At 70.0% G+C, this 105,130-nt stretch carries 93 protein-coding genes, 3 tRNA genes, 2 pseudogenes, 1 riboswitch and 1 other annotated feature; of the genes and pseudogenes, 44 read left to right on the plus strand and 54 right to left on the minus strand.

Annotated features, from left to right (window positions below; genetic code table 11):
- Window positions 1–282 precede the first annotated feature (282 nt).
- Window positions 283–915, plus strand: coding sequence for a sulfotransferase family protein (locus tag U1T56_RS16090; protein ID WP_418160509.1), 633 nt, complete (start codon window positions 283–285; stop codon window positions 913–915).
- Window positions 916–1,488: 573 nt separating this feature from the next.
- Here the strand turns inward: U1T56_RS16090 and U1T56_RS16095 are convergent.
- Window positions 1,489–2,220: a pyridoxamine 5'-phosphate oxidase family protein gene (locus tag U1T56_RS16095; protein ID WP_418160510.1), complete on the minus strand. Its 732-nt coding sequence runs from the start codon at window positions 2,218–2,220 to the stop codon at window positions 1,489–1,491.
- 97 nt (window positions 2,221–2,317) lie between these two features.
- Between U1T56_RS16095 and pdxR the strand changes: the two genes are divergently transcribed.
- On the plus strand, window positions 2,318–3,787 hold the full coding sequence (pdxR, locus tag U1T56_RS16100; RefSeq protein ID WP_418160511.1) for a MocR-like pyridoxine biosynthesis transcription factor PdxR: 1,470 nt from the start codon (window positions 2,318–2,320) through the stop codon (window positions 3,785–3,787).
- Between the two features lie 29 nt (window positions 3,788–3,816).
- On the opposite strand, the gene U1T56_RS16105 is transcribed toward pdxR, so the two are convergent.
- The 8 genes from U1T56_RS16105 to U1T56_RS16140 form a co-directional block, all read right to left on the minus strand.
- Window positions 3,817–4,773, minus strand: a complete 957-nt coding sequence (locus tag U1T56_RS16105; protein WP_418160512.1) for an ABC transporter permease — start codon at window positions 4,771–4,773, stop codon at window positions 3,817–3,819.
- Window positions 4,770–5,807 carry an ABC transporter permease gene (locus U1T56_RS16110; RefSeq protein WP_418160513.1) on the minus strand — a complete coding sequence of 346 codons (1,038 nt, stop codon included), beginning with the start codon at window positions 5,805–5,807 and terminating at the stop codon, window positions 4,770–4,772. The genes U1T56_RS16105 and U1T56_RS16110 overlap by 4 nt, the downstream gene beginning before the upstream one ends.
- A complete protein-coding gene (locus U1T56_RS16115; RefSeq protein WP_418160514.1) occupies window positions 5,807–7,357 on the minus strand; it encodes a sugar ABC transporter ATP-binding protein in 1,551 nt (516 codons plus the stop codon). The genes U1T56_RS16110 and U1T56_RS16115 overlap by 1 nt, the downstream gene beginning before the upstream one ends.
- Entirely contained in the window at window positions 7,354–8,499 is a 1,146-nt protein-coding gene (locus U1T56_RS16120) for a sugar ABC transporter substrate-binding protein (protein WP_418160515.1), read from the minus strand. Before U1T56_RS16120 ends, U1T56_RS16115 begins: the two co-directional genes overlap by 4 nt.
- 149 nt (window positions 8,500–8,648) lie before the next feature.
- Window positions 8,649–9,725: an LptF/LptG family permease gene (locus U1T56_RS16125; RefSeq protein WP_418160516.1), complete on the minus strand. Its 1,077-nt coding sequence runs from the start codon at window positions 9,723–9,725 to the stop codon at window positions 8,649–8,651.
- The gene (locus U1T56_RS16130; protein ID WP_418160517.1) at window positions 9,722–10,942 is read right to left on the minus strand and encodes an LptF/LptG family permease; all 1,221 of its coding nucleotides are present in this window, start codon (window positions 10,940–10,942) and stop codon (window positions 9,722–9,724) included. The genes U1T56_RS16125 and U1T56_RS16130 overlap by 4 nt, the downstream gene beginning before the upstream one ends.
- Before the next feature lie 93 nt (window positions 10,943–11,035).
- Complete coding sequence (locus U1T56_RS16135) at window positions 11,036–11,986, minus strand: metallophosphoesterase family protein (protein WP_418160518.1); 951 nt, start codon at window positions 11,984–11,986, stop codon at window positions 11,036–11,038.
- A 52-nt stretch (window positions 11,987–12,038) separates the two neighbouring features.
- On the minus strand, window positions 12,039–13,172 hold the full coding sequence (locus U1T56_RS16140) for an AI-2E family transporter (RefSeq protein WP_418160519.1): 1,134 nt from the start codon (window positions 13,170–13,172) through the stop codon (window positions 12,039–12,041).
- A 274-nt stretch (window positions 13,173–13,446) separates the two neighbouring features.
- Here U1T56_RS16140 and typA point away from each other — a divergent pair, with 274 nt between their 5' ends.
- The 9 genes from typA to U1T56_RS16185 all read left to right on the plus strand — a co-directional run bounded on the left by typA (window position 13,447) and on the right by U1T56_RS16185 (window position 21,962).
- Window positions 13,447–15,270: a translational GTPase TypA gene (typA, locus tag U1T56_RS16145; RefSeq protein ID WP_418160520.1), complete on the plus strand. Its 1,824-nt coding sequence runs from the start codon at window positions 13,447–13,449 to the stop codon at window positions 15,268–15,270.
- Window positions 15,271–15,436: 166 nt separating this feature from the next.
- A complete protein-coding gene (locus U1T56_RS16150) occupies window positions 15,437–16,174 on the plus strand; it encodes a PaaI family thioesterase (protein ID WP_418160521.1) in 738 nt (245 codons plus the stop codon).
- A 178-nt stretch (window positions 16,175–16,352) separates the two neighbouring features.
- Window positions 16,353–16,829: a 50S ribosomal protein L13 gene (gene rplM, locus U1T56_RS16155; protein ID WP_418160522.1), complete on the plus strand. Its 477-nt coding sequence runs from the start codon at window positions 16,353–16,355 to the stop codon at window positions 16,827–16,829.
- On the plus strand, window positions 16,822–17,307 hold the full coding sequence (gene rpsI / locus U1T56_RS16160; RefSeq protein ID WP_418160523.1) for a 30S ribosomal protein S9: 486 nt from the start codon (window positions 16,822–16,824) through the stop codon (window positions 17,305–17,307). Before rplM ends, rpsI begins: the two co-directional genes overlap by 8 nt.
- Window positions 17,308–17,439: 132 nt before the next feature.
- On the plus strand, window positions 17,440–18,360 hold the full coding sequence (locus U1T56_RS16165; protein WP_418160524.1) for a PfkB family carbohydrate kinase: 921 nt from the start codon (window positions 17,440–17,442) through the stop codon (window positions 18,358–18,360).
- Between the two features lie 153 nt (window positions 18,361–18,513).
- Window positions 18,514–18,705: a hypothetical protein gene (locus U1T56_RS16170; RefSeq protein WP_418160525.1), complete on the plus strand. Its 192-nt coding sequence runs from the start codon at window positions 18,514–18,516 to the stop codon at window positions 18,703–18,705.
- Window positions 18,706–18,817: 112 nt separating this feature from the next.
- Window positions 18,818–19,273 carry an acyl-CoA thioesterase gene (locus U1T56_RS16175; RefSeq protein WP_418160526.1) on the plus strand — a complete coding sequence of 152 codons (456 nt, stop codon included), beginning with the start codon at window positions 18,818–18,820 and terminating at the stop codon, window positions 19,271–19,273.
- Window positions 19,270–20,250, plus strand: coding sequence for an NAD(P)H-dependent glycerol-3-phosphate dehydrogenase (locus tag U1T56_RS16180; RefSeq protein WP_418160527.1), 981 nt, complete (start codon window positions 19,270–19,272; stop codon window positions 20,248–20,250). The genes U1T56_RS16175 and U1T56_RS16180 overlap by 4 nt, the downstream gene beginning before the upstream one ends.
- Before the next feature lie 209 nt (window positions 20,251–20,459).
- Window positions 20,460–21,962, plus strand: coding sequence for a sulfatase family protein (locus tag U1T56_RS16185; protein WP_418160528.1), 1,503 nt, complete (start codon window positions 20,460–20,462; stop codon window positions 21,960–21,962).
- A 22-nt stretch (window positions 21,963–21,984) separates the two neighbouring features.
- On the opposite strand, the gene U1T56_RS16190 is transcribed toward U1T56_RS16185, so the two are convergent.
- Window positions 21,985–22,128 carry a hypothetical protein gene (locus U1T56_RS16190; protein ID WP_418160529.1) on the minus strand — a complete coding sequence of 48 codons (144 nt, stop codon included), beginning with the start codon at window positions 22,126–22,128 and terminating at the stop codon, window positions 21,985–21,987.
- Between the two features lie 409 nt (window positions 22,129–22,537).
- Between U1T56_RS16190 and U1T56_RS16195 the strand changes: the two genes are divergently transcribed.
- On the plus strand, window positions 22,538–22,948 hold the full coding sequence (locus U1T56_RS16195; RefSeq protein ID WP_418160530.1) for a hypothetical protein: 411 nt from the start codon (window positions 22,538–22,540) through the stop codon (window positions 22,946–22,948).
- On the opposite strand, the gene U1T56_RS16200 is transcribed toward U1T56_RS16195, so the two are convergent.
- Window positions 22,939–23,424 (minus strand): peroxiredoxin, encoded by a 486-nt coding sequence (locus U1T56_RS16200; RefSeq protein WP_418160531.1) that lies wholly within the window; start codon window positions 23,422–23,424, stop codon window positions 22,939–22,941. The genes U1T56_RS16195 and U1T56_RS16200 overlap by 10 nt on opposite strands.
- Before the next feature lie 193 nt (window positions 23,425–23,617).
- On the opposite strand from U1T56_RS16200, the gene U1T56_RS16205 reads away from it, so the two are divergent.
- On the plus strand, window positions 23,618–24,190 hold the full coding sequence (locus U1T56_RS16205) for a YqgE/AlgH family protein (RefSeq protein WP_418160532.1): 573 nt from the start codon (window positions 23,618–23,620) through the stop codon (window positions 24,188–24,190).
- A gap of 21 nt (window positions 24,191–24,211) precedes the next feature.
- On the opposite strand, the gene rpoH is transcribed toward U1T56_RS16205, so the two are convergent.
- Window positions 24,212–25,117 (minus strand): RNA polymerase sigma factor RpoH, encoded by a 906-nt coding sequence (rpoH, locus tag U1T56_RS16210; protein WP_418160533.1) that lies wholly within the window; start codon window positions 25,115–25,117, stop codon window positions 24,212–24,214.
- Window positions 25,118–25,230: 113 nt separating this feature from the next.
- A complete protein-coding gene (locus U1T56_RS16215; protein ID WP_418160534.1) occupies window positions 25,231–26,208 on the minus strand; it encodes an RluA family pseudouridine synthase in 978 nt (325 codons plus the stop codon).
- A 19-nt stretch (window positions 26,209–26,227) separates the two neighbouring features.
- Here U1T56_RS16215 and U1T56_RS16220 point away from each other — a divergent pair, with 19 nt between their 5' ends.
- From U1T56_RS16220 to U1T56_RS16270, 11 genes are all read left to right on the plus strand, one after another.
- A complete protein-coding gene (locus U1T56_RS16220; RefSeq protein ID WP_418160535.1) occupies window positions 26,228–26,551 on the plus strand; it encodes a DUF6476 family protein in 324 nt (107 codons plus the stop codon).
- A complete protein-coding gene (locus U1T56_RS16225; protein WP_418160536.1) occupies window positions 26,548–27,867 on the plus strand; it encodes a class I SAM-dependent RNA methyltransferase in 1,320 nt (439 codons plus the stop codon). Before U1T56_RS16220 ends, U1T56_RS16225 begins: the two co-directional genes overlap by 4 nt.
- A gap of 44 nt (window positions 27,868–27,911) precedes the next feature.
- Window positions 27,912–27,987: transfer RNA gene (locus U1T56_RS16230), tRNA-Glu, on the plus strand.
- Between the two features lie 424 nt (window positions 27,988–28,411).
- Window positions 28,412–28,473, plus strand: a riboswitch (Fluoride riboswitch).
- A gap of 117 nt (window positions 28,474–28,590) precedes the next feature.
- Window positions 28,591–29,769, plus strand: coding sequence for a cation:proton antiporter (locus U1T56_RS16235; protein ID WP_418160537.1), 1,179 nt, complete (start codon window positions 28,591–28,593; stop codon window positions 29,767–29,769).
- A 35-nt stretch (window positions 29,770–29,804) separates the two neighbouring features.
- On the plus strand, window positions 29,805–31,340 hold the full coding sequence (locus U1T56_RS16240) for a MutS-related protein (protein ID WP_418160594.1): 1,536 nt from the start codon (window positions 29,805–29,807) through the stop codon (window positions 31,338–31,340).
- Entirely contained in the window at window positions 31,337–32,887 is a 1,551-nt protein-coding gene (locus U1T56_RS16245; RefSeq protein ID WP_418160538.1) for a MutS-related protein, read from the plus strand. The genes U1T56_RS16240 and U1T56_RS16245 overlap by 4 nt, the downstream gene beginning before the upstream one ends.
- A 36-nt stretch (window positions 32,888–32,923) precedes the next feature.
- Entirely contained in the window at window positions 32,924–33,358 is a 435-nt protein-coding gene (locus U1T56_RS16250; RefSeq protein WP_418160539.1) for a universal stress protein, read from the plus strand.
- Window positions 33,359–33,429: 71 nt separating this feature from the next.
- Window positions 33,430–33,837, plus strand: coding sequence for a fluoride efflux transporter CrcB (gene crcB, locus U1T56_RS16255; RefSeq protein ID WP_418160595.1), 408 nt, complete (start codon window positions 33,430–33,432; stop codon window positions 33,835–33,837).
- A 3-nt stretch (window positions 33,838–33,840) separates the two neighbouring features.
- A complete protein-coding gene (locus U1T56_RS16260) occupies window positions 33,841–34,191 on the plus strand; it encodes a DUF190 domain-containing protein (protein ID WP_418160540.1) in 351 nt (116 codons plus the stop codon).
- Window positions 34,188–34,625 carry an EamA family transporter gene (locus U1T56_RS16265; RefSeq protein ID WP_418160541.1) on the plus strand — a complete coding sequence of 146 codons (438 nt, stop codon included), beginning with the start codon at window positions 34,188–34,190 and terminating at the stop codon, window positions 34,623–34,625. The genes U1T56_RS16260 and U1T56_RS16265 overlap by 4 nt, the downstream gene beginning before the upstream one ends.
- Window positions 34,626–34,686: 61 nt before the next feature.
- On the plus strand, window positions 34,687–35,481 hold the full coding sequence (locus tag U1T56_RS16270) for a creatininase (RefSeq protein ID WP_418160596.1): 795 nt from the start codon (window positions 34,687–34,689) through the stop codon (window positions 35,479–35,481).
- Here U1T56_RS16270 and U1T56_RS16275 read toward each other — a convergent pair.
- The 16 genes and pseudogenes from U1T56_RS16275 to U1T56_RS16350 all read right to left on the minus strand — a co-directional run.
- Window positions 35,385–35,825: pseudogene (locus tag U1T56_RS16275) on the minus strand (aminopeptidase P family N-terminal domain-containing protein); the annotation flags it as partial. The gene U1T56_RS16270 and the pseudogene U1T56_RS16275 overlap by 97 nt on opposite strands.
- A 105-nt stretch (window positions 35,826–35,930) precedes the next feature.
- Window positions 35,931–37,598, minus strand: coding sequence for a thiosulfohydrolase SoxB (gene soxB / locus U1T56_RS16280; protein ID WP_418160542.1), 1,668 nt, complete (start codon window positions 37,596–37,598; stop codon window positions 35,931–35,933).
- A complete protein-coding gene (gene soxZ, locus U1T56_RS16285; RefSeq protein WP_418160543.1) occupies window positions 37,598–37,933 on the minus strand; it encodes a thiosulfate oxidation carrier complex protein SoxZ in 336 nt (111 codons plus the stop codon). Before soxZ ends, soxB begins: the two co-directional genes overlap by 1 nt.
- Before the next feature lie 12 nt (window positions 37,934–37,945).
- Window positions 37,946–38,395, minus strand: coding sequence for a thiosulfate oxidation carrier protein SoxY (gene soxY / locus U1T56_RS16290; protein ID WP_418160544.1), 450 nt, complete (start codon window positions 38,393–38,395; stop codon window positions 37,946–37,948).
- A 12-nt stretch (window positions 38,396–38,407) separates the two neighbouring features.
- On the minus strand, window positions 38,408–39,682 hold the full coding sequence (soxA, locus tag U1T56_RS16295) for a sulfur oxidation c-type cytochrome SoxA (protein WP_418160545.1): 1,275 nt from the start codon (window positions 39,680–39,682) through the stop codon (window positions 38,408–38,410).
- A gap of 137 nt (window positions 39,683–39,819) precedes the next feature.
- The gene (locus tag U1T56_RS16300) at window positions 39,820–41,526 is read right to left on the minus strand and encodes an ABC transporter substrate-binding protein (protein ID WP_418160597.1); all 1,707 of its coding nucleotides are present in this window, start codon (window positions 41,524–41,526) and stop codon (window positions 39,820–39,822) included.
- A 166-nt stretch (window positions 41,527–41,692) separates the two neighbouring features.
- The gene (locus tag U1T56_RS16305; RefSeq protein WP_418160546.1) at window positions 41,693–41,992 is read right to left on the minus strand and encodes a DUF2160 domain-containing protein; all 300 of its coding nucleotides are present in this window, start codon (window positions 41,990–41,992) and stop codon (window positions 41,693–41,695) included.
- 12 nt (window positions 41,993–42,004) lie between these two features.
- Entirely contained in the window at window positions 42,005–42,823 is an 819-nt protein-coding gene (locus U1T56_RS16310) for a carbohydrate ABC transporter permease (RefSeq protein ID WP_418160547.1), read from the minus strand.
- Complete coding sequence (locus U1T56_RS16315) at window positions 42,820–43,692, minus strand: carbohydrate ABC transporter permease (protein WP_418160548.1); 873 nt, start codon at window positions 43,690–43,692, stop codon at window positions 42,820–42,822. The genes U1T56_RS16310 and U1T56_RS16315 overlap by 4 nt, the downstream gene beginning before the upstream one ends.
- Before the next feature lie 17 nt (window positions 43,693–43,709).
- Window positions 43,710–44,798: an ABC transporter ATP-binding protein gene (locus U1T56_RS16320; RefSeq protein WP_418160549.1), complete on the minus strand. Its 1,089-nt coding sequence runs from the start codon at window positions 44,796–44,798 to the stop codon at window positions 43,710–43,712.
- A 1-nt stretch (window position 44,799) separates the two neighbouring features.
- The gene (locus tag U1T56_RS16325) at window positions 44,800–45,903 is read right to left on the minus strand and encodes an ABC transporter ATP-binding protein (RefSeq protein ID WP_418160550.1); all 1,104 of its coding nucleotides are present in this window, start codon (window positions 45,901–45,903) and stop codon (window positions 44,800–44,802) included.
- The gene (gene glpD, locus U1T56_RS16330) at window positions 45,900–47,423 is read right to left on the minus strand and encodes a glycerol-3-phosphate dehydrogenase (protein WP_418160598.1); all 1,524 of its coding nucleotides are present in this window, start codon (window positions 47,421–47,423) and stop codon (window positions 45,900–45,902) included. The genes U1T56_RS16325 and glpD overlap by 4 nt, the downstream gene beginning before the upstream one ends.
- A 104-nt stretch (window positions 47,424–47,527) precedes the next feature.
- Window positions 47,528–48,313, minus strand: coding sequence for a DeoR family transcriptional regulator (locus U1T56_RS16335; RefSeq protein WP_418160551.1), 786 nt, complete (start codon window positions 48,311–48,313; stop codon window positions 47,528–47,530).
- A gap of 80 nt (window positions 48,314–48,393) precedes the next feature.
- On the minus strand, window positions 48,394–49,893 hold the full coding sequence (gene glpK, locus U1T56_RS16340; RefSeq protein WP_418160552.1) for a glycerol kinase GlpK: 1,500 nt from the start codon (window positions 49,891–49,893) through the stop codon (window positions 48,394–48,396).
- A gap of 1,126 nt (window positions 49,894–51,019) precedes the next feature.
- Window positions 51,020–52,012: an SDR family oxidoreductase gene (locus U1T56_RS16345; RefSeq protein WP_418160553.1), complete on the minus strand. Its 993-nt coding sequence runs from the start codon at window positions 52,010–52,012 to the stop codon at window positions 51,020–51,022.
- Between the two features lie 1,446 nt (window positions 52,013–53,458).
- Window positions 53,459–53,573, plus strand: a sequence feature (AL1L pseudoknot).
- A 781-nt stretch (window positions 53,574–54,354) separates the two neighbouring features.
- On the minus strand, window positions 54,355–54,534 hold the full coding sequence (locus tag U1T56_RS16350) for a hypothetical protein (RefSeq protein WP_418160554.1): 180 nt from the start codon (window positions 54,532–54,534) through the stop codon (window positions 54,355–54,357).
- Between the two features lie 327 nt (window positions 54,535–54,861).
- Here U1T56_RS16350 and U1T56_RS16355 point away from each other — a divergent pair, with 327 nt between their 5' ends.
- A complete protein-coding gene (locus U1T56_RS16355; protein WP_418160555.1) occupies window positions 54,862–56,205 on the plus strand; it encodes an OmpP1/FadL family transporter in 1,344 nt (447 codons plus the stop codon).
- Here U1T56_RS16355 and U1T56_RS16360 read toward each other — a convergent pair.
- The 5 genes from U1T56_RS16360 to U1T56_RS16380 all read right to left on the minus strand — a co-directional run bounded on the left by U1T56_RS16360 (window position 56,168) and on the right by U1T56_RS16380 (window position 63,248).
- Complete coding sequence (locus U1T56_RS16360) at window positions 56,168–59,230, minus strand: hypothetical protein (protein WP_418160556.1); 3,063 nt, start codon at window positions 59,228–59,230, stop codon at window positions 56,168–56,170. The two genes, U1T56_RS16355 and U1T56_RS16360, sit on opposite strands and share 38 nt — an antisense overlap.
- A 407-nt stretch (window positions 59,231–59,637) precedes the next feature.
- Window positions 59,638–60,186 (minus strand): molybdenum cofactor biosynthesis protein B, encoded by a 549-nt coding sequence (gene moaB / locus U1T56_RS16365; protein WP_418160557.1) that lies wholly within the window; start codon window positions 60,184–60,186, stop codon window positions 59,638–59,640.
- The gene (locus tag U1T56_RS16370; RefSeq protein ID WP_418160558.1) at window positions 60,170–61,729 is read right to left on the minus strand and encodes a lytic transglycosylase domain-containing protein; all 1,560 of its coding nucleotides are present in this window, start codon (window positions 61,727–61,729) and stop codon (window positions 60,170–60,172) included. The genes moaB and U1T56_RS16370 overlap by 17 nt, the downstream gene beginning before the upstream one ends.
- A 151-nt stretch (window positions 61,730–61,880) precedes the next feature.
- Window positions 61,881–62,759, minus strand: coding sequence for a uracil-DNA glycosylase (locus U1T56_RS16375; protein ID WP_418160559.1), 879 nt, complete (start codon window positions 62,757–62,759; stop codon window positions 61,881–61,883).
- Window positions 62,760–63,044: 285 nt separating this feature from the next.
- Window positions 63,045–63,248 carry a hypothetical protein gene (locus tag U1T56_RS16380; protein ID WP_418160560.1) on the minus strand — a complete coding sequence of 68 codons (204 nt, stop codon included), beginning with the start codon at window positions 63,246–63,248 and terminating at the stop codon, window positions 63,045–63,047.
- Window positions 63,249–63,440: 192 nt separating this feature from the next.
- Between U1T56_RS16380 and U1T56_RS16385 the strand changes: the two genes are divergently transcribed.
- From U1T56_RS16385 to U1T56_RS16415, 7 genes and pseudogenes are all read left to right on the plus strand, one after another.
- Entirely contained in the window at window positions 63,441–65,162 is a 1,722-nt protein-coding gene (locus U1T56_RS16385; protein WP_418160561.1) for a tetratricopeptide repeat protein, read from the plus strand.
- Window positions 65,140–66,030 carry a 4-(cytidine 5'-diphospho)-2-C-methyl-D-erythritol kinase gene (locus U1T56_RS16390; protein ID WP_418160562.1) on the plus strand — a complete coding sequence of 297 codons (891 nt, stop codon included), beginning with the start codon at window positions 65,140–65,142 and terminating at the stop codon, window positions 66,028–66,030. Before U1T56_RS16385 ends, U1T56_RS16390 begins: the two co-directional genes overlap by 23 nt.
- Complete coding sequence (locus U1T56_RS16395) at window positions 66,027–66,782, plus strand: SAM hydrolase/SAM-dependent halogenase family protein (RefSeq protein ID WP_418160563.1); 756 nt, start codon at window positions 66,027–66,029, stop codon at window positions 66,780–66,782. The genes U1T56_RS16390 and U1T56_RS16395 overlap by 4 nt, the downstream gene beginning before the upstream one ends.
- Before the next feature lie 20 nt (window positions 66,783–66,802).
- Window positions 66,803–66,877: transfer RNA gene (locus U1T56_RS16400), tRNA-Gln, on the plus strand.
- Between the two features lie 428 nt (window positions 66,878–67,305).
- A pseudogene (gene dcd, locus U1T56_RS16405) lies at window positions 67,306–67,850 on the plus strand (dCTP deaminase).
- A gap of 534 nt (window positions 67,851–68,384) precedes the next feature.
- Window positions 68,385–69,776, plus strand: coding sequence for a threonine synthase (thrC, locus tag U1T56_RS16410; protein WP_418160599.1), 1,392 nt, complete (start codon window positions 68,385–68,387; stop codon window positions 69,774–69,776).
- Window positions 69,773–71,038, plus strand: a complete 1,266-nt coding sequence (locus U1T56_RS16415) for a M16 family metallopeptidase (RefSeq protein WP_418160564.1) — start codon at window positions 69,773–69,775, stop codon at window positions 71,036–71,038. Before thrC ends, U1T56_RS16415 begins: the two co-directional genes overlap by 4 nt.
- A gap of 421 nt (window positions 71,039–71,459) precedes the next feature.
- Here the strand turns inward: U1T56_RS16415 and U1T56_RS16420 are convergent, their stop codons facing one another.
- Window positions 71,460–72,176 (minus strand): hypothetical protein, encoded by a 717-nt coding sequence (locus tag U1T56_RS16420; RefSeq protein ID WP_418160565.1) that lies wholly within the window; start codon window positions 72,174–72,176, stop codon window positions 71,460–71,462.
- Between the two features lie 692 nt (window positions 72,177–72,868).
- Here U1T56_RS16420 and U1T56_RS16425 point away from each other — a divergent pair.
- Entirely contained in the window at window positions 72,869–73,681 is an 813-nt protein-coding gene (locus U1T56_RS16425; protein ID WP_418160566.1) for a hypothetical protein, read from the plus strand.
- A 31-nt stretch (window positions 73,682–73,712) separates the two neighbouring features.
- Here U1T56_RS16425 and U1T56_RS16430 read toward each other — a convergent pair whose 3' ends face one another.
- The 4 genes from U1T56_RS16430 to U1T56_RS16445 all read right to left on the minus strand — a co-directional run bounded on the left by U1T56_RS16430 (window position 73,713) and on the right by U1T56_RS16445 (window position 78,799).
- The gene (locus tag U1T56_RS16430; protein WP_418160567.1) at window positions 73,713–75,047 is read right to left on the minus strand and encodes an 8-oxoguanine deaminase; all 1,335 of its coding nucleotides are present in this window, start codon (window positions 75,045–75,047) and stop codon (window positions 73,713–73,715) included.
- A gap of 180 nt (window positions 75,048–75,227) precedes the next feature.
- Window positions 75,228–75,965 carry a calcium-binding protein gene (locus tag U1T56_RS16435; protein WP_418160568.1) on the minus strand — a complete coding sequence of 246 codons (738 nt, stop codon included), beginning with the start codon at window positions 75,963–75,965 and terminating at the stop codon, window positions 75,228–75,230.
- A 229-nt stretch (window positions 75,966–76,194) separates the two neighbouring features.
- A complete protein-coding gene (locus U1T56_RS16440; RefSeq protein ID WP_418160569.1) occupies window positions 76,195–76,656 on the minus strand; it encodes a YybH family protein in 462 nt (153 codons plus the stop codon).
- Between the two features lie 361 nt (window positions 76,657–77,017).
- Window positions 77,018–78,799: a hypothetical protein gene (locus U1T56_RS16445; RefSeq protein WP_418160570.1), complete on the minus strand. Its 1,782-nt coding sequence runs from the start codon at window positions 78,797–78,799 to the stop codon at window positions 77,018–77,020.
- A 110-nt stretch (window positions 78,800–78,909) separates the two neighbouring features.
- Here U1T56_RS16445 and U1T56_RS16450 point away from each other — a divergent pair, with 110 nt between their 5' ends.
- The 4 genes from U1T56_RS16450 to U1T56_RS16465 all read left to right on the plus strand — a co-directional run bounded on the left by U1T56_RS16450 (window position 78,910) and on the right by U1T56_RS16465 (window position 82,987).
- Window positions 78,910–79,902 carry a Bug family tripartite tricarboxylate transporter substrate binding protein gene (locus U1T56_RS16450; RefSeq protein ID WP_418160571.1) on the plus strand — a complete coding sequence of 331 codons (993 nt, stop codon included), beginning with the start codon at window positions 78,910–78,912 and terminating at the stop codon, window positions 79,900–79,902.
- Window positions 79,903–79,966: 64 nt separating this feature from the next.
- Window positions 79,967–80,941, plus strand: coding sequence for a Bug family tripartite tricarboxylate transporter substrate binding protein (locus U1T56_RS16455; RefSeq protein WP_418160572.1), 975 nt, complete (start codon window positions 79,967–79,969; stop codon window positions 80,939–80,941).
- A gap of 16 nt (window positions 80,942–80,957) precedes the next feature.
- The gene (locus tag U1T56_RS16460; RefSeq protein ID WP_418160573.1) at window positions 80,958–81,464 is read left to right on the plus strand and encodes a tripartite tricarboxylate transporter TctB family protein; all 507 of its coding nucleotides are present in this window, start codon (window positions 80,958–80,960) and stop codon (window positions 81,462–81,464) included.
- A gap of 14 nt (window positions 81,465–81,478) precedes the next feature.
- Entirely contained in the window at window positions 81,479–82,987 is a 1,509-nt protein-coding gene (locus tag U1T56_RS16465; RefSeq protein WP_418160574.1) for a tripartite tricarboxylate transporter permease, read from the plus strand.
- Between the two features lie 13 nt (window positions 82,988–83,000).
- Here the strand turns inward: U1T56_RS16465 and U1T56_RS16470 are convergent, their stop codons facing one another.
- The 9 genes from U1T56_RS16470 to U1T56_RS16510 form a co-directional block, all read right to left on the minus strand.
- Window positions 83,001–84,224 carry an MFS transporter gene (locus tag U1T56_RS16470; RefSeq protein ID WP_418160575.1) on the minus strand — a complete coding sequence of 408 codons (1,224 nt, stop codon included), beginning with the start codon at window positions 84,222–84,224 and terminating at the stop codon, window positions 83,001–83,003.
- A gap of 512 nt (window positions 84,225–84,736) precedes the next feature.
- A complete protein-coding gene (locus tag U1T56_RS16475) occupies window positions 84,737–85,264 on the minus strand; it encodes a DUF2076 domain-containing protein (protein WP_418160576.1) in 528 nt (175 codons plus the stop codon).
- A 357-nt stretch (window positions 85,265–85,621) separates the two neighbouring features.
- A tRNA-Pro gene (locus tag U1T56_RS16480) sits at window positions 85,622–85,698 on the minus strand.
- Between the two features lie 138 nt (window positions 85,699–85,836).
- Window positions 85,837–86,352 carry a MerR family transcriptional regulator gene (locus U1T56_RS16485; protein ID WP_418160577.1) on the minus strand — a complete coding sequence of 172 codons (516 nt, stop codon included), beginning with the start codon at window positions 86,350–86,352 and terminating at the stop codon, window positions 85,837–85,839.
- A gap of 2 nt (window positions 86,353–86,354) precedes the next feature.
- Window positions 86,355–86,669 carry an integration host factor subunit alpha gene (locus tag U1T56_RS16490; RefSeq protein WP_418160578.1) on the minus strand — a complete coding sequence of 105 codons (315 nt, stop codon included), beginning with the start codon at window positions 86,667–86,669 and terminating at the stop codon, window positions 86,355–86,357.
- A gap of 95 nt (window positions 86,670–86,764) precedes the next feature.
- Window positions 86,765–87,742: a beta-ketoacyl-ACP synthase III gene (locus tag U1T56_RS16495; RefSeq protein ID WP_418160600.1), complete on the minus strand. Its 978-nt coding sequence runs from the start codon at window positions 87,740–87,742 to the stop codon at window positions 86,765–86,767.
- Window positions 87,739–88,788: a phosphate acyltransferase PlsX gene (gene plsX, locus U1T56_RS16500; protein WP_418160579.1), complete on the minus strand. Its 1,050-nt coding sequence runs from the start codon at window positions 88,786–88,788 to the stop codon at window positions 87,739–87,741. The genes U1T56_RS16495 and plsX overlap by 4 nt, the downstream gene beginning before the upstream one ends.
- 114 nt (window positions 88,789–88,902) lie before the next feature.
- Entirely contained in the window at window positions 88,903–89,430 is a 528-nt protein-coding gene (locus U1T56_RS16505) for a YceD family protein (protein ID WP_418160580.1), read from the minus strand.
- A 196-nt stretch (window positions 89,431–89,626) separates the two neighbouring features.
- Complete coding sequence (locus tag U1T56_RS16510) at window positions 89,627–90,241, minus strand: ubiquinol-cytochrome C chaperone family protein (RefSeq protein ID WP_418160581.1); 615 nt, start codon at window positions 90,239–90,241, stop codon at window positions 89,627–89,629.
- Window positions 90,242–90,272: 31 nt separating this feature from the next.
- On the opposite strand from U1T56_RS16510, the gene U1T56_RS16515 reads away from it, so the two are divergent.
- Window positions 90,273–90,755, plus strand: coding sequence for an outer membrane protein assembly factor BamE (locus U1T56_RS16515; RefSeq protein WP_418160582.1), 483 nt, complete (start codon window positions 90,273–90,275; stop codon window positions 90,753–90,755).
- A gap of 169 nt (window positions 90,756–90,924) precedes the next feature.
- On the opposite strand, the gene U1T56_RS16520 is transcribed toward U1T56_RS16515, so the two are convergent.
- Together U1T56_RS16520 and U1T56_RS16525 are read right to left on the minus strand one after the other, a co-directional pair.
- Window positions 90,925–91,233: a type II toxin-antitoxin system prevent-host-death family antitoxin gene (locus U1T56_RS16520; RefSeq protein ID WP_418160583.1), complete on the minus strand. Its 309-nt coding sequence runs from the start codon at window positions 91,231–91,233 to the stop codon at window positions 90,925–90,927.
- A gap of 170 nt (window positions 91,234–91,403) precedes the next feature.
- On the minus strand, window positions 91,404–93,512 hold the full coding sequence (locus tag U1T56_RS16525) for a sodium-translocating pyrophosphatase (RefSeq protein ID WP_418160584.1): 2,109 nt from the start codon (window positions 93,510–93,512) through the stop codon (window positions 91,404–91,406).
- A 353-nt stretch (window positions 93,513–93,865) separates the two neighbouring features.
- On the opposite strand from U1T56_RS16525, the gene U1T56_RS16530 reads away from it, so the two are divergent.
- Complete coding sequence (locus tag U1T56_RS16530) at window positions 93,866–94,852, plus strand: MBL fold metallo-hydrolase (RefSeq protein WP_418160585.1); 987 nt, start codon at window positions 93,866–93,868, stop codon at window positions 94,850–94,852.
- On the opposite strand, the gene U1T56_RS16535 is transcribed toward U1T56_RS16530, so the two are convergent.
- Window positions 94,836–95,861, minus strand: coding sequence for a dipeptidase (locus U1T56_RS16535; RefSeq protein ID WP_418160586.1), 1,026 nt, complete (start codon window positions 95,859–95,861; stop codon window positions 94,836–94,838). The genes U1T56_RS16530 and U1T56_RS16535 overlap by 17 nt on opposite strands.
- Window positions 95,862–95,997: 136 nt before the next feature.
- Between U1T56_RS16535 and U1T56_RS16540 the strand changes: the two genes are divergently transcribed.
- Window positions 95,998–97,809 (plus strand): ABCB family ABC transporter ATP-binding protein/permease, encoded by a 1,812-nt coding sequence (locus U1T56_RS16540; RefSeq protein ID WP_418160587.1) that lies wholly within the window; start codon window positions 95,998–96,000, stop codon window positions 97,807–97,809.
- 98 nt (window positions 97,810–97,907) lie between these two features.
- Complete coding sequence (locus U1T56_RS16545; protein ID WP_418160588.1) at window positions 97,908–100,196, plus strand: PAS domain S-box protein; 2,289 nt, start codon at window positions 97,908–97,910, stop codon at window positions 100,194–100,196.
- Here U1T56_RS16545 and U1T56_RS16550 read toward each other — a convergent pair.
- Entirely contained in the window at window positions 100,166–100,306 is a 141-nt protein-coding gene (locus tag U1T56_RS16550) for a hypothetical protein (protein ID WP_418160589.1), read from the minus strand. The two genes, U1T56_RS16545 and U1T56_RS16550, sit on opposite strands and share 31 nt — an antisense overlap.
- 32 nt (window positions 100,307–100,338) lie before the next feature.
- Entirely contained in the window at window positions 100,339–102,537 is a 2,199-nt protein-coding gene (gene uvrB, locus U1T56_RS16555; RefSeq protein WP_418160590.1) for an excinuclease ABC subunit UvrB, read from the minus strand.
- Between the two features lie 156 nt (window positions 102,538–102,693).
- On the opposite strand from uvrB, the gene U1T56_RS16560 reads away from it, so the two are divergent.
- On the plus strand, window positions 102,694–102,906 hold the full coding sequence (locus U1T56_RS16560) for a dodecin (RefSeq protein WP_418160591.1): 213 nt from the start codon (window positions 102,694–102,696) through the stop codon (window positions 102,904–102,906).
- A 92-nt stretch (window positions 102,907–102,998) separates the two neighbouring features.
- On the plus strand, window positions 102,999–103,349 hold the full coding sequence (locus U1T56_RS16565) for a c-type cytochrome (protein WP_418160592.1): 351 nt from the start codon (window positions 102,999–103,001) through the stop codon (window positions 103,347–103,349).
- 3 nt (window positions 103,350–103,352) lie between these two features.
- On the opposite strand, the gene U1T56_RS16570 is transcribed toward U1T56_RS16565, so the two are convergent.
- The gene (locus tag U1T56_RS16570; protein WP_418160593.1) at window positions 103,353–103,928 is read right to left on the minus strand and encodes a DUF1003 domain-containing protein; all 576 of its coding nucleotides are present in this window, start codon (window positions 103,926–103,928) and stop codon (window positions 103,353–103,355) included.
- Window positions 103,929–104,118: 190 nt separating this feature from the next.
- Between U1T56_RS16570 and U1T56_RS16575 the strand changes: the two genes are divergently transcribed.
- The gene (locus U1T56_RS16575) at window positions 104,119–104,985 is read left to right on the plus strand and encodes a glutaminase (RefSeq protein ID WP_418160601.1); all 867 of its coding nucleotides are present in this window, start codon (window positions 104,119–104,121) and stop codon (window positions 104,983–104,985) included.
- The last annotated feature ends 145 nt before the right edge of the window (window positions 104,986–105,130 follow it).

Raw genomic sequence — 105,130 nt, forward strand, 5'->3', positions numbered from 1 at the left:
CGCGCCGGGCGACATGGGCGTGGTAGGTCGACGGGGCGATCGGCAGCACCCTGCAGACCGGCGCGACCCCGTACGTCTCGCGGCTGCAGCCGCTCTTCTCGGTCATCGAGCGGATCGCCGCCGCCTGCGACCCATGCTCGACCTACGAGCAGCGGCGCCCGAAGCCGCGCGCCGAATCGACCATCGGGAATGCCGGATTGACCAGAGGCCGGTACGGGAGCAGGCTCCAGAATGGCTGCCGCCCCATCCGGGGCATCCGGCAGCCGTGTCGGGGAGGAAACCATGCCGCTCGAGATCATCGGCCCGGGCTTCGGCCGCACCGGGACGAATTCCCTCAAGATCGCGCTCGAGCATCTGGGCTTCGGGCCTTGCCATCACATGTTCGAGATCCGCGACCATCCCGAGCTGCTCCCTGCTTGGGAAGCGGCGGCACGAGGCGGGCCGGTCGATTGGGACGAAGTCTTTCGCGATTACCGGTCGCAGGTCGACTGGCCGGGGGCACGATACTGGCGCGAACTCGTGCGCTGCTTTCCCGAGGCCAAGGTGATCTTGACGGTGCGCGATCCGGACGAGTGGTTCGACAGCGTGCAGGCCACGATCGCCCCCTTCGTCGCGGCGCGCGGAACCCATCCCTCGCCGCACATGAACGCGATCGCCGAGATGGGGTACCAGACCGTGACGGTCCAGGTCTTCCACGATCGGATGTCGGAACGCGACGTCGCCACGCGGATCTTCAGGGAACACGTCGCCGAGGTGCAGGCCGAGATCCCTGCCTGCCGTCTGCTCACGTTCGATCTGCGCGAAGGCTGGCAGCCGTTGTGCGACTTCCTCGAGGTCGAGGAGCCCGATATCCCGTTCCCCAAGACCAACGCCTCGAGGGCGTTCGTCGAGGAGGCATGGAAGAACCGAAGATAAGCCGCCTCGCCGCAGGAGCGGGTCCGAGACTCACACCGGGATGACTGCCCTACCGGCTCCGGCGCGATTCGTGTCCACGAGCTGCCTAGCCGAGGAGCCGGCGGATGATGGCGGGCCCGTCGAGCAGCCTGCTCGTCTGGGCAGCAGCCACGCTCTCGCCCGTCCGATGCTGCAGCCATGCGAGGCAGGCTCGCAGCCTCGCGGCAGACGAAGGCCGCCGACGGACCGAGGCTTTCGTCGCGACACCAGCGATGCATCGCAGCCCGACAGGGATGATGGAGCTGCCGATCATGCCTTCCCCTCGTCGGCTCCATGCCAGTCATGCTTCCTGATTAGCCGTCCCGTGCTCCCCCGAGCAAGGGCCTTCTCATCTGCTGTCGCTATCGGGTGATGCCGTGGTCACCTCAGGCATAGCGGGAAATGCTACCCTGACAGTATCCGATCAGAAGCAGAAAGGTTGCAGGCCGGTCTCGATCCAGATCGAAATCGAAGGCGGCATGGTAGCAAGAGCCGGGTCGATGCACCCTATGCCGGCGTGGCATCGCTCTCCTGGCAGTCGGCAAGAGCGCATCATCAGGGCTCGGCGTCCGGCATCATGGCCCGGTTCTTGGCGAGAGCCGCATCAAGCCGGCGGCCGGGAGCATAGGCCGCGAGGTCGGGACCCGGAGCCATGCCCTCGGGCAGCCGCGGACAAGGAGAAGGCTCGCCGACGACGGTCGCGAGCGGGATCACGCCGGCCCAGACCGCAGCGACGTAGTCCGCTTCGTCGTCCACGGGCGGACCGATGCGCCTCTTGGCCGAGGCCTGCTCGATCCGCATGCCGAGGATCGCCGTCGCCTTGACCTCCTGGGTCGTGGGCGGCCGCAAGGCGGCGGTGCGGCCGGGGAAGAAGCGCTCCACGAAGGCGGTCATGGCGCGGAGCTTCTCGGCCGGATCCTCGATCCGTCGCGCTCGGCCGAAGGCCATGACCGAGCGGTAGTTGACGGCATGGTGGAAGGCCGAGCGGGCGAGCACGAGGCCGTCCAGGTGCGCCACCGTGAGGCAGACCGGGATGCCTTCGCTCTGCGCCCGCAGCATGCGGCTCGCCGAGGAGCCGTGCCAGTAGAGCCGGTCGCCCTCGCGCCAGAAGGCCGTGGGCGTGGCGTAGGGCTGGCCGTCGATGACGTAGGCGAGATGGCACAGCATGGCGGCATCGAGGATCGCGTAGATCGCGGCCGTGTCGTACCGGCCGCGCTCGTGCAGGCGCCGGACCCGGTTGCGATGGGTGATCGGGAAGCCCGGGGCAGCGGCGGTGCGGTCGGACATGGTGCTCTCGTGGCAGGGTGCGGTGACGGAGCGAGCTTGCGGTGAAAGAGGCTCTTGTGCCAAGCGCCACACGTGTCGGATCGATAGGGCCACTTTCATGCCGCGTGCCGCCTTTCCCGTCTGGAACAGCTTCGCCCTCGACCGTGCCGGCACGTCGCCGGTCCAAGAGCAGCTCGTCCGCTTCTTCCGTGACGCCGTTGTGCGAGGAGCGCTCGCTCCCGGCACGCGCGTGCCGGGGACGCGGGTGCTGGCGCAGGAGCTGGGGCTCGCGCGCAACACGGTAGCCCTCGCCTACGAGCGGCTGATCGCGGAGGGCTTCCTCGAGGCGCGGCACGGGTCGGGGACGTTCGTGCCCTCGCGGCTACCGCGGCCGCCGGCGCGGCCGGCGGCGCGCGCCGCAGGACGCAGGGGCTCGGCGCGAGCGTTGGGGCTGCTCGCGATCGGGGCACCACCGTCCACGCCCTCGACCTGGCCGCTGACGCCGGGCCTGCCGGCGCTCGATGCCTTTCCCCGAGCGCTCTGGGCGCGGCTTTCGGCCCGCGCCTGGCGGAACGCGCCCGAGCTCGGCTATGCCGATCCGGCCGGCCTTCGCGCGCTGCGCGAGGCGCTCTCCGCCTATCTCGGAGCGGCGCGCGGGGTGGTCTGCCGTCCCGAGCAGGTGATCGTGACCTCGGGCACCCAGGAAGCGGTGCTGATCGCGGCCATGGCCACGGCCGATCCGGGCGAGCGGGTCTGGGTCGAGGAGCCGGGCTACCCGTCCTCGCGTCGGGCACTGACCCTGGCGGGACTGACGGCCGTGGGCGTGCCGGTGGACGAGGAGGGGCTGGACGTGGCGGCCGGCCGGGTGCTGGCGCCGGGGGCGCGCCTGGCGCTGGTGGCGCCCTCGCACCAGTACCCTACCGGCGTGGTGATGAGCCTCGGCCGGCGGCTCGAGCTCCTGGCATGGGCGGGGGCGGCGGACGGATTCGTGGTCGAGGACGACTACGACAGCGAGTTCCGCTACGACGGAGCACCGGTGCCGCCCCTGAAGGCGCTGGACGGCGAGGATGGCGGACGGGTGCTCTACGTGGGCACGCTCAGCAAGCTCCTGGCCCCTGGCGTGCGGCTCGGGTTCCTCGTGGTGCCGGACCGGCTGATCGATGCGGCGCTGGCGGTGCGGGCGGCGGTGAGCCGGCACGTCGCCCCGCCGCTGCAGGCGACGGCAGCCGCTTTCATCGGCGACGGGCATCTGGGAGCGCACATCCGACGGGTCCGACCGCTCTATGCCGAGCGGCGGGCAGCGCTCCTGACGGCAGCGGCGGAAGCGGGAATCGCGCCGGTGACGGGATCGGCGACCGGGCTGCACGTCCTGGTCCGCCTGCCCGGCGGGACGGACGACGCGGCCGTGGCAGCGGCAGCGCGCGCACGCCGGCTCGGGGTGACGGCGCTCTCGGCGCACGCGCTCGCAGGAGCAGAGGTGGGAAGCGGGCTGCTCCTGGGCTTCGGGAACACGCCGGCCCGCGCCACGAAACAGGCGTTGCGAATGCTGGCCGCATGCCTGGAGGAGGCCGAGAGCGGCGCTTCATGAGCAAGCACGCCCGGCGCTTCCGGAGAGTCTCACGCCTGCAGCTTCTGGGTCCGCCCATAGGCCAGCAGCATGACGATGATGACGAGGCCATAGATCACCTGCCGGCCGGCCTCCGCCATCTGCATCACCGAGAGCACCGAGGAAAGGAGCGTGATCAGGACGGTGCCGACCACCGTGCCGGCATAGCGGCCGCGCCCGCCCAGGATATGGGTGCCGCCGATGACCACGGCGGCGATCGAGGGCAGGAGGTAGGGGTCGCCCATGCCCTGGTAGGCCTTGGTCGAGTAGCCGGCGAGCAGCACGCCGGCCAGCGCCGCGCAGCCGCCGCAGAGCACGAAGGCCCCGACCAGGACGGCGCGGGTCGGGACCCCCGAGAGATAGGAGGCGGCCTCGCGGTTGCCGATGGCATAGACGTAGCGGCCGAACACGGTGCGCTGCAGCAGCAGCACCATCAGCGCCGAGAGCAGCATCCAGACCAAAAGCGCCATCGGCAGGCCGAGGAGGCGGCCGGTGGCGAGCCAGGCCATCAGCTCGGTGGCGTGCGTCTGCGGCGCGAAGCCGCCGGTGTGCATCACCATGAGCCCGCGCAGCACGGCGTTCATGCCGAGCGTGAAGATCATCGACGGCACGCGCAAGTAAGCGACGCCGAGCCCGTTGAGGAGGCCCACGAAGAGGCCTACGCCCACGCCGACCGGCAGGGCGAGCGGGCCTCCGACCGCGGTCGCCATCATGGCGCCGGCCGCGAGCGTCCAAGGCACGGAGAGATCGATGTGGCCGAGCAGGATCACCAGCATCATGCCGGCGGCGACGATGCCGAGAAAGGCGGCGACCTGAAGTTGCTGGAGGAGGTAGGTGGGTGTCAGGAAGGCGAGGCTGCCCTGGGTCAGCAGCGTGTAGCCGGAGCCGAGCGCCAGGATCACGAGCACGAACAGGCTCGCGATCAGGATCGGCCGGTCGTCGGCCGCGAGCTTCGGGGTTCTCGTCATGTCATGAGCTGCAGGCGGTTCTTGACGCGGAACACGCGGCCGGCCCCCAGGGACACCGCGGCCAGCAGCACGATGCCCTCGAACAAGGGCTGGACCAGCGGCGGCACGTCGAAGATGCGGAAGTTGAACGAGATGGCGCGGATCACGAGGGCACCCACGAGCGAGCCTGCCGCCCCGCCGCTGCCGCCCAAGAGCGAGGTGCCGCCGATCACGACGGCGGCGATCGAGTTCAGCGTGTAGGCGCCCGCCTGCGGCACGTCGGCGTTGCCGCTCGAGGTCTGGATGGCGAGGTAAAGCCCGCCGATCCCGGCGAGGAAGCCCGCGAGCGTGAAGGCGGCGAGCCGCGCCCGATCGATGGCGAGCCCGGACATGAAGGCCGCGGGCTCGCTCGAGCCGACCGCATAGACGGTCCGGCCGGTGACGGTCTCGCGAAACGGCAGCCACACCAGAAGGACGACCAGGATCATGAGGAGCAGCGGCACCGGCAGCCAGGCGATCGCCTGGAACCAGGCTGTCTCGCCGTCGAGCCAGCCATAGGTGTCGGCGAGCTCGGAGAGGTCGTTGGTGAGTGCCCAGGCCAGATCCTGATCGACCGCCCCGCCCGGCGTGGGACGCAGCCAGAGTGCCACGCCGAGATAGACCGCACCCGTCGCCAGGGTCGCGACGATCGGCTGCAGCCGGCCGTAGACCACGACGCAGCCGTTGAGGAAGCCCGCGAGCGCCCCGGCGGCGAGACATACGAGGACACCGCCCAGCATGGCGGCTGGCGAGCCCGCGAGCAGATAGCTCGCGAGGCAGTTCACCATCGTCATCACCGCACCCACGGAGAGATCGAGGCCGCCGGCCAGCACCGGCACGGTCTGCGCCATGGCCGCCATGACGAGGGCGAAGCTCTCGTTCGTGTTCTGGATCAGGACCGCGGTGGTGAAGCCCTTGGGGTGGAACAGATTGTAGACACCGTAGAACAGGAGGAAGAGGAGGACGGCGAGCGTGAGCCCCAGATGCCGCCCGAGAGCGTTGCCGAGAGCGCGCATCAGGCGGCGACCTCGCCGAGGTTCAAGGCACTCGCCACGATGTTCTGCTCCGTGATCGCCGCCCCTTCGAGCACGCGGACGATCCGGCCGTCGTAGAGGATCAGCACGCGGTCGCAGCAGCCGATCAGCTCGTCATAGTCGGTGCTGTAGAACAGGATCGCCGCACCCTGATCGGCGAGTTCGCGCATGAGGGCATAGATCTCCTGCTTGGTGCCGACGTCGATGCCGCGGGTGGGGTCGGAAAGGAGGATGAGGCGAGGGCCGGTCATCAGCCATTTGCCGAGCACCACCTTCTGCTGGTTGCCGCCCGAAAGTGTGGCGACCGGATCGGCCGGATCGCCGAGCTTGATCCGGAGCCGCCGGATCATGGCGGCGACGGCCTCGTTCTCGCGATCCCGGTCGACCACGCCCGCCCGCGACAGGCGAGGCAGGGCGGCGAGGCTCAGATTGTCCCGCACCGTCATCGGCAGCAGCAGGCCCTCGGTCTTGCGGTCCTCGGGCACCAGCGCCATGCCGCAGGCCGGCGACTTGGCCTGGGCCGGGCCGGTGAGCGCGAGCTCGCGCCCCTCCAGGCGGATCGTGCCGGAGAGACCGCGGAGCACGCCGAACAGCGCCAGCATCAGCTCGCGCTGCCCCTGGCCGTCGAGCCCGCCCAGGCCCACGATCTCGCCCCGGCCGACGCGGAAGGTGAGATCGTTGAGCCGTCCTTCCCATCCCAGCCCCTCGACCTCGAGGCAGGGCGGCACCGGCTGCGGCCGTTCCGGCTTCGGCGGATACACCTGCGTGATGTCGCGCCCGATCATGAGGCGCACGATCTCCCGACCGCTGCGGCTGCCCTGCGGGAAGGTCGCGACGTGCCGGCCATTCCTGAACACCGAGCAGGTGTCGGCGAGAGCAGCGATCTCGTGCATCCGGTGCGAGATGTAGAGGAGCGCCAGGCCCTCGCGGCGCAGCTCGCGCAGGAGACGGAACACCCGCTCGACGTCGGCCGCGGTCAGGGCCGAGGTCGCCTCGTCCAGGATCAGAAGGCGTGGCTTCAGGGCCAGGGCCTTCGCGATCTCGACCATCTGCCGGCGCGAGAGCGGCAGGTCCTTGATGCGCATGCCGGGATCGATGTCCTCGCAGCCCAGCCGGGCCAGGACCGCGCGCGCCCGCTGCCGCTGCGCTCGCCGGTCGATCAGGCCGAAGCGGCGCGGCGGATCGGCGAGGGCGATGTTGTCGGCCACGCTCAGGTCCGGGACGAGCGAGAGCTCCTGGAAGATGGCGACGATGCCGGCACGGCTGGCCGCAGCGGGGCCGGCGAAGCGCACGCGCTCGCCCTCGAGGCGGATCTCGCCCTCGTCGGGCTGGACCACGCCGGCCATGATCTTGATGAGCGTCGACTTGCCCGCACCGTTCTCGCCCAGGATGGCGTGGATCGAGCCCGGCCGGCAGGTGAAGTCGACCCCTTCGAGCGCCCGCACGCCCCCGTACCGCTTGGCGATGCCGCGGAGCTCGAGCAGCGGGGCCGGGGCGGGCGGCACCGGCCCGCCCGCCTCCGTCCGCGTCACTTCACGTTCTCGGAGGTCTTGCCCATGATCTCCACCGCCGTGATGTTGACGTCACAGGGCGGAAACTCGTTGGGCGTGAAGAAGTTGTCGGAGAGATTCGACCAGTAGTTCTTGCCGTCCTCGAGCGTGGTGTAGTCGGCGTAAGGGATCGGCACCGAGACGAGCTGGGGCATCTTGTTGCCCTCGAGCGCGGCGATCGCCGCCTTCATCGAGATCGCAGCCAGTCCCGGCGACTGGCCGTAGGAGAAGCCCTTCAGGCCCTTGTCCTTGTACTGCGCGATCAGCTTCCGGAAGCCGTTCTCGGCCTCGCCCGCCATCGGCACCATGGGATGGCCGGCATCGAGGAAGGCGCGCACCGTGCCGGTCGAGCCGCCCTGGGTGAACACGGCGTCGAAATGGTTGTGGACGGCGAGCGCGTCGGCCGTGGCCTTCTGCGCGGTGCCGTCGTCCCAGTTGCCGACGATCTCGACGATCTCGAAGCCGGGAGCCTCCTTGCCCATGACCTCGCGAAAGCCGAGATGGCGGTCGCGGTCGACCGAGTTGCCGGGAAGGCCTCTCACCTCCAGGATCTTGCCGCTCTTCTTGTCGCCCAGCTCCTTCAGGAGAAAGCGCGCCGACATGCGGCCCATCTCGAGCTGGTCCTCGTTGACCTGCATGACGGCATCCGTGTCGAGCACGTTGTCGAACGGCACGATGACGACGTCGTTGCGGTCGGCGAGGCGGATGACGCGGTCGAAGCCCTCGGGGCTCACCGCGATCGTGACGATGGCATCGAAGCCCTGGTTGATGAAGTCCTCGATGGCGCCGAGCTGGGCCGCGGCATCGGTGCCGGTCGAGATGACCTTGAACTCCTTGATCTTGTCCTTGATCCCGGGCTGCTCGGCGAAGGCCTTGGCGGTCTGGATCATCTGGATCCGCCAGGTGTTGCCGACGAAGCCGTTGACCAGCGCTATCCGGTAGGGGCCGGGCTTCGCCTCCCACTGGAAGAACTTGGTCTGCTCGCTCCAGGGCTTGAAGCAGGCGGGCAGGTAGCCCGGCCCCTGCACGACCTTGGGCTTCGCCGCCGCCGGCAGCGCGGCCAGGACGGTGCTCAGGCCGAGCACGCAGGCGCCGGCGAGCAGCGCCGTTCTGCGGGTGAACATCGCGGGACCTCCCTGATCCTCTTCGGGCGGGCTGCTTCGTCGTCGCTTTCTCCCGCCACGCGGGTCCATCATACACGAGGCCCGGAGCCTGAAAACGGGGAACGGCGGCCGGAACGAGCGCCGGGGGGCGCTCAACGCGCGCGGCGCCGTCAGCCCGTGAGGTCGCCGCGAGTCCCCAGAAGGAAGACGATGGCGCCGAGCAGCAGCGGCGGCCCCCAGGCCGCGAGCGCCGGCGCCAGCACGCCGACTTCGCCCAGCGCGCTCGCGACGCCGCTCATGATGATCAGCGTGAAGCCGATGCCGACCGCCGTCATGAACACGGGAGCAATCGAGGCGGTCCGGCTGAAGCGGCGCACGAGCGCGAAGCCCAGCATCATGAGGAGCATCGGCACGAACGCGCTCGCGATCCGCTCGTGCAGCCAGGTGCGGTAGGGCTCGGGCGCCCTGAGGCCGTAACCGCCGCGCCGTGCGATGTCCCAGAGCTGGGAGAGCGCCAGCTCGCGCGGCGGGCGCGCGAGGAGCTTGATGCGCGCGAGGTCGATGACACCCGGCCAGTCGAAGGACGGCAGCCGCTCGATCGTATGGGCGCCGACCACGGAACGGGTCACGTCCAGAAGGCGCCAGCCGTGCTCGATCGGCGTGGCGCTGGCGGCCTGCAGGCGCTCGGTCAGGATGCCCTGCGGGTCCCGGCGATAGATCGTGATGTCCTCGACCTTGCCGACCACGGCGGCGGGAGCCGAGAGCTGGACGATGTCGTCACCGCTCCGGACCCAGTAGAATTCCCCTTCCTGGCCCTCGCCCGGGCGCCGGCGATATTCGCCGATGCCCCAGATCCGGAGCTCCATCGTCGCCCGCGGCAGGGCGAAGTCGTCGATCGCGAACTTGGCGCCGACCAGGACGAGGCCCACCGGCAGGAGCATGCGCAGGATCGCGAGCGGCCTGATCCCGCTGCTCCAGATCACGACGAGCTCGCGATGGCGCAGGAGATCGGCCACGGTCAGAAGGCCGGCGATGAGGGCCGCGATCGGCATCAGCTCCGAGAGCATGATCGGCAGGCGCAGGCCGAAGTAGCGCAGGCCGGCCGAGAGGCCGCCGCCCTCCATCTTGACGAGCTCCGCACCCACGTCGATCAGGTCGATCACGGCTGCGAAGCCGACGATGCCGAAGAGCACGACCGCGAACCGCACCAGGAACAAGCGGTTGAGGTAGCGGGTGAGGACCTTCATCCGCGTGCCGCCGCAGCCGGGCCGCGGCGCTGCGGCAGAAGCGAGCGCAGCCGGCCGAGCTGATAATCGAGCCAGAAGGCGAAGCGCGGGTCGGGCACCCTGGTCGCGGTGCGGACGAACGCCACGAGCGAGCCCAGAGCGAAGATCGAGAACGGCACCCACAAGGCGAGCCAGCACGGCAGCCTGTTGTTGTCGGCCAGCGATTCGCCGAGCTGGATCACTTGGTTGAAGGCGATGAGCACGGCGAGCCCGACCACGAGGCCGTAGGAGCGCTGCGCCCGCACCCGGCCGAGCGCCAGCGGAATGGCCATGAAGGGCAGCACCGGCAGGGCCAGGATGCGCACGAGGCGCCCGTTCAGCTCGGCCCGGATCTCCCAGGGCTTCACACCCGGCGGCGGATCGTTCCGCGCCGTCCAGAGCTCGAGCAGCGTCATCTCGCGCTCGTCCTCGCCGCGCGGCCGGAAGGCCTCGTCGGGGTTGCCGAACGTAGTGTCGAAGCTGCGGAACCGCGCCACGATCTCGCGCGGCCTGCCTTCGTCCGCCCCGCTCGCCTTCTCTTTGCTTCCGGCCGGGACCAGAAGCTGCAGGCCATTCCGCAGCACCAGCACGATCGGGCTCACGGGCCCGCTGCGCTCGACGCGACCTTCCACCGCCGTCACGGTCAGGGCGTCGTCGCCGGGTTTGCCGCGATGGATGAACACCTTCCTCATCGCGGTCTTATCCTCGGAGAGGTCTTCCACCATGTAGGTGGTGTCGCGGACGGTGGTGAACAGCCCGCTCTGCAGAAGCGTGGTGAAGGAGGCGTTGGTGAGCGCGAAGGTCGCCGCACGATAGGCGTAGCGGCCATAGGGCTGGAGCTGGCTTACCAGGAACGCGGTCACCGCCGCGAGCAGGAAGGAGGCGATCAGGATCGGCCGCACGAGCCGGGCGAGGCCGGCGCCGGAGGCGTGCATCGCGGCGAGCTCGCCCTCGCGGCTGAGCCGGCTGAAGGTCAGGAGGATGCCGATGAAGAACGCTACCGGCAGCGCCAGCCCCATATAGTGTGGGACGAGATAGCCCAGCATCTCGAACACGACGAACAGGCTGCCGCGCCAGCCGACCACGAGGTCGACGACGCGCAAGGTCCGCTCGGCGAGAAGGGCGATCAGCGCCACCAGGATCGTCGTGATCATGGGGCGCGCGATCTGACCCAGGAGATAACGGCTGTAGATCGACATTTTCCGTCCCGAAGCCGACGCTGCGACCGAGCGGCATCGGCGGTGCCTCGCGTGTGCCGGCCCGAGCCTATTAGCCGGTCGGCGGGAAGGCGGCTAGCTCGCCGCGGTGGCGAGTCGGATACCAGCCTCGCCACTTCCCTGTCGCAGACACCGCTTGAACACGCGAGCGAAGCTGCCGGTCGTCGGATCGAAGCGGCGCAGCTCGAGATCGATCGCCCAACCGTGATCGGTAGGTGCCAGATCGTAGACGATGTAGCCGCCTTCGTGGTGCCGGTCGCCGCCGTGGAGCGAGGCGGAAGGAGCGCCGACGACCGGGACCGCGCCGCCGTCCGGCGCCGGAAGCGCGCCGAGCTGGAAGACGTGCTGGTGGCCGCACAGCACGAGCTCGGCGCGCCGGCGCTTCAGGACGGCCCCGAACGCGTCGGCGTCGACCAGGCGCCGCCGGTAGTCGGTCATGGTGGCGACCGGCGGATGGTGCAGGAGCACGACCCGGCAGGCGTCGTCGTCGAGCGTGTCGAGCAGACGGTCGAGGGCACCGAGCTGCCGCCGGCCGAGACGGCCGGTCGCGAAGGTGGGCGGTGTGGCGACGGCGGTCGAGAGGCCGATCAGGACGATGTCGCCGCGCCGGCGCACGAACGGGAACGCCTGGCGCTCGTCGCCGCTGCATTCGGTGCCGTCGCCGCACATGTAGTCCGACCAGTGCGCCCAGGCCTCGCGCCACTTCATCTCGACATAGGCGTCGTGGTTGCCCGGAATGACGGTGATCCAGTCGGGTCCGCCGAGCTGGCGCAGCCAGGCCGCCGCCTGCACGAACTCGGCCGGCAGCGAGATGTTGACGAGGTCGCCCGTGATCGCGACGTGGTCGGGCGCCTGCTCCCTGAGATCGGCCACGAGCGCGTCCAGCACCTCGCGCCGATGCACCCGGTAGCGCCGTCGCTGCCAGGACAGATAGCCGAGGACGCGCTGGTTCAGGAGCGCGCGCGGGCTGACGCGTGGCAATGGCGCCAGATGCAGGTCCGAAAGGTGCGCGAGGCGGAAGGTCATCCGGGCGTCCGAGGCGGGCAGCAGGGGTTCTTACGCAAGCGCGGCGGAAGCGTCAATTTCGCCGGCCGACCGCTTCGGCCTCGACCGGCGTCGGGACCGGTCCCCCGGCTTCTCCCGCTTCGGGCCGATCGCTCGTGCTCCATTCCGCGACCAGCGCGAAGGCGACACCGAGAAGCGTGGGCCCCAGAAAGATGCCGATGAAGCCGAAGGCGAGCGCCCCGCCGATGACGCCCAGGAACACGAGCAGCAGCGGCATCCGGCTCTCCCGGCTGATGAGATAGGGCCGGAGCAGGTTGTCGACCCCGCTGATCACGAAGAAGCCGTAAATGCCGAGGAAGACGGCCCAGCCCAGTTGGCCGGTCCAGAGCAGCCAGAACGCCGCCGGGATCCAGACCAGGGGCGGGCCCATCGGGATCAGGCCCAGGATGAAGGTGACGAAGCCCAGGAACAGCCCGCCCGGTATGCCGGCGAGGTAGAAGCCTATGCCGGCGAGGATGCCCTGCGCGATCGCGGTACCGACCACGCCGTAGATGACACCCCGGATCGTGTCGCCGGTGACGAGAAGAAGATGATGCGCGCGCTCGCCCAGGATGCGCTGGCCGAGGTAGCGCACCCGGTCCACGACCTCGATACCGTCGCGATAGAGAAAGAAGGCCGCGAGCACGCTCAGGCTGATCTCGAGCACGGCGGCACCGATCCCCAGCCCGGCCTGGATCGCGAGATCGCGTGCAGGCGCTATGTAGGGCTTGATGAAGGCGGCGAAGGCCACCGTGTCGCTCGCGAACTGCCGCCAGGCAGCATCCAGCTCGGGCCCGAACAGCGGCAGGTCGACCACCCAGGGCGGCGGCGGCGGCGGACCGTACTCGATGAGCTGCCGCACGCTCTCGGCCCCGGCCGTCACCGTGTCGGCCATGGTGGTGGCGACGAGGGCCAGGGGCAGGACGAAGCCCAGCACCAGCGCCAGCGTCATGAGAAGCGCCGCGAGCGAGCGCCGATGCTGCAGCCGGGCCTCCAGCCCGGCATAGGCCGGCCAGGTCGCATAAGCGAGGATCATGGCCCAGAGCAGGGCCGAGAAGAACGGCTTGAGCACCAGCACGCAGCCGATGGCGAGCAGCGCCAGCCCCGCCAGCGCTGCGATCGTCTCGATGCGCCAGCCGACCACGAGCGTCCGCGCGTCGTTCCTCATCGAGGTGGCCTCGAAAGCGGCCGCGGCCGGAGGCGGCGGGTCATTCCATTCTCCTCGCTGCACGAGCTGCCGCAACCCGAACGGTCGCGGCGGCTCGCCATAGGTCGCCCTTCGCCATTCCTTCGGCAAGGACCAGGGGTGAGACCGCGTCACGACGGCACCAGCATCTCTGCCGCCTTGGCGTCGGCCCTCGCCGTGCTTATATCCGGGCTCACCGTGGCGGAAAGGCCGCGGATCCTCTTCTCGTGCCATCCTCTCCCTCGAAGCGGAACCCATGGATCTGCGCAACATCGCGATCATCGCGCACGTCGACCACGGCAAGACCACTCTCGTCGACCGTCTCCTGCAGCAATCCGGCACGTTCCGCGAGAACCAGCAGGTTCAGGAGCGGGCGATGGACAGCAACGATCTCGAGCGCGAGCGCGGGATCACCATCCTCGCGAAATGCACCTCGGTGGTCTGGAAGGGGGTGCGGATCAACATCGTCGACACGCCGGGCCACGCCGATTTCGGCGGCGAAGTGGAGCGCATCCTCTCGATGGTGGATAGCTGCCTTCTGCTCGTGGACGCGGCCGAGGGCCCGATGCCGCAGACCAAGTTCGTCCTCGGCAAGGCGCTGAAGCAGGGTTTGAGGCCCATCGTCGTCATCAACAAGGTCGACAAGCCCGAGCAGCGTGCCGAGGAGGTGCTGAACGAGGTGTTCGATCTCTTCGCGGCGCTCGATGCCGACGAGCACCAGCTCGACTTCCCGCACGTCTATGCCAGCGCCAAGCACGGCTGGGCCGTGCGCGAGCTCGGTGACCCGCAAGAGGATCTGGCCCCTCTCTTCGATCTCATCGTGAGCCACGTGCCCGCCCCGGCCCGGGACACGGAAGGGCCGTTCCGCATGCTCGCCACCACGCTCGAGGCCAATCCCTATCTCGGTCGGCTGCTCACCGGCCGCATCACCTCGGGCCGCCTCAGGCCGAATGCGACCCTGAAGGCGCTCACCCGCGACGGCGAGCCGATCGAGCAGGCGCGCGTCACCAAGATCCTCGCCTTCCGCGGCCTGGAGCGCCAGCCGATCGAGGAGGCCGAGGCCGGCGACATCGTCGCCATCGCGGGCTTCACCAAGGCCACCGTCGCCGACACGCTGTGCGACCTCGCCGTCGATGCTCCGCTCCCGGCCCAGCCGATCGACCCCTCCACGATCGTCATGACCTTCTCGGTCAACGACGGTCCCTATGCCGGCCAGGACGGTACCAAGGTCACCTCGCGCCAGATCTGGGACCGGCTCAAGCGCGAGGCCGAAGGCAACGTCGCGATCCAGGTCAAGGAGAGCGAGGAGCGCGACGCGTTCGAGGTCGCGGGCCGCGGCGAGCTCCAGCTCGCGGTGCTGATCGAGACCATGCGCCGCGAGGGCTACGAGCTCTGCGTCGGCCGGCCGCGCGTGGTCATGAAGACCGACCCCGTCACCGGCGAGCGGCTCGAGCCCGTCGAGGAGGTGGTGATCGACGTCGACGAGGATTTCGCCGGCGTGGTGGTCGAGAAGCTCACCGCACGCCGCGCCGAGCTCGAGGACATGCGCCCCGCCGGTGCGGGCAAGCAGCGTCTCGTGTTCCACGCCCCCTCGCGCGCGCTCATCGGCTATCACGGCGAATTCCTGACCGACACGCGCGGCACGGGTGTGCTCAACCGCGTGTTCCACGGCTACGAGCCCTTCAAGGGTGCCATCCAGCAGCGCTACACCGGCGTGCTGATCTCCTCCGAGCAGGGCGAGGCGGTGGCTTATGCCTTGTGGAACCTGGAGGATCGGGGGCCGATGTTCATCGGGCCGGGCGAGAAGGTCTATTCCGGCATGATCATCGGCGAGCACACCCGCGGCAACGACCTCGAGGTCAACCCGCTCCGGGCGAAGAAGCTCACGAACATCCGTGCCGCCGGCAAGGACGACAACGTGCTTTTGACCCCGCCCGTCCGCATGACGCTGGAGAAGGCGATCGCCTACATCGCCGACGACGAGCTGGTCGAGGTGACACCCAAGGCGATCCGGCTCCGGAAACGCCATCTCGATCCGCACGAGCGCAAGAAGGCCGCGCGACAGAAAGAGGTCGCCTGACGCCCGAGGACGCCCGCCCCGCGCAGGCGTCGCCGTCTCGACGACCGCTTGCGGCCATGGTCCATCCATCTGCTCGCGCTCGTTCCGATCGGCCGCTCCGACCAGCCCGTGGACCGCGAGCGCGCGCGGAGCGCGCCGTCGCAGCGCCGTTGCCTTCGGTCGCGCCATGCGCGAAGGCCGGAGGGCGCGACGTGGCGGTGAGCGCGGCGGCCTGTCGATCCCGAACGACCGACCGCAGCCCTTCGCGCTGCTCACGCCGATGGACGCGGCGCTCGCTCTCTACTACAAGGACAACGTCATCGGCGGCCCGGGCGCGTTCGTGATCCCGACGCGGCACTTCGTCGACCGCCGCGGCGATCCCGAGCAAGCCGATCCGCGAGATCGCCGGCCGCGGCCTGCCGCTGAGCTCGCTCGCCGTCCGTCGAGCCGGAGCGGCCGGGCCGGTCATGCGAGCGAGAAAGGACGGGGATCGGTGGACAGGCCGCAGCTCACGGCGGAGGAGTTCGAGGCGCTGGCGACGCAGGGAGTCCCCTATGTCGGCCAGCTCGGCTGCCGGGTCGAGCGGTTCGAGCCCGGCCGGGTCGACGTGCGGCTGCCCTGCAACGAGCTCATCTTGCGGCCGGGCGGCACGGTGTGCGGGCCCGCCATGATGGGCCTCGCCGACATCACGCTCTACGGCGTCGTCCTGTCGCTGATCGGCCGGGTCGAGCTCGCGGTCACGACCGACCTCGACGTCCACTTCCTCGCCAAGCCCCGTCCCGGCGACCTCATCGGCCACGGGCGCATCCTGCGGCTCGGCCGGGTGCTCGCCGTGGGCGAGGTGACGATCACGAGCGCTGCGAACGAGGGCGAGGCGGTGGCGCACGCAGTCGGCACCTACGCCATCCCCGCCCCGCGGCGCTGAGCGATGACACGGGCTCGGCAGGCCAGACAGGGCGTTGACAGAAACGGCCGGAACGCCTAGAGATGCCCGCCACGGGCGAAGGCGGCGCCTTCGCGCCGATATCTTGTTGCCGGCTGAAATCCGTGGCGGGTGGATCCTTCTGCCCCTGGATCGGCAGAACGAGCGGGCTGTTACCTGCATGAAGACGTACACCGCACGGCCCAGCGAGATCGAGCGGGGCTGGTACCTCATCGACGCCGAAGGCCTCGTCCTCGGCCGGCTGGCTGCCATCCTCGCCAACCGGTTGCGGGGCAAGCACAAGGCCATCTACACCCCGCACATGGACTGTGGTGACCACATCGTGGTCATCAACGCCGAGAAGGTGGTCCTGACCGGCAAGAAGCGGACCCAGAAGATCTACTACCACCACACCGGCTATCCCGGCGGGATCAAGGAGCGTCGTGCCGACAAGGTGCTCGACGGCCGGTTCCCGGAGCGGGTGATCGAGGCCGCGGTGAAGCGGATGGTGCCGAAGGGTCCCCTGGGGCGCGACGTGCTCAGGAAGCTCCACGTCTACAAGGGCGGCGAGCACCCTCATGCCGGCCAGCAGCCGCAGAAGCTCGACATCGCCGCCATGAACCGCAAGAACTCGACGCTGGAGGCCGCCCATGGCTGAGCTTCGTGAGGGCCTCTCGGGCCTCGCCCGCCTGAAGGCCGCGATCCCGGCCGAGCAGCCGGTCGAGCCCAAAGAGCCCAAGCTCGACGCGTTCGGCCGCGCCTACGCCACCGGCCGCCGCAAGGACGCGGTGGCGCGGGTCTGGGTGAAGGCCGGCACGGGCAAGTTCACCGTCAACGGCAAGGACATGGCGCAGTACTTCGCCCGTCCGACGCTGCAGATGATCATCGGCCAGCCCTTCGGTGTGACCAACCGGGTCGGCCAGTACGACGTGGTGTGCACCGTGACCGGCGGTGGTCTCTCGGGTCAGGCCGGCGCCGTGCGCCACGGCCTCAGCCGGGCGCTCATCAACTACGACCCGACGCTGCGTCCGCTGCTCAAGTCCGGTGGCTTTCTCACCCGCGACGACCGCGAGGTCGAGCGCAAGAAGTACGGCCGCGCCAAGGCCCGCCGCAGCTTCCAGTTCAGCAAGCGCTGAGCCGCTCTCACCGGTTGGTGCGGCGAGGGCCGGCCCCCACGCGGGGCCGGCCCTTGCCTTTTCCCGCCGGGCTGGACGCCGGCCGCGCGCCGCCCGATAACCGCAGGGCGCGGAACGTGCTGCGGAGGCTCCATGATCATCGTGCCCGGCTCGGTCAATGCCGATCTCCTGTTCAAGGTGGCGCGGCTACCGCGGCCGGGCGAGACCGTGCTCTGCCCCGGCTACGTCATGGCGCCGGGCGGCAAGGGCGCCAACCAGGCCGCGGCCGCCGCCAAGGCCGGCGCCGACGTCCGCTTCGTGGGCCATGTCGGTGACGACGCTTACGGGTCGGTCCTGCGCGGCCTGCTCCAGGATGCCGGGGTAGGCTGCGAACTCCTCGCCGTCTCGCGACGGCCGACCGCGATCGCCGTGATCGGCGTCGACGAGGCCGGCGAGAACGCGATCATCGTCGGCAGCGGCGCCAATCTCGATACGGCTGCGCATCAGATCCCCGACGCCCTGCTCGGCCCCGGCACGACCGTCCTGTGCCAGAACGAGATCCGGCGCGAGGAGACCTTCGCGGCTCTCGTCCGCGCCAAGGCGAGAGGGGCGCGTACCGTCCTCAACATGGCGCCGGCCGGGCCCGTGCCCGCGGAGGTGCTGCGCGCGCTCGACGTCCTCGTCGTCAACGAACTCGAGGCCGAGATCGTGGCGGGCGCTCCGGGCGAGGGGCCCGAAGCCGCGGCCCGGCTGCTGGCCGGCAGGCACGGGCTCGCCTGCATCGTCACCCTGGGCGGTGCCGGCTGCCTCGCCGTCGCCCGCGCCGAGGCCTGGCGCGTGCCGGTGCTGCCGATCCGGCCGGTCGACACCACGGGGGCCGGGGACGCCTTCGTAGGTGCGCTCGCCGCCTGGCTCGACGGCGGTGCTCCGCTCCTCGATGCGCTCCGTGCCGCCAGCGTCGCCGCCGCCTGCACCTGCGAGGCCGTGGGTGCCCAGACCGCCCAGCCGCGCCGCGCCGTCATCGAGGCGCGCCTTCCCGACCTGCCACCGGCGACGGCGCTCGGCAGCGTCTGACCCGGTCTCGTCCTCGCTTCTGCCGAATGGCAGGGGGAACGACCCGCCTCATCACGATGCGCCCCGCACGCCGGAGCGGCAGCGCCGTTCAGCGATCGCTAACGTCCCGTCGCTTATGCTCGACCCGTTCGGGTGGAGGAGACCGGGACGGCAATGGTATACTGGGTGATCGGCAAGCTCGTGAACGCGGCCGATGTCGGCAGCGGCCGGCCGCGGATGCGGATGGTGGAGCGCCTCGGGCCGTTCGAGAGCCGCGAGGCCGCGGCGAGGGCGAGGGAGAGGGCGCGCGAGCGCTGGCGTGGTGAGCCCCGGCCGACGTTCGAGATCGTCTGCGACTTCGGTTGACACGCGCGCCCCTTGCCGCCGAGCGCCGGATCGCCGAAAAGGCGTCCGTCCGGCAAGGGGCCGCCTGTCGCTTTCCCGGCCTCCTCGCCGCCCGGCCTGGAGGAGCACGTCCTTGGCATCTGACACGGCAACGGCCCCGTTCCGCAGCCGACGGCTGGTGCGGCTCGCCGATTGCGATCCGGTCGGGGTGGTCTATTTCCCGCGCTACTTCGACCTGTTCCACGGCCTGATCGAGGACTGGTTCGGCCAGGGCCTCGGGCTCGACTACTGGCGTCTCCTGCGCGAGGACGGGCTCGCCTTCCCGGTGGCCCATGCCGAGGCCGACTATCGCGCGTCGAGCCGCATGGGCGAGACGCTCGACCTCGAGCTTCGCATCGAGCGGCTGGGCGAGCGCTCGCTCACGCTCCGGATCGACGTGTCGGGTGCCGTGGACGGCGCCGTTCGGGTCAAGGGCAGGCTCGTCACCGTCGCGACCGACCTCGCCTCGGGCCGCTCCGTGCCGATCCCGGAGGATCTGCGCGCCGTCTTTCGCCGCTATGTCGGCCGCTGCGGGCGCGAGGTCGCATGACACGGCTCGGGGTGGTCGGGGCCGGCGCCTGGGGCACGGCGCTCGCGATCGTGGCGGCGCGCGCCGGCAACACCGTCCGGCTCTGGGGCCGCGATCCCGACCGGATCGCCACCATGGCGGCGGCCCGCGAGAACAGGCACTACCTTCCGGGCGTGAGGTTGCCGGTCGAGATCGCCCCGACGGCGAGGCTGGACGAGCTCGCCGATGCCGAAGCGCTCCTCCTCGTCGTGCCGGCCCAGCAGCTCCGCGCCGTCTGCCGTCGTTTGCCGCCGGGCGGAGCACCGCTCGTGATCTGCGCCAAGGGCCTCGAGCAGGCGACCGGCCTCCGGCTCAGCCAGGTCGTGGCCGAGGAGCGGCCGGGTGCCCGCATCGCCTGCCTTTCGGGTCCCTCCTTCGCCGCCGAGGTGGGGCGGGGACTGCCGACCGCGGTCACGATCGCGGCCGAGGACAAGGCGCTCGCCGGGCACCTCGCCGAGCGGCTCGCGAGCCTCACCTTCCGCCCCTACCCGAGCGACGACCTTCTCGGCGTCGAGCTCGCGGGTGCGCTCAAGAACGTCATCGCCATCGCCGCCGGCGTCACGATGGGCAAGGGTCTGGGCGAGAATGCGCGCGCGGCGCTCGTCACGCGCGGCCTCGCCGAGATGGGCCGCCTCGCCCATGCCCTGGGCGCGAGGCGCGAGACGCTCATGGGGCTCTCCGGCCTCGGCGATCTCCTGCTCACGGCCACGAGTCTCACCTCCCGCAACACCAGCTTCGGCTTCGCGCTGGCGCAGGGCCGCCTCCCCGCCGAGCTCCTGGCCGCCGGCGAGAAGCTCAGCGAGGGTGCCTACACCGCCGAGGCCGCCTGCCGTCTCGCCGCCCGTGTCGGGGTGGAGCTGCCGATCGCCGCGGCCGTGCGCGCCGTGGTGGCGGGCGAGCTCGACGTCGATGCCGCGATCGAAGCGCTCCTCTCGCGTCCGCTGGCCCCCATGGAATGACCGCAGCTTGTCCAAAGATGCCGGAAAAGACGCTGTCGGGGTGAAGGATGTCGCCGGCGAGCCGGTGGAAGATATGCGTTCCCCAACCAGAGAGATGACTCGCATGGGTCGCCTCGTGTCCTGATCGGGGCGAAATATCGATTGCCCTGGACCAGGGTAGACGTCATGGATATTGCTTCGTCCTACGGGCGACTCCCGGGGATGTTGCGATGAATATTGATGGCGAGCCGACCGCTGCCTGTACCATAGGAAGTATTGTCGTTCGCTACCGGCCGATCCGCTGGCCCGTCCTGGCGTGGATCGTGCTGCTGTGCGTGCTGGCCGTGCAGCCGCTGCGAGCTGCGCCGGCTCCGTCGGCCGCCCACCCCAACATCGTCTTCATCCTCACCGACGACATGGAGGTGAGCCAGCTTCCGTTCATGCGCAACCTGAACGCGCTGGTCGCGGCCGAGGGCGTCGGCTTCGAGCGCGCCTACGTCAACGTCGCCTTGTGCTGCCCGTCGCGGGCGACGATCCTGACCGGGAAGTACGCGCAGAACACGGGCGTATGGACCGACACGGCGCCCGCAGGCGGTTTCGACCGGTTCCACGAGCTCGGGCACGAGCAGAAGACCATCGCGGTCTGGCTCGAGGCGGCCGGCTACCGGACGGCATTGTTCGGAAAATATCTCAACCACTATCCCGATCGAGCCGACGGTGGCCGCTACGTCCCGTCCGGCTGGACCGAATGGGCGGCCGATCTCTGGTATCGGGGCGATCTCGCCAGGCAGTTCAACTACGTCCTGAACAAGGACGGTGCCCTCGTCCGCCATGGCAGCCGTCCTACCGACTACGCCACCGACGTGCTCGGCAGGCTTGCCACCGACTTCATCACCACCTCGGCCGCCGCAAGGAAGCCGTTCTTCCTCTATCTCGCCCTCCCGGCGCCACATGCGCCCGCCGTCCCGGCGCCGCGCCACGCCGGCCTGTTCCCGAACGAGCGGGCGCCGCGCCCGCCCTCGTTCAACGAGGCGGACGTGAGCGACAAGCCACCCTTCCTGCGGCGCCCGCCCCTGACCGCGGCCGGGATCGCCGCGATCGACCGCCGCCGCCGCGACCAGTTGCGCTCGCTCCAGGCCGTGGACGAGGTGGTGCGATCGATCGTCGACACGCTGGCGCGCGTGGAGCAGCTCGCCCGGACCTACATCGTCTTCACGTCGGACAACGGCCTCCTGATGGGCCAGCATCGCCGGGCGTTCGTGAAGGATCTGCCCTACGAGGAAGCCCAGCGCGTGCCGCTGCTCGTGCGCGGACCGGGCGTGGTGCGCGGCGTGAAGCGCCGCCAGCTCGTGACGAACGCCGATCTGGCGCCGACCTTCCTCGCCTGGGCCGGTGTGCGGGCACCCCTCGACCTCGACGGCCGCTCCTTCGCGCCGCTTCTGCGCCGCCAGGCACCGCATCGCTGGCGAATCGCCGTGCCGCTGGCCCGGCACGACCGGCAGGCTCCGACCGACCTTCCGGGCTATCGCGGCCTGCGCACGCGCCGCTACACCTATGTCGAGTGGCAGACGGGAGCCAGGGAACTCTACGATACCGACAGGGACCCGTACCAGCTCGTGAACATCGCCAGGGATGCGAGCCCGGCACTCCTCGCCGGGCTGGCGACGGCGACCGCGCGGCTCGCCCGGTGCCGCGGCGCCGGATGCAGGGCCGCCGAGGACGCCCCCTGGTAGCAGCATCCGCCGGCCGGAGCCGCTAGGCCGAGGCGACCTGCGCCACCGCCGCCTGCAGCACCTCGAGCGGCCGGGCGCCCTGGACCAGCACGCTCCGCTCGATCGGCCCGCCCTCCCGCCCGATCACCAGCGCCGGCACGCCGCGCAGGCCAAGCCGCCGCGCCATGGCCCGATCGGCCAGGACCTCCGCAAGGCAGCCGGCCTCGCGCGAGCGCTTGGTGCAGCTCCTCGCCGTCGAGTCCGACGCTGCGGGCGATCCCGACCAGCACCTCGCCATCGGCGAGATCCGGCCCGTCCACGAAGAAGGCGCGAAACAGCGCCGCGTGCAGCGCATCGAACGCACCCTTCGCCCGCGCGAACGCCGCCGCCTCCAGGGCTGCGCGGCTGCACCGGCGGCCGCCACGAGGTCATGCCCCGCTCCGCCGCCATCGGGTAGCCCGACTGACCCCAGACCCGGTGCAGGTAGGGCGCATCGGGATCGGGCGTCGGCTCGGGCTCGGGGCCGGAGCTCGAACGCGCGCCGGCGCACCGCGCTCCGCCCTCGGCTCGGCGCGAGGCAGTCCACCGCCTGGCTGGTGAAGCACAAGCTGATGCAGGCGATGGCCCGGCGCGAGGCCGAGAAGCCCGAGCCGCAAGGCGGGATCGCACTCGACGACGCCTGCCTGGACGGCGAGCACCCGGGCGGCGAGTGTGGCCGAGAAGCCGCGGGCGAGCCCCCCTTCGTGGCCGCGATCGAGACGACGCCCGAGCGCAAGCTGCGGCGGATCGAGCTCGTCGCCCGAGCTGCCACGCGTATCGCGCCGCATCCCTGCCGGGACATCGCTGCGGATGCGCGAGACGGATGTTCAGGAATGGAAATGGCACGAACGAAACCGAACCCGCGCTCGCCCGAACGAACCCAGGACGGGGAAAGGCAGCTCTCTCGAGAGCTTGCGATGCCGTGCCCCCCCGCGGCCGGCGCGAGGGGCGTTCCCGCTCAGCAATAGGCCAGCATCTTGTCGGCGCCCGAGACCTCCATCACACCGGGGCTCTCCTCGACGTTCAGGGCCTTCACCACCCCGTCCTCGACCAGCATGGCGTAACGTTTGCTGCGGGTGCCGAGGCCGAAGCCCGAGCCGTCGAAGTCGAGGCCGATCGCCTTCGTGAAGGTGCCGTTGCCGTCGGCCAGCATCAGGATCTTGTCGCCGACCCCGGACTGCTTCGCCCAGGCGTCGAGCACGAAGGCGTCGTTGACCGAGACGCAGGCCACCGTGTCGATGCCCTTGGCCTTGAGCACGTCCAGGTGCTCGAGGTAGCTCGGCAGGTGCTTGGCATGGCAGGTCGGCGTGAAGGCGCCGGGCACGGCGAACAGGATCACCCGCTTGCCGGCGGTGAGCTCCTTGGTGGTGACGTCCTTGAGGCCCTCCGGCGTTTTGACCTTGAACGTGGCATCGGGCAGCTTGTCGCCCACGGCAATCGGCATGGCGTGCGATCCTTCCCTTTATCCCGTCCTCGGGCGGCCACCGGCGTGGTGCCCGGCCTCTAGATGACACCGCGCCGGGGCCCCGGCAACCGGTCTTGCCGGAGACGACGTCTCTGGCCCGATTCCATGGTCGGTCGCGCGAAGCTCCTCCTTGGCCCTTGTTGCCAGGACGCGCCGGGCATATCTCTAGGACATGTCTCAGGCAGCTTCCCATCGGCACCTGACCGGCATGCTGCTGGTCGCAATGCCCGGTATGGCCGACCCGCGTTTCGAGCGCAGCGTCGTTTACTTGTGTGCGCATTCGCCCGAAGGCGCGATGGGGCTCGTCGTCAACCAGGTCGCGAGCAACGTCAGCTTTCCGGCCGTGATCGGCCAGCTCGGCATCGAGGCCTCGGAGGACTGCGCCGACACGCCCGTCCATGTCGGCGGCCCGGTCGAGACCAGCCGCGGCTTCGTCCTGCACTCGGCCGACTACGTACAAGAGAGCACGCTCGTGATCGACGAGCACTTCGCGCTCACCGCCACGATCGACGTGCTGCGCGCCATCGCCGAGGGCACCGGTCCCCGCCGGCACGTCCTCGCCCTCGGCTATGCCGGCTGGGGTGCCGGGCAGCTCGACGCCGAGATCCAGAACAATGGCTGGCTGGTGGCCCCCGCCGCGCCCGACATCGTCTTCGGCGGCGACAACGACACCAAGTGGCTGCGGGCGATGCGCGCGATCGGCGTCGATCCGAGCCTGCTCTCGACCACGGCCGGCCACGCTTGAGCACGGGCCCGGCCGCGCGGCTCAGTGCGGCGGCAGTGCTGTGGCCTGCGCCGCCTGCGCCTGCTTCGCTTCCAGCGCCATCATCGCCTTCTGCAGCTTCTCGAAGGCGCGCACCTCGATCTGGCGCACGCGCTCGCGGCTGATGCCGTACTGGACCGAGAGGTCCTCGAGGGTCGTGGGCTCCTCCTTGAGCCGGCGCTCGGTCAGGATGTGCTTCTCCCGGTCGTTGAGCACGGCCATGGCCTGGGCGAGGAGCTCGCGACGATGGAGGAGCTCGTCCTCCTCGGCGAGCGCGGTCTCCTGAGAGGCGCTCTCGTCGACCAGCCAGTCCTGCCACTCCGTGTCGCTCTCGGAGCGCAAGAGCGCGTTCAGCGAATGATCCGGCCCCTCGAGGCGCCGGTTCATCTCGATCACGTCCTGCTCGGTCACCTCGAGCGTGTTCGCGATCTCCTTCACGGCCTCCGGGCTGAGGTCGCCTTCCTCGATCGCCTGCATCTGGCTCTTCAGCCGCCGCAGGTTGAAGAACAGCTTCTTCTGCGCTGCCGTCGTACCGAGCTTGACGAGCGACCAGGAATGCAGAATATATTCCTGGATAGCGGCGCGGATCCACCACATGGCATAGGTGGCGAGGCGGAAGCCGCGATCGGGGTCGAAGCGCTTGACGGCCTGCATCAGGCCGACATTACCTTCGGAGATGATCTCGTTCATGGGCAGGCCGTAGCCGCGATAGCCCATGGCGATCTTGGCGACGAGGCGCAGATGGCTCGTCACCAGCTTGTGCGCGGCCTCGACGTCCTCCTGCTCGCGCCACCGCTTCGCCAACATGTATTCCTCGCCGGCATCCAGCATCGGGAAGCGCCGGATCTCGTCGAGATAGCGCGCGAGGCCGGTGCCTTCGGTAGGTACGATCGGGAGACTGGCCATCATCGAATCCTGATGCCGAACGGTCGCTTCATGCCCGCACGCCGCGCCCGGGCCGCGCAGGTCGGTCCGGTCCTGCCGACGTGCCGGCGCACGTCAGCGGACGGGCTCAGCTTAAGCTACCCCCGCAGGAGTTCAAGGACCCGTGGGAAGATCGGCGGTGGCGGTGCATCGAAGGCCATGACCTCGCCGGTGATGGGATGGACGAAACCGAGATGACGCGCATGGAGCAGTATCCGGTCGAGGGAACCGATGGCCCCGGCCGCGACGGCGGGCGCTTGCGCGTCCCGACCGCGCCCGTACAGGCGGTCGCCGACGATCGGGTGGCCGAGGCTGCTGGTATGCACCCTGATCTGGTGCGTGCGCCCGGTCTCGAGCCTCAACGCCAGATGTGCGGCACGGGTTCCCGCGGCCTCAAGTACACGCCAGTGTGTCACGGCGCGCTTGCCGCCGTGACGGACGACCGCCATGCGCTTGCGGTCGACGGGATGGCGGCCGATCGGACGGTCGACGGTGCCCGCCTGGGTGCGGGGCAGCCCCCAGACGACGGCCTCGTAGACCCGCTCGATCGCATGCACGCTGAACTGGCCGGCGAGGCCGATATGGGCGCGGTCGTGCTTGGCGACGACCATCACCCCGCTGACCTCCCGGTCGAGGCGGTGCACGATGCCGGGCCGCGAGACCCCGCCGATGCCGGACAGGCTGCCTTGGCAGTGCGCCAGGAGTGCGTTGACGAGGGTGCCCTCGTCGTGGCCGGGGGCGGGATGGACGACCACGCCCGCGGGCTTGACCAGCACGATCAGGTGCTCGTCCTCGAACAGGACCTCGAGCGGCAGCGCCTGTGCCGCCGGGGTCGCCGGCTTGGGGGCGGGCACGTCCAGCACGAAGCTCTCGCCCGGTTTGACCCGGTAGCCCGGCTCCGCTATCAACCGGCCGCCCTGGCGCAGGCGGCCCTCGCGCACCAGATGCTGCAGGCGCGAGCGCGAGAGCTGCGGCAGCCGGGCGGCCAGGAAGAGATCGAGCCGCTGGCCGTCGTGCTCGCGGCCCGCTTCGAGTTCGATCGGCCCGGTCAGGACGGGCGTCTGCGGCCCGCTCACGGGCCCTTCGGTGGCGGAAATGTCGGATTCCCTGCTCAAAGCGCTCAAGATCGTGGTCGTCGTCGGAGCCGTCGTGATCGTCGGTGGGACAGCTACCCTCATATGGCTCCTCGTCAAGCGCGGCACCAGCATGGCGGTGGCGACCGTCCAGGCACCGTCACCGCCGTCCGTGCCGGGCACGGTCGAGCTGCCGCCAGGTGCGGAGATCACCCAGATCGCCGCCGCCGGCCCCGAGCTTCTGCTTCTGGGCCGGGCGCCGGGCGAGGGCCAATTCCTCCTGGTCGTCGATGCGAAGTCGGGCACGAGGCGGCGTATCCTGCGTCTGGTCGAGACCCGGCCGTGAGCGCGCGGCACCGGCCGGCGCCGTCGGGCGGCCCCGAGCGCGAGATCGTGATCGCGGGTCTCGGTGCCGCCGGCGACGGCATCGCCGATACGCCGGAGGGCCGGATCTACCTGCCGCGTGCCGTTCCGGGCGAACGCTGGCGCGTGCGCCTCGTGGAGCGCCTGGCGGAAGGCTGGCGCGCCGAGCCGGTCCGCTGCCTGGAGCCGTGCGAGCGCGCGGAGCCCGTCTGCCCGCATTTCGGCCGTTGCGGCGGCTGTCGTTTGCAGCACCTGCCGCCCGCCCTCTACGTCGCCCACAAGCAGCGGCGCATCGTCGAGGCGCTCGCACGGCGCGGTCTTCCGGGCGAGGTGGTGGACAAGCCCCGGCTCACGCCTTCGGGCAGCCGCCGCCGCCTGCGCCTCGGCCTCGCCCGCGAGCGCGGGAGGCTGATCCTGGGCTTCAGGGCGCGCGGCTCGCACCGGCTCGAGCCCGTCTCCGCCTGCCCGATCGCCTGTCCCGAGCTGGCGGCAGCGCTGCCGGCCTTGGCGGTGCGGCTGGAGGAGGCGCTGGCCACACCCCTGCCCGAGGAGGTGAGTCTCACCTTCACCGAGGCCGGCATCGACCTCCTCGTCCACGCCGCGCGCGGCCCCCTTCCGGCCGAGCGGGAGCGCCTGCCGCAGCTCGCCGCCGCGCTCGATCTCGCCCGGGTCGCCTGGACCGCGGGCGAGAGCGGGGCGGAGCCGCTCGTGGTGCGCCGGCAGCCTTGGGTACGCTTCGGCGAAGTGCGGGTAACGCTGCCGCCCGGCGCCTTTCTCCAGGCGACCGCGTTCGGCGAGGCGGCGCTCCAGGCAGCGGTGGTCGAATGGAGCGAGGGTGCGCGCCGCGCCGTCGATCTGTTCGCCGGTGTCGGCACGCTCACCCTGGCGCTCGCACCCCGGCTGAAGAACATCAGGGCGGTCGAGGGCGATGCGGCGGCGGCCGAAGCGCTGCGTCGGGCGGCGGGTGCGGCCCGGCTCGGCGGGGTAACGGTCGAGACGCGCGATCTCGTCCGCCGGCCGCTGGGTCCGGCGGAGCTCGAGGGATGCGATCTCGCCGTGCTCGATCCGCCGCGCGCCGGTGCGCTCGAGCAGGCGAGGGCGCTGGCGGCATCGGGCGTGCCCAAGGTGGTCTACGTCTCGTGCCATCCCGAGAGCTTCGCGCGAGATGCCCGCATTCTGGCCGATGCCGGCTTCGTGCTCCGCGAGGTGCGGCCGGTCGACCAGTTCCTGTTCGCGGCCGAGATCGAGCTCGCAGCGCTCCTGGTGCGACCGGGTGGCGCGGCGCAGAAAAGGGCTTGATCACCGGCCTTCGCATCGCTATCTAGCCGCCACGCCAAGCCGCTGTCCCCTTCGTCTAGCGGTCCAGGACGTCGCCCTCTCACGGCGAAAACAGGGGTTCGAGTCCCCTAGGGGACGCCATTGCGCCTCGCGCGTGGTCCAGCCTGTCAACACACAGGAATGTCATGGTTTCCTGCTGCCCCAGTGTAGCATCGGGACGTGACGAGGCCTGTGTCACACCGCATGAAGTGCAGCGAGCCACGTCCGCGGCCGGACGCGCCGTGCGTCCGCATCAAGGTGCCGAAGCGCCTGCGCTCCATCGTAGGCACCATCAAATGGACGAAGATCCTCGGCACCAAGTGCCGGCGTACGGCCTAGGCGAGGGGTCCCGCTCACCATCGCCCGGCCCGCGGGCGCGGGCTTCTGGGCGTGGGCCTTGGCGAGCTGCTCGATCCAGGCCTGGACGGCGGGGCGGGGACGGTGCACCCCGCGCGAGCCGCTCATGGCCAAAAAGCTGGCCGAGGCTATCGCTGCTCTTGACGTGACGCCGGCGCGCCGCCAAGTTCGTCATGTTGGGGATGGGGTTCCCCATAACCGCCCATGAGGGCTGATGACCCCTACCGCTCGTGATCGGCGGTGGGAGTCCATGCGCAACCCGCCGCGAGGCGGGTTTTTGATTCCCGTCTCCGCGCTTGCGCTTGGTCCGCTCCCGCCTGGTCGGCAAGGGAATCGGAGGACCGCGCGATGGGCAATGTCTGGCTGGTCTCCGCACTCTGGCTGGGATTGGCGCTCATAGCCTCGATCGTCTCGATCCGGGTCGCGATCTCGGTGGCGCTGATCGAGATCATGGTCGGCGCCGTCGCCGGCAACACGATTGGCCTCACCCTGACCGAATGGGTCAATTTTCTCGCCGGGTTCGGCGCGATCCTGCTCACCTTCCTGGCCGGCACCGAGATCGACCCGCAGGTCGTCCGCCGGCATTTCCGCTCCAGCATGAGCATCGGCGCGGTGGGCTTTCTCGCCCCCTATCTCGGCGTCCTGCTCTACGCCCGCTATCTCCTGGGCTGGCCGTGGCCGCAGGCGCAGATCGCCGGCATCTCGCTCTCCACCACCTCGGTCGCCGTGGTTTACGCGGTCATGGTCGAGACCGGGTTCAACAAGACCGAGATCGGCAAGATCATCCTCGCCGCCTGCTTCGTGAACGACCTCGGCACGGTGCTGGCGCTCGGCATCGTCTTCGCCCACTACGACCTCTGGCTGGCCCTGTTCGGCGCCCTGACCGCGGTGGCGCTCGCGTTGCTGCCGCGCTTCGCGCCGTGGTTCTTCAAGGCGGTCGGCCACCGCGTCAGCGAGCCCGAGACCAAGTTCGTGGCGCTGGTGCTGCTGGGCCTGGGCGGGATGGCGACGCTCGCCGGCAGCGAGGCCGTGCTGCCGGCCTATCTCGTCGGCATGGCGCTGGCGCCGTCCTTCCTCGCCGACCCCGAGCTGCCGCACCGGATGCGGATCATCGCCTTCACCATCCTCACCCCGTTCTACTTCCTCAAGGCCGGCTCGCTGGTCGACTTCACGGCGGTCGCCGCCGCGGCCGGGCTGATCGTCGTCCTCCTGGTCGTGAAGCTGGCCACCAAGTTCGTTGGCATTCTGCCGCTGACCCGGGCGTTCCGCTTCGAGCCCCGCGAGGGCATGTACACCACCCTCCTGATGTCCACGGGCCTCACCTTCGGCACGATCTCGGCCCTCTTCGGCCTGACCAACGGCATCCTCGACCGGGCCCAGTACACGATCCTGGTCACGGCCGTGATCGGCAGCGCGGTGGTGCCGACGCTCATCGCCCAGCGCTGGTTCCAGCCGGCCTTCCAGCCGATCCGGGCCGAGATTCCACCCGGGGCGAAGGCTGCCCTCGATCGCCCCGCTTCCTCCTGATCACCAGCCCGACCATGGCCGAGGAGCCCGTCACGATGACCTTCCACGGCATGCTGTACGAGCGACCAAGCGACGCATCGGCGGGCCAGGAGACCGGTGCGCCCGACTGTTTCGTCGACCTCAACCTCGACCAGATCGTCGCCGCGGCCACCGCGGGCTACCGAGAATACGATCTGGAGCCGATCTTCCATACGCCGCTGACCGACGCCGGCACGGTGCGGTACCGCCAGGAGATCATGCAGGACCTCGAACAGGAGGACCTGCTCGCGCCCATCAAGCGCTTTGCCGCCGGCATGCGCGCCATGCGCGAGCATCTGGCCCGGGCCGGCAAACTCTACTACAAGTATCAGAAGGAGGGGTGGCTCCTGGACGCCGCCGCGATTTACTGCGATGCCGTCGAGACCCTGGCCCAGGATCTGCTGGACGCCGACCTGCGATCGCGCGGCTTCCTGGCCTTCCGCCGCTACCTCGTCGAGTACACGCGCTCCGACCGGTTCACTACCCTCGCGGCAGAGACACGGCAGCTCAAGGCCGAGCTTGCGGCGGTCCGCTACTGCCTGCTGATCAAGGGCAGCAGCATCCGGGCTCGCCGGTACGATGGCGAGCCCGACTACAGCGCCGAGATCGAGGGCATCTTCGACCGGTTCAAGCAGGGAACGGTCAAGAGCCATCTGGTCGAGCTCCCGACCTCGGACGACATGAACCACGTCGAGGCGGCCGTGCTGGAGCTGGTCGCCAAGCTGTACCCGGAGCTGTTCCAGCGGCTCGACGTCTTTTGCTCCGAGCACGTCGATAACGTCGACCCGGTCGTCCGCAGCTTCGACCGGGAGATTCACTTCTATGTCGCCTACTTGGCGTATATCGCGCCGCTGCGGCAGGCGGGTCTGCCCTTCTGCTATCCGACCGTCTCCGCCACCGACAAGGAGGTCCGAAGCCGAGACGGCTTCGATCTCGCTCTGGCGAAGAAGCTCACCGCCGAAAGCGGCAGGATCGTTTGCAACGACTTCCACCTGAACGGCCGGGAGCGGATCCTCGTCGTCTCCGGCCCGAATCAGGGCGGCAAGACGACCTTCGCGCGGAGCTTCGGCCAGCTCCATTACCTGGCCCGCCTCGGCTGTCCGGTCCCGGGGCGCGAGGCGCGATTGTTTCTCTGCGACCGGCTGTTCACCCACTTCGAGCGCGAGGAGAGCATCGCGACCCTGCGCGGCAAGCTCGAGGACGATCTCGTCCGGATCCATCGCATCCTGCGCGAGGCGACGCCGCGCAGCATCGTCATCCTGAACGAGATCTTCAACTCCACGATGCTGCACGATGCGATCTTCCTGAGCCGGGCGATCATGGCGGAGCTGGTCCGGCTCGATCTCCTGGGGGTCTGGGTGACCTTCATCGAGGAGCTGGCCTCGGCGAGCGGGAAGGCGGTGAGCCTCGTCAGCACGATCGTCCCCGGCGATCCCGCCTCGCGCACCTACCGGATCATCCGCAAGCCGGCCGACGGCGTCTCCTACGCGATGGTGCTCGCCGAGAAGCACCGCCTCACCTACGACCGGATCGGGGAGCGCCTGGCGTCATGAAGGTCTTCCTGATGCACGAGGATCGGGACTTCGACCTCAAGGCCGCACCGCCGTGGAACGAGGCCGACCTGACCCAGGATCTGGAGCTCGGCACGCTCCTGGATGCGATGGCGCAGGGCGATCCGTTCCTACGCGAGGTCGCCAAGAAAGCGGTGCTGTCCGGCCTCACCGATCCCACGGCCATCCTCTACCGGCAGGCTGTGTTGCGCGACTGCCTGAGCAACCGTGGGCCCATCAGAGCAATCTATCGTCTGGCGGTCGAGGCGATCGCGGCCGAGCGCAAGCAGCATCTCGGGGTCTTCAGCGCTCATCCCGACGCGATCCTGCAGCGATCGGTCACCGTGGTGCGGATCTTTGTCAAGACGCTCAAGGCAATACGGGACATCGCCGACGAGCACGCCCCTTCGTTCGGGTCCGAAGGCTTCCGGCGGCTCGTCGCCACCCTCGATGCCGACATGGACGATCGGTACTTCGCGACCGTGCAGGAGTGCCTGCGCGTGCTGCGGTTCCGCCGCGGCGTACTGGTCAGCGCCCGGCTCGGCAAGGGCAATCTCGGCATCGACTATGTGCTGCGCAAGCCGCACGAGCCGAAGGAGAGCTGGCTGGCGCGGCTCTTCGCCGACGGCCCGCCCACCTACACCTTCCACCTTCATCCGCGCGACGAGGCCGGGGCTCGGGCGCTCTCCGAGCTGAGGCAGCGCGGGATCAACCTCGTTGCCAACGCGCTGGCGCAATCGGCCGACCACATCCTGAGCTTCCTCGAGGCGCTGCGGTCCGAGCTGGCCTTCTACATCGGTTGCATCAACCTGGACGAGCAGCTCGCGCTGCTGCGCCAGCCGACCTGCTTTCCCATCCCGCTGCCCGCGGACGAGCGCCGCCACACCTGCCAGAAGCTCTACGACGTCTGCCTGGCGCTGCGCACGCAGCGGCCCGTCGTCGGCAACGAGCTGCACGCCGACGGGAAAGGCCTCGTCGTCATCACCGGTGCCAACCAGGGCGGGAAATCGACCTTCCTGCGCAGCATCGGCCTCGCCCAGGTGATGATGCAGTGCGGCATGTTCGTGGCGGCGGAAGCCTTCAGCGCCAATGTCGCCTCGTGCGTCGTGACGCACTACAAGCGCGAGGAAGACCGCAGCATGCGCAGCGGCAAGCTCGACGAGGAGCTTGCCCGCATGAGCGCGATCGTGGACCGGCTCAGCCCGAACGCGCTGCTCCTGCTCAACGAGTCCTTCGCCGCCACCAACGAGCGCGAGGGCTCGGAGATCGCGCGGCAGATCGTCCTGGCCCTGGCCGAGCACGGCATCAAGATAATCTTCGTCACCCACCTCTACGCGTTCGCCCACGCCCTTCACGAGGCCGGCCTCGCCGGCGCCATGTTTCTCCGCGCCGAGAGGCGGGCCGATGGCGGCCGCAGCTTCAAGATCTGGGAAGGTGAGCCGCAACGGACGAGCCACGGCGAGGATCTGTACCGGCGCATCTTCGACGTACGAGCTGTTGAGCCGCCGGAGATCGGATCGCGCGAGCGGAGCCTCGAGCCGGCGGCATGACGCCGCCGGGGGCTCAAGCAGAAGGTCCCGACCCCCATGCAGCAAGGTGCACCTTATCGAAAGATCCTGATCGCCAACGACGGCTCGGACGGCGCACGCAAGGCGCTGCTGGCGGCGATCGAGCTCGCCAAGCTGTGCGGGGCGGAGCTGCACATGGTCTCGGTCGAGGAGCTGCCGAGCTTTGCCAGCTCGGTCGACGAGATCGTCGAGGAGAAGAAGGAGCAGAACCGTCGCTTCGCTCGGGTCATCCGGGACGCATGCCGCACTGCCTCGGCGGCAGGGGTCCAGCTCTCACCATGGCTGCTTGCCGGTCATACCGTGCCCATCATCGCCGGCCTGATCGAGCGCGAGAGCTTCGATCTCCTGGTGATCGGCTTCATGGGCCACAGCGCCCTCTACAGCCGCCTGATCGGCAGCACGACCGACCGTCTCGTGGATCTGGCGCCATGTCCGGTCCTGGTGGCCAAGTGATCGAGCCGCGTACCAGGACGGCACGGGACGCCGCCCGCGCCCGTCTCCGGGCGCGTGTTGCCCGCCGCTGGATGGCGACCGTGACGACCTATTTCTGGATCGCGTGCGGCAGTGCCCTCGGGGGCATGAGCCGCTTCTGGTGCTCGGGCTTCGTGGCCAAGCGCTTCGGCGGCACCTTCCCGTGGGGTACGATGCTGGTCAACGTCGTCGGCTCGTTCATCATCGGCTTCTTCGCCACGCTCACCGGACCCGACGGCAGGCTGCTCGTGAGCCCCAATGCCCGCCAGTTCGTCATGGTCGGCATCTGCGGCGGCTACACCACCTTCTCCTCGTTCAGCCTGCAGACCTTGAGCCTGCTGCGCGACGAGGAATGGCTGCTCGCCGGGCTCAACATCGTGCTCTCGGTCGTGCTCTGCATGCTTTCGGTCTGGCTCGGCCACGTGGCCGCGAGCAACCTCAACGAGCTTCAAGGAGCGTGAGCCATGATGATCCCGCGTAGCGCCATGCTCTTGCGCATCTTCATCGGCGAGAGCGACCGCCATGGTCACCGACCGCTCTACGAGGCGATCGTGATGAAGGCGCGGGAAGCGCACCTCGCCGGTGCGACCGTGCTGCGCGGGCCGATGGGCTTCGGCCATTCGAGCCGGCTGCACACGGCGAAGATCCTGCGCCTGTCCGCCGATCTGCCGCTGGTGATCGAGATCGTCGACAGCGAGGACAAGATCGCCGGGTTCCTGCCGGCGCTGGAGCCCATGATCGGCAGCGGGTTGGTCACCACCGAGAAGGTGCAGGTGATCCAGTACGGTCCCGATACGGTGAGTCCCGTTCCTTGAGAGCCGCCCTTTCTTCCTGGCAGTTCTGGGCGCTGCTGTCGGCCGCCTTCGCGGCGCTCACCGCCATCTTCGCCAAGGTCGGGGTGGAGAACGTCAACGCGGACCTCGCGACCTTCATCCGCACCATCGTGATCCTGCTCGCGCTCGGCGCCATTCTGGTCGCCACCGGCCAGTGGCAGCCGCTCGGCTCGATCTCGTGGCGCAGCTATCTCTTTCTCTTGCTCTCCGGTGTCGCGACGGGTGGGTCGTGGGTCTGCTATTTCCGGGCGCTCAAGCTCGGCGATGCGGCGCGGGTCGCCCCGGTCGACAAGCTGAGCGTCGTGCTGGTCGCCCTGTTCGGGGTCGCTTTTCTCGGCGAGCGGCTTTCTGCCCCGAACTGGCTCGGTGTGGTCCTCGTCGCTACCGGGGCGGTGCTCCTGGCCTGGAAAGGATGACCGCCGGAAACGGATAGGAGGACATGTCGCGCAGGTGGACGGCGCCGGGCTGATCGGCGAGATCTGCGGCGCCGTGCTCGCGCCCGAGCGCTGGCCCGCGACGCTGGAGCATCTCGGCGGGCTCGTCGCACCCCCCTTCACCTACGGCTACAAGTCGCACCAGAAGTCGGGCGGCGGCAACCATCTGCCCGGCACGACGAGCCTCGACGGGGCGACGCTGGTGGCGGCCTTGCGCGACGTGATGAAGGAGTTCGTCCGCCACGGCGCGCGCCGGCTCGTGCTGGTCAACGGTCATTATGAGAATTCCTGGTTCATCGTCGAGGCGATCGACCTGGCGCTGCGCGAGCTGCGCTGGGACGGTATCCGCGACGTCAAGGTGGTCGTGCTCTCCTATTGGGACTTCGTGGGCGAGGCGACGATGGTACGGCTCTACCCGGAAGGCTTTCCGGGCTGGGCGGTCGAGCACGGCGGTGTGCTCGAGACCTCGCTCATGCTGGCGCTGCACCCGCAGCTCGTGGTGCTGGAGCGCGCCATCGATCAGGCGCCGGCGAGCTTCCCGCCCTACGAAGTCTATCCCGTGCACCCCGAATGGACCCCGCCCTCGGGCACGCCCGCCTTCGCCGCCTCGACGCAGGCCCAGCCGCCGACGTCGCAGATCCGGGCCCCCTCGCGGATCAGCTTGTGCTCTTCGGCCGACTTGATCGTCCGCATCCACATGGTCGCCTGGCCGACATCGACCAGCTCGACCCCTGGCAGCGCCTCCTCGAGCTGGCGCCGGAGGTCGATGCTGACATGGTCGAACTCGATGCCGAGCCGCCGCACACCCTTGGTGAGCTGCTGGACGGCGCGGAAATAATTGTCCTTGCGCCAGTCGGTGTAGGTGACGTTGTCGCCGTAGGTGCGCCGCCAGGGCTGGCCGCCGTCGATCGCGGCCGAGATCGTCGTGGCCTTCTGGTGATCGATGACGAGGCCGTACTTGCGGCCGAAATAGCAGTAGAGGAAGCCGGAATAGTAGCAGATGTTGTGGTAGGAGGTGAACAGGCAGGCGTCGATGCCCTTGTCGGCCATGTAGCCGCGGATCTTGTCCTGACGCCGCTGCATCTCCGCATCGGAGAACGGCGAGAACGACTTCTCGCCATTGTGCCACTGCGTGACATGAATCATGTCGTCCAACATGCGATACCTCCGGCTCTCGTCCATGCTCGGGATGGTTGTCTGGTCGAGCCGATCCTAGAGCGGAGCCGGGAATAAGCAGAATTTGTTCTTATGATGGCGGCATAACCGGCGCCGATCCGCGGACCCGGATCAGGCACCCGCGAGGCGCGCCACGCCGCTGGGCGCGACGGCGAAACTCCCACGCGCCCGGATCCATGCCGCCACTGGCTCCCAGACCGGCGGGCCGTCCGCCTCCTCGCCCACGGCGGCCCAGCCGGCCACGGCGTAGCGCCCGCTCGCCTCGAGCGGCCGGCCGGTGCGCAGGATGGTCGGGCTGCCGATGCGCCGGCCCATGGGCGCCTTCGGGTCGAGCGTGAAGGCGAGGCCGCCCACCCGCACCATGTCGCCGCCCTGCTGGTAGTAGGGATCGGGGTTGAACAGGTTGTCGGCCACGTCCTCGAGGAGGGCCATGATCGCCTCCCCGGTCAGCGTGCGGCGCCAGGTGGCGGGATAGGTGATCGCCGTCTGCGCCCAGACGTCCCCCATCGTCACGTCCTCGCCCGGCAGGAGCGACGGCCCCCAGCGAAAGCCCGGCGAGAAAGCGATCTCGGCGTCCAGCCGCTCGAGGAGGGCGGCGCAGATCAGGTCGTCCCAGGTGCCGTTGACGGTGCCGCGGCGGTAGAGCAGCGCTTCGCTGCGGCCGAGCACGCGCCCCTCCTCGGCGGCGAACGGTGCCCGCAGCTCGCGGATCAGGGCCGTCATGGCCGGATCGGGCGCGATCGCCTCGGCGAGCACCGGGATCAGCCGGTAGGACCAGTCGCGGATCTCGCCCGCCCGAACGTCGAGGTCGAGGCGGGAGAGGAACTTGCCGTGGCTGCCGCTCGCCACGAGAAGCGTCCGGCCGACCCGGAGCGGCTGCGGCAGCGCGTCGTGGGTGTGGGCGGTCAGGATCACGTCGAGGCCCGGCACGCGGCCGGCGAGCTTGCGGTCGACGTCGAAGCCGTCGTGCGAGAGGAGGGCGACGAGCGCCGCACCTTCGGCGCGCAGGTGCTCGGCCGCCGCGGCGATCCGCTCCTCGCGGATGCCGAACGACCAGCTCGGGACCAGCCGGCGCGGGTGCGCCACCGGGACGTAGGGAAAGGCCTGGCCGATCACGCCGATCTTGATGCCGCCGCGCTCGAAGGTGGCCGTGCCGGCGAGGGCCGGCTCCTCCCATTCGGCGTCGACGACGTTGCCGGCGAGGAAGGGGCAGCCCAGCTCCGCCGGCAGCTCGGCGATCCTGGCCTCACCGTAGGTGAACTCCCAATGCCCGGTCGTGGCCTCGATGCCGAGCGCCCGCAGCGCCCGTGCCATGTCCCCGCCTCGGGTCTGCAAGGCGCTCCACGAGCCTTGCAGGGAATCACCGCCGTCGAGCAGCAGGGTGCGGCCGGGGCGCTCGGCCCGGATCGCCCCGATCAGGGTCGCGAGCCGGTCGAGCCCGCCCATGCGGCCGTAGCGCCGTGCCAGCTCCGGAAAGTCGAGGCAGGTGAGGGCGTAAGCCTCGGGCGAGCCTCTGGCGAGGCCGTAAGCCTCGAGGAAGGCCTCGGCCGTGAGATGCGGCGGCTGCCCGGCGGCGGCACCGGCACCGGGATTGAGGGCGGGCTCGCGATACCAGAGCGGCTCGAGCCGGGCGTGGAGATCGGCGACGTGCAGCAGGGTCACGTTGCCGACCGGGCGCATGGCGAGGAGATCGTCCTGGCCGAGGCGGCCTCGCGCCGGCGCCGGCGCGGCGCCCGCGAGTGCTGCGGCCGCCGTCAGGAGATCGCGCCGCGTGAGCATCAGGCCGGGACGACCTCGACCTGCTGACGTGCCGTCCAGGTCTCGCCGCCGTCGTCGATCCAGGTGAAGACGAGCTCGGTCGGGCGATCGAGCCGGCACCAGAACGCGAGGTAGGGATTGGCCGCGATCGCGGGGTGGAGGTCGACCGCGAAGACCTCCCTGTCGCCGGCCGTGCAGGTGAAGCGGTTGATGATCCGCCGCGGGATCGGGTTGCCTTGCGCGTCCTTGCGCTGGCCCGATTCCATCGGGTGCGAGATCAGGGTCTTGATCGCGAACGGCTCGCCCGCCTTTACGGATTCCGGCAGCTTCAGCCGCGGCTTGCCCGTATCGGCCATGATCGTCCTCCCTCAGCCGCCGCAGCCGCCGATCGTGACCTTCACCTCGGTCCGGGCGACGTGAATGGTGCCGTCGCTGGTCCGCGCCGCCGCGATCACGGTCTGGGTGCGCGCGAGCCGTATCCGCGTCGCGACCTCGGCCCGGCCGCTCATGGGCGTGAGGTGGAACACGGCGACGGCCGGCTCCGGGTTGGCCTCGGCCAGGATCCAGATCGTGTCGACGTGATCGGCCTCGGTCATCGGGCTCTCGACCGCGACCGTGAGCGGCACGGTGTTCCCGTTCTCGGCGATCTCGGGCATCTCGAGCCTGATCCTGCCTTCCTGGGGCGTCCTGCCGTTCAGGATCCCGCTCAGGAGTTTCCCCGCGGCTTCGGGCGTGGCGCTAGCCGGCCGCACGCTCAGGGCGAGCCCGCCCGCCGCGATCAGCACGTGCCGCCGCTGCAGCTTCCGGTTCTGGCGCATCGCGTGTCTCCTTCAGTGCCGGATGCCCGGTGCCGCGAGCTCCATACCGTTGCTCAAGGAGGTGAGATAGAGCTCGAGCTCGCCATACGCCGCGGCATCCGGCGGCAGATCGTCGGCGCGGATCTGGACGTTGCACCACTGCAGCCGTTTGCGGATGTCCCAGGTCTGGTTGCGGCTCGTCCGCCAGGTCGGGAAGTGTGCGACCTGGCCCGGCGTCTCGCCGAGATACTGGCCGCGGATCCACCGGCCGGCCCCCTTGCCGAGCCCGTGGCAGTCCGTGCAGGCGAAGTTGGCCTGGCCGATCTTCGTCTCCATGAGCCTCCTGCCGCGCTCGGCCGCTTCCTTGGCACCAGGGCTCGTCGTGTCGACGGCGATCCGCTCGCCGTCGGCGAGCGAGGTGAGATAGACCGTCATCGCGAGGTTCTCGGTGCTCTCCATCGGCCATTCGGCGCCGGTGGTGGGCCGCGCGTGGCGCGTCACGAACTCGGCAACGCCCAGGACCTTGCCGAGCCGCGGCTCCCAGCGCGGCATGTGCGCGGCCCAGCTCCTGAACGCCGTCTTCGGGTCGGCATGGCAGGCAGCGCAGCTCCGGCCCGAGGGACCCGGCTCCTCGAACAGGCCGGCACCCGTAGCGACGTCCTCCTGCGCCGGGTTCACGAACGGGTCGGTCCAGTCCCGATCCTCGACCGGGACGGGACGTCGCGCCGGGTCGTCGAGCGGGTTCGCGAACGATGCGGGCCGGTCCAGCGTCTTCAGGAAGGCGACGATGTCCCCGATCTCGGCCGCATCGTAATAGCCGTGAGCGCCCCAGGGCGGCATCACCGTCTCGGGATTGTAGACCCGGGCGTCCCAGACATAGTTGAACAGATACTCGTCGCTGCGGTCGGCCTTGCCGATCTCCGAGAGGTCGGGGCCGACATTGCCCGGCAGCTCCGGCGTGTCCGGGCCCATGACGTGGCAGGCGACGCATGCTCCGCCGCGCGAGCGGTCGAAGGCGAGCTTGCGGCCCTTCACGGGATCGCCCGCGATCGGGGCCACGACCGGACGCAACGCGCCCGGAGCCGGGGGCGACGGCGAGCGGGTCGTGTCGGCCAGCGTGCTGAAGCCCGGCCAGCGCGTCGTAGGCCAGCCGGGATAGCGCTGCCAGGGTGTCGCCGCGGCCGGCCCTTCGAGGTCGAGCGGAACCTCCGCCGCCCCGGCCGCCACCGCACCGGCGAGCACGGCCAGCGCACCGGCCAGCAAGGCCCAGGGGCGATGCCACGACGTACCGGCCAGACGCTCGCTCATGCGCTTCTCTTCCACGTTGCCGGGGGCAGCCTAGCGCAACGCGCTCGCGCCGGAAGACCTTCCTTGGTCCGGGGCCGGCAAAGAGAAACGGGAGCCCGAAGGCTCCCGTCCGCCGGACAGCGCTGCGGCCTGGGGCCTCAGCCCTTCACGCCTTCGGGCATGACCTTGCCGTCGCGCCAGGCGCCGATCAGGAGATCGTAGTCCACCGTCACCCCTTGCGGCTTCTCGTTCGCGAGCTTCGGCTTCGGCTCCATCTGCCCGCCGTTCGACCGCTTGAACCAGGCCTCGGCACTCTCCTCCTTGTTGAGCTTGGGGGCGCACTCGCCGCCGATCTTGGCGCGCTCGAGCCGGGCCAGGACCTGGTCCTGCTGCTTGGCGAGATTGTCCATCGCTTCTTGCGCCGTCTTCTCGCCGGTCACGGCTTCCGCCACGTTCGCCCACCAGAGCTGCGCCAGCTTCGGGTAGTCCGGGACGTTGACGCCGGTGGGCGTCCAGGCGACGCGGGCGGGGCTACGGTAGAACTCGACGAGACCGCCGAGCTTCGGCGCCCGCTCGGTGAAGCTCGCGTGGCGGATGTCGGAATCGCGGATCGGCGTCAGGCCGACGTGCGTCTTCTTCAGGGACGTGGTCTTGGCGACGCAGAACTGGGCGTAGAGCCAGGCGGGCTTCCTGCGGTCGACCGGCGTGGACTTCATGAGCGTCCACGAGCCGCAGTCCTGGTAGCCGAGCTTCTCGCCCTCCTGCCAGTAGGGCCCATGCGGCGAGGGCGCCATGCGCCACTTGGGCGTGCCGTCGGGATTCACGACCGGCAGGCCCGGCTTGGCGAGCGCGGCGGTGAAGGCCGTGTACCAGAAGATCTGCTGCGCGATGTTGCCCTGGCCCGGCACCGGCCCGGCTTCCGAGAAGGTCATGCCGGCGGCCTCGGGCGGGGCGTAGGCCTTGAGCCAGTCGATGTACTTCTGGAGCGCATAGACCGCGCCCGGCCCGTTGGTGCCGCCGCCACGGGTGATCGAGGAGCCGACCGGACGGCAGCCCTCCATACGGATGCCCCATTCGTCGACCGGAAGCCCGTTCGGGATGCCCTTGTCGCTCATGCCGGCCATGGAGAGCCAGGCGTCGGTGAAGCGCCAGCCGAGCGAGGGGTCCTTCTTGCCGTAGTCCATGTGGCCGAAGACGCGGACGCCGTTGATCGTCTTCACGTGGTTGGTGAAGAAGTCGGCGATGTCCTCGTAGGCCGACCAGTTGACCGGCACGCCGAGGTCATACCCTTTGACCTTCTTGAACGCCTCTTTGAGCTGCGGATCGGTGAACCAGTCGTAGCGGAACCAGTAGAGGTTCGCGAACTGCTGGTCGGGAAGCTGGTAGAGCTTGCCGTCGGGGCCGGTCGTGAACGACTTGCCCATGAAGTCCTCGACGTCGAGGGTGGGCAGCGTCACGTCCTTGCCTTCGCCCGCCATCCAGTCCGAGAGCGGCACGGCCTTCTGATAGCGGAAGTGGGTGCCGATGAGGTCCGAGTCGTTGATGTAGGCGTCGTAGATGTTCTGATCGGACTGCATCTGGGTCTGCAGCTTCTCGATCACGTCGCCTTCCTGGATCAGATCGTGGGTGAGATCGATCCCGGTGATCTCGGAGAAGGCCTTGGCGAGGGTCTGGCTCTCGTAGACGTGGGTGTCGATCGTCTCCGAGACGATCTTGATCTTCATGCCCTTGAAGGGCTTGGCCGCGTTCTGGAACCAGGTCAGCTCCTCGATCTGCTGGTCTCGCGTGAGTGTCGAGGGCTGGAACTCGTCGATCCACTTGTTGATCGTGGCGTCGGCCGCGTTGGCGCGGATGATGCCGGGCATGGCGAACGCCGCGCCGGCCGCGGCCGAGGACATGAGGAACCGCCGTCGCCCGAAATGCCATCTGGTGTCCACTGCTCGAACCTCCCTGTTCCATGCCTTCCCGATCACGTTCCGGCGGAGGGAAGGCGGGGCTCCGCCGGCGGCAACGAGGTGGTGCTGGCCGGGCTCAGCCGAAGCGCATCACCACCAGGAACCACACGAGCGCCATGATCGAGCCGCCCCAGAGCGGCATGTCCTCGGGTGTCGCGGCGATCCAGGCGAGATGGATCCAGGCTGCGCCCAGAAGGCCGATGAACAGGCGGTCGCCGCGCGTGGTCGGCATCGGCAGGAAGCCTTTGCGCTCGACCGTGGGCGAGACGAGCTGCCAGACCGTCATCGCCACCAGCATGAGCGCTATCGCGGCGAAGAAGGTGGCGGTCGGCACCGTCCAGTACATGGATCGGACGAGCTGCTCCAGGCGCTCCATGGCCGCTCCCCCTCACACCCGCCCGAGGGCGAAGCCCTTGGCGATGTAGTTGCGCACGAACCAGATCACCAAGGCGCCGGGCACGATCGTGAGCACGCCGGCGGCGGCGAGCGTCCCCCAGTCCATGCCGGCCGCCGAGACGGTGCGGGTCATGGTGGCGGCGATGGGCTTCGCGTTCACGGTGGTGAGCGTGCGCGCGAGCAGCAGCTCCACCCACGAGAACATGAAGCAGAAGAAGGCCGTGACCCCTACGCCCGACTTGATGAGCGGCAGGAAGATCTTGAAGAAGAAGCGCGGGAACGGGTAGCCGTCGAGATGGGCGGTCTCGTCGATCTCCTTGGGCACGCCCGACATGAAGCCTTCCAGGATCCAGACCGCGAGCGGCACGTTGAACAGGCAGTGAGCGAGTGCCACGGCGATGTGGGTGTCGAACAGGCCGATCGTCTGGTAGAGCTGGAAGAAGGGCAGGAGGAACACGGCCGGCGGCGCCATCCGGTTCGTGAGCAGCCAGAAGAACATGTGCTTGTCGCCGATGAACCGGTAGCGCGAGAAGGCGTAAGCCGCCGGCAGCGCTACCGAGAGACTCAGGACGACGTTGATCCCGACATAGATGAGGGAGTTGATGTAGCCCGAGTACCAGGCGGGATCGGTGAAGATCGTCCTGTAGTTCGCGAGCGTCGGTGCCGCCGGCAGGAGGCTCAGGCCGCCCATGATCTCCTCGTTCGTCTTCAAGGACATGTTGACGAGCCAGTAGATCGGCAGGAGCAGAAAGACGAAGTAGAGGACGAGCCAGAAGGCGCGCCATCGCGTGTGCGGTCCTCCCTGCTTCATGTCCGGTCTCCCGTGCCGACGCGGGTCATCACGTTGTAGAAGACGAAGCTGAAGGTCAGGATGATCAGGAAGTAGATGATCGAGATCGCCGCCGCGGGCCCGAGGTCGAACTGGCCGACCGCGATCTTGGCGAGATGGATCGAGAGGAAAGTGGTGGCACTGCCGGGGCCGCCGCCGGTGACGACGAAGGGCTCGGTATAGATCATGAAGCTGTCCATGAAGCGGAGCAGGACGGCGATGAGAAGGACCCCCCGCATCTTGGGCAGCTCGATGAAGCGGAACACGGCCCAGCGCGAAGCGCCGTCGATGGCGGCCGCCTGATAGTAGGCGGGCGGAATGGCGCGCAGGCCCGCGTAGCAGAGCAGGGCCACGAGCGGCGTCCAGTGCCAGACGTCCATGACGACGATGGTGAGCCACGCGTCCGAGGGATCGGCCGTGTAGTTGTAGTCGAGCCCGAGCCGGTTGAGCGCCCAGCCGCCGAGGCCGATGTCGCCGCGGGCGAAGATCTGCCAGATCGTGCCGACCACGTTCCACGGGATCAGGAGCGGCAGCGCCATGATGACGAGCGTGGCGGATGCCGCGATGCCGCGCGCGGGCATGGCGAGCGCCAGGCCGATGCCGAGCGGGATCTCGATCGCGAGGATGGTGAGGCTGAAGACGAGCTGGCGCAGCGCCGCCCCGCGCAGGTCGTCGTCGGCGAGCACCTGCCGGAACCAGTCGATCCCGACCCAGACCCGATCCTCCGGCCCGAGGATGTCCTGAAAGGCGTAGTTGACCACGGTCATGAGCGGGATGATGGCGCTGAACGCCACGATCACGAACACCGGCAGGACCAGGAGCCAGGCGGCGTTGTTCTGCGTCTTGTCCATGAGCCCCTCCGCCTGCTTCAGCCGACCAGCCGTCCGTCGGCGTAGAGCAGGGTGTGCTGCGGTGCCAAGGCGAGATGCGCCGTGGCCGTCGGCACGGGTGCATCCTCGTCGAGCTTCGCCTTGATCTCGTGCGGTCCCAGTCTCGCGGTGACGAGCTTGTAGTTGCCGAGATCCTCCACCCGGGTGACGGCCACGGGCAGCGTCGTCGGCCCCGGCGCGGTCGAGACGTGCAGGAACTCGGGCCGCACGCCGAGTTCGAGCCGCGCTCCTTCGCGGCCGCGTGCGCGCGCCAGCCAGGGATCGCCCAGCATCACGTCGGTGCCGTCGATCAGGATGCCGTCGCCCGCGAGCCGGCAGGGCAAAAAGTTCATGCCGGGTGAGCCGATGAAGTAGCCGACGAAGCGGTGCGCCGGCCGCTCGAACAGCTCCTGCGGCGTGCCGAGCTGCACCACCTCGCCCTCGTACATGACGACCACCTTCTCGGCGAAGGTGAGGGCCTCGTTCTGGTCGTGGGTGACGTAGACCAGCGTGTGGCGGAAGCGGGCGTGGACCTCCTTGAGCTTGCGGCGGAGCAGCCACTTCAGATGCGGGTCGATGACGGTGAGCGGCTCGTCGAACAGGATCGCCGCCACGTCGTCGCGCACGAGGCCGCGCCCGAGCGAGATCTTCTGCTTCTCGTCGGCGGTGAGCCGGGAAGCGCGCCGCTTCAGCATGCGCGCGAGGTCGAGCATCTCCGCGACCTCGACCACGCGCTTCTCGATATCGGCCTTGGGCAGGCCGCGGTTGCGCAACGGAAAGGCCAGGTTCTCGGCCACCGTCATGGTGTCGTAGATCACCGGGAACTGGAACACCTGCGCGATGTTGCGCTTGGCCGGCGGGAGCCCGGTCACGTCGATGCCGTCGAACCAGACCCGGCCCTCGCTCGGTTGCAGCAGGCCCGAGATGATGTTGAGGAGCGTGGTCTTGCCGCAGCCCGAGGGGCCGAGGAGCGCGTAGGCGCCGCCGTTCTCGAAGGCGAAGCGGAGCGGCTTCAGCGCGTAGTCCGCGGGGGCCTTCGGGTTCGCCCGATACGAATGGGCGACGTCGGCGAACCGGATTTCGGCCAAGCTAGCGGACCTCCCGGCCGGGCCTGCCCGCGCGCGGCGGGGCGATCTCGAGAGCGCCGGTGCTGCCGAAGGCATAGAGCCGCGTCGGGTCGAGATAGATCCTCACGTTCTGGCCCAGCGCATGCTCGTGCACGCCCTCCTCCTGGACGACCCAGCGCAGATCGCCCCGGCGCACGTGGATGAAGGTCTCCGAGCCCGAGATCTCGGCGAGCTCGACCGTGGCGTCGAGCTCGAGATCGGTCTCGGCGTGGCGGCGGATCGAGAGATGGTTGGCGCGAATGCCCAGCGTGTAGGGTGCCGCGGGCAGGCCGGCGAGATGATGGCCGAGCGGGATCTCGAGCCCGCCCAGGCTGCGGGCGACGCCGTTCCCGACCGAGACCTTCAGCATGTTCATGGGCGGATCGCTGAACACGGCGGCGACCCGAAGCGAGCCCGGCCGGTGATAGACTTCGACCGTGGGTCCGGTCTGTCGTACGCGGCCTTCGTCCATGACGATCACCCGCCCGCCCATGACGAGCGCTTCGAGGGGCTCGGTCGTGGCATAGACCACGGTCGTGCGCTGCCGGGCGAACAGGTCGCGCAGCTCGGCGCGCAGCTCCTCGCGCAGCTTGTAGTCGAGATTGACGAGCGGCTCGTCGAGGAGGAGCAGGCGTGCGTCCTTGACCAGCGAGCGCGCGATCGCGAGCCGCTGCTGCTGCCCGCCCGAGAGCTCGCCCGGCGTGCGCTCGAGGAGGTGGTCGATGTGCAGCATGCGCGCGGTCTCGCGCACGCGCCGGTCGATCTCGCTCCTGCTCATGCCCTTGAGGCGCAACGGCGAGGCGATGTTCTCGTAGGCCGTGAGCGTGGGATAGTTGATGAACTGCTGGTAGACCATCGCCACGCTGCGCTCGCGGACCGACCGGCCGGTGACGTCGGTCCCGTCCACGAGCACGCGACCGGCATCGGGCCGGTCCAGCCCCGCCATCAGCCGCATGAGCGAGGTCTTGCCGGCGAGCGTCGGCCCCAGGAGCACGTAGAGCTGCCCTTCCTCGAGGTCGAGCGTGACGTCGTCGATCCAGACCTCGCCGCGGACGACCCGGCGGACCCCTTCGAGGCGCAGGCTCATGGCCGCCCCGCCGCCTGGGCCGGAACCGGCCGTTCCTCGAGCTTCGCCTGCAGGCGCGCCACCGTGTCCTCCCCGACATGGAGCCCGAGACGGGTGCGCCGCCACAGGATGTCGTCGGCGGTGCGCGCCCATTCGTGGGCCACGAGATAATCGACCTCGGCCTCGAGCAGGCCGCCGCCCAGATCCGCACCCAGATCCTCGAGCCGCCTGGCACCGCCGATCAGCCTCTCGAGCCGCGTGCCGTAGGTCCGCACCCAGCGGCATAAGAGCGGCTCCGGCACGAAGGCATGGGCGCGCAGCATCTGCGCCGTGAAGGCGGCGAGGTTGGCGCCCGGCATGTCCCCGCCCGGCAGCGGCGCCGTCGCGGTCCAGGGGCCTTTGCCGAAGCCCAAGTGCGGCCGGAGCTTGTCGAGCGCGTGTTCGGCGAGCTTCCGGTAGGTCGTGATCTTGCCGCCGAAGATCGAGAGCAGAGGTGCCCGGCCGTCGCCGCCCTCGACGTCGAACACGTAGTCGCGCGTGACGGCCGAGACGTTGCCGCTGGCATCGTCGTAGAGCGGCCGCACGCCGGCATAGGCCCAGACCACGTCGCGCGGCTCGATCTCGCGGCGGAAATAGCGGTTGACCACGCGGCAGAGATAATCGGTCTCTTCGGGCGAGATGGCGACAGCGGCGGGATCGCCCTCGTAAGGCACGTCGGTCGTGCCGATGAGCGTGAACCTGCCTTCGAACGGGATCGCGAACACGATCCGCCGGTCGTCGTTCTGCAGGATGTAGGGATGATCGCCGTCGTAGAGCTTCGGCACCACGATGTGGCTGCCCTTGACCAGCCGCACGCGTTTCTTCGAGCGCATGCCGAGCCCGCCTTCGAGGAAGCGCTGCACCCAAGGACCGGCGGCGTTGACGAGCGCTCTGGCCCGGACCTGCCGGCGACGTCCGGCAGCGTCCACGAGCTCCGCGGTCCAGGTTCCGTCCTTGCGGCGGGCGCGCTCGCAGCGCGTGCGGGTCAGAATCTCGGCGCCGCGTTCCGCGGCATCCATCGCGTTGAGCACGACCAGCCGGCTGTCCTCGACCCAGCAGTCGCTGTAGGTGAAGCCGCGTTTCACCCAGGGCTTGAGCGGAGCGCCATAGGGTCCGGGCGCCGCGAGGTCGACGGCCTTGGAGCCGGGCAGGATCTCGCGGCCGCCGAGATGGTCGTAAAGAAACAGCCCGAGCCGGATCAGCCAGGCCGGGCGCATCTCCGGCACGTGCGGCAGGACGAAGGTGAGAGGCCGAACGATGTGCGGTGCGGCGCGGAGCAGGACCTCGCGCTCGATCAGGGCCTCGCGCACGAGACGGAACTCGTAATATTCGAGGTAGCGCAGGCCGCCGTGGATCAGCTTCGAGGACCAGCGCGAGGTATGGCTGGCGAGATCGTCCTGCTCGACCAGAAGGACCTTCAGGCCGCGCCCGGCCGCATCGCGCGCGATGCCGGCACCGTTGATGCCGCCGCCGACGACCAGCATGTCGACCTGCTCGCTCAGGATGACGCCTCCCGGACTCGCCCTCGAACGGGGTGTCTCGATCGTTCTTCGTTGCCTGGTTTTCGTATCAGAACGATATTCTGTTCGCAATCGAAAACGAGCGCTCAGCCCGCCCTCTCGTCCGTGCGTGCCACGTGCAGCGCCACCTCCGCGCGCTCGAGGCAGCGCAGGAGCGAGGGCGGCGGCAGGGCATCGGTGAACAGCGCGTCGATGTCCTCGAGCGAGCCCAAGCGCACCGAGGCGTTGCGGCCGAACTTGGTGTGGTCGGCGGCGAGGTAGACCTGGCGCGAGTTGGCGATGATCGCCTGCGCCACCCGGACCTCCTGGTAGTCGAAGTCGAGCAGCGCTCCGTCCTCCACGTCGATGCCGCTGATGCCGATCACCCCGTAGTCGACGCGGAACTGGCGGATGAGGTCGATCGCGGCCTCGCCCACGATCCCGCGGTCGCGCGCGCGCACCACGCCGGCGGCCACGATCACCTGGAAGTCGGGTTTGCCGGCGAGCAGCGCCGCCACGTGCAGGTTGTTGGTGATCACGTGCAGCCCCTGATGACGCAGGAGCGCCTTCGCCACCTCCTCGGTGGTCGTACCGATGTTGATGAACAGCGAGGCGTGATCGGGGATGTGGCGGGCGAGAAGGGCCGCGATCCGGCGCTTCTCCTCGATGCACAGGACCTGCCGCTCGGGATAGGCGATGTTCTCGACCGAGGAGGCGAGCGCGGCGCCGCCGTGATGCCGCTGCAGGATCGCCTGGTCGCACAGCGTGTTGATGTCGCGCCGGATGGTCTGCGGCGTCACGCCGAAGAGCTGGGAGAGGGCCTCGATGCTGACGAAGCCCTGCCGGCGGACGAGATCGACGATCCGCGCGCGCCGCTGCTCGCTGCCCGCCACCTGGCCCAGCCTCCCCGGTGTCGTGTTTCGTTTGCGAACATGACACCGGGGAGGTGCCGTTGCAAAGCGAAAAAGCTCCGTCAGCTGCGTACGCGCCGCACCGCCTGCCGCCAGCCCGCGACCAGCCGCTCGCGTTGCTCGGGTGCGAGGCCCGGCTCGAAGCGCCGCTCCAGCCGCCAGGCGCCCGCCACCGCCGGCAGCGAAGCGTAGACGCCGGCCGCGAGCCCGGCGAGATAGGCAGCGCCGAGCGCCGTGGTCTCGACCACGGCCGGGCGCTCGACCGGGCGGTTCAGGATGTCGGCCAGGAACTGGCAGACCCAGTCGTTCACCACCATGCCGCCGTCGACCCGCAGGCCGCCGAGGCCGCCGTCGAGCGTCGCCGCCGCCATGTCGGCCGTCATCGCATCGACCAGATCCAGGGTCTGGTAGGCGACCGATTCCAGCGCGGCGCGGACGATGTGCGCCACGCCGCTGTCGCGGGTGAGGCCCAGGATGGCGCCGCGCGCGTCGGGGTCCCAGTGCGGGGCGCCGAGGCCCGTGAAGGCCGGCACCAGATAGACGCCCTCGTTGTCGGGAAGATCGCGGGCCAGCTCCTCGGTTTCGGCGGCGCTTCTGATGATTCCGAGTCCGTCCCGCAGCCACTGCACGGCCGCACCCGCGACGAAGATGCTGCCCTCGAGCGCGTAGGTCGTGCGCCCGTCGAGCCGGTAGGCCACGGTCGTGAGCAGGCGGTTCCGTGAGGCCACGAAGCGCTCGCCGGTGTTGACCAGCATGAAGCAGCCCGTGCCGTAGGTGCTCTTGCTCATGCCGGGCAGAAAGCAGGCCTGGCCGATGGTGGCGGCCTGCTGGTCGCCGGCGATGCCGAGGATCGGGATGGCAGCACCGAACAGCTCGGGGTCGGCGATGCCGAAGGAGCCGGAGCAGTCGCGCACCTCCGGCAGCACCGAGGGCGGGATGCGAAGCGCCCGCAGGAGTTCCTCGTCCCAGGTCTGCTCCACGATGTCGAACAGCATGGTACGCGACGCGTTGGTAGCGTCGGTGGCGTGCACCCGCCCGCCGGTGAGGCGCCAGAGCAGGAAGCTGTCGACGGTGCCGAAGGCCAAGGCGCCGTGCTCGGCGGCGCTGCGCGCCCCCGGCACGTGGTCGAGCAGCCAGGCGAGCTTCGTTCCCGAGAAGTAGGCGTCCACCACGAGGCCGGTGCGCCCGCGCACCCGCTCCTCGATCCCGTCGGCCACGAGCTCGCGGCAGGTCTCGGCGGTGCGCCGGTCCTGCCAGACGATGGCGTTGTGGACGGGGCTGCCGGTGTCGCGCTCCCATAATACCGTGGTCTCGCGCTGGTTGGTGATGCCGATGGCGGCGATGTCCGTGGCGGCGACACCCGCGGCGTGGATCGCCTGGCGGCAGACGGCCAGCGTGTCGCGCCAGATGTCCTCGGGGTCGTGCTCGACCCAGCCGTCCTTCGGGAAGTGCTGGCGCAGCTCCTTCTGGCCGGTGCCGACGATCCGGCCCTCGCGGTCGAACAGGATCGCCCGGCTGCTCGTCGTCCCCTGATCGATGGCAAGCACGTACTGACGGCTCATGCTCGTTCTTCTCCCTCATGCCGCGTCGCTGCCGCGCCTTTGTGCCCGGCGTACCCGATCGCCGGCAAGGGGCATACTTATGTATTACTGATGCCGAAGACAGGAGAGAAGCTGTGCCCGGCACGATCGCTTGCAGGCGGCCCCGCTTTAATATGGGATGCTGGCTTTAAGAGCATCAACAGAATGATATTTCCCGTTCCTCGGGAGAAGAGGCCGATCGCGCCAGCCCGAGAACATTGCCTCAATTGTCGTGTCCGGCCCACAACGCGGCGGCGCCGAGTCACTCTACTTGTGTCCTGTCTTCGGTGGGCTGTCGCTCGACGTGATAGCTGTTGCCGGATCTCCGTCCTGTCGCTTGGGGGGGGCTGTTCCTGGCGAAGCCTGGGAACGGGGATGTTGCCGGTAGTCCGACACGGGCGAGGGGAGTGATCCTATTTCAGGAATATAATCATAGAACGTAGCGGTCCCGCAACCGGCGAAGCAGCACCGCCAATCGCGAGAACATGGAGGAAAACAACATGCACGGGAAGTCGCTTCTGGTCACGTCGCTGCTGGCGGCGGCCTGCGTGATCGGCATCCCGGCCTCGGGGGGGGGGGGGCACGAGGGCCCAATCCGCGGCGGCCGAGACGGGGACGTCGTCCGATAGAGGCAGCTGCCCGGTGACGCACCAGCGGCTCCGCTCGGAGCTGGTCCCGTGTGGACAACGAGGATTCCACCGGCCTCAGCAATCATTACTGGGCCGTGGTGGTGGGCCGGGCCGGCGTGGTCTGCGCCGTGGCGTTCTCGGGCAGCGAGTTCGACACGCAGTGGCTCTTGAGCCGCCAGATCACCGCAGCCAAGGCGTTCACCGCCAATGGCCTCGGCCTCGACGGCGTGCCTCTGTCTGCCGGCCAGCTCTACCGGACGGTCCAGCCCGGCGCGCCCGATCTCCCGCTCTATGGGGTTCCCTTCGCCAACCCGGTAGATCCGGCGGCCGCCTACGCCGGCTCGGCCCGCAATTTCGCACCGACCACGACCCGATGCTCGGCAGGCGCGTCGGCGGCACCATCACCTTCGGCGGCGGTCTCGGGCTCTACAGCGGCGCCAACGCGATCGGTGGCCTCGGCCTGCCGGGCGAGCGGGTGCTCAGCCGGCGGTACGTTGCGCGTCGGCTGCCTTCCACCCGTGCGGGATCGCGCGAACGGCGAGGAAGCCCGCCGCGGCGAGGCCGAGGACGGCAGCCGCCGTGCGCAGGCCCGAATGCCGCCAGCCGCCCGTGACCGCCATGGGCTCCGGCATCGGGTGGAACAGGTTGCCGTCGCTGACCGGCGCCGTCTTCGCCTGCGCGAGATAGGCCTCGGTGCCGAGGCGCAGCGCCGCCTCGACCAGACGCGGGGCGATGGCGTGCTCGAGCCGGCCGAGCTTGCCCATGATCCCGACGACGACCTCGCGCCGTGGCTCGCGGGCGAGGCCGAGGACGGCTGCGGCGACCTGCTCCGGCCGGACGACGAAGGGTGCGGGCTTGAGCGCGCGGCCGGTGTAGTTCGCCGCGTGGTAGATGCCCGGCGTGTCGACGAAGTAGGGGAACACCGAGCAGACATGAATGTCGGGCCAGGAGGCGAGCTCCTGGCGCAGGCTGTCCGCGAACGCCCGGACCGCGGTCTTGGCGGCGGCGTAAGAGGCCGCGTACGGGGTCGGGATCAGGCCGCCGATCGAGATGTTGTTGACGAGGACGCCCCGGCCCCGGTCCAGGAAGTAGGGCAGGGCGGCGTGGGCGCCGTGCAGGTAACCCAAGAGGTCGGTCTCGACCGTGGCGCGGTGCGCCGCGATCGGCACCTCCCAGTAGCGCCCGACCGCACCACCGCCGGCATTGTTGACCCACACCCCGATGCCGCCGAAGGTCTCGGCCGCCATGCGCGCGAGCCTTTTCACCGCCTCGGGATCGCGCGTGTCGGTCGGCACGCCGAAGGCGTGGCCGCCCAGCCGGCGGCACTCCCGGACCGTCTCCTGCAGGGCCTCCGCACCGCGGGCGCACAAGGCGAGACAGGCGCCCTCGCGCGCGAACGCCTGCGCCGTCGCCCGCCCGATCCCGCTGGACGCACCCGTGATCACCACCGCGCCATCGGCACATTGCGGCATGGCTCCTCTCCTCGGGGCATTCTCCACGACCGGAACCTCTCGCCCCCACGGACAGGCAAACGAGGCCGCCGGGGCGCGGGTTCCGGGCCGGTACCGTCGCCGCGCCGCCCGCACCGGGCCGCGCGCTCCCTCGCCGATTCCCGAGGGTGGCGGAGCGCGAGGGCAGGTCGGACACCGCGCCGAAACTTTTGCGTTAGTAGTTTTAGATAATGTTCTCCTCCAATTCATTTGAGCCATTTCTATCCGCAACGTCGCAGACTCCCGCGGCATGATCGTTTCAAGCGCCGACCCAGAATAGTGTCCTAGGAGACGCCGAGGCGCAATCCCGAGTGATCGTGGCCCGTGACTGACGGAGCGGCGGTCGCCCCGCAGAGCCGCTCTCCCGGGATTGTCTTGCGCGGTATGGCCTTCCGCCCGGATCTGGGTCGGCTCCGATACGAGCATGCCGCAGTGCCGGCCAGTAGGAGGTGTGCGTGTGGACCTTGCGGCCCGGCTGCCCGGGCCGGGGTTGGAGTCCTATCAATAGGCATTCCGCGACCCACGCCGGCCGGGTTCGATCCCGCCGTCCCCCGGGCGGTGCCGTCGAGCGAGGCCGGGCGGCGGCAGCTCGCCGTGATGTTCGTCGACTTGGCCGGCTCGACCGAGCTTGGCGACGACTCGCCCCGAGGCGCTGCACGCACCAGAACGCGGTCCCCTGCTGCTCTCCCGCTGGCAGCGCGCCAGGAAAGGCGAGGATCAGGTGATCCTGCTGTGTGCGAGCCGGCATTGGCAAGTCGCGCCTCGTGCCGGCGTCGTGCGAGCAGCTTCGCTCCGGGCCGCGCGCGAGCCTGCGCTACCAGTGCTCGCCGCACCACGATCGGGGTACGCTGTGGCCGCTGATCGAACAGCTTGCGCGTGCAGTCGGGTCGGCGCGGGACGATCCGCCGGAGCTCGACCTGGACAGGCTCGAGGCGCTGCCGCGGCAGGCGGTGCCGGCATCCCGGATATCATGCCGCTTTTCACGGAGCTGCTCGCGATCCCCACGGGGGTGCCGGCCGATGCTGGAACTCACGCCACAGCAGAAGGGGGGTATCGTTCGGGCACTGCTTGCCCGGCTCGAGGGCTCGGCGGCGCGGCAACGGGTGCCGATGGTCCGGGTCTGCCCCGCCTTGGTGGACTTCCCGAGATTTCGTGCGAGCGGTGTTCACCCGTGCCCGAGACGCGTCCACCCCATGCGCCGGAGCTCCGGCGGCAGATGGTCGGGCGGGTTCCGCGCCGGACGCGACCCGGCGGACCTGGCGCACGCGTTCGCGCCAGCCGCACAGGCGATCCGCAAGTGGGTTCTGCCGGCCGACTTGGCCGAAGGCCGCCGGGAGGCGAAGCCCGCGGTCGCCGGCGGCACGCTGACCACGACCGAGCACGAGAACCGCGAGCTGCAGCAGGCCAACGGGATCCGCAAAAGGCGTCGGCTTCTTTCGCCCAGGCGGCGCTCGACTGCGGTCCGAGCCATGATCGCGTTCATCGACGCGCACCGGGGGGCGTACGGGGTCGCGCCGATCCGCACCGCCCTGCCGATCGCCCGTCGACCCGCCCCGCCCGTGCGGCCCGCCGCGTCGATCCGGGCAGGCAGCCGGCGCGGATGCAGCGCGACGCCGTGCCGCGCACGGAGATCCGCCGCGTGCACGAAGCGCGCTTCATGGCCACGGTGTCCGCCAGGTCTGGCGGCGGCGACTGCGGGAGGGCATCGGCGCCGCCCGCTGCACGCTGGCCCGGCCGATGCACGCCATGGGCCTGCGCGGGGGCGTGTGGGGCAAGGAGATCGGGACGACGATCACCGGCAAGGCCATGCTGCGCCCGGCACCGGCCCTGGTGGACCGGGTCCCGACCGCCGGGCGGCCGAGCGCCCATCCCCGCGGCAACGGGTTTTCTCCACCTGGCCCCTCGGCGGCTCCGGGCCGTCGCTCCGGGGGAACGGAGTAACGGCTCTGCCGATGATGATCCCGGACGCCTGGAGAAGGCCGCGGGCGGGAGCACGGCCAACCGGCTCGGCACCGAGCTGGTGCTCGGGGCCTTGGAGATGGCGGTGGGGCGGAGGAGGCCGGAGGCCGTCGGCCATCACGCCGATCGGGGTAGCCGGCACACGTCGCTGGCGTTCGGCGGCCGCCGCCGCGAAGCCGGGGTGCCCCCCCGATCGGCTCGGTCGGCGACGCCTGCGATGATGTGCTGGGCGAGAGCTTTCTCGCCCCGCTGGAAGGCGAGCTGCTCGCCCGGCGACGGTTGGGGCCCCGAGCCGAGGCGCGCATGGCGGTCTGCGGCTCCGTCGAGCACCGGCGCCACCCGCTGCGCCTGCACTCGGCCTCGGGTCATCGATCCCCGGTCAAGGACGAGAAAGAGCACACCCCAACCGCAGCCCTGGCCGGCGCCACATAGCCCTCGACCTCGACCGCGATCGAGCGCAGCGCGCTCGAGCCGCCGCTCCAGGCGTGGCCGGCGGCAGCCGGCCACGGCAGCCGTTCGGTGGCGAAGGCCAAGAACTCGCGCACGAGGTCGCACGGAGACGGCGCCGACCGGCGCAGGGCGGCCCTCCTCGAGCCGATCGAGAAGCGGGCCGATGGCGACCTCGTGCCTCGGCGGCTCGATCCTGCCACTACCCGAGGCGCGGCCCCATGGCGGCCTGCCATGGATGGGCGGGTTCCGAAGGCCTTGGGCATGGTGCTTCTGCAACCATCGGCGACATGATGCCGGTGCCATCCCGCTTGGGGGGTTGGCAGCAGCGGAACCCGGTGCCTACCATCGTGCGCTACAGCGTTCCGGCCCGTTCGGATTCCACTGGAACGATGGCGCGCATCGACGAGCAAGGACAAGGCACGATGAGGAGGCTAGGAATCGGATCCGTCGCGGGCAGCCTGCTGACCCTCGCGCTCGGCATCGGCGGCGCCGAGGCGGCAGGCTTCGCACTCAAGGAGCAGTCGACGACGGCGCAGGGCAATGCCTTCGCCGGCGCCACGTCCGCGGCCGAGGACGTGAGCTACATGTTCTTCAACCCGGCAGCGCTCGGCTGGGTCGCCAAGATCGAGGCAGCAACGATGGCGACCCTGGTGGCGCCCCGCTCGAAGCTCGAGAGCGCCGAGGGCCGTACCGTGCCGGGTACCGCGATCCCGGGCCGCGGCCATGCCGACGACATCGCCGACAATGCCGTCGTGCCGGCGTTCTATGCCGCGGCACCCTTGCCCGGCGGTGTTCGCATCGGACTCGGGATCAACGCGCCCTTCGGCCTCGAGACCGGCTATCCCGACCAGTGGGTCGGCCGCTACCATGCCGTCCATTCGCGCCTGACGACGGTCAACATCAACCCGGCTGTGGCATGGCGGCCCAGGGACTGGGTGGCGTTCGGCGCCGGGTTCCAGGCGCAGCACGCCGATGGCGAGCTCACCAATGCCGTCGATTTCGGCACGATCGGTGCCGCAGCGCGCATCCCCGGTGCTGCGCCCGGCCGGCAGGATGGCTTCGCTCGCCTTACCGGCGACGACTGGGCCTATGGCTGGGATGCGGGGGCGATCGTCGAGCCCGTGGCCGGAACCCGCTTCGGCATCGCCTACCGCTCGGAGATCCAGCACACGCTCGACGGCGACGTGGACTTCAGTGGCGACACCACCGGGATCGCCGGCATCATCCGCCGGGCCACGGGCGCTTTCGCCGACACCGATGCCAGCCTCAAGCTGAACACTCCGGCGAGCCTGTCCTTCGGCGTCCATCAGGACGTGACCGATCGCCTCGCCGTGATGGCCGAGGCGCAGTGGACCGACTGGAGCGTGTTCGACCAGCTCACCGTCAAGTTCGACAACCCGGCCCAGCCCGACAACGTCACCGAGGAGGAGTGGCGCGACAGCTGGTTCTTCGCCTTGGGTGCGACCTGGCGGCCGGACGACCGCTGGACGCTGCGCGCCGGCATCGCCTTCGACCAGTCCCCCGTCCGCGACCGGTCGCGCACCCCGCGCATCCCCGACGAGAACCGCTACTGGCTCTCGCTCGGCGCCGGCTGGCAGCCGCTGCCCTGGCTCGGGCTCGATGCCGCCTTCACCTACATCCTCGTCGAGGACAGCGAGGTCGACCTCGCGGCCACCGATACGGGCAGCGCCTTCCGGGGCGATCTCCACGCCAGCTACGACAACGACATCATCCTTGCGGGGCTGAGCGCGCGGGTGCGGTTCTGACCTCCTTCGGCTCGCCGTCGCCGAGTGGCGGCAGGAGGCCGAGCTGGGTGCGCAGCGATGCGGCCAGCGTGCCGGCATCTGCTGCCATCCGCTCCGGGGTATCCGCCAGAGGCGGAGCCGCGATCAGTGCCAGGAGCGGCCGCCACGGCCCGTCCTCGGGCAGGCGGTCGGTGTAGCGCCGGGCGAGCTCGGCCGCCTCGTTGGCTTGGCCGAGCCGTGCCCGAGCCAGGGCCAGCCAGACGACGGCTTCGGCCCGCGCGGGCTCGAGCACAGTCCCGCTCTCCTGCCGAGCCAGCGTCGCCTCGCACGTACGCGCCAGCCCCTGCCAGTCGCCCAGCGCCGCCAGCGCCGCCCGCCGGACCCGGTCTGCCTCGTCGCCCGTGGCGGCCTCGCCCAGCGCCGCCAGCGCCGTCTTGGCGTCGGCCGCGTCCAGGGCGGCCCGTGCTCGGATGATACGGTCTCGAGTCTGCCGATCCTGGGCCGGCACGCCATCGAGGAGCCGAAGCGCCGTATCGGTGTCGCCGATCCCGGCCTCGGCTTCGGCCACGGCCAGCCTCGCCCGACCGGCAGCCGGTCCCGTCACGGGGCCGGCTGCCGCGACGAGGGCCGATGCCGTCTCGACCAGGCCGGCACCGGCCGCTCGCGTGGCCAGATCGAGCCGCACCGCGGCCGGGAGCGTGTCGCCGGCGAGCAGATCGCGGTGGCTCCGATAGAGCGCCACCGCCGCGACGGGCGACAGGCCGCTTCGACTCTCGGGCTGCAGCAGCTCCGTCGCCCGTCGCCGCAGCTCGTCGCGTACCGTTTCAGCCGTCACCCGGTCGGGTGCTCGCTCCAGCGCTGCGCGCAAGGAGGCGATCGCCCCGAGGCCGTCGCCGGCCTGCCACTGCAGCCCGGCCAAGTAACGCAGCATGCGTGCCGCCCGCGGGTGGCCGTCCCAATGCGGCCGCTGTGCCACGAGCTGGTCGCGCGCGGCAGCGGCACCGAGCATGCCCTGCTCGTATCCGCTCCTGATCGCGAGGAAGGCCGCTTCGGCCTGCGTGGCGTCGTCGCCATCGGCGGCGGCCGCGCGTAGCGGTGCCGCCGCTTGGAACGGCCGGCCCAGATCGAGCAGTGCACGTGCCGCGAGGAGATCCAGCTTCGCCCTCGTGCCGGGCTCGGGCTCGAGCCGGCGCAACGGCTCGATCGTGGCGAGAGCCGTGTCGGCCTGATCGTGATCGAGCATCGCGGTGGCGAGCACCGGCCCGAGCAGGCGGCGCAACGGCTGCGGGTAGCGCTCGAGCATCGCTCCGGCGCGGGCCGAGGCTCGCGCGTCCCGATCCCAGCTCCCGCCCCGCGCTGCGGCATAGAGGCGCCAGAGCGCCGCTTCCGGGTCACCGTCGAGCTCGCGGTCGCGCAGGCTGGTCAGCGCGGCTTCGGGCTCGCCCGCGAGTGCTGTGGCCGCACCGGCGAGGGCGGCACGGTGCCGCTCCACGGCAGGATCCGGCGGCTGCTCCGCTGCCACGAGCGCGAGCACGCCCCGCGCTTCGGGGCCGAGCCCATCGGCCAGCAGGAGCCGCACGAGCTCGAGCCGCGCTTCTGTCCGGCGCGGTCCGGAGAGCTCCGCCAGCCGTGCCTGAATCTCGCGCCTCCTCGTCTGGCGATCGTGCGCATCGGTTCCACCGAGAGCGGCAAGATCGAGGAGCGAGGTCGGAGCGGGCTCCACCGAGGGAGCGAGGGGGCCGGCGGCGGGCTCCGACGGGTCGTCGTCGCGCGGGAGTTCGGCTGCGAGGTGCGCTTTCGCTCCGACGGCCAGCCGGAGCCCGCCGGAGCGGGAGAGAATGAAGCGGCCGTCCTGCAGCGAGGCGACGACCCCATCCGCCAGCGGCCGCCAGACCAGCCCCTGCGCCGTGGCGAGCAGCTCGAGATCGACGAGCCGCAGGCGATCCGGCTGGCGCAGCTCGTGGGCGGTGGTCAGCAGCACGCCGAGCCTCTCGCCGGTGAGCGGGTCCGAGATCGTCGCCTGCAGGCCGTCCGGTGCGGCGACCGAAAGAGCGTCGAGGGCGACATCGCGAGGCGGGCCGGCGCCGCCTGCCGGGGCGGACGAGACATGGGCGGGCATCAGGCGGACGTGCCAGACGGTGCCGCTCCGCTCGACGCGGATGCCGGCCGGCCGTCGCAGGGCGAGGCGGAAAAGGTGGACGTTGCCGTCCTGCTCGCTCGCGGCCGGCGCCAGCCAGGACGAGAGATCAGCTCGGCCGAGATCGTTCCAGCCCGTCACCTGCGGCGCATCCGTGCCGAAGAGCAGCCATAGCATGCCGGCGCGCTCGAACGCGGCCGCAGATACCGTTCGGTCCCAGGCGAAGCCGAGTTCGGCCGTTTCCGCCGTCGCTCGGGCCGAGACGACGACCCTCGGGGCCGTGGGGGGCACGACCGATGGTGGCAGCGGCGCTGCGGACGGCGCCGGCCCCGCCGCCGGCGCGGATCTGGCCGGAACCGCCTCGAGCTCGGGCGTGTCGTCGAGCTCGAGCATGTCGCCGGCGAGGGCGGATATGCCCGGACGCGGGACCGGAACGGGCATCCGGCGAGCCGACGCCGGACGTCGTTCGGATGCGGAACGGCTCGCCGATGCAGGCGGCGAGGGAACCGCGCCGCGCGCTTCGGCCGGTGGGGGAGAAGCCTCGGGGCGCAGATCGACCACGAGACGGCCCGGCACCTCGTAGGTCTCGGCACGAATGCCTTCGGCGAGGGTGAGCAGCAGCCGGTCGTCTCGCGGCCGGACGGTGCGGATGATGCCAGAAAGACCGGCGAGCCGGCTCGCCGTGTCGGCGGACAGTGGCCCGGCCCCGCGCAAGCCCAGCGCGCCGGCGGCGGCCTCGACGGCCGCCCCACCGTCGTTCGGGAGAACGAGCAGGACGAACCCCGGCCCCGAGACGATCTGCAGCCGGGCCGGAGCCGGCGCTGCGGCCAGCGCCCCGGCACCGTTCGGCTCCACCGGCGACAGGATCATGACGAGGCAAGCCAGGATGGCTGCAAGGGCTCCGCGCACGCTCGATCGTTCCTCCGACTCCGGCGACGACGTGCCGGTGCCGCTTCGTTCGTCCGGAGTCTGGCAGCGTATCCTTTCGATCCGGTTAACGCGGCTTCGGATCGACGCCGGCCCAGCCCGCGAGCCCGCGCACCGCGGCCGTGTCGTTGTTGCCGGCGATCAGATGCTTCGAGCCGTTGAGCTGCCGGAGCAGGGCGGCGGCACGCTCCGGCCCGATCCGGACCCCGAAGTCGCCCGCGATGCCAGACCACGTCCGCAGGCGCCACCGTCTCGTTCCAGCGCCGGACCAGCGCCTCGTCCATGGCGGCGACCGAAGGGAAGGGACGGCGGAACAGGCCGAGCGCGCCGCCGTGGCCGAAACGGGTGTCGCCGGTGAAGAAGGTGCGCAGAAGAGAGCCGTCCGCGGCTCAGCCCGGCAGCTCCTCGTGCTCGCGCAGGCGCGGCATGAGCTCGGCGAAGTTGCAGGGCTTGTGGCGGATGTCGAGCTGATAGCGGAGGATGTCGTCCCAGCCGTCGCGGCAGGCACCCGGCGAGCCCGGCAGGCAGAAAATGTAAGTGCCCTTGGCCACACCGGCATCGGCGCGCGACTGCAGGCAGGAGGTGCCGATCTTGGCGTAGCTCAGCATGCGGAACAGCTCGCCGAAGCCGGGAATGCGCTTCTCGGCGACCCGCTCCAGGGCCTCGGGCGTCACGTCCCGGCCGGTCACACCGGTGCCACCCGTGGTGATCACCACCTCGATGCCCGGATCCTCGACCCAGCATTGGAGCTGGGCCGCGATGGCCTCGGCATCGTCCCTGACGATCGTGCGTGCGGCGAGCTTGTGGCCCGCGGCCGCGATCCGCTGGACCAGCGTGTCGCCGGAACGGTCGTCCTCGAGCCGCCGCGTGTCGGAGATCGTCAGCACCGCGATGTTGAGCGGCTGGAACGGGATGGTCTCGTCAATTCGCCCGGGCATGGCGCCTGCTTTCCTTGGCATCCGCATCGGTTCTGCCGACCGGCATCACCTCCGGCCACCGGTTCTCGGCCAGGGCCTGGAGCGAGGGAATCGGCTGGCCCGCGCGGGCCTGGTAGGCCCAGAGATTGGCCAGCACCCGCTTGATGTAGCTCCGCGTCTCGGCGAGCGGTATGCTTTCGATGAAGAGCAGCGGGTCCTGCCGGGTGTCCTTCAGCTCCCGGTCGAGCCAGCCCGCGAGCCGGCTCTCGCCGGCATTGTAGGCGGCGACGAGATGGACGAGGCTGTTGCCCACCGTCCTGGTGCGCGCGAGCTGCTTCAGCCAAGCCTGTCCCACCGCCATGTTGTTGGGCGGATGCAGGAGCCAGTCGTCGCCGTTGTAGGCGAGTTTCATGCTCCTCGCGATCAGCCGGCCCGTGTCGGGCATCACCTGCATCAGCCCCAGCGCGCCCCGCGGACTCCTGGCCTCGGGATCGAAGCCGCTCTCGGCGCGGATGATGGCGAAGACCAGGTTGGGATCGAGCTTGTAGCCGCCGGCCGGCTGCCAGCGCGGGAGCGGGAAGAACGCGCCGTCGTGGCGGCGGCCGTCGAGGCGGCGCAACTGATCGGCGAGACGTATCTGCGCCGAGGGCAGCTCGAGCTCCATTGCGAGCGCCATGAGGCCGGGCGCCAGATCCGGCCGCCCCCGGCCGGCAAGCCTGCGGATCTCGTCGTCGGCGAGGTCGCGCTCGCCGACATGGCCGAGCGCGATCGCACGCTCCGCGGCCGGAAAGCGCAGGAGCGTCTCGAGCATGCTCTCCTTGACCTCCTCCTCGTGCCAGTCGAAGTCGATGCTCTCGTCCAGCATCTTCTGCGCGAGGAGACCGTAGAAGCCGTCGCTGCCGCGTGCAGCGAGCCGGAGAAAGCGGGCGACGTTCTGCGGCTGGCGGGCGCGCAGGCTGGCACGGGCTGCCCAGAACGCGGCTCCGGCCAGATCCTCCCCGGTGAGACCCTCGCTGCCGGCGAGCCGGGCGAAATGCTCGGCGGCAGCTTCGATCGAGCCGGTGCGCCAGGCGGAGAGGCCCTTCCGCCAGAGCTCGCGCGGGCGCGCCGGCTCGCCGACACCGTTCGCCTGCTGGTCGAAAGACCCGGTCGAGATACGGGCAGGCTCCGGTGGCGGCGCTGCCTTGGCGGGCTTCCGGCTGAGCGCCAGACGATAGATGCGCTCGGCCTGCGGCAGGTCGGCATACCGGTCCAGCCACGCCGCCAGCTCGGCGTAGCTCGAGCGGTATGTCGGGTGCAGATAGCGCTCCGCGAGCACGTGGCCCAGAAGGAGATCGTTGTCGAGCCGCGCGATCAGCCGGTCGGCCTCTGCCCACTTGGCCTCGTGCTGCAGCGAGAAGATCTGCCGGTAGCGGACCATGTCGGCGAAGGCCAACGGCCGTGGCAGCGGCCCGAGCGGCTCGGGTGCTTCCGTCTCGGGGGTCAGGCGAGCGACCCGGACCCCGGCTTCCTGCGCGCTACCCGGATCGGCCTGAAGCGTGAAGACGCTCAGACCAGCGAGCAAGAACAACCAGCATGAAGAAGCTGAGCCTGTCCTACCACCTGTTCTCATCGTTCCCGTTTCTGAAGTTGCAGCCTCGGTCGTCGGTTTTTCTTGTCGTCCGCTCTTTTTTCGATTCCTGCTCCTTTTCTTCCTTATGCGCGGCTTTCTCCGGTCAGCGCTCGGGCGGCAACCGTTCCAGCTCCTGCTGCAGGCTCAGCATGTCGCGCCAGACCAGCCGCTTGTGCAGCGGCTGTCGCAGCAGATACGCCGGATGAAAGGTGACGAAGGCGGGCACCGGCGTCTGGCTGCCGGGTGGCCGGTAGGTGAAGCGGCGTCCACGCAGCTTGGTGACGCCGTCGTCGACCTCGAGCAGCGCCCGCGCGGCGCTGCCGCCCAGGAACAGGATCAGCCTGGGCCGGAGCAGCTCGATCTGCCGCTCGAGGAACGGCTGGCAGATCGCGACCTCGGTGGTGGTCGGCGGACGGTTGCCGGGTGGGCGCCAGAAGATGATGTTGGTGATCCAGACCCGGCTCCGCTCGAGCCCGATGGCGGCCAGCATCCGTTCGAGAAGCTGGCCGCTCGGCCCGACGAACGGCTTGCCCTGCCGGTCCTCCTCCGCACCTGGCGCCTCGCCGATCAGCATCAAGGGACTGTTCGGGTCGCCGTCGGCGAAGCACAGGCGGGTGGCCGTCTCCTTGAGCGCGCAGCCGTCGAACCGGTCGAGCGCCGCCTCGAGCGCCGCGAGCGAGCCGCAGGCCGCTGCGACGGCGCGCGCATGGGCGATCCGGTCGCGGCCTTCGCGCGGCGCCGCGCCACCCCGTGCAGCGGCTCCGGGGCGGACAGGGACGGACAGGGATGGAAGGGGAGCCGACGGCTCTCGAATCCCGACCGGGGCGGAAGCTGCGCTCTCGGCGGCGCCGTAGCGACTCGTACCGATCTCGCCCAGGCCGTCCAGCACGCCCATCCGGACGTACCAATCGGCCCAGGCCGCTACACCGCGTCGCACGCCGTCGAGGTCGTGGGCAGTGGGAATCGGTGGCTGTTCCTGCATGTCGGCGAACTTGAGACGCTCTCGGGCGGATCGTTGAAGTCCTGCCCCTGCCCGCATCGCGCACCTCGTAACGCGCGCCATGCACCCTTGCCCCGTGGCGGGTGATCCGGGCGAGTTGGGCTAGCCGAAGGACTGGTTGAACCTCTCGTGGCTGGGATGAAAGGGGAGGGCCGGTCGAACTCGAAGCAGCGATTCGCGTGCACCGCTTCGGGCTGCCTCGCAGAACCCTTGCCTGCGGCGCATGAAACTCACCGTCCTCGGCGGCTCATGCGCCGTTCTCGTTCATCAGATCAGGCGGTACGGAATCGGCTTGCCGGCACGGTCCAAGATCAGCTTGCCGCTCTCGTCTTGCGCCGCTATGTAACGGCCATGGCCGATCGCGGTACCGACATACAGGACCGGCTTGATTTTCTTGCCTTCGAACACCTTGGCCTGCTGGGCGGGGCCGCGCGCCGTCGGGTCGTTCTTGCTCTTCGACGTCTTGAGCATGAGGATGGCTCCGGAAATACCTGATTCGGCCGGCTCGCCTCATGAGCGGGCCACCGAACGTTCGAGCCTGTTTGACCCGATCGCACGCCGCCGTCAAGCTTCTCGCCGATCAGCGACAGGATGCAGCCGCGCTTGAAACCCGCTCCGTGCCCCGCTTCCCGCTCCAGCCGACCGCGGCACGTCCGCACGCGGATGCGATCCGTCCTGCTGTCCGCGACCGCCACGCTCTTTCTCGCCGCCTGCGGCATCGACGAGAGCGGCGTCTGGCGTCTCGGGCTCACCCCCGCCGCCGCGGCGGCACCTGGCGGAGGCGACGAGACCGCGGCCGGCAGCTATCTCGTCGGCCGGTTCGCGCTCGAGAGCGGCGATCTGCACCGGGCCGCGCAGAGCCTCGAGCGGGCGCTGCTCGCCGACCCCGACAATGTCGAGCTGCGGCGGCAGGTGTTCGCGCTGCTCGTGGTGGACGGCCAGTTCGAGCGGGCCGTCACCGTCGGTCGCGAGCTGACCGCGCTGGACAAGGGGGCGCAGGACGCGATGCTGTTCCTGGCCCTCGACGACGTCCGGCGTGGCGATTACGCGGGCGCTACCCGCCGGCTCGAGGCCGTCGGCGGCGGGCTCGCCGGCACCGTGCAGCCGATCCTCCTCGCTTGGGCCCGCTTCGGCGCGGGCCAGCGCGACCAGGCCCTCGTGGCCTTGAGCGCGGGCGGCCCGCACGGCGGACTCGACCGGCTCCGGATCTATCACCGCGCCATGATGCTGGGCCTGTCGGGGAAGCCGCGCGAAGGCCTCGCGGCCTTGCGCGAAGCGTTTCCCGAGCTCGCGACGGCGCCGGTGCGCCTCGTCCGCGCCGCGGCTCGGCTCGCGCAGGCCGCCGATGGCCGCGATGCCGCCCTGCAGCTCATAGCGCAGGCACGCGCGGCCGAGCCGGACGACCCGCAGCTCGCCTGGCTGGAGCAGGCGATCCGCAGCGGCCGCCCCGACGTCGCCGCCATCCAGGGACCGCCCAGCGGCATGAGCGATGCGCTCTCCGGCATCGCCGAGGCGCTGGCCGAGCAGGAAGGCCACACCCAGGCGCTGCTGTTCGCGCGGCTCGCCACCTTCCTGACCCCCGACGACGGCGAGGGCTGGCTTCTCATCGCCAACACGGCCCTCCAGCAGGACAATGCCGCCGAGGCGCTGCGCGCCCTCGATCACATCCGGGCCGACGGTCCGCTGGGCTGGCAGGCCGGCCTCACCCGTGCCCGTGCGCTCCAGAGTCTGGATCGCGGCGAGGAGGCGATCCGCCTTCTGCAGACCATGGCCGACGAGGCCCCCGAGCGCAGCGATTCGCTGATCGCCCTCGGCGACTACCTGCGCAGCAAGGAACGCTTCGCCGAGGCCGCCGACGCCTACACCCGTGCGATCCAGCGCATCGGCAAGCCCGAGAAGCGCCATTGGCGGCTGTTCTACGCGCGCGGCATCTGCTTCGAGCGCACGAAGCGCTGGCCCGAGGCCGAAGCCGACCTGCTCGAAGCGCTCGAGCTGGAGCCCGACCAGCCCTTCGTCCTCAACTATCTCGGCTATAGCTGGGTCGATCAGGGCACCAATCTCGACCGGGCCAAGGAGATGCTGCACAAGGCGGTCGATCTCAGGCCCGAGGACGGCTACATCGTCGACAGCCTGGGCTGGGCCTATTATCGCCTGGGCGAGTACGACAAGGCCGTGACCTATCTCGAGCGCGCGGTCGAGCTCGAGCCGGGCGACGCCGTGATCAACGATCATCTGGGCGATGCCTACTGGCGGGTCGGGCGCACCCGCGAGGCCCGCTTCCAGTGGGAGCGGGCGGTCACCTTCAAGCCTGAGCCCGATGTGCTGGCGCAGATCCAGGAAAAGCTCCAGAAGGGCCTGCCCGATGCGGCCGCGAAGCGCGGCTGAGCCGGTTCTCCGGGAGCGGGCGCCCGCGAAGCTCAACCTCGACCTGCTGGTCACCGGCCGGCGGCCCGACGGCTACCACGAGCTCGACAGCCTCGTCGTGTTCGCCGATCCCGCCGACGAGCTACGTTTCGCCCCGGCCCCGCTGCTGCAGCTCGAGGTGGCAGGTCCGTTCGCGGCCGAGCTGCCGACGGGCGAGGCCAACATCGTGCTGCGTGCGGCGCGCCTTCTGGCGGAGCGGACCGGGGTCGAGGGCAACGCCCGGATCGGGCTCGTGAAGCGGCTGCCGGTCGCGGCCGGGATCGGAGGCGGCTCGGCCGATGCCGCCGCGACGCTCCGCGGCTTGCGCCGGCTCTGGAATCTCTCCCTCGACGACCGGACGCTCGCCGCCCTCGGGCTCGCGCTCGGCGCCGACGTTCCGGTCTGCCTCGCGGGCACGCCTAGCCGCATGCGTGGCATCGGCGAGCGGCTCGAGCCTTTGCCGAACCTGCCGGCGCTCGATCTCGTCCTGGTCAACCCACGCCGGCCGCTCGCCACGGCGGCCGTGTTCGGCGCTCTGCGCCTCGAGCGGCCCTCCGAGCGCGACGAGCCTTCGGCTCTCCCGCGCACGCCGGAGGCGCTGGTGGAGCGGCTCGCGGGTACGCGCAACGATCTCGAGGCGCCGGCCCGGACACTTCTGCCGGCGATCGGCGAGGTGCTGGCAGCTCTCGTGTCCGATCCCGCCTGCCGGCTCGCCCGCATGTCGGGCAGCGGTCCTACCTGCTTCGGGATCTTTCCCGATGCGGCAGCGGCGCGCACGGCCGCCGCCCGGCTCGCCGCGGCGCGGCCGGACTGGTGGGTCGTGGCCTGCCGCAGTGGAGGCGGCGCATGATCCTGCTGTTTACCGACTTCGGGCTCGAAGGCCCCTATCTCGGCGAGACGACCGCCGTGCTGCGGCGCATGGCGCCCGAGGTCCCGGTCGTCAACCTGATGGCCGACGCGCCGGCTTTCCGGTCGGATCTCGCCGCCTATCTCCTCGCGGCGCTGCTCGAGCGCAGCGTCCTGCCCGGCGACGTCGTCCTCGCCGTGGTCGATCCCGGCGTGGGCGGCAGCCGCGCCCCGCTCGCCTGCCGCATCGACGATCGCTGGCTCGTCGGCCCCGACAACGGCCTGTTCGAGCCGGCGCTGCGCCGCGCCGGCCGGGCCGAGACCTGGCGCATCGCCTGGCGCCCGGAGCGGCTCTCGGCGAGCTTCCACGGCCGGGACCTGTTCGCGCCCGTGGCCGCGCGCCTCGCCCGCGGCGAGCGGCACGACCTGACCCCGGCCGTCCCGACCCGTTTCCCGCGCTGGCCCGACGACCTGCCGGCCGTCGTCTACGTCGACCGCTACGGCAACGCGCCGACGGGTCTGCGCGCCGCCGGCCTGCCGCGCTCCGCCGTTCTTCGGGCGGGAGGTGCCGTGATCGGCTTCGCCCGCACCTTCTGCGAGGCTCCGCGCGGCCGGCCGTTCTGGTACGAGAACAGCAGCGGTCTCGTGGAGCTGGCGCTCGATGGCGGCAGCGCCGCTGCTCACCTGGGCCTCCGGCCGGGCGACCCGGTGACGGTCCTTTCCGAGACGGTTGCCTCGGCGCCCGCCGCACCTTAAGTTCCTCGCCATCCGTCTGTTGGGGCGTCGCCAAGCGGTAAGGCAGCGGACTTTGGATCCGCCATTCGTAGGTTCGAATCCTACCGCCCCAGCCAATCTTTCCAAGGGTTTCGCCTGTGACAGGATCGCGCGCGGACTCTTGCGCCTTCCTAGCCATGGGCTATTGATCGCCAGCCGCTTTTTGGAACAGCATGTGGCGGGCTGCCGTTGTAGGCTGCGCGACATCAAAGAACGAAACCACAACCAACCTCGCCAAGGGGGTAGGAACATGTGAGATACACCGATCGAGTGGAAGGGCCTGGGCCATCCGAGGCCGTGGTGACGATCCGCACGGCCGAGGGGGTCGACGAGGAGGTCATTGTCCATAACAGCAGATCGCGGACGACACGATCGAGGTTGGCGGCGTGCTCGAGCGCGAGGGCTCCTATCTGGTCGAGCTGCCGCAGGAATCCACTTCCGGAAACTGGCGAATTTGGGTGCCCGCTTCCGACGTCGAGTAACAGGCGAACGGGCGGGGTAGCGCATGATCCTTACGGATAGAGAGATCCAGCTGGCGATCGAGAGTGGTCAGATCGTCATCAGCCCTCGCCCGGATCCCACGGTCTACAGCTCGACCAGTGTCGACCTCACCTTGGCCGCGGATGGGCTGCGCTGGAAGAACACTCCCGGCATGCCCATCCAACCAGGTGCGCCCGGCTTCAAGTACACGTCGATCAGCCACCTGCAGGAGAAGGTGACGATCCGACAGTACCACCTGAAGCCGAAGTCGTTCCTTCTCGCCTGGACCCGGGAGACCGTCGAGCTGCCGATCCGCTCCAGGATCGCTGCCCGGGTCGAAGGGAAGAGCTCGATCGCCCGCCTGGGCGTCGGGATCCATATCACCGCGCCTACGATCCCGCCGGGTTTCGCGGCCAGATCCAGCTCGAGATGTCCAACTTCGCCGAGCACGAGATCATCCTCGACGAGGGGATGAAGATCTGTCAGCTGATTTTCGAGATGACGATGGGCACGCCCCAGGCGGCCTATACTGGCATGTTTGCCGGCCAGAAAGCCGGCAGCGGCAGCTAGCTGTTCGGACGCTTTCTTCACCGCCCGCTCCAGCTTCGTGATCGCCGCCTTGGCCTGGCGGCGGGTCGCGACCCAGTAGGTGTCGAGAATCCGCTGCGTCTCCTCGATCGCGTGGCCGGTGATGCTCGCGCTCTCGGGCGTGCTGCCGCCGGCTTCGGCCAGGTGCACCACGGCCGAGCGGCGCCGGGCGAGATGCCCGGATGCCTGGTATCGCGAGCCGCGACCGACCTTGCCACCGTGCAGTGTCGGTTCCGCGGTTCCGGCGCAAGCAGGCTCGCATCCGGCCGACCTTTCAGCCGCACCAGCAGCTCGGGGGCCTCCTCCACCGCGGCCTTCTCGGCGCGCGAGCCTGTGGCCGCTGGCGGCTGCCATATCGACACGTCGTCGGTACCGATGGCGGTCCGCATCGCACCTGCATCGTGCACCCGCCCCATGGGGCACGATGCATCCCGGCGCCGGCTGCATCCCTGCGCGCCCTTGAGCCCGCGGCCCCTTCCGCCTAAGACCCTGGCGAGCCCGAGAGAGACGAGGATGATCACCTACATCAGCACCCGCGGGCAGGCCGGGCGGCGCAGCTTCGAGGACGTGCTCCTGGCCGGCCTCGCCGAGGATGGCGGCCTGTTCGTGCCCGAGATCTGGCCGACCTTCGGCGCCGACGAGCTGCGCGCCATGCGCGGCCTCGACTACCCGAGCCTCGCCGCCCGGCTGCTCGCACCTTTCACCGAAGGCTGCTTCGGCCACGACGAGCTGCTCGGGCTCGCCCGCAAGGCCTATGCCTCCTTCGACCACGCCGCCACGGCACCCTTGCGCCACCTCGCCGGCGACGACTGGCTGCTCGAGCTGTTCCATGGGCCGACCCTGGCCTTCAAGGACTTCGCGATGCAGCTCCTCGCCGTCATGTTCGACGAGGTCCTGAGCCGACGCGGGCAGCAGCTCACCATCGTCGGTGCCACCTCGGGCGATACCGGGGCGGCAGCCGTGCATGCCTTCGCCGGCAAGCGGCAGATCCGCATCGCCATGCTGCACCCGGAAGGGCGCATCTCCCCGGTGCAGCGCCGGCAGATGACGACGGTGCGGGCCGACAACGTCCTCAACATCGCGCTGCGTGGCACCTTCGACGACTGCCAGGACCTCGTGAAGGCGATGTTCAACGACGCCGCCTTCCGCCAGCGGATGCGGCTCTCGGCCGTGAACTCGATCAACTGGGCCCGGGTCGTGGCGCAGGTGGTCTACTATGTCTGGGCGGCCCTGCGTCTCGGCGCTCCCGACCGGCCGGTCGCCTTCACGGTTCCGACCGGCAATTTCGGCAACGTCTATGCCGGCCGGGTCGCGGCCGCGATCGGCCTGCCGGTGGCGAAGCTCGTCGTCGCCACCAACGAGAACGACATCCTCGCCCGCTTCTTCCAGCACCGCCGCTACGAGCGCGGCACGGTGGTGCCCACGACCAGCCCGTCCATGGACATCCAGGTCGCGAGCAACTTCGAGCGCCTGCTGCTCGAGCTCGAAGGCGGCGACACGGCGCGCACCCGTGCCCGCATGCAGGCCTTCGCCCAGAGCGGTGCCTTCGCGCTCGAGACGCTGGGCGAGGTCGCCCACCTGTTCGCGGGTGGCACTGCCGACCAGGGTACCGTCGCCGAGACCATCGCCGCGACGCTGCATGCGACGGGCGAGCTGGTCGATCCGCACACCGCCGTGGCGCTCGCCGTCGCAGTCCGGCACCGGCCCTTGCCCGGTGTGCCGATGGTGAGCCTCGCCACGGCGCATCCCGCCAAGTTTCCCGACGCCGTCCGGGCCGCCACCGGCATCGTCCCGGATCTGCCGGCGCGCTATGCCGACCTGATGACCCGGCCCGAGCGCTGCGTTTCCCTCGACAACGACCTGCACGCGGTCGAGACGGCCGTGTGCCAGCAATTCGGAGCCGCATGAGCGATCTCTACCGGATCACCAAGCTCGACAACGGCCTGCGCGTCGTGAGCGAGCTCATGCCCCGCCTCGAGACCGCCGCGCTGGGTGTCTGGGTCGATGTCGGCACCCGCTACGAGCCGGCCGAGGTCAACGGTGTCGCCCATCTCCTCGAGCACATGGCCTTCAAGGGGACGAGGACCCGCTCGGCGCGCGCCATCGCCGAGGAGATCGAGCGCGTGGGCGGCAGCCTCAACGCCTACACCTCGCGCGAGCACACCGCCTACTATGCCCGCATCCTGGGCTCGGACGTGGCGCTCGCGGCCGACATCATCGCCGACATCCTGCAGCGCTCGACCTTCGATCCGGCCGAGCTCGAGAAGGAGCGCCACGTCGTTCTCCAGGAGATCGGCCAGGTCAGGGACACGCCGGACGATCTCGTCTTCGACCTCCTCCAGGAGGCCGCCTATCCTGACCAGCCGATGGGCCGCTCCATCCTGGGGCCGGAAGCGATCGTCGCGACCATGCCGCGCGAGGCCCTGATCGACTACATGGCCCGTCATTACGGGCCCGCGCGCATGGTGCTCTCCGCCGCCGGCAAGGTGGACCACGACCATCTGGTCGAGCTCGCCTCCCGCCTCTTCCGCGATCTGCCCGCGACCGCCGGTACGCCGGCTCCTGCCGCCCGCTACCAGGGCGGCAGCCGGATCGAGCGCCGCCCCGACCTCGAGCAGGTTCATGTCTGTCTCGGCCTCGAGGGCGTGGCCTACCACGATCCCGACCATTTCGCGCTCCAGGTCCTCTCGACGGCCTTGGGCGGCGGCATGTCCTCGCGCCTGTTCCAGGAGGCGCGCGAGGAGCGGGGCTTGTGCTATTCGATCTTCTCCTTCGCCTCGGCCTATGCCGACACCGGCACGCTCGGCGTCTATGCCGGGACCGATCCCGAGGACGTCGAGGAGCTGCTCGCGGTGGTGGCCGACGAGACCCGATCCCTGATCGAGGAGCCGCGCGAGGACGAGCTCGTCCGCGCCCGCGCCCAGCTCAAGGCCAGCCTGTTCATGGGCCTTGAGAGCTGCTCCGCCGTCTGCGAGGACAATGCCCGCCAGCTCCTGTGCTTCGGCCGGCGGATCCCGAGCGAGGAGATCGTGGCCCGGATCGATGCGGTCGACACCGATGCCATCCGCCGCCTCGGCCGACGCCTTCTCGCCGGCAAGGGCCTGACGCTCGCCGCCGTGGGTCCGCTCGAGGCGCTGCCGCCGGTCGATCTCACGCCGCTCGCCGTGTGAGGCAAGAAGAAACTGCCGGGCGGGGAGCCACCCGGCAGCAAGTCACGCCTCAAAGTTGGAAACGACACGACAGGCATACGCAACCGGCGTGCCAGGTCGCCCGGCACCACCCACGTCCACCGATGCTGCGGAGGCGAGCGGGAAGGCTGCGCCGATTCGCGTTTCGCGATGCAGGCGGCGACGACGATTGCGAGCTCCTTTCCGGAAATCGGCCGTGCCGCCGCGATGGCCCGGCGCGTGCGGCCACGTTCCGAAGGATGGGCGGGCCGATACCGTTCTCGAGCGGGTCGGGAACGCCTCTCCGAACATCGCGTGCGATCGGACCCTGCCCGGCTGGAGGAGGCGCGCGCCCGGTGCTTCGGACGATGGCTCGGAAAACAAAAAAACTGCCGGATGGAGCCCATCCGGCAGCAGGTCACGCCTAGTCGGAAAAGAAACCGACAAGACCCGAGCAACCGGCGTGCCGGGCATCTGAAATGCCGGGCCTTTCCGCGCCGAGAAAGGCCGAGGCCGGCGCGGACGAGGAGCGCTCGCGCCCTATGGCATAGGATGCTACGGCCTCTCGGTACGTTCCACCTGCATCCGCTGCACGCTGCTGCTCCGCTCCCGGCCTGAGGCGATCCACGAGGCCAGTCTCCGGTCGATCTCGTACCATCTTATGTATTGCGTGACTGTACTTGCGTACAGCCAATTCGCTCTGCCCCAAACACATTCGTAAATTTTCCGTAAAAGGAAGAAGTCCAAGGCGAACACTCCAGCCGTCATTTGACGGAGTGGAGACAATACGGGAAACGCTCATGCGTATCTTCAAGATCGTTGCCGTCTCTCTTGTCGTCGGTCTCGGCTTCGTCGGCATGGCCGATGCCGGCCAGAAGCACAGCGCCAGCTCCAATGCCAAGGCGAGCGCCAGCGGCGGCAGGCTCTCCGGGGCGGTGACGAGCACCACGGCCCAGACCGGCAGCCACAGGTCGGCTTCGGGCGCGCTCTCGACCTCCTTCAACGAGCGCTCGCTCTCCCTCGGCATCGGCCAGGCCGAGGCGCTGGGGCAGAACACCAGGACCTCGACCAGCACGACGAGCAAGGTGTCGGGCGGCTGGTCGAGCTCGACCAGCAGCTCGTCGGCCTCTTCCTCGAGCAACTGAGACGATCTCGGGCCCGACCCTCGACCGAAGGCCGGGCCCGCTTTCCTTCCTCCGCTCGCAAGGGCGGAGGAAGGGCTCGCCTCCGGCTCGTCGGAGTTGTGGTGGCGCGCTACCCGTGACCACCACCCTGAGGCCGATTTCGCCGAACGCCGGGGCCACGGCGGCCCTCGAGCCACCATCAGCGGCCTCGCGGCCGCGACCCGCACGACGAGTCCCACCGATGAAGAGTCCTGCTCGCGTCGCTCTGGCGCTCTGCCTCGCCACAGCGTTACCCCTGACATCGACCCTGGCCCGCGACGGTCAGCAAGGCTATTCCCGCCGTGGTGAGAGCGGGGCAGCCGAGACGCCCGGCACGAGTTCCGGCGTCGTTCGGGGCAACGGGTGGAAGACGAGAGCCGAGACATCCGTCGAGACCAGCGCCACCCATGGCACCGCCGGCGGCAGCGCCGATGCTCTTGCCGATGCGCAGCCCGGCATGTCCCGGGCAACGGCCTGGAGTCGGTCCAGCGCCCAGGTCAAGGTCTCGGCGAAGAAATCCTCCGATACGAGCGCCAAGGCTGCCGGTGGGGGCAGCCCCGGGCAGACAATGTCTGTGGATGGCGGCATTCCGACGCTTGCGGCCGCTACCGCCCCGCAGGCGTCGCCCGGCTCCGAGCCGGAACGCGGGGCGGAGAGCAGGACTGCGGCCGTGGCCGAGAGCTCGTCCGAAGGAGGCCGCTCGTGGGCGGGATTGCGGGCGAGCGCCATCGCGACGACGTTCGCCGTCACCACCGGACCTCGTGCCGATGCCGGCGCCATGGCCGACGCCAGGGCGTTCGGCCCTTACACCAGCACGAGCGCCAGCACTCGGACGATGGCCCGTGCCACCTCGCTCATGCGCGCCGCCGTCGCGGTGGCGGGCGCGGTAGCCGGAGCGTTCGCCAGCGAAGAGGCGCAGCAGCAAGGTATGCCCAAAGGCCTGCCCAAGGGGCTGATCGACCAGGCGATCGCCCGTGCCGACGCTCAGGCGATGGCGACCGGGCAGCGCACCTTCACCGCCACGGCGCCACGAGCCCTGACCACCGTGCGCGAGGATGCCGTGATCGCGGAGGCCTACTCGACCTCGGTGGCGATCTCCTACGGCGATCCGGACGTAGGGGTGACCAACGACAAAGGCAGGAAGGGTGAGCCGGCAAAGAATCCCGACCCGGCGCAGAATCCTGCCACGGCAAAGAACCCCGACCAGCCTCGTACCGAGCCGACTCCGATCGGGCAGAAGGTCGGCGAGGAGCAGCCCTCCATCACGGCACCCGCCTCGACTGGACCGGAGACGGTTCGGAACGATGAGCAGGTCGCCACTGCTCCCGCCGCGAAGGCACCCCGGCGCGCCGGGCACGATGCGCCGCGCCCCGGCCCCAAGTGGACGAGCGCAGGCGCAAAGGAAGATCTGCCCCTGCCGTGGGCCAGCGAGCCCTGCTGCAAGCGTCTGGTCCAGATCCCGAGCCGCTACGCTCTCTACTGAGGGGCGCGAAGCTCCTCCGGTCGAAGGCTGCTCAAGCGAACCGCTGCGCCGCTGCCCCGTGCAGACGGCGCAGCTCCGTTACGTCCAGGTCGAGCGGCATGCCGTCCTCCACCCGCCATTCCCCTGCCACCATCACCCGGTCGGCGCGATGGGCACCGCATAGGACCAGGGCCGCGAGCGGGTCGTGGCCGCCCGAGAAGCGGAGCTCGTCGAGGGTGAAGAGGGCGAGGTCGGCCTCTTTGCCGGGGGCGAGCGTACCGATGTCGTCGCGGCCGAGGCAGCGGGCCGAGCCGGCGGTGGCCCAGCGCAGTGCGTCCAGGTGGGTGACGGCGGCAGCGCTGCCATAGTGCAGGCGGTTGACCATGAGCGCGTGGCGTACACCCTCCATGAGGTTGGAGGAGTCGTTGGAGGCCGAGCCGTCGACACCCAGGCCCAGGGGCGCGCCCGCTGCCTCGAGCTCGCGGGTGCGGCAGAAGCCCGAGGCCAGGACGGCGTTCGAGGTCGGACAGTGGCATACACCGACACCGTGGCGGCCGAGGGTCCGGCATTCCTCGGGCGTGAAATGGATGCCGTGGGCGAGCCAGGTGCTCGGCCCGAGCCAGCCGACCTCCTCCAGGAGCTGAATCGGGCGGCAGCCATAGGTTCGCACGCAGTAGGCGTCCTCGTCGCGGGTCTCGGCGAGATGGGTGTGGAGGCGGCAGCGGAAGCGCTCGGCGAGGCCGGCCGATTCACGCATCAGGCGCTTGGTCACGGAGAAAGGCGAGCAGGGGGCGAGGGCAATCTGGATCAGAGCACCTTCGGCCGGGTCGTGATAGCGGGCGAGCACGCGCTCGCAGTCGGCAAGGATCGTGTCCTCGTCCTGGACCACGCTGTCGGGCGGCAGACCGCCGTCCTTTCGCGACAGGTTCATCGAGCCCCGGCTCACTGTCATGCGGATGCCGAGCTTTCTCGCCTCCTCGACCTCGATGTCGATCGCCTGCTCGAGCCCGCGCGGGAAAAGATAATGGTGGTCGGCGGCGGTGGTGACGCCCGAGAGCAGGAGTTCGGTGAGCGCCACCCGGACCGCGAGGCGGAAGCTGTCGGGGTCGAGCCGGCTCCAGATCGGGTAGAGGGCCTCGAGCCAAGGGAACAGCTCCTTGTCGATGGCAGCGGGATGAGCCCTGGTCAGGGTCTGGTAGAAGTGATGGTGGGTGTTGACGAGGCCGGGCAGGACGACGTGACGCGAGGCGTCGAACACCGCGTCGACCTTCCCCTCGGGCTCGCGGCCACGGCCGACGAGCTCCACGATCCGCGAGCCCTCGATCACGAGGCCCCGCGCCGCACCCTCGGCCAGGATGGCGAGGGGATCCCTGATCCATAAGCGCATGACAGACACCGCTCCGCTTCACCGCCCTCGCTGGCACGGGCGGGTGCCGGCGTTGATCGCCCCGCGTGCCGCCGCCCGCAAGCCTCCGGAGCCGCGAAGGTTCTTCGCCGCCGGGCCACCCGGAACGCGCCTCGTCCGGGCAGGGAGCGGTCCACGGGGGTGTTCCCGAGGCTCCGTGCGCTACAGGACGAAATCGGCCAGCGTGAGCGCCGTCGCTCCCTCGAGCGTCAGCCGATGCTCGCCCTCGCGCCAGTCGAGCGACCGCACCGCCGCGACGAAGTCGATCGTCATCGTCCGACCCGCTACATCCACGCCATCGTCCCGGCCGTCGATGCGTCGGTCGTGGTTGCTGTCGAGCATCGTGAAGGTCTCGTCGCTGCCCGTCGAGATATAGCCGCCGCCCGGATTGGGCTTCCAGAGCTGGATGTAGAGCCGGTCCTTCCCGGCCTCGAACCCGGCGAAGGTGGTCGCGTAGTTCCAGGCCAGGAACCTGTCCCCGGCATATTCGCCGTCGGTCAGGATCTCCAGCTCGTCGTGCCCGGCCCCGCCGCTGCAGACGCCGCCCTCGACCGCGAGGACGTCGTCGCCTGCACCGCCCAGGATCGTGTCGCCCCGCCCGCCATAGATCCGGTCGTCGCCGGTCCCGCCCCGCAACAGGTCGGCACCGTCGTCCGCATAATCGAAGATCGTATCGTCGCCGGCACCCCCGAACAGGCGATCGTCGCCGGGCCCGCCGGCCAGGGTACCGGCGCCGATGCCGCCAAAGGCGATATCGTCGCCGGCACCGGCGAAGAGCATGTCGTCGCCCCTGCCGCCGAGCAGAACGTCGTCCCCGGCCAGAGCCAATATCCGTTCGCCGCGGACACCGCCGAGAAAGATGTCGTCGCCGTCCGTCAGCCTGACGGCTGGTCTCGCCATTTCCTGCCTCCAACGAACGGCAGACCCTTGGATCCAGGCCGGGGATCGGCGCCAGGCAGCGGATCGCTCTCGATGCCGGGACCGGGGATGTTTCGGCCGAGCCGGCGCGCTTCCCGTTCACCGGCTTCTCGAAGCACGGCGAAGCTCTGCGGACCTCGGTTCGACGGCTCTGGCCCCGCTGCTCGCCGGTGGGCACGAGCAGCGGGGCCGATCACCCGACGATGCCGAACTAGTTCCAGGTATGCAGCCAGATGGCGAGCCCACCGTCCCCGTGCCGGGCGAAGACGATCGTGGCGATGCCGCCGAACGTCGCTGGCCTGCCCTGCGCGTCGCGCCCCCTGGCCGACCATCTCGCCGCGGTCACGATGGTCCGGACATCGCTGCGGAAGGTGACGAGGTCGAGCGTGTGGCCGTGCAGGCCGGCGTCGAACGCCGCTCGCCAGAACCTGCGGATGGCTGTCCGTCCGCGAACGATGTCGTGCGTCGGCGGGAGCAGCACGGCGCGCTCGGCGTACAGGGCCGCTACCGAGGCCGCATTGCCGAATGCCGCATTGAAGGCCCGATAGGCCTGCTCGATCCGCTGCCTGTCCGAGGCGAGGTGATGGTCATCGAACATCTCGGCCGCCAGAGCGGGCGAGGCCGTCAGCAGCCCGGTCCCCGACAGAGCGAGCGCCATACGCCGTGAGAGCATGCTCGATTCCTCCTGATCCGTTTCTGGTTGCCGGATAGAGTGATGCTTCGAAGGATCCACGTTGAATCGGGCCAATGCCGACCGCGACCCGCTGCGCCGACCCGCCAGCCAGGTGCATGCGTGACCTTGCAGGAGAGCAGATGCACGGGTGAGCCTCCCTGCTCTGGCAACGTGATCTGCATCTTCGAAGAACATTATGTTCAAAATAATTATGACGAGAGACGTGCGGGAGGTCCAGTATGTCATGATTTTGGATGATGGCCGGCTTCGAAGTTATATTCGTTCGCTTTCGGAACGGAAAACGTCGAGGAATTGTAGCAGCCTCCTACGGAAGATCGCATCGAGCTGCCGCGGGTAAGCGCTAGAGTTGCGCCCGCAGCCGGACGAGGCTCGCCCGAAGCTGCCGCCGGTAGCACCGGGCCAGGCATCGCATCCGCTCTCCTTCGGCCGTCTCGCCGAGCGCGGTGGCGTCGAAGCTCGCCTGCCCCAGCCGGGCGGCGAGGTAGGCGAGCTCGTAGAACGGCAGGCGGGCGGCCAGGCCGGGATCGCCGGTGCGATCCGCCACGGCTCGGGCGAGATCGGCGAGGGCGGCAGGGGCGAGGGCGAATTCGGCGCCGAAGCCGGCCAGGTCCCAGGCGATGTCGGTGGGGCCGGGATACAGGTGGTCGGCGTGGTGATCGGTGTTGTCGACCTTGCAGTAGCCGTGCCCGGTCGCGAGCCATTCGTGCGGCCGGACACGGCCGTCGATCGCCACCGCCGGCACCTCGCCGAAGCCGCGGAGATGGCGGTCGAGGCCGGCGAGGCCGGCGGGCTCGCCGAGGCCTTCGGCGAGGTTGGTGCGGATCATCTCGAGCAGGGCTTCCGGTCGGGCGGGCTCGCCGGTCGGGAAGCGGCGCGCGCGATGGACGAAGTAGCGGGCAGCCCAGCGCAGGAACGCGCCGTCGGCCCCGCCTGCCGCGAGCGGCCGACCGTCGATCCAGCGCTGGGCCAGGAATCCCTGCCGGTAGCCCAGGATCTCTGGTCCGAAGCCGGCTTCGGCCAGCGCCTGCCCGCGCGCGTGCGCCGCCCGGCCGTACCGCCCGAGGCCGGCGAACTTGTGCAGCACGGGGCGGCCGTACGTGCCCTCGGCCAGGAACTTGCGGCGCTCGAACATCGGCGCGGTGGCGGGCCAGGCCGCTTCGGTCGCGTAGACCAGACTGCGCCAGGCACCGCCCGAGAGCTCGCGGCTGCCGGCCGGGAAGGGAGCGCGGGGGAGGATCGCCGCCTCGAACGGCACGTGCTCCTTCCGATGGCGCTGCCAGCGCGCCCTCGCTTCGTCGGAGATCAAGGTCGCCGGATCCGGGTCCCGGCTCGGGAACAGGACGATCCGCTCGTCCGGAATGCCGAGGCCGGAGAGCCAGGCGGCCGTGCCGCACAAGGAGGAGCCGCTGAGGCCGGGCCCCTCGTCGACGACGAGGAAGAAGCCGTCCTTGCGTGCCGGCAGCCATGCCGCGAGCCGGACGGTCGCGGCCGGCCGGCGGTCGAACGGATGGCCGCGCGGCCGCAGCGTCAGGCTCTCGACCGTCCAGCCTTCGGCCGCCAGCGTCGCCGCGACGACCGCGGCGAGGCTCGTGCCGATGCCGCGCAGTCCGATGCAGACGGCGCGGGCGGGTCCCGTCCGGCGGGCGAGCCGCTCGGCTGCCGCGAGATACATCTCCGGGTAGAGCGCATAGTAGGCGTAGCCTTCGGGCGTCTTGAGGCGGACGGGCGAGGGCAGGGGCAGCGCGGCCGCCTGCTCGAGCGCCGTGACAAGGGCTCGCGGCCATTCGGCCAAAGGCTCGCCGCGCCAGGAGGCGTGCAGCATCCGGCCGGCGCAGGAGCTCGCCCGTCGCAGCGCGTCGGCCAGGGGCGAGCGGTCGTCCCGCTCGGGGAACAATGCGTCGGCGATCGCCGCCTCCAGGACGCCGAGGTCGATCAGGAGTGCCACGAGATCGTCGCGCGCGGGCCCGCTCCGCCCCTGCAGCAGGGTGCCGGCCCGGGCCAGCAGGCCCGTCAGGAGCGGGCCCGGATCGGCCTCCTCGTCGTGGTCCCTGAAGACGATCATGGCCGACCCCGAGAACAGCGCACGGCCACGGGTAACCGGCAGACGCGCGCCCGGTTCCATGCCCGTGCCACGTGGATTTTCCGCGCGGGGGCGATGGTCGGGATCGAATCGGGACGAAATGGCGACTATGCTCGGGCTCGTTCATGAAGTTTCGGCAACGGGAGGCTCGTATGCATCCACGGTTCGATAGGGATGCCGCTCGTCTGTCGCGGCGGGTTCTGCTCGCCGGCATCGCGGCGTGCACGCTCGCCGGCTCCATCCCGGCACGGGCCGAGATCCAAGGCCTCGAGATCATCGCCCCGGCGAGCCCCGGCGGCGGCTGGGACCAGACGGCGCGCGCCATGCAGGCCGTGCTGCAGGAGACGGGCCTCGCCTCGGGCGTGCAGGTGCAGAACATCTCGGGTGCGGGTGGCACGATCGGGCTCGCCCAGTTCGTCACCAGCAAGAAGCGGAAGGGCGACGCCATCCTGGTCGGCGGCCTCGTCATGGAAGGGGCGATCCTCACCAACAAGGCGCCGGTGACACTCGCCGACGTGACGCCTTTGGCCCGGCTCACCGGCGAGTACGAGCTGGTCGTGGTACCGGCCGATTCCCCCATCAAGTCGATGGCCGACCTCGTCCAGAAGCTCGCGGCCGATCCGGGTTCGGTCTCCTGGGGCGGCGGCTCGGCGGGCGGCACCGACCACATCCTGGCCGGGCTGATCGCCAAGGCGGCGGGCGTCGACCCCAACAAGGTCAACTACATCGCCCATTCGGGTGGCGGCGAGGCTCTGTCCTCGATCCTGGGCGGGCACGTGACGGCCGGCATCAGCGGCTACGAGGAGTTCGCGCCGCAGATCGCGGCCGGCAAGCTGCGCGGCATCGCGATCTCCTCCGAGGAGCGTCTGCCGGGCATCGACGTACCGACCCTGAAGGAGCAGGGCCTCGACGTCTCGCTCGTGAACTGGCGTGGCGTGTTCGCTCCGCCGCAGATCCGGGACAAGGACAAGAAGGCTCTGGCCGAGGCCATCGACAAGATGGTGCAGAGCCCGCCGTGGAAGGACGTGCTCCAGAAGCGCGGCTGGATGGACCTCTATCTGCCCGCCGACAAGTTCGCGGCCTTCCTCGAGGAGGACCGGGCGAAGGTCGAGGGTACGCTCAAGGACATCGGTCTCGTCAAGTGATCCACCGTGGCCGGGGTGCCCGCCGCCCCGGCCCCCCTCCCGCACCGATGAAGGAGGCTCCGCCATGCCCGCCACGAGACGCGCTGCTATCGTCATGCTCGCGGCGGCACCGCTCGTCGGGGCCACGACGCCGGCCCTGGCAGCACCGCTCCTGCCGCAGCTCGAGATCATGGCACCGGCCGCAGCCGGCAGCGGCTGGAGCCAGACCGCACAGGCGATGAAGCAAGCCCTCGAGGGCGAAGGCCTCGTCGCCAGGGTCGCCATCGTCCAGGTGCCGGGTGCCGGCGGCACGGTGGGCCTCGCCCGGTTCGTGAAGGAGCGGCGCGGCCGCGGCGACGCCGTGCTGCTCACCGGGCTCGTCATGGTGGGAGCCGTGCTCGCCGGCAAGCCGGCCGCCTCGCTCGACGACGTGACGCCGCTCGCCCGGCTCGCCGGCGACTACGAGGTGGTGGTGGTGCCGGCCGGGTCCGATATCAAGACGCTGACCGACCTCACGCTGCGCCTCGCCACCGACACGCGCTCGGTCTCCTGGGCCGGCGGCTCGCTCGGCGGCACCGATCACATGCTCGCTGCCCTTCTCACCCACGAGGTCGGCGGCGAGGTCGTGCACCTGCACTACGCCCCTTATGCGGGCGGCGGCGAATCGCTGGCCGCCCTTCTCGGCGGCCACGTCACCGTGGGCGTCAACGGCTACCAGGAGTTCGCCACCGAGATCGCCGCCGGCCGGCTCAGAGCGCTCGCGATCTCGGCTCCCGGTCCCGTGCCCGGCATCGACATTCCGACCTTCGAGGAGCAGGGCGTGCCGCTCGAGCTCGTCGATTGGCGCGGCGTGATGGCAGCGCCCGGCATCGACGCGGCACAGGCGCAAGCACTGGGCGAGCTGATCGCCCGGATGGTGCGCACATCGACCTGGAAGGCCACGCTCGAGCAGCGCCGCTGGCAGGATCTCTACCAGCCGGCCGAAGCGTTCGGAGCGTTCCTCGAGGAGGAGCGGCGCCGGGTCCGCGAGCTCCTGGCCCGGGCGCGGCTCGTGAAATGAGGGGAGGCGGGAACGGATGACGACGGTACGGAGCCTGAGGCTCGGCGAGGCGGTTCTGGGCGGCGGGGTGCTGGCGCTCGGCGTCTTCATCGCCGTCGAGACGGCGCGGCTCGAAGTGGCGCCGAGCCATACCACGATCGGGCCGAGGCTGTTTCCGTCCCTGATCGCGGGCGGTCTGATCGTCATCGGCCTGCTCGTGCTGCGCGAGGCCTTTTTCGGCCACGTCGCCCACGAGCGCGGCCGGTTCGAGCTCGACTGGCTCGCGGTCGGCCTGGTCTCGGCCGGGCTCGTGGCGCAGATGCTCCTGCTCGAGACCTTGGGCTGGATCCCCGCCTCGACGCTCCTCTTCGTGGCGGCTGCCCGCGCCTTCGGCAGCCGGCGGCTGCTGCTCGATATGGTCATCGGCCTCGCTCTGACGGGGGCAGCCTTCGTCGTCTTCAACGCGGGCCTCGGCCTCACCCTGCCAACGGGCACCGCGATCGAGCGGTTGCTGCCCGGTGGCGGCGACGATAGCGGCGAGTAGGAGACTCGGATCCCATGGAAACCCTTGCCGCCCTCGCTCACGGCTTCGCCGTGGCGCTGACGCCGATGAACCTGCTCTGGTCGGCGCTGGGGGTCACGGTCGGCACCGCCATCGGCGTTCTGCCCGGCATCGGCCCGGCGCTCACCGTGGCGCTGCTGCTGCCGATCACCTACGACCTCGATCCGACCGCCGCCTTCATCATGTTCGGCGGCATCTATTACGGGGCGATGTACGGCGGCTCGACCACCGCCATCCTGCTCAACACACCGGGCGAATCGGGCAGCATCGTCACCGCCATCGACGGCCACGAGATGGCGCGCCAGGGCCGGGGGGCCCAGGCGCTCGCGATCGCCGCCATCGGCTCCTTCGTCGCCGGCACCATCGCCACGCTCGCCCTCACCTTCGTGGCCCCGGCACTGGTGAAGCTCGCGCTGCTGTTCGGCCCGGCGGAGTATTTCGCACTCATGGTCTTGGCACTCACCACCGTCACGGCCGTGCTCGGCGACAGCCTCGTGCGCGGGCTTGCGAGCCTGTTCTTCGGGCTGGCGCTGGGGCTGGTCGGCATCGACCTCCAGACCGGGCAGGCGCGCTTCACGCTCGGCATCCCGGAACTCCTGGACGGGATCGACACGGTCGTGGTGGCGGTAGGGCTCTTCGCCATCGGCGAGACCCTCTACAACGCCGCGCGCTTTCGCTTCGAGACCGAGGAGATCTACGCCCTCGAGGGCTCGATCTGGATGAGTCGGGAGGACTGGGCGCGCTCCTGGAAACCGTGGCTGCGGGGCACGCTTCTGGGCTTTCCGATCGGGGCGCTTCCGGCCGGTGGCTCCGAGATCCCGACCTTCCTCTCCTATCTGGTCGAGAAGCGCCTCGCGAAGAAGCCCGAGGAGTTCGGCAAGGGAGCGATCGAGGCCGTGGCCGGGCCCGAGGCTGCGAACAACGCCTCGGTCGCGGGCACGCTCGCCCCTCTGCTCTCTCTGGGCTTGCCGACCTCGGCCACGGCCGCGATCATGCTGGCCGCCTTCCAGCAGTACGGCCTCCAGCCCGGCCCCTTGCTGTTCGACAGCAATCCCGAGCTGGTCTGGGGCATGATCGCGAGTCTCTATATCGGCAACCTGCTCCTTCTGATCCTCAACCTGCCGATGGCGGGCGTGTGGGTGAAGTTGCTCGCGATCCCGCGGCCCTGGCTCTATGGCGGCATCCTCGTCTTCGCGACCCTGGGTGCCTACACCCTCAACAACAACGTGGTCGACCTCGTGATCCTTTGGCTCATCGGTGTTCTGGGCTTCGCGATGCGCGTGCTGGACGTGCCGATCGCCCCTTGCGTCGTGGGCCTGATCCTCGGGCCCTTGGCCGAGCAGCAGTTCCGCCGGGCGCTCGCGATCAGCCAGGGCGATCCGTCCGTCTTCCTCACCCACCCGCTGTCGCTCACTCTCCTGATCGTGGCCGCCCTCCTCGTCGCCGGGCCCGTGATCCTGCGTCGCCGGGCGCGGCGGGCCGAGCGGGAGGCCGCGGCCGCCTGAGGATGCGGCCGCGTCAGTCCCGGGAGCGCTCGAGATCGGGCAGGAAGACGGTGAGGAGCCCGATCAGCGGCAGGAAGGCGCAGAGCTCGTAGACGAAACCGATGCTCGTGAGATCGGCGAGCCTGCCGAGCGCAGCCGCACCGATGCCGCCCATGCCGAAGGCGAGCCCGAAGAACAGGCCGGCGACCGCGCCGACATTGCCGGGCACCAATTCCTGCGCATAGACCACGATCGCCGAAAAGGCCGAGGCCAGGACGAGCCCGATCACGACGCTGAGCACCCCCGTCCAGAACAGGTTCGCGTGCGGCAGGAGGAGCGAGAAGGGCAGCACGCCCAGGATCGACGCCCAGATCACGGTCTTGCGGCCGATCCGGTCGCCGACCGGCCCGCCGGCGAGCGTGCCGGCGGCGACCGCGAGCAGGAAGACGAAGAGATGCATCTGGGCGCTCTCGACCGGGATGCCGAAGGTCGAGATCAGGTAGAACGTATAGTAGCTGCTGAGGCTCGCCATGTAGAAGAACTTGGAGAAGACGAGTGCGGCCAGGATCGCGAGCGACGCGGCGACCTTGCCGCGCGAGAGGCTCCGCGACGCATCGGCACGGCCGGCGCTGGGCCTCGCCGTGGCGAGCCGGTGCCGCTCGTACCAGGCGCCCACCTGCCACAGGACGATCATCGCCAGCACGGCCACGAGCGAGAACCAGGCGATGCTGCCCTGTCCGCCCGGCAGCACGACGAAGGCGGCGAGGAGCGGCCCCATGGCCGAGCCGGCGTTGCCGCCGACCTGGAACAGGGACTGCGCCAGCCCGTGCCGTCCGCCCGAGGCCATCCGTGCCACCCGCGACGATTCGGGATGGAACACCGAGGAACCCATGCCGACGAGCGCTGCCGCCAGCAGCAGGACCCCGAAGCTCGGCGCCACCGAGAGCAGGAGGAGGCCCGAAAGGCTCAGGCCCATGCCGGCCGCGAGCGAGTAGGGCTGCGGCCGGCGGTCGGTATAGAGGCCGACGAGCGGCTGGAGCAGCGAGGCGGTGAGCTGGAAGGCGAGGGTGATGAGCCCGATCTGGGTGAAGCTCAGCCGGAACGAATCCTTCAGCATCGGGTAGATCGCCGGCAGCAGCGACTGGATCAGATCGTTTAGAAGGTGCGAGAAGCTGATCGCGACCAGAATCGCGAACACGGTGCCCTGGGCCGCCTGCCCGTGGCTTCGCGCCTCGCCCGCTGCTGTTTTCGCCGCCATCCCCGATCCGGCCCGACGGTGCGAGGTGGGCGCCCGCTCGGGCCGCCGCGCCACCCCGACGCTCGTTGCCCGATAGCAGGAAAGCCGGGTTCCCGTCTGCGGCGGTTTCGGCATGACGGCTGTGCGGTCGTGATGCCCGTGCCACGGTGGCGCTGCCGGACAGGTTCTCGCAGACAGCCGGAACGCACGATGACAAGACGAACGGCGAAGCAAGGAAGAACATGTCAAGGTTGCCGCGAGGCCGCCCGTGACCCTGGCGGGGAAGCATCATGTCCGGCCGTCCGGCAGGAGAGAAGCAGGCCATACAGCGGTTCGCGGCCTCCGTCGCCGGCCTGCTCCTGGCGCTTATGTAGCCGGCATGCTCGACGGCGGCATGGCCCGGGGCGTGGCGGGCTGCCTTCCTCGGCGGCAGCCTCGCCATCGCCCGTCTCGTCGTCCGGCGCGGCATCGGCCGCGATCCGGAGCTCGACCCGGAAGACCCCTGGCTCTACCGTACCGGGTCCGGCCTGGGCTCAGATCTCCTCCTCGAAATCGGCCAGATCCATGGCCGGATCGACATCCTCCTCCTCTTCCGCCGCGTCGGGCTCGGCGGCCGCGGCCTCGCCGGCGCCGAACGCCTCCATGAGCAGGTTGCCCAGGAGCATGCCGCCGGCGACGCCCATCGCGGTCTGCATGGCGCCCGCGAGAAACCCGCCGCCGCCCTGGTGCTGGTAGCGTGCGAGCTGCGCCGCCTCGGGCGAGATCGCGGGCCTCGGCACGGTCGCGCCGGCGCCGGCCCCGAACAGGCCGCCCAGGAAGCCGCCGCCGGCCGGCCGCCGCGCCAGCTCCTGCTCGAGCTGCTGGATCCGCTCCTGCGCGGCTTTCAGCGCGTGCTCCTGCACGATGATGGCCTGCGCCATGTAGTAGGGCGCGTTGGGCCGTCGCCGCAGATGCTCCTCGATCCGCCGCTGGGCGGCCGGATCGCGCGGGCCGGAGCCCGCCTCCGCCTGGGCCAGCCGGTCGAACAGGCCGTCGATGATCTGCTGCTCGTTCGTGTCCACGGATGTTCCTCTCGTCTCGTGCAATGCGGCGGCCGCCGCAAACGGCCCCGCCATCGGCGGTCCGGGCTGCCCCTCGTGCCGATGGGCGATGGCCCGGCCGCAACGGTGACACGCGGGTATACGCGCGAGGCCGGAGGCTCATTCCGCGGCTGCGATGTTCCGGCCGTGGCGCGCCGCGTTCACGACCGTGCGCCGGGCGGGGTCGCGCTGCAGGCGGCGCTCCGTTCGCGCCACGCCGTCAGCGGATGATGCCCGGCGCGGACGGGCAGGCGCCTGAAGTGAAGCACCGCCGCCAGCCACAGGATGGCACGGCCCGCGAGCGTGATCAGTGATGATCGGCTGAGTGCCCGGCTTGAATGGTCGGAGCGGCGGGATTTGAACCCACGACCCCCAGTCCCCCAGACTGATGCGCTACCAGGCTGCGCTACGCTCCGACGCGGGGCTGGTGAAGTGGGCGCACATATAGCGTCTGCAGCGCCGGTCGGCAACCGGGTGATGGTGCTCGAATCGGCCCGATCCTCGTCGGTGCGCAGATGGGAGGCCGGCAGGAGGATCGGACCCGAGGCGCGCCTTCAAGGCCGGGCCAGCTCGGTCCGTACCCGGGCCAGGAGAGCCTTGAGTTCGCCGAGCTCCTCGCGCAGCGCCTTCAGCTTTCGTCTGGTGTCGGCAGGCAGGACCCGGACCGGCGAGGCCATGGTCGCAGCAGGTCGCGGCGTCGGCTGGGATGGCGCCATCGCCGCCACGGTGGCCGGCGCCCCTTCCTCGGCGGCAGCGCCGGTCCGGCCGCGGCGTGCGCGCAGGAGCTTCTGCGCCCCCTTGATCGTGTAGCCTTCGTCGTAGAGCAGGCTCCTGATCTGGCGCAGGAGCTCCACATCCTCCGGCCGGTAGTAGCGGCGGCCGCCGCCGCGCTTCAAGGGCCGCACCTGCGGGAACTTGCTCTCCCAAAAGCGCAGCACGTGCTGCGCCACGTCGAGCTCCTCGGCCACCTCGCTGATCGTGCGGAAAGCGGCGGAGGATTTCTGCGGCCGCCCCGGCGACGGCGGATCGCCTGCCGGCTGGTCGGCGAGATCGGGTGCAAGGGGAGCCATCCTCATGACCCGTCGCCGTTGCCGGATGCGCTGTTGATGCGCTCCTTCAGCACCTGGGAAGCGCGGAACACGAGCACCCGGCGCGGCAGGATCGGCACCTCTTCGCCGGTCTTGGGATTGCGTCCGATCCGGTGGCCCTTCTGCCGGACGGCGAACGTGCCGAACGACGAGATCTTCACCGATCCCTCGCGCAGGAGGGATTCGGAGATCTCATCGAGGATGGCGTCGACGAGATCGGCGGACTCGCTCCGCGAGAGGCCCACCTCCTGGTAGACCGCCTCGGCGAGCTGGGCCCGGGTCACCGTCTTACCTGCCATGACACGGCGCGCTCCGCTGCTCGGCTCCCGAAGGCAAAAAGCTAAGCGCAACAAACATTTCCGTCAATAGACGGGGAACGGACGCCCCGTGCCCGCTACCAGCGGATGAGCGCCGCCCCCCAGGCGAACCCGCCGCCCATGGCGTTGGCGACGACGAGATCGCCCTCGCGGATCCTGCCGTCCTCGACCCCCTCGTTCAGCGCCAGCGGGATCGAGGCCGCGGAGGTGTTGGCATGCCGGTCCACGGTCACGATCACCTTGTCGGCCGGGAGCTGCAGGCGCTTGCCGACGGCGTCGATGATCCGCTTGTTGGCCTGGTGCGGCACCAGCCAGTCGAGATCGCCCGTGCCGTAGCCCGCCTTGTCGAGCACGGTGAGTGCTGCACCCGCGAGTTCGGCCACGGCGTAGCGGAACACCTCGCGCCCGTTCATCCGCAGATGGCCCGTGGTGCGGGTCGAGGACGGGCCGCCGTCGACGTAGAGATCGTCGTAGTGACGGCCGTCGGCCGAGAGATGGGTCGCGAGCAGGCCACGGTCGCCGCGCGCTCCGGCCTGCTCCTCGGCCTGCAGGACCACGGCACCCGCCCCGTCGCCGAACAGCACGCAGGTGCCACGATCCTCCCAGTCGAGGATGCGGGAGAAGGTCTCGGCGCCGATCACGAGCGCCGTGCGCGCCTGACCTGCGCGCAGGAAATTGTCGGCGGTGGCGAGCCCGTAGGCGAAGCCGGCGCAGACGGCCTGCAGATCGAAGGCGATGCCGGGGCCGATGCCGAGCTTGCGCTGCACGGCCGTCGCGGTGGCCGGGAAGGTGTGGTCGGGTGTCGCCGTGGCGACGATCACGAGCTCGACGTCCTGGGGGCGCAGCCCGGCCCGCTGCAGCGCCACACGGGCGGCGTTCGCGGCGAGGTCGGAGGTGAGCTCGCCTTCGGCGGCGAGGTGCCGCCGCTCGATCCCGGTCCGCTCGCGGATCCATTCGTCGGAGGTGTCGACGCGCCGCGACAGCTCCTCGTTGGTCACCACCTGCGCCGGCAGATAGGCGCCCACACCACGTACGACGGAGCGCAGCATCGTCAGGACGCCGCCGCCTGCGCGTCGGGCACCGGTGCTGCCGGCTTCGTTCCTCCCATCTCCTCGATGATCCTCTCGTTGGTGCCCTTGCGGACGAGATCGGCGGCGGTCGCGATCGCCGCCGAGAAGCCGAGCGCATCGGTGCCGCCGTGGCTCTTCACCACCACGCCGTTGAGCCCCAGGAACATGGCGCCGTTGTAGCGCCTGGGGTCGAACTTGTCCTTCAGCGCCTGGAACACGGGCCGCGCCAGAAGATAGCCCAGCTTCGCCCGCAGGCCTCCGACCTCGAACGCTTCCTTCAGGGCGGCGGTGAACATCGCGGCGGTGCCTTCGGCCATCTTGAGCGCCACGTTGCCGGTGAAGCCGTCGGTCACGACGACGTCCACCACACCTTCGGTGACGTCCGTGCCCTCGACGAAGCCATGGAAGTCGATCGGCAGGTCGCTGCCCCGCAGCATGGTGGCCGCCCCGCGCACGACGTCGTCGCCCTTGAGCTCCTCGGTGCCGACGTTGAGGAGCCCGACCCTGGGCTTCTCCACGCCCAGCATGACGCGGGCGAACACTTCGCCCATCACCGCGAACTGGAACAGGTGCTCGGGCCCGCAATCGACGTTGGCGCCGAGGTCGAGGACCACGATCGGGTGCCGTCGCGCCGGCATGACCGAGGTGATCGCCGGCCGGTCGACGCCGGGCAGCGTCTTCAGCACGAACTTCGCCATCGCCATCAGCGCCCCGGTGTTGCCGGCCGAGACCGCGGCCGCGGCCTCGCCGTCCTTCACGGCGTTGATGGCGAGCCGCATGCTCGTGTTGCGGCCCTGGCGGAGCGCCAAGGACGGCTTGGCGTCGCCGGCCACGAAGTCGGGCGTGTGTCGCAGCGTGCAGCGCGCGGCGAGCTGCGGTCGGGCCGCGAGCAGCGGCTGGAGCCTGGCCTCGTCGCCGAACAGGATGAAGCGGAGATCGTCGTGCCGCTCGAGGGCCTGGGCTGCGCCGTCGACGACGATGCCCGGCGCCGCATCGCCGCCCATGCCGTCGAGAGCGATCGTGAGGCTCATCGCGGCATCTTCCCCGGAAGAAGGGCGTGCCCGACGCAGGCCGGCGCGCCGCACGCGGTCTTGCACACGGCGTTCGAACTCTTGCGAAGGTGAAGCGGCATCGGCGTGGCTGGCTCAGTGCTTGCGCAGGGAGGCGAGGGCGGCGAACGGGTTGGCTTCGGCGGCATCGTCCCCCGCGATGCCGAGCTCGGCGAGCTTCGCGTCGGCATCCGGAGAGCGTGGATACGGGTCGAGGGCGAGCGAGAGCTCCTCGGCCAGGATCTCGCCGAGATCGAGCCCGCCTTCGGGCAAGGGCTCCGGCAGCTCGGCCTCGGGGTCGATCTCGATCTCCTCCTCGGCCTCGAGCGGGGCTGCACGGCTGAACAACCGGTCGAACTCGGCCTCGACGGTGGCTTCGACCGGGTCGAGCGTGACGACGCAGCGCTGGGCGAGCCGGGCACGGAGCCGGCCCGAGACGTGCAGGAGATCCTCGCCGGCGCGCTCGATCGACACCTCGCCCGCGAGCAGATCGAGTCGGACGAGGTCGAAGCGCTTCGCCAGCGCCCGACGCTCCTCGGCGTTCGCCTCGAGCGTGACAGTAGCGCCGCCCGGCGGCAGCCCGTCGGGCGCGTACAGACGAGAGAATTCAGCAGCAGTCGACAACCACGACCTCCAGGCCAGGGCAGACGTTCATCGCGGCATGCTGCGGCCCGTCCCTCGGCCGCTCTCCACCCTCGGCACCGGCCATCGCAAGGAACGGCAGGCTCAACAAAGACCGCCCGGCTAGGACAGCGGCGGAGATTAGAGCCGCCTCGCAGGACGGTCAACGCCGGCGGGCGACCGTCGTCCGGCCGCAGGCTCACGGCCGGGCGAACTCGATCCGGCCGGCCAGAAGAGCCGCCCCGTCGCCTCTGGCCAGCCAGCGATCCTGATCACAGAGATAGGTGCCGAGACGCCGGATCGCGACCGCATCGGGCGCTGCGGCCTCGGTATAGACATTTCGCCGCAGCACCTCGTCCAGCGCCGCCGGATCGGCGCCGTCGAGGAGCGGATCGATGGCGGCGGCCCGGCCGAAGAAGCTCTGAGCCAGCTTCTTCACGTGCTTGCCGACCGAGAGATCGCCGACCCCCCACTCGCGTAGATGCCGGTCGAGGTCGGCGAACATCACGTCGAACAGGGCCTGGGCCAGCTCCAGGCCGGGAGCGCCCTCGTGCCGCAGGCGGCGCATCACGAGGATCGCGTGCAGCATCACCATCTCCAGCCGGCCGTCCCGACTGTCGGGGACACCCCACGCGGCGTAGAACACGGACGTCCGCGCCTGCTCGACCAGGGCGACGTAGAGCGCGTGCGCCGCATCCCGGCGCGCCCGGCGGCCGCGCAGCCAGGAGCGGACCCGCTGCCACCAGGACGGCCCGGACCCCGCGGCCGACTGTCCGTCGCTCTCGGAATATGCTACCAAGCCGCTGCGCGCCATGTTCTCGCTTCTCTTCTACGGAACCAGGTTCATGCAAAAGCAATCGGGCAAGCTCGTCCGTCACGTCCTGGCCGCGGCGGCTGCGGTCCTGCTCGCGGCGGCCTGCCAGCCCACGATCAACACCCACGGCCACGAGGTGGACACCACGCAGCTATCCCAGATCAAGCCCGGCGTGACCAGCCGCGAGGAGGTGGCCCGGCTGCTCGGCTCGCCGTCGACGAAGGGCACCTTCGAGAAGGAGAGCTGGTTCTACATCAGCCAGCGCAACGAGGCGAAGTCGTTCTATCAGGACAAGGTCACCGAGCAGGACGTGGTGCGGATCGACTTCGACGCCAACGGGATCGTCACGAACGTGAGCGCCCACGGCCTCGAGCTCGCGCAGGCCATCGAGCCCGATCCCAACAAGACGCGCACCATGGGCAACGAGCTCACCGTGCTGCAGCAGTTCGTGGGCAATATCGGCCGCTTCAACTCCTCCCCCGAGCTGAGGCAGCAGGGCCCGGTCGGGCGCTGAGCGGAGGCTGAACGCGCGCAGGTATGCACGCTCGGCCGCGTTTCGCTCCAGGGATCGAGGAGCAGCGCGCCCGTCGGCGCCGCATCGTCGATGTTGCGGGCGACCGAGACCAGCCCGTGCCCGATGGCGGTCGCCGCGAGCGGTTCTGGTTAGCACCACAGCAGCTCGGCTACGACGTTGGTATCGAGCAGTCGAGCCGTCGTTCGGGCCAGGCGATGTCGCGGCCAGTATCCCGAGTCCGCTCGATCGGGATCGCGTCGAGACCGAACGCTCGCAGCTCCTCGAACAGCGAAGGCCGGCACCGCCGACCGGCGGTCAGCCGTTCGAATTCTTCGGCCGCAAGCACCACGACGGCGTTCTTGCCGCGGACCGTCACCGGCTGCGACCCTTGCGTGCGGGCACGACGAACGACCTCCGAGAAGCGGGCTTGCGCATTCTCGAGCTTCCACGGGCCGTCCACCGCATCGGGTGCACCCATTTCGGCCCTCCAAAGCCGACCATCTGACTAGAAGTCGAGGTTCGCGAGCGCGATCGCCGAGATGTGCCGCGATCGGCAGCACCGGAAATGCCCGGCAAAGTGCTTGGAACGGAATCGCCGGACCCTTGCAGGCCCGGCGACCGTTCGCTCGCGAGCGCGAGGGGTCCGGCTCAGCCGCCCGTTGCCATGGCGGCGAGGCTGGCGAGGATCAGGAGCGCCACGATGTTGGTGATCTTGATCATCGGGTTCACCGCCGGGCCGGCGGTGTCCTTGTAAGGGTCGCCGACCGTGTCGCCGGTCACGGCGGCCTTGTGGGCCTCCGAGCCCTTGCCGCCGTAGTTGCCCTCCTCGATGTACTTCTTGGCGTTGTCCCAGGCACCGCCGCCCGAGGTCATCGAGATCGCGACGAAGATGCCGGTGACGATCGTGCCGAGGAGAAGAGCGCCCAGGGTCGTGAACGCCTCGACCTGGCCCGCCACGGCGTTCACCACGGCATAGACCACGATCGGGGCCAGCACCGGCAGGAGCGAAGGCGCGATCATCTCGCGAATGCCGGCCCTGGTCAGCATGTCCACCGCCTTGCCGTAGTCGGGCTTGTCGGTGCCGGCCATGATGCCGGGCTTCTCACGGAACTGCCGGCGCACCTCCTCGACGATCGAGCCCGCCGCCCGGCCCACGGCCTGCATGCCGAGCGAGCCGAAGAGGTAGGGGAGGAGGCCGCCGATGAACAGGCCCACGACCACGAACGGGTCGGAGAGGCTGAAGCGGACGTCGAGGTTCGGGAAGTAGTGCTTGAGGTCCTGGACGTAGGCGGCGAACAGCACCAGTGCCGCGAGGCCGGCCGAGCCGATGGCGTAGCCCTTGGTCACGGCCTTCGTGGTGTTGCCGACCGCATCGAGCGCGTCGGTATGCACGCGGACCTCCTTGGGCAGGCCCGACATTTCGGCGATGCCGCCCGCGTTGTCGGTGACGGGGCCGTAGGCGTCGAGGCTGACGACGAGGCCGGTCAGCGCCAGCATGGTCGTGGCGGCGATGCCGATGCCGTAGAGGCCGGCCGCGAGATAGGCGACGAGGATGCCCGCGCAGATCACGATCACCGGCAGGGCGGTCGCCTCCATCGAGACGGCGAGGCCCTGGATGATGTTGGTGCCGTGGCCGGTGGTCGAGGACTTGGCGATGCTCAGCACCGGCCGGTGGTTGATGCCGGTGTAGTAGTCGGTGATCCACATCAGGAGGCCGGTCACCGCGAGGCCGGTGAGGCTGCAATAGTAGATGTCGAGTCCGCTCGGACCGTTCGACGGGTCGCCGTAGATCGTGTCGAGGCCGAGCACGAGTGCGGTCACCGGCAGGAGCACCACGGCCGAGATTGCGGCCGCACCCCAGAAGCCCTTGTAAAGGGCGCCCATGATGCTGTTGGAGGGACCCAGCTTGACGAGATAGGTGCCGGCGATCGAGGCCAGGAGGCACACGCCGCCGATCACGAGCGGGAACAGCATCAAGGTCGCGGCCTGCTGTCCGGTGAAGAAGATGGCCCCCAAGAGCATGGTGGCGACGAAGGTGACGGCGTAGGTCTCGAACAGGTCGGCCGCCATGCCGGCGCAGTCGCCCACATTGTCGCCCACGTTGTCGGCGATCACGGCCGGGTTCCGGGGATCATCCTCGGGGATGCCGGCCTCGACCTTGCCGACGAGATCCGCACCCACGTCGGCACCCTTGGTGAAGATGCCGCCGCCCAACCGCGCGAAGATCGAGATCAGGGAGGCGCCGAAGGACAGCCCGACCAGCGCCTCCAGGATCCCGCGCTGCTCCGTGCCGAGCACGAGCAGCACGCCGTAATAGACGGCGACACCCAGAAGGCCCAGGGCCACGACCAGAAGCCCGGTGATCGCGCCGGCCTTGAACGCCACGTCGAGGCCGCCCGCGAGCCCGGTCGTGGCCGCAGCCTCGGCGGTGCGGCTGTTCGCGCGCACCGAGGTGTTCATGCCGAGGAACCCGGCCGCCGCCGAGCAGCAGGCGCCGATGGCGTAACCGATGCCGACCTTGAGACCGAGGAAGAAGGTCAGCAGCAGGAAGATGATCACGCCGACCACGGCGATCGTCAGATACTGTCGACGCAGATAGGCCGTCGCCCCCTCCTGGATGGCGGCGGCGATCGCCTGCATCCGCTCGTTGCCGGCCGGCAAGGCCAGCACTTGGTTGCGCGTCTGGATGCCCCAGGCGACGCCGGCGGCGCCACAGGCGAGCACCAGCACGTAAAGAACCCACTCCAAACCCGACATCGACACCTACCCTAATCTCGTTGAGCGCGAACGGCACGCTGCAGTGCACCAGAAACGCGCCATCTCGTTCCGCAGTCGTCCGGCAAGGCCGAAGCCCCCAGGACCGTTTAGCGGCCGCAGCATGGCCTGTCCATGGCTCTGGGCAACCGAACGGTTGGCACAGCATCGGCTTGGAACCATTCGCCGGACAACAGACGTTTCGTCCATGATCAGAATGGTCGGGCCGATCCGTCATCTTGTGGATTGCAGCCGATTTACGTTGGCGCCATTCTCGATGGCAGGCTGACCATGCCCGACCACTCCCGAACAGTGGAATGCGGATGCGTTTCCATGGCCAAAGGGGAAGAGAGCGCATGACGGCAGGGATGAGAAGCCGCCGTGAGATCTTGGGAGCCATCGGCGCGGGCGTCGGGCTGGCGCTGACGGGGCTGCCCGTGGCCGGGGTGCGGCCGGCGGCCGCAGCCGGGCCGGCGCAGGTGCCGGGCTTCTACCGTTTCAAGGTCGGACCCTTGACGGTGACGACCCTCTCGGACGGCAACCTGATCCTCATGCCGCCTTCTATCTACGCGGTCGACGCGCCGCCGGCCGAGCTCACGGCGCTGCTCGAGGCCAACCTGCTGCCGACCGACCGCGTCGTCGGTCAGGCCAACGTCACGCTGATCGACACGGGCGAGCAGCGCATCCTGTTCGATGTGGGCTCCGGCCCGAACTTCCAGCCCACGGCCGGGCGGCTCGCCACCAATCTCGCGGCCGCCGGGATCGACCCGGCCTCGATCAGCACGATCGTTCTCACCCACGCCCATCCCGACCATGTCTGGGGCATTCTCGACGGCGAGGGCAAAGTGCGCTTCCCGAACGCCGGTTATGTCATCGCCGAGCCGGAATGGACGTTCTGGATGAAGGAGGGCTTCGCCGACACCGCTCCGGACCCGATGAAGCCGTTCGTGCGCGGTGCCCAGCGCCAGCTCGGCGCCGTCGCCGAGCGCGTGAAGCGGATCCGGCCGGGCGACCCGATCACGCCCAGCATCACGACCATTCCGGCTCCCGGCCATACGCCCGGCCACATGGCGGTGCACGTCGCCACCGAAGGGCAGAGCCTGCTGCTCAGCGCTGACTGCTTCAACCACCCCGTGATCTCGCTCGCGAACCCGAGCTGGCACTTCGGCTTCGACACCGATCCCGAGCAGGCGGTGGCGACGAGGAAGCGCATCCTCGACATGGCGGCGACCGACCGGCTCTGGGTCGTCGGCTACCACATGCCCTGGCCGGGCCTGGGCCAGGTCGCGCGCGCCGGCAACGGCTATCGCTGGATCCCGGCCAACTTCACCTGGAGCCTGTAGCGGCTCGCCCGCCCGCCGGCTTCCATACCCGGCGGGCGAGCTCCAGCATGTTGCGCCCGAGGATGCCGTGGATCGCGGGCTCGCTGTAGCCGCGGGCGACGAGGCCCGCGGTGATCTCGGGAAACTGTTCCGGGGCCGCGATCTTGATCCCGGTGATGCCGCCGCCATAGCCGTGCGCCTTCGGCCACCAGTGGTCGCGGTCCAGCCCCGGCGGATCGTCGTCGAGTCCGTTCGTCGGATAGGAGTAGTCGATGCCGAGCCCGATCCGCTCCGGGCCGATCCGGTCGGCGAGATAGTCGATGCAATCCAGGATGGCGGGCGTGCCGCCCTTGGGGTCGGTGAGGAAGCGGCCGACACCGTTGACGCAGACGATGCCGCCCGTGGCGACGCAGGCGTCGATCTGCTCGTCGGTGACGTTCCGGAGATCGCCGCGGATCGCGCGTGGGTTGGCGTGGCTGAAGATCACGGGCCCGAGGCCGAGGCTCATGATGTCGAGGCTCGTCCGGTAGCCCATGTGCGAGCAGTCCATCAGCATTCCGGCTTCGTGGATCGCCACGACGATGCGCCGGCCGAGCGGAGTCAGGGGAACGTCGTGGTCGTAACAGCCGCCGCCGATCGCATTGTTGCGGTTGTAGGCGAGATGGACCTGGCGCACGCCGAGATCGTAGAAGAGCTGTACCATCTCCGGTCGCCCGCACAAAGGTACGCCGCCCTCGAGGTCGAAGGCCACGGCGAGCTTGCCTTCCCGCTTCGCCCGCTCCACGTCCGCCACGGTCTCCGCCTGGACGAACAGCTCGGGACGGGCGCGGATCTGGGCTCTGAAGCTCGCGATCACCGGCATGATCTGCTCGAGCGGATTCATGTCCATGCCGATGTTGATCGAAACGAAGCTGACGCCGGCATCGAGGTGGCGGCGCAACGCCGTCACGTCCGCGTCGGGATGCAGCGGCAGGCAGGCATGGGCGTCCCAGATCAGGGCAGTGCGGTGCAAGGTGGCAGGGTCGATCACGCGGGCAGGTCCTCGGTCCCTATTGACGCCATCCGAGACTAGGGTCTGCCGCGGCTGCTGTCGACGCGGCCGCGGTTGACCCGCGGCACCTGGGGCGCGACATCTGGGGTGGACCGGGAGCGAGGTGGGGCCAGGGATGTCGCGCGAACTCAGGGCGCTCGAGCACGCCACGAGGAGCGCCGGGTTGGATCGTGCGGCCTGGCGGCGTATCCGCGCGCTGTTCTGGGGCGAGGCCGAGCCGGCCTTGCGCCGGCGCATCGTCGGCACGGTGGCGCTCCTGTGCGGGATGGCGCTCGTCAACGCGCTGGTGCCGCTCCTGTTCGCGCGTGCCGTCGATGTGCTGGCCCACGGCCGTCCGGCCGCGAGCGGGGCGCTCGCGATCGTGGCGGGCTATGTCGTCGCACAGTGGCTCGCCCGTGTGCTCAGCGAGCTGCGCTGGGGGCTCTACGGGCCGATCGAGCAGCGCACGCGGCGGCGGCTGGCAAGGGTCTCGCTTGACCATCTCCACGCCCTGTCCTTGCGTTTTCACCTCGCCCGCCGCACCGGCCAGATCAGCCGCGTCCTCGACAACGGCCTCGGCGCCGTGCGCGAGCTCCTGTTCGATTCCGTGTTCCTGATCCTGCCGCTTCTGGCCGAGCTCCTGTTCGTGGCCGGGATCATGCTGGCCCGTCTCGATGCCCTCTTCGCGCTCGTCCTCGTGACGACGGTGCTGCTCTATGGTGTCGCTCTCGTCGCGGGCTCGGAATGGCTGCGCACGCACCAGAGAAAGGCCGTGGCCGAGGGAGCGGTCGCGCACGGCAAGGCCGTGGACAGTCTTCTCAATTACGAGACGGTCAAGTATTTCGGCAACGAGCGCCACGTCTCCGAGCGCTACGACGCGAGCCTCGCCGAGGTCGAGCGCCTGACCGTGAAGGCGCTGCGCTTCCGGAGCCTCACCGGCATCCTGCTCGTGAGCATCCTGGGTCTCGGCACCGGCGCCATCCTGCTCCTCGCCGCCCATCGGGTGACGCGAGGGGCCATGAGCGTGGGCGAGCTCGTGCTGGTCAACACCTACCTGATCCAGCTCATCCGGCCGATGGACCGGCTGGGCCAGCTCTACCGCTCGATCCGGCAGGCTCTCGTCGATCTCGACCAGCTCGTGGAGCTCCTGGCGGAGGAGCCGGAGGTGCGCGATCGGTCGGGTGCGGTGCCGCTGCCGCAGGGACCCGGCGAGGTCCGCTTCGAGGCCGTCTCTTTCGCCTACGACCCGAGGCACCCGATCCTCGAGCGCATCGACTTCCGCATCCCGCCCAAGCGCACGCTCGCCGTGGTCGGCCCGACCGGGGCCGGCAAGTCGACGATCGCGCGCCTCCTGTTCCGCTTCTACGACCCGAGCGAGGGACGCATCCTGATCGACGGCCGGGATCTCCGCGACGTGACGCAGGCGAGCCTCAGGGGCGCGATCGCGGTCGTGCCGCAGGACACGGTCCTGTTCAACGACACGATCGGCTACAACATCGCGTTCGGCCGGCCGGACGCCTCGCAGGCCGAGATCGAGGCGGCGGCGCGCGCGGCCGAGCTTTCCGGTTTCATCGCGCGCCTGCCCGACGGCTACGGCACGCTCGTGGGCGAGCGCGGCCTCAAGCTCTCGGGCGGCGAGAAGCAGCGGGTCGCGATCGCGCGCGCCATCCTGAAGCGGCCGCGGCTTCTCATCCTCGACGAGGCGACCTCGGCGCTCGACAGCGCCACGGAGCAGACCATTCGGCGGCGCCTGCACGAGATCGGACGAGGCTCGACGACGCTCGTGATCGCGCACCGGCTCTCGACCGTCGTCGACGCAGACGAGATCCTCGTTCTCGACCGGGGCCGCATCGTCGAGCGTGGCACCCACGCCCAGCTCCTCGCCCGGCACGGCCTTTATGCCGGCCTGTGGCGCCGGCAGGCCGCGGAGCAGGAGCGGGTCGGCTGAGAGCGGCCGGGCGGAAAGGCAGGTTTCGGCTTTTCCTTTCATGAGGGAAGAGTCATATCGTCGCCGACGCGAGATCCCGGCGGCAGAGCTGGAGTGACGTGGACGAGACGGCGAAAGCGCACGCGGCCTCGCTCGGCAGCCTTCTGATGCGGGATCAAGGCGAGGCAGAGGGCAGGATATTGCAGAACAGTGCCGGCGTCGGGACGAGCGCCGCTCCAACGGCCCCACCTGCTCATGCCGTGCTGGATGCCTTGCCGGCGCAGGTGGCGGTGCTCGACCGGAACGGGGTGATCGTGGCCGCGAACGCGGCCTGGCGGCAGGCCGCCGGTGCCGGGGCGGAGCTGCCGATGCTCGCCGTCGGCGCGGACTATCTCGCCGCCTGGAGGCTCGCGGCCGCACGGGACGAGGTCGCCGCCGAGGCGGCTCGGGGCCTGCCCGCCGTGATTCGGGGACGGAGCGAGCGGCTCGCGCTCGAATACCCCTGGCAGTGCTCGGGCGAGGAGCGCTGGGTTCAGCTCGTGGCCGCTCCTCTGCCCGACACGGAAGGCTGCGTCGTGATGTGCCACGACATCACCGACAGGAAGCGCGCCGAGGCGCGGCTGCGGGTCAGCGAGGGGCGATTCCGCTCGCTCGTCGAGAACATGCCCGACATCGTCTTCTGCCGCGGGGTCAAGGGCAGGTCGGCCCACGGCTACGACGAGGGCGGCGCCCGGCTCTATGGCCGCGACGTGCTGCGGATCGCCGGCACGATGGATGCGGAGGGCCGGGCGCGGATCGACGTCTGGTACGCGGCCGTGCATCCGGAGGATCGCGAGCGCTATCTGGCGGCGGAGCGGCGGCGGAAGGAGGCCTACAAGCCCTTCTCCATCGAGTACCGCATCATCCATCCGGTCACGGGCGAGCTGCGCTGGATGCGCGAGGTCGCCTGGGTGGTCGAGGAGGTGTCCTTGGGGCAGACCTTCTTCGACAGCTACATCCTCGACATCACCGAGGAGAAGCGCCGCGCCGCCGCGCTCGCGACGAGCGAGGCGCGCTGGCGGGCGCTGTTCGACAACGCGCTCGATGCGATCTTCGTCGTCGATGCCGGCGGCCGGCTCGCCGACGCCAACCCGGCCGCCTGCCGGCTGATGGGCTGGGGCCGCGCCGAGCTGATCGGTCGGCCGCTCACCTCGCTCGTGCCGGCCGCGGAGGCCGGCCGGATGGCCGAGGCCTGGGCGGCCATGCAGCACGGCGTGCCGCATCGGGGCGAGTGGACCCTGGTTCGCCGCGACGGCGGCACCGTGCCGGTCGAGATCGGCGTCGGCATCCTGCCGGACGGCAGGCTGAAGATTGCGGCCCGCGACATCGCCGAGCGCCGGCGGGCCGAGGCGGCGCTCAAGGAGAGCGATCTGCGCCTCAGGCGGATCATCGAATCGGATGCGGTCGGCATGGTGGTGTTCGACCTGGCCGGCCGCGTGCACGAGGCGAACGACGCCTTCCTCGAACTCGTCGGCCGGTCGCGGGAGGAGCCCGCGCAGGGCTCGCTCGACCTTCTGGGCCTGACGTCGCCCGAGCACCGCCATCTCACCGCCGTGCTCTTGGCGGAGGCGGCCAAGGCGCAGCGGCAGCGGCCGTTCGAGACCGAGCTTCTGCGGCCCGACGGCGAGCGGGTGGGCGTGCTCCTGGGTGTTGCCTATCTCGGCGGCTCCGAGCGGCTCTGCATCGGCCTCGTCGCCGATCTCAGCGACCGCCGGGTCGCCGAGCGGCGCCGTCTGCTGCTGCAGGAGCTGAACCATCGGGTGAAGAACATCCTCGCCATGGTGCAGGCGATCGCCCAGCAGACCGGACGGCGTGCCGCGACCGTCGAGGGCTTTCTCGCCGCCTTTCGCGGCCGGCTCGCGGCCTTGAGCGCCGCGCACGATCTCCTGGTCGCCCACGGCTGGCAGGGGGTGCGGCTGGAATCCCTGCTCCGAAAGGCGCTCGGGGCGCACCTCGTGGACGCGAAGCGCCTGACGCTGACCCTGCCCTCCCTCGTCCTCAGGCCGCAGGCGGCGCAGGATCTGGCGCTCGCCGTGCACGAGCTCGCCACCAATGCCACCAAGCACGGCGCGCTGGCCGAGGCGGGCGGCCACGTCACGCTCGCGGGCCGGATCGAGAACGACGAGCTCGTCCTCGTCTGGCGGGAGGAAGGCGGCCTGCCCGTGACCCCGCCCGACCACCAGGGGTTCGGCACGGCGCTCCTGACCCAGGCGATCCGTCACCAGCATCGCGGCCGTGTCGCGTGCGACTGGCGCTCCGAGGGTCTGGTCTGCACGATGGTGCTTCCGCTCGCGACCGCTGCCGAGCCGCTGCAGGAGACGAGGGGCGAGCCCGCCGGTCAGGCGCCGGCGGCGGCCAAGCCGGCATAGAGCCCGGCGAGGCCGATCTCGATGCCGAGCGCTTCGATGCGGAGCGTATCGTCGAGGCGGGTGAGGAACACGCCGCGCCAGCTCCCGTCCGGCTCGCGGCTCACCAGCATGGAGCGCGACCAGCCGACCGGAAACGCTCCGCCTACGGCCCGGTCCGCCGCCTGGCCCTGGCCTTGGCAGCGCGGCGCTTGTCCTCGCGCGAGCCGGAGGCCGGCTTCCAGGGAGCGCCCGCGGCTTGCCTCGCCGGGGCCTGGCTCGGGCGCACGGTGGCGAGGCCCAGATCCTTGTTCTCGAGCCGCCTGATCTCGTCGCGTAAGCGCGCCGCCTCCTCGAACTCGAGATTGGCCGCGGCCTCGCGCATCTTCTTCTCGAGCTGGGCGATGTGGGCCTGGAGACTCGTGCCGGTCGGGGCCGCGGGCGCATCGGGGCCGATGTCGACCGTGACGTAGTCGCGCTCGGCCACCGACTGCAGGATGTCGTTGATCTGCTTCCTGACCGACTGCGGTGTGATCCCGTGCGCCTCGTTCCAGGCGATCTGCTTCGCCCGCCGGCGGTTGGTCTCGTCGATCGCGGCCTTGAGGCTCCGGGTCATCGTGTCCGCATAGAGGATCACCCGGCCTTCGGCGTTCCGGGCCGCACGGCCGATGGTCTGGATGAGGGAGGTTTCCGAGCGCAGATACCCCTCCTTGTCGGCATCGAGGATGGCGACGAGGCCGCATTCGGGGATGTCGAGGCCTTCGCGCAGGAGGTTGATCCCCACCAGCACGTCGAACGTGCCGAGCCGGAGGTCGCGGATGATCTCGATGCGCTCGAGCGTGTCGATGTCGGAGTGGAGATAGCGTACGCGGATACCCTGCTCGTGCAGATACTCCGAGAGATCCTCGGCCATGCGCTTGGTGAGCGTGGTCACGAGCACGCGCTGGCCCTTGTCGCGGCAGGCGCGGCACTCGGCGAGGAGATCGTCGACCTGATGCTCCACGGGCCGGACGATGCATTCGGGATCGACGAGGCCGGTGGGACGGATCACCTGCTCGACGAACACGCCGCCCGTGCGCTCGAGCTCCCAGGGGCCGGGTGTCGCCGAGACGAAGATCGTCTGCGGCCGCATCGTGTCCCACTCCTCGAACTTCAAGGGGCGGTTGTCGCGGCAGGAGGGGAGGCGGAAGCCGAACTCGGCGAGCGTGCTCTTGCGCTGGAAGTCGCCCTTGAACATGCCGCCGACCTGCGGGACGGCGACGTGGCTCTCGTCCACGAACAGGATCGCGTTCTCGGGAATGTACTCGAACAAAGTAGGCGGCGGCTCGCCGGGATTGCGGCCGGTGAGGAAGCGCGAGTAGTTCTCGATGCCGGGGCAGGAGCCGGTCGTCACCATCATCTCGAGGTCGGCCATGGTGCGCTGCTCGAGCCGCTCGGCCTCGAGCAGCCTGCCCTGGGAGCGGAACTCCTCGAGCCGCTCCTTCAGCTCCGTCTTGATGCCCTCGATCGCCTCCTGCAGGGTGGGCTTGGGCGTCACATAGTGGCTGTTGGGGTAGAGCCGGATCTGCTCGAGCCGGGCCGTCCTCTCGCCGGTGAGCGGGTCGAACTCGGTGATCGCCTCGACCTCGTCGCCGAACATCGAGATCCGCCAGGCGCGATCTTCCAGGTGGGCGGGGAAGATCTCGATCACGTCGCCCTTGGCACGGAACGAGCCGCGCGAGAAGTCGAGCTCGTTGCGCCGGTACTGCAGCTCGACCAGCGCCCTCAGGAGCCGCTGCCGGTCCACCCGCTGGCCCTGGCGCAGGGTGAGGGTCATGCGGGCGTAGGTTTCGGGCGAGCCGATACCGTAGATGCAGGAGACCGAGGCGACGATGATGACGTCGTCGCGCTCGAAGAGCGCGCGCGTCGCCGAGTGGCGCATCCGGTCGATCTGCTCGTTGATGCTCGAGGTCTTCTCGATGTAGGTGTCGGTGCGCGGGACGTAGGCCTCGGGCTGGTAGTAGTCGTAGTAGCTGACGAAATACTCGACGGCGTTGTTCGGGAAGAACGACCTGAACTCGCCGTAGAGCTGGGCCGCCAGGATCTTGTTGGGAGCGAGCACGATCGTCGGGCGCTGCATCCGTGCTATCACGTGCGCCATGGTGAAGGTCTTGCCCGAGCCCGTGACGCCGAGCAGCACCTGGTCCTTCTCGCCGCGCTGCAGCCCCTCGACGAGCGCCTCGATCGCCTGCGGCTGGTCGCCCGCGGGCTGGAACTCGGAGACCAGCTCGAACTTGCGCCCGCCCTCGGGGCGCTGGATCAGGTCGGGGTGCTCGGCCAAGGCCTTGAGGAGGTCGAGCGCGTTCAGGCCTTCGACAGCGTGCATCCAGAAGCTCCGAGGGGGGTGCCACCACCTAGATGCGCCCTCGCGGCGATGCTCTCAAGAGCCGGTCCGCCGGGAGCCGGCATCGGGCGCCTGACCGGATCCTCCGTCCATGCTAGGCTGTTGTCTTCGTGCCGGAACAGCAGGGGAGGACCCGCCGTGCAGGATGATCACGTCTACCGCAAGACCGAGCTGGTCGGCAGCTCGACCAAGTCCGTGACCGATGCGATCGAGACCGCGATCGCGCGCGCCGCCAAGACCTTGCGCAATGTCGAGTGGTTCGAGGTGAGCGAGATCCGCGGCCATGTCGAGAACGGCAAGGTCCGGCACTACCAGGTCGTCCTCAAGGTGGGATTCCGCGTCGAGGCGTAGTGCCCTGCGATCGAGGGTTGCCGTGCCGCCGCGTTGTGCGGTTAATCGCTGCCGGAGCGTTCGACGAGGAAAGCGGCCGGAGTCGGGGAACGATGATCGGCACGACGAGGATGGCACGGCGCGTCGGCGCGGCCGTAGGGACCGCAGGCTGCGCGCTGCTCTCGGGGGTGATGCCCGCCGGAGCGCAGCACGCGGCGGATCTGGGCCATGGCCGGCAGCTCGCCGAGACGCACTGCGCACGCTGCCATGCCGTGGGCGAGGCAGGCGAGAGCCCCATGGCAGGAGCGCCACGCTTTCGTGACCTCGAGCAGCGTTACCCGATCGACGATCTCGCCGAGGCGCTGGCCGAAGGGATCTCGGTCGGCCATCCGCCGATGCCCGAGTTCACCTTCGGCCCCGACGAGATCGCGGACCTTCTGGGCTACCTCAAGACCCTGAAGTGAGCCTCAGGCGGCCGCCACCGGCCGGCGGTCGACGATCGAGACGATCCGCCCGAGCTCGTCCTCGTCCGTTTCGAGCCGTGCGGTCTGGAGCGCCACGAGCCGGTCGATCTGGCTCTGTAGCCGGTCGACCTTGTCGTGCAGCTCGGCGATCGCGGTCTCGGCCTTGACGTTGACCTCGTAATCGAGGGCGGCGGCGAGCCGATCCTTCGCCGCCTGCCGGTTCTGGCTCATCATGATGATGGGGGCCTGGAGGGCCGCCAGCATCGAGAGCAGCAGGTTCAGGAAGACGAACGGGTAAGGATCGAAGGCGTGCCCGACCAGGACCACCCCGTTGAGCAGCGCCCAGACCGCGAGGAAGGCCGAGAAGCCGATGATGAAGCCCCACGAGCCGCCGACGGCGGCGACCCGGTCGGCCAGACGCTGGCCGAGCGTGGAGCGCTCCTCGAAGACCCGGTTGAGGTCGCGCGCGGTGTGCACGCGGCGCGCCACCCGCGCGATCACCCGCCGGTCGCGCTCGCTCAGCGGGTCCAGCCCGGCATGCAGCAGATGCTGTGCGAGAAAGCGGATCTCGGTGTTCATGGCTCACCTGCCTTTCATCCGGCCGTCGACGGCCGGACGTGGGGTGAGCCGATCACGCGAGGATCAGGCGACCACGACGACCGGCGACGGCGCAGGCGTTCGACTGCAACTGTCGCTAGACATGGTTCTCTGAACGGTTGTGGGTCCGCTCACGCCCGCCACGCGCGCACGAGAGCAGATGAAGGCTCAGATGCACCCTTGCGGCCGTGGCGTCAAGGCCGAGAATTCTGGACGATGCCCGCATCTCTGGCGGGCATCGGCAGCCGTCCCGGGTCGCCATCGCTCTCGTGTTCCGGATCGTCGCGAGAAGAGGGAGAAGCGAGCGTCATGGATTATCGGGCCGTCCTCGAGGAGATTCGAGAAGAGGTCCGGTCGCCTTTCGGCAAAGGCAAGGTGGCGGACTATATCCCGGCCCTCGCCCGGGTGGCGCCCGATCGCTTCGGCATGGCGGTCGAGACGGCGGACGGACGCAGCGACGCGGGGGGCGTTCTCGCTCCAGAGCATCTCGAAGCTGTTCACGCTCATGCTCGTGATGAGCCGGATCGGCGACGAGATCTGGACGCGGGTCGGCAAGGGGCCCTCGGGTGCGCCGTTCGACGCGCTCGTCCTGCTCGAGCACGAGGCGGGCGTGCCCAGAAATCCCTTCATCAATGCCGGGGCGCTCGTGGTGGCCCGACTGCCTGCTCTCGATCACCTCGGAGCCGGAGCGGCTGCTGCGGGACGATACGCCTGCTCCCCACCAGCGAAGCGCTCGATTTCGCTCTCGTCGTGGCGCGCTCGGAGCGCCCATACCAACGCGGCGCTCTTGCACCTCATGAAGGCGCACGGCCGGATCGTGAACGAGGTGGAGCCGGTGCTCGATCTCTACTGCCACCAGTGCAGCCTCGCCATGAGCTGCGCCGATCTCGCCAGAGCCTGCCTGCCGCTCGCGGCCGAGGACTTCCCGCCGCTCCTGCAGGAAAGCGTGCTGACGGCGGGGCAGGCGCGCCCGGGCCCGCCCTTGGTCCTGCGGGTTCTCCACGCCGCCCGCGACCTTCCGCGTCGAGGTCGACTTTGATATGACACTCTTCTTGCTTTTTGGAACAAAAACCTATACTCTGAGGCGCATGGTCCAAGCGCTCGCCGCCGCGTTCCCGCAGCCGACCCGCCGCCTGCTCGCGGCGGCGCTGCTCGGCCGCCGCCGGCCCGCCAACCCCTACCGC

This window comes from Benzoatithermus flavus, from assembly GCF_037908215.1.
Lineage (GTDB): Bacteria > Pseudomonadota > Alphaproteobacteria > Geminicoccales > Geminicoccaceae > Benzoatithermus > Benzoatithermus flavus.

Bases quoted from the DNA above. Each gene is read 5' to 3' on its own strand.
- U1T56_RS16440 (WP_418160569.1), bottom strand. From the start codon at position 76,656: ATGCTCTCACGGCGTATGGCGCTCGCTCTGTCGGGGACCGGGCTGCTG.
- soxA (WP_418160545.1), bottom strand. From the start codon at position 39,682: ATGAGCGAGCGTCTGGCCGGTACGTCGTGGCATCGCCCCTGGGCCTTG.
- U1T56_RS16220 (WP_418160535.1), top strand. From the start codon at position 26,228: ATGTCGGATTCCCTGCTCAAAGCGCTCAAGATCGTGGTCGTCGTCGGA.
- U1T56_RS16570 (WP_418160593.1), bottom strand. From the start codon at position 103,928: ATGAACACCGAGATCCGCTTTCTCGCACAGCATCTGCTGCATGCCGGG.
- U1T56_RS16305 (WP_418160546.1), bottom strand. From the start codon at position 41,992: ATGGAGCGCCTGGAGCAGCTCGTCCGATCCATGTACTGGACGGTGCCG.
- soxY (WP_418160544.1), bottom strand. From the start codon at position 38,395: ATGCGCCAGAACCGGAAGCTGCAGCGGCGGCACGTGCTGATCGCGGCG.
- U1T56_RS16355 (WP_418160555.1), top strand. From the start codon at position 54,862: ATGAGGAGGCTAGGAATCGGATCCGTCGCGGGCAGCCTGCTGACCCTC.
- U1T56_RS16110 (WP_418160513.1), bottom strand. From the start codon at position 5,807: ATGCGCGCTCTCGGCAACGCTCTCGGGCGGCATCTGGGGCTCACGCTC.
- U1T56_RS16385 (WP_418160561.1), top strand. From the start codon at position 63,441: ATGCGATCCGTCCTGCTGTCCGCGACCGCCACGCTCTTTCTCGCCGCC.
- U1T56_RS16465 (WP_418160574.1), top strand. From the start codon at position 81,479: ATGGAAACCCTTGCCGCCCTCGCTCACGGCTTCGCCGTGGCGCTGACG.
- U1T56_RS16135 (WP_418160518.1), bottom strand. From the start codon at position 11,986: ATGACCTTCCGCCTCGCGCACCTTTCGGACCTGCATCTGGCGCCATTG.
- typA (WP_418160520.1), top strand. From the start codon at position 13,447: ATGGATCTGCGCAACATCGCGATCATCGCGCACGTCGACCACGGCAAG.
- U1T56_RS16150 (WP_418160521.1), top strand. From the start codon at position 15,437: ATGCGCGAAGGCCGGAGGGCGCGACGTGGCGGTGAGCGCGGCGGCCTG.
- plsX (WP_418160579.1), bottom strand. From the start codon at position 88,788: ATGAGCCTCACGATCGCTCTCGACGGCATGGGCGGCGATGCGGCGCCG.
- soxB (WP_418160542.1), bottom strand. From the start codon at position 37,598: ATGCTCACGCGGCGCGATCTCCTGACGGCGGCCGCAGCACTCGCGGGC.
- U1T56_RS16165 (WP_418160524.1), top strand. From the start codon at position 17,440: ATGATCATCGTGCCCGGCTCGGTCAATGCCGATCTCCTGTTCAAGGTG.
- U1T56_RS16190 (WP_418160529.1), bottom strand. From the start codon at position 22,128: ATGGCGCGGCGGCTTGGCCTGCGCGGCGTGCCGGCGCTGGTGATCGGG.
- U1T56_RS16450 (WP_418160571.1), top strand. From the start codon at position 78,910: ATGCATCCACGGTTCGATAGGGATGCCGCTCGTCTGTCGCGGCGGGTT.
- U1T56_RS16140 (WP_418160519.1), bottom strand. From the start codon at position 13,172: ATGAGGAACGACGCGCGGACGCTCGTGGTCGGCTGGCGCATCGAGACG.
- U1T56_RS16240 (WP_418160594.1), top strand. From the start codon at position 29,805: ATGACCTTCCACGGCATGCTGTACGAGCGACCAAGCGACGCATCGGCG.
- U1T56_RS16470 (WP_418160575.1), bottom strand. From the start codon at position 84,224: ATGGCGGCGAAAACAGCAGCGGGCGAGGCGCGAAGCCACGGGCAGGCG.
- U1T56_RS16205 (WP_418160532.1), top strand. From the start codon at position 23,618: ATGTCTCAGGCAGCTTCCCATCGGCACCTGACCGGCATGCTGCTGGTC.
- U1T56_RS16540 (WP_418160587.1), top strand. From the start codon at position 95,998: ATGTCGCGCGAACTCAGGGCGCTCGAGCACGCCACGAGGAGCGCCGGG.
- crcB (WP_418160595.1), top strand. From the start codon at position 33,430: ATGGCGACCGTGACGACCTATTTCTGGATCGCGTGCGGCAGTGCCCTC.
- U1T56_RS16515 (WP_418160582.1), top strand. From the start codon at position 90,273: ATGCAAAAGCAATCGGGCAAGCTCGTCCGTCACGTCCTGGCCGCGGCG.
- U1T56_RS16435 (WP_418160568.1), bottom strand. From the start codon at position 75,965: ATGGCGAGACCAGCCGTCAGGCTGACGGACGGCGACGACATCTTTCTC.
- U1T56_RS16380 (WP_418160560.1), bottom strand. From the start codon at position 63,248: ATGCTCAAGACGTCGAAGAGCAAGAACGACCCGACGGCGCGCGGCCCC.
- U1T56_RS16520 (WP_418160583.1), bottom strand. From the start codon at position 91,233: ATGGGTGCACCCGATGCGGTGGACGGCCCGTGGAAGCTCGAGAATGCG.
- U1T56_RS16180 (WP_418160527.1), top strand. From the start codon at position 19,270: ATGACACGGCTCGGGGTGGTCGGGGCCGGCGCCTGGGGCACGGCGCTC.
- rpoH (WP_418160533.1), bottom strand. From the start codon at position 25,117: ATGATGGCCAGTCTCCCGATCGTACCTACCGAAGGCACCGGCCTCGCG.
- U1T56_RS16455 (WP_418160572.1), top strand. From the start codon at position 79,967: ATGCCCGCCACGAGACGCGCTGCTATCGTCATGCTCGCGGCGGCACCG.
- U1T56_RS16125 (WP_418160516.1), bottom strand. From the start codon at position 9,725: ATGAAGGTCCTCACCCGCTACCTCAACCGCTTGTTCCTGGTGCGGTTC.
- U1T56_RS16185 (WP_418160528.1), top strand. From the start codon at position 20,460: ATGAATATTGATGGCGAGCCGACCGCTGCCTGTACCATAGGAAGTATT.
- U1T56_RS16315 (WP_418160548.1), bottom strand. From the start codon at position 43,692: ATGGACAAGACGCAGAACAACGCCGCCTGGCTCCTGGTCCTGCCGGTG.
- soxZ (WP_418160543.1), bottom strand. From the start codon at position 37,933: ATGGCCGATACGGGCAAGCCGCGGCTGAAGCTGCCGGAATCCGTAAAG.
- U1T56_RS16310 (WP_418160547.1), bottom strand. From the start codon at position 42,823: ATGAAGCAGGGAGGACCGCACACGCGATGGCGCGCCTTCTGGCTCGTC.
- U1T56_RS16250 (WP_418160539.1), top strand. From the start codon at position 32,924: ATGCAGCAAGGTGCACCTTATCGAAAGATCCTGATCGCCAACGACGGC.
- U1T56_RS16375 (WP_418160559.1), bottom strand. From the start codon at position 62,759: ATGCAGGAACAGCCACCGATTCCCACTGCCCACGACCTCGACGGCGTG.
- U1T56_RS16490 (WP_418160578.1), bottom strand. From the start codon at position 86,669: ATGGCAGGTAAGACGGTGACCCGGGCCCAGCTCGCCGAGGCGGTCTAC.
- U1T56_RS16095 (WP_418160510.1), bottom strand. From the start codon at position 2,220: ATGTCCGACCGCACCGCCGCTGCCCCGGGCTTCCCGATCACCCATCGC.
- U1T56_RS16200 (WP_418160531.1), bottom strand. From the start codon at position 23,424: ATGCCGATTGCCGTGGGCGACAAGCTGCCCGATGCCACGTTCAAGGTC.
- U1T56_RS16460 (WP_418160573.1), top strand. From the start codon at position 80,958: ATGACGACGGTACGGAGCCTGAGGCTCGGCGAGGCGGTTCTGGGCGGC.
- U1T56_RS16325 (WP_418160550.1), bottom strand. From the start codon at position 45,903: ATGAGCCTGCGCCTCGAAGGGGTCCGCCGGGTCGTCCGCGGCGAGGTC.
- moaB (WP_418160557.1), bottom strand. From the start codon at position 60,186: ATGCCCGGGCGAATTGACGAGACCATCCCGTTCCAGCCGCTCAACATC.
- rpsI (WP_418160523.1), top strand. From the start codon at position 16,822: ATGGCTGAGCTTCGTGAGGGCCTCTCGGGCCTCGCCCGCCTGAAGGCC.
- U1T56_RS16105 (WP_418160512.1), bottom strand. From the start codon at position 4,773: ATGACGAGAACCCCGAAGCTCGCGGCCGACGACCGGCCGATCCTGATC.
- uvrB (WP_418160590.1), bottom strand. From the start codon at position 102,537: ATGCACGCTGTCGAAGGCCTGAACGCGCTCGACCTCCTCAAGGCCTTG.
- U1T56_RS16300 (WP_418160597.1), bottom strand. From the start codon at position 41,526: ATGCCCGGCATCATCCGCGCCAACGCGGCCGACGCCACGATCAACAAG.
- U1T56_RS16575 (WP_418160601.1), top strand. From the start codon at position 104,119: ATGCACCCTTGCGGCCGTGGCGTCAAGGCCGAGAATTCTGGACGATGC.
- U1T56_RS16430 (WP_418160567.1), bottom strand. From the start codon at position 75,047: ATGCGCTTATGGATCAGGGATCCCCTCGCCATCCTGGCCGAGGGTGCG.
- U1T56_RS16390 (WP_418160562.1), top strand. From the start codon at position 65,140: ATGCGGCCGCGAAGCGCGGCTGAGCCGGTTCTCCGGGAGCGGGCGCCC.
- rplM (WP_418160522.1), top strand. From the start codon at position 16,353: ATGAAGACGTACACCGCACGGCCCAGCGAGATCGAGCGGGGCTGGTAC.
- U1T56_RS16565 (WP_418160592.1), top strand. From the start codon at position 102,999: ATGATCGGCACGACGAGGATGGCACGGCGCGTCGGCGCGGCCGTAGGG.
- U1T56_RS16090 (WP_418160509.1), top strand. From the start codon at position 283: ATGCCGCTCGAGATCATCGGCCCGGGCTTCGGCCGCACCGGGACGAAT.
- U1T56_RS16170 (WP_418160525.1), top strand. From the start codon at position 18,514: ATGGTATACTGGGTGATCGGCAAGCTCGTGAACGCGGCCGATGTCGGC.
- U1T56_RS16550 (WP_418160589.1), bottom strand. From the start codon at position 100,306: ATGCTGGTGAGCCGCGAGCCGGACGGGAGCTGGCGCGGCGTGTTCCTC.
- U1T56_RS16120 (WP_418160515.1), bottom strand. From the start codon at position 8,499: ATGTTCACCCGCAGAACGGCGCTGCTCGCCGGCGCCTGCGTGCTCGGC.
- U1T56_RS16245 (WP_418160538.1), top strand. From the start codon at position 31,337: ATGAAGGTCTTCCTGATGCACGAGGATCGGGACTTCGACCTCAAGGCC.
- U1T56_RS16485 (WP_418160577.1), bottom strand. From the start codon at position 86,352: ATGGCTCCCCTTGCACCCGATCTCGCCGACCAGCCGGCAGGCGATCCG.
- pdxR (WP_418160511.1), top strand. From the start codon at position 2,318: ATGCCGCGTGCCGCCTTTCCCGTCTGGAACAGCTTCGCCCTCGACCGT.
- U1T56_RS16525 (WP_418160584.1), bottom strand. From the start codon at position 93,512: ATGTCGGGTTTGGAGTGGGTTCTTTACGTGCTGGTGCTCGCCTGTGGC.
- U1T56_RS16415 (WP_418160564.1), top strand. From the start codon at position 69,773: ATGAGCGATCTCTACCGGATCACCAAGCTCGACAACGGCCTGCGCGTC.
- U1T56_RS16395 (WP_418160563.1), top strand. From the start codon at position 66,027: ATGATCCTGCTGTTTACCGACTTCGGGCTCGAAGGCCCCTATCTCGGC.
- glpK (WP_418160552.1), bottom strand. From the start codon at position 49,893: ATGAGCCGTCAGTACGTGCTTGCCATCGATCAGGGGACGACGAGCAGC.
- U1T56_RS16345 (WP_418160553.1), bottom strand. From the start codon at position 52,012: ATGCCGCAATGTGCCGATGGCGCGGTGGTGATCACGGGTGCGTCCAGC.
- U1T56_RS16510 (WP_418160581.1), bottom strand. From the start codon at position 90,241: ATGGCGCGCAGCGGCTTGGTAGCATATTCCGAGAGCGACGGACAGTCG.
- U1T56_RS16530 (WP_418160585.1), top strand. From the start codon at position 93,866: ATGACGGCAGGGATGAGAAGCCGCCGTGAGATCTTGGGAGCCATCGGC.
- U1T56_RS16445 (WP_418160570.1), bottom strand. From the start codon at position 78,799: ATGGAACCGGGCGCGCGTCTGCCGGTTACCCGTGGCCGTGCGCTGTTC.
- U1T56_RS16260 (WP_418160540.1), top strand. From the start codon at position 33,841: ATGATGATCCCGCGTAGCGCCATGCTCTTGCGCATCTTCATCGGCGAG.
- U1T56_RS16235 (WP_418160537.1), top strand. From the start codon at position 28,591: ATGGGCAATGTCTGGCTGGTCTCCGCACTCTGGCTGGGATTGGCGCTC.
- U1T56_RS16130 (WP_418160517.1), bottom strand. From the start codon at position 10,942: ATGTCGATCTACAGCCGTTATCTCCTGGGTCAGATCGCGCGCCCCATG.